Here is a 115343-nt window from a genome sequence, read left to right as displayed (position 1 = left end):
GCGAGCTCCTGTTCAGCTTGTTGTAGCTGGCCTGTCGCCACAAATGCCAAGCCACGTACATAGTGCCAGCCACCTGTCAGAAACGCGTTGTTAGCAGGGGGGGGCGGTTCCTTGAGAACGTCTTGCCAGTGCCCAAATCGTGCCAGCGACCAGTAGGGAATGACACGAAATATCGCGGCTACAGGTAACTCATTCAGCGCGGCATCGCTGACCTTGGCTGCCGCCTTACGGGCCGCGTCAATCGCGACCTTGCTTTGTCCATCCAGTGTAGCCGCAAACCAGAGAAAGTGGATATTGTGCGGGTAATAGCCCATCGGATAGATCCCTTGCGCTGGGTATTGCGCAAGATAGTTTTCATCTGCGGCGATAGCGAGCTGATTGCTTTTCATCGAGTCCGCATAGCGTCCGACACGCTGATAGATATGCGAGGCCATATGCACCACATGGCCCGCGGCTGGCATGAGCGCCAGCAGGGTATCCGCTGCTTTTTCCGCACGCTCGGGCGTGCACGTGGGTTCGATGAGATGAATGTACATATGCAAGGCGCCGGGGTGCTTCGGATCTTTGCGCATGACTTCTTCCGTGATAGCCACGATTTCCGCCGTACCTTCATACGGCTGCCCGTCTGGCATCCAGTAGCCCCATGGGCGAAGATCCATCATCGATTCGACATAGAGCATAGCGATATCGGGATCATCCGGGAAGCGTTGGTGTGCTGTACGCATCGTTTCTGCATAAGCTTGGTTGTTTACGCTGCGTTGCTCCGCTTTTCCTGTATAACGTTTTTCCAGCGCACGAATGAGCGCCTGTTCTCTTGGCGATGCCGTTGCCATAAGCGATGCCGCTTTCTGAATGAGCTCAAGCGCCTCCTGCTCTTCTTTTGGATCCATCATGGCATTGATATTGGGCCCCAGCACAAGCGCCTGGCCCCAGTAAGCCATTGCCAGAGCAGGATCGAGTCGCGCAGCTTCGCGGAAGGCGCGGCGCGCTTCGGCATGATTAAATGCATAAGCCAGGTTGAGTCCTTGGTTCATGAATAATTGCGCCTGCGGGTTTTTTGTGCTGACCGGGAAAGTATGGGGGCCGAGATTTTGCAGTTTGGGCGGGAGCTCGCCAGCGGGTCCTGGCTGATTGGTTTGATCCGTGTGTTCCGCGTGTTTATGTCCAGCACCGGATTTTGCTGGCGCATCTGATGAGATGGCCGGGCTTGCTTGAGCAAAGGCGCAGACTATACTCAAGGTCACGAGTATTAAGCTTGGTTGCCGTGAATAAAACGTTTTGGTTAGCATGGAATACCCCTCCTTTGAGCTAAATCAGAATGCGGTCTGGCCGATGGTATGCCAGACCGCTAGGGAATAACGTGAAGATTAGCTTTGAATGGATGTTGAGTGCTTAATCTTGTTCGATTTCAAACAGCGTACCGTCTTCCTCGACTTTAATCTCAATTTTCTTGCCATCGGGTTTTTTTACATGAGCTTCATAAACGATGACCTTTTTTTTCTCTGTTTCTTTTTCAATTTTCTCAATGGTTCCACCCTGCGCATGTTGTGTGATGGTTTTCTGGACTTTTTCTGGAACCTGAGACCACTCGACCTTTTCATCGCCTAATAAATCAGCAAAACTGGAGGTTGCAAAGAGCAGTGTTGTTAGTAAAGCGAGTGCGCGTATTTTAACGTTCATCTTGATTCTCCTGTTAATGTCGTTAATACAAACAGTTACATAGGATTTCTGATAAAGGCTGTAAACACGAGTGACTGTAGGTGAGCAGGTAGCGATTCAATTTGCTCATAGGCACCCGCAACCAATCCTACGTAATGTGGCAAGAAAATGCAATGACAGGATGATGACAACGAAGAAACTAACAGTTGAAAAAAAAAGCCCACCAGCTTGACTGGTGGGCTTTTTCAATTGCTAAAATTACAATATTACAGCAATGGAATAATCAGCAATGCCACGATATTGATAATTTTGATCAACGGGTTGATCGCGGGGCCAGCCGTATCCTTGTACGGATCGCCAACGGTATCACCTGTTACCGCCGCTTTGTGAGCTTCACTTCCTTTGCCGCCGTAGTTATCATCTTCGATGTATTTTTTGGCGTTGTCCCATGCACCACCACCGGTAGTCATGGAAATCGCCACGAACAGGCCGGTAATGATCGAGCCCATCAATACGCCACCTAGCGCTTGTGGGCCAAGGAATATGCCTACCAGCACAGGAATCAGAACGGGCAGCAATGACGGTACGATCATTTCTTTAATAGCCGCTTTGGTCAGCATATCCACCGCACGGGAATAATCCGGTTTAGCCGTTCCTTCCATGATGCCTGGAATTTCCCTGAATTGACGACGCACTTCAATCACCACCGAGCCCGCAGCCCGTCCGACGGCTTCCATCGACATTGCGCCAAACAGGTAAGGCACCATGCCGCCAATGAACAGACCGATAATAACCAGATGATTAGACAAATCAAAAGTGAGCAATTTGCCTGCATGCTCCAGACCATGCGTGTAGTCAGCAAACAGCACCAGTGCAGCCAGCCCTGCTGAACCAATGGCATAACCTTTGGTCACGGCTTTAGTGGTATTGCCAACCGCATCCAGCGGGTCAGTAATCGCACGAACGGATTCCGGCATGCCAGACATTTCAGCGATACCGCCTGCATTGTCAGTAATGGGGCCGTAAGCATCAAGTGCCACGATAATACCGGTCATGGATAACATAGCGGTGGCAGCGATGGCAATGCCATACAGGCCCGCCAGCGAATAGGCAATCAGAATACTTGCACACACTGCCAATACCGGCGCAGCCGTCGCACGCATGGAAACGCCGAGACCCGCGATGATATTGGTACCATGTCCAGTCGTCGATGCATTAGCGATATGCCGAACGGGCGGATATTCGGTCGAGGTGTAATACTCGGTGATGATGACCATCAAGCCCGTCAGGAGCAGGCCGATAGCGGCGCAAACAAACAAGCGCATGACCAGTTCACCGCCGGCGACATCAACACCCTCAAGATTTAAGGACATCCCCCCCATAAACCAGACAGTGACAGGCAGATAAGCAAAAAACGCAATCGCGCCAGCCACAGCCAGGCCACGATAAAGCGCATTCATGATTTTTCCGCCTTCACGCATTTTGACGAAGTAACAACCGATGATGGAAGCGATAATCGAGACTGCGCCCAGCATCAATGGATAAACTACGGCATTGGCTGTATTGGATGTGAACAGCAAGGCACCCAGTATCATGGTTGCGATGATGGTAACAGCATAGGTTTCAAACAAATCGGCTGCCATCCCGGCACAATCGCCCACATTATCGCCCACGTTATCTGCGATCACAGCCGGATTACGTGGATCATCTTCAGGAATACCTGCTTCGACCTTGCCTACCAGATCCGCGCCCACGTCTGCGCCTTTCGTGAAAATACCTCCACCCAGACGCGCAAAGATAGAAATCAGCGAGCCACCGAAAGCAAAACCCACCAGCGGATGAATGATGTCGCTCATGGACTGATCAGCAGCTGAATCGCTATACAGCAGTGCGCTATATCCGGCCACACCCAATAACCCAAGTCCTACCACGAGCATGCCGGTGACGGCACCGCCGCGGAATGCGATTTCCAATGCTTCATTCAGTCCGGTGCGTGCCGCTTCAGCCGTGCGTACATTGGATTGAACAGATACGGTCATGCCCAGGAAGCCAGCGACTCCAGAAAGCAGCGCGCCTAAGGCAAAACCGAAAGCCGTGCTCCACGAGAGGGCTGCGCCCACGGCAAGAAATAAAATCACACCCACCATACTAATCGTCATGTATTGGCGCTTGAGATAAGCCGATGCACCTTCTTGAACGGCAGCAGCGATTTCTTGCATACGTGCATTGCCGGGAGACTGAGCATAAATACGCCTGATCCAGATGCCACTGAAAATCAGGGCAAGAATCGCACTGAGAATTGCGATGGTTAAACCATTTGCCATAAAGAACTCCAATTAAAGCCAGACCACCTGAAAAACATGCGAAATTTGGTCTGAAAATTTCACATCAATCATCTAATTTGAATCAGAAGCAGCAAAAGCGCCTATTTTATACGTTCTTGCCGCCAGAATGTAACTGTATGAGATTAAAGCTTGAACTCACCCAATTTCTTGGCGACCGCGATATTCTGCAAGCGCACGTAATCAGGCAATCCATTTTTATAAGGAGGATAATCTTCGCCTTCGATCAATGGCGAGAGATACTCACGACATTTTTCCGTAATACCAAAGCCATCGTCAGTGATAAAGTCCGCAGGCATCATTTTCTCTACATTGGCGACTTTCGATAATTCAACCATGCCCACTTTCCAGCTGTAAGGCGTATTGGAGACACGCTCAATGGTTGGCATGACTGAGTTATGCCCGGCAATGGCATATTCGACAGCGGCTTTACCCATGGCATAAGCCTGCTCCACATCAGCTTTGGAGGCAATATGACGGGCTGCACGCTGCAGATAATCAGCCACTCCCCAGTGATATTTCAGTCCCAGCCCATCTTTGATGATATTCGCGACGACCGGTGCGACTCCACCTAATTGCGCATGGCCAAACGCATCGCGTAATCCCTGGTCGGAAAGGAAATTGCCATCTTCGCCCTTGACACCTTCTGATACCACCACTGAGCAATAGCCAAATTGCTTAACATAGCTATCAACCTTGGCGAGAAATTTTTCTTTATCAAAAGTAATTTCCGGGAACAAGATGACAATGGGAATCTCACAATCTTTACTCGAAGCCAATCCGCCAGCCGCTGCAATCCATCCTGCGTGACGGCCCATCACCTCCAATACAAATACTTTGGTGGATGTTTTGGCCATGCTCGCGACGTCAAAACTGGCCTCGCGCGTCGATACCGCGATATATTTCGCAACCGAGCCAAATCCAGGGCAGCAATCGGTAATCGGCAAATCATTATCAACCGTTTTGGGAACGTGAATGGCTTGGAGGGGATAACCGAGCGTGTCCGATAACTGCGATACTTTCAGACAAGTATCCGCTGAATCTCCGCCACCGTTATAGAAAAAATAGCCAATGTCGTGCGCCTTGAAGACTTCGATCAAACGCTCATATTCACGCCGGTTCTGTTCGAGGCTTTTCAGTTTGTAACGGCAGGAGCCAAAGGCGCCAGAAGGCGTATGACGCAACGCCCTGATCGCTTCAGCGGATTCTGCGCTGGTGTCAATCAAATCTTCCGTCAGTGCGCCAATGATGCCATTACGGCCAGCGTATACTTTGCCGATCTTGTCGCTATGGGCGCGAGCTGTTTCCAGGACGCCCGCCGCGGAGGCGTTGATAACGGCGGTTACTCCGCCAGATTGTGCATAGAATGCATTTTTTATTGCCATATGATTTTTTTCTCCTGATTGATCAAAATGTTAGCGCTTCTATTTTTTGTTTACTTTTGGAAGTAACTCAATAACTTCTCAAAAAAATTTTTGGGTTTATTTGTGAGCGATGTGATGATGCTGTGACGTATGGCTTCCACATCGCCCATGCCAGCTATTTTGATATAACGCGGTGCGCCGGACTCTCCGCTTGCCGACCAATGCGAGTAGTACTGGATGAGCGGTTTGGTTTGATCATGGTAGACCTGCAAACGCTTTCTGACGGTCTCTTCCCGATCATCGTCCCGCTGGATCAAGGGTTCGCCCGTCACATCATCTTTTCCGTCTACTTTGGATGGATTGAATTCAACATGATAGGTACGACCTGAAGCTGGGTGCACCCGGCGGCCCGACATGCGCTTGATGATTTCGCTATCAGCCACATCGATTTCGACGACGCAATCGATCTGCACATCGGCTGCTTTCAGCGCATCTGCCTGCGGAATGGTGCGAGGAAAGCCATCAAACAAAAAGCCATTGGCACAATCGGGTTCAGCAATACGCTCTTTGACGAGATTGATAATGATGTCATCCGATACCAGCCCCCCTGACTCCATAATTTTTTTTGCCATGATGCCAAGCTCCGTGCCCGCTTTGACAGCATTACGCAGCATATCACCGGTTGAGATTTGCGGGATGCCGAAATGTTCTTTGATATAGTTGGCTTGGGTGCCTTTTCCCGCGCCCGGGGCACCTAACAAAATGATTCGAATGATTTATCCCCTTTTTTGCTAAAAATATAAGAAATGAATGGCGTCGATATTGATAGTGTCCAAATTATATCGCAGGGAAGTCATACGCTTGAAGTTTTTACTGATTTTTCGAAGTACCCAGATATTCGCTATAAAATGGACTGCTGCAAGTTTCTTCCTTCCGGTATTGAATATGCGATAATCCGGAGAATTCTTAACAGGAAAAAAGATGGACGAAAATAGAAATAAGGCATTGGCTGCGGCGCTTTCCCAGATCGAAAAGCAATTTGGCAAAGGTTCGATCATGCGCATGGATGCGAGCGAGGTGGCCAATGATATTCAGGTGGTCTCAACCGGTTCCTTGGGACTGGATATCGCGTTGGGTGTGGGGGGATTGCCACGTGGACGGATCATTGAAATCTACGGGCCCGAATCATCCGGCAAAACCACGCTGACTTTACAGGTGATTGCCGAGATGCAAAAAATGGGTGGGACGGCTGCCTTTATTGATGCAGAGCATGCCCTGGATCCGCAATATGCCAAGAAAATCGGCGTCAATATCCAGGAGTTGCTGATTTCGCAACCCGATAATGGCGAACAGGCACTCGAAATTACCGATATGCTGGTTCGCTCCGGCTCGGTCGATATTATCGTAGTGGATTCCGTGGCGGCCTTGACGCCGCGCGCTGAGATTGAAGGTGAAATGGGTGAGCCGCAGATGGGGCTGCAAGCTAGACTGATGTCGCAAGCGCTGCGTAAATTGACCGCCAATATCAAGCGCAGTAACACCATGGTGATCTTCATCAATCAGATACGCATGAAGATCGGCGTGGTATTTGGCAATCCTGAAACGACCACCGGAGGGAACGCATTGAAGTTCTATGCTTCGGTACGACTAGACATCCGCCGCACCGGTTCGATCAAAAAGGGAGACGAAGTGATCGGCAACGAAACCCGGGTAAAGGTCGTCAAAAACAAGGTGGCGCCACCGTTTAAGCAGGCTGATTTCGACATTCTCTACGGTGAAGGCATCTCGCGCGAAAGCGAGATCATCGAATTGGGCGTATTGCATAAATTAATCGAGAAATCAGGTGCCTGGTATTCCTATAATGGCGAAAAGATCGGTCAGGGTAAAGATAATGTCCGCGATTATCTGAAAGAACATAAGGAAATGGCCAAGGAAATCGAGCAGAAAATACGGGTTGCAGCAGGCTTGGCCGAACCGGCGAAGACCACCAAGATGGCTCCAGCAGGCGACAAATCGGGTGAATAATGCCCATCAAGCCAAGCTTGCAAACCCTGGCAGTGGGCTATCTGGCCAGACGGGAATATTCGCGGCTAGAACTGGAAAAGAAATTGGCCGAGCACGCCCAAACGCCCGAAGCGCTGTCGGAAGCACTGGACGCGCTGGAGCAGCGCGGGTTGCTTTCGGCTGAACGCGTGGTCGAGCAAGTGCTGCATGGCCGTAGGCACAAATATGGCGCGCAGCGCATCCGCCATGAACTGAAAGAAAAAGGCATTGCGGAGCATTTGATCGATATGGCCATGGTAAATCTTAAAGAAACCGAATTGGATGCTGCCCGTGAAATATGGCGCAAGAAATTCGGTGTGATTCCTGAAAATATGAAAGAACGCAGCAAACAAGCGCGCTTTCTGGCAGGGAGAGGGTATTCTGCAGAAATTATCCGCCAGGTGCTGGCTTGCTCGGATGAAGATGTATAAAGACTGATCCCTCATTGATATGTGTGTGTGAAATGGAATAAACATGAAAAGCAGTGAAATAAGACAAAAATTCCTTGAATTCTTTGAGTCGTATGGTCATGCCATTGTCACGTCCAGTCCACTGGTGCCCGGCAATGATCCCACTTTGCTGTTCACGAATGCAGGCATGGTGCAGTTCAAGGATGTCTTTCTCGGCCAGGACAAACGACCGTATGTGCGCGCAACCAGTTCGCAACGCTGTGTGCGGGCGGGCGGCAAGCACAATGACCTGGAGAATGTCGGCTATACCGCACGCCATCATACCTTTTTCGAAATGCTGGGCAATTTCAGTTTCGGTGATTATTTCAAGCGTAACGCCATTCAGTACGCCTGGGAGTTTCTGACCAAGGTGCTGGAAATTCCTCAGGAGAAACTGTGGGTGACAGTCTATGCCGAGGATGATGAAGCAGCGGATATCTGGCTGAATGAAGTTGGCATCGAGCCATCACGCTTTGTGCGCATTGCCACCATGGATAATTTCTGGCAAATGGGCGATACCGGGCCCTGCGGCCCATGTTCCGAGATTTTTTATGATCACGGTCCTGAGGTAGCGGGCGGACCGCCGGGTTCAGCCAATGCGGATGGCGATCGGTATATCGAAATCTGGAACCTGGTGTTCATGCAATACAATCGTGATGCCAGCGGCACGTTGCATCCTTTACCGAAACCTTCCGTAGATACCGGCATGGGATTGGAGCGGATTTCGGCGGTGATGCAGCAAGTGCACAGCAATTACGACATTGATCTGTTCCAGGATCTGATCAAAGCGGCAGCGCGCGAGACGCGCAGCCGTGACTTATCGAACAATTCGCTCAAGGTCATCGCCGATCACATCCGTGCCTGCGCTTTTCTGATCACCGATGGCGTCATTCCTGGCAATGAAGGGCGCGGTTATGTGCTGCGCCGCATTATCCGGCGCGCCATCCGGCACGGCTACCGGCTAGAGCAAAAGACGCCTTTCTTTCATCAACTGGTTGATGATCTAGCCAACGTGATGGGGCCGGCTTATCCTGAGCTCGTGGCCGCCAAGGAGCGCGTTGCTAGCGTGCTCAAACAAGAAGAAGAGCGTTTCGCGGAAACACTGGAAAACGGCATGCAGGTGCTGGAAACGGCATTACGCGAGCACAGTGGCACGCTGGCCGGAGAGACTGTGTTCCGGCTATACGATACCTTTGGCTTTCCCGTCGATCTGACCGCCGATATTGCCCGGGAACGCGGCATCAGCATCGATTACGCTGGCTTCGACAAAGCCATGGCAGACCAGCGCGCGCGCGCGCGGGCGGCAGGCAAGTTCACCATGCAAGGTGGGGTAGAATATCACGGCATTCCCACCGAATTTTATGGCTACGACAGCTTGCAGCAGGAAGGGCGCATACTGGCAATATACCAGCAAGGCAGTCAGGTGGAATTTATCGAAGCCAGTGAAGAGGCCGTGATGGTTCTTGACCGTACCCCCTTCTATGCAGAATCAGGTGGCCAGGTTGGTGATTGCGGAGAGTTGCTGGCGGCTAGCGGCACATTCATGGTATCCGATACACAGAAAATCCAGGCAAATGTATTTGGTCACAAAGGATTATTAAGCAGCGGCCGGTTGGTGGTGGGCGACACGGTCATCGCAAAAGTCGATCCACTGGCGCGAGTGCGCACGGCGCGTCATCATTCGGCTACCCATTTGCTGCATAAAGCGCTACGTGAAGTATTGGGCAGTCATGTGCAGCAGAAAGGCTCGCTGGTGGATCCTGAGCGCACGCGTTTCGATTTTGCGCATAACGAGCCGATGACCGAGCAGCAAATCCGGCAGGTGGAAGAAATCGTGAATGCGGAGATCCTCATTAATACTGAGTGTCAGGCGCGCGTGATGGCGATCGAGGAGGCGAAAAAAACTGGCGCCATGATGCTGTTCGGTGAGAAATACGGTGATGAAGTGCGCGTGCTGGATATCGGTTCTTCACAGGAGCTGTGCGGGGGGACTCATGTCAAGCGTACCGGCGATATCGGCTTATTCAAGATCATCTCCGAAAGCGGCGTAGCGGCAGGCGTGCGAAGGGTGGAAGCTTGCACGGGCGACCGCGCATTGCATTATGTGGGAGTGATGGAGGAGGACCGCAGGAAAAGCGCGTCCATGCTCAATGTGCCTCCCCTGCAAGCAGGTGCGATCCCAATGGCGATTCAGCATTTGCAGCAAGTGAAGAAAGCATTTGAAAAAGAACTGTCCGCATTGAAATCAAAGTTAGCTACGTTGCAAAGCGGTGAACTCGGCGAGCAGATGCGCGAAGTCAAAGGCGCGAAAGTGCTGGCGGTCAACCTGGAAGGGGCAGACAACAAAACGCTGCGCGAAACCATGGATAAGCTCAAAGACAAGTTCAAGCCCTGCATCGTCGTGCTGGCAACGACAGAGCCCGGAAAAGTGACGCTCATTGCCGGGGTTACCGATGATCTGACAGCAAAAGTAAAAGCCGGCGAGTTAATTAATTATGTCGCCCAGCAAGTGGGCGGTAAAGGTGGTGGGCGCGCCGATATGGCGCAAGCAGGTGGCACCTTGCCTGATAAGTTGCCTGCCGCATTAGAGAGTGTGAGCGGTTGGGTGGAGCAGAAATTATAGGAACAGTATTCAACTGCTCAAGTCAAACAAATTTAAACTGCTTGCAGGTAATTAATCTGGCATGAGGAGATGAGAATGAAAAGCCTATCCAGGAGAAAGTTGCTTAAATTGAGCATGATGGGTGTAGCAGGTGCGTTTACCGCGGAAGGAAGTCTGGCTAAAGCACTCCTGCCTACTCCCCCTGAAACGGAGGGTCCGTTTTATCCTGTCACGCCACAGGACGATAAAGACTTCGACTTGACGCAAGTGCAAGGCCGTGATGGCGTGGCCGAAGGCAAACACATCATCGTCAAAGGAAGCGTGCTGGATAGCCAGGGACAGCCCGTACCGCATGCGACTGTAGAAATCTGGCAAGCGAATGCAAAGGGGCGCTACCGTCACCCGCGCGATCCTAATTCTGCGCCCCTGGACCCCAATTTCCAGGGATGGGCGATCGTATTGACGGATGAGCAGGGTGAGTTCCGTTTCAAAACCGTCATGCCAGGGGCGTATCCTGCATCGGAAACCTGGATGCGGCCACCGCATATCCATTTCAAGATAGCCAAAAAAGGTTACGTGGAATTGACCACCCAGATGTATTTCCCTGATGAAGCACTGAATGAAACCGATTTGCTGCTCAACGACAAGAAACCCTCCGAGCGCTTGCTGATGATCGCCCGTAAAAGAGGTCCGTCAGCAACAGAAGCGCTGGATATTTACGAGTACGCTATTGTTCTTGAACAAAAATCTTAAATTATTTTTTATTAACACTAAAATATGACAACTAAACATTCCCGATTGCTTATTCTTGGTTCTGGCCCTGCGGGCTATACCGCTGCGATCTATGCGGCGCGCGCCAATCTCAATCCTGTCATCATTACGGGACTGGCACAAGGCGGCCAGCTCATGACAACCACCGATGTCGATAACTGGCCGGCTGATGCACAGGGGGTTCAAGGACCGGAATTGATGGAGCGTTTCCAGAAACATGCCGAGCGCTTCCAAACCGAGATTATTTTCGATCATATTCATACGGCTAAACTGACGGAAAAGCCTTTTGTTCTGACAGGTGATCAAGGCACTTACACCTGTGATGCCCTGATTATTGCGACGGGCGCTTCAGCCAAATACCTGGGACTACCTTCCGAAGAAGCCTACATGGGCAAGGGCGTGTCGGCTTGCGCGACCTGTGATGGCTTTTTCTATAAAGGACAGGATGTCGCGGTAATCGGCGGCGGCAATACGGCTGTCGAGGAAGCCCTGTATCTTTCCCATATCGCCCGCCGTGTGACCGTCGTGCACCGACGCGACAAATTCCGCTCGGAAAAAATTCTGATCGATAAATTGATGAACAAAGCGGAAACCGGCAATGTCACATTAGCGCTCAATCATGTGCTGGATGAAGTACTGGGTGATGAATCAGGCGTGACCGGTATCCGTATCAAGAATACCCAGGATGAGGCCACCCGCACGCTCGATTTACGCGGTGTTTTTATTGCCATCGGGCACCAGCCCAATACTGATCTGTTTCAAGGGCAACTGGACATGAGAAATGGCTATATCGTCACCCGCGGCGGGAATGAAGGCAATGCCACAGCAACGAGCATCCCTGGCGTGTTTGCTGCGGGGGATGTGCAGGATCAGATTTATCGCCAGGCTGTGACCAGTGCTGGAACCGGTTGCATGGCTGCGCTGGATGCAGAGAAATATCTCGATGATTTAAAGTGAAGCGAGGCAAGAAAACAGTCACATCCGATAAGAAAAATAACGATGAAGAGACTGCCTTGTTTCTTGAGGCGATGCGGGATGTCATCCCGCTCGCTCCATCCAATCAAGTCGTTCATCGGCAAAAACCGCCCCGGCCTATTCCTCGGCCTGCTGTAGAAAAGCCTGCTGCGGAGGATACGCTGTCAGATCATCCTTCTCTGGAAATCCCGGAAGGCGATGAGTGGTCCTATCTGCGTCCTGGCTTATCCCGCCAGATCTTGCGTAAATTGCGGCGAGGCCACTGGAAAATTCAGTCTGAGCTGGATTTGCACGGTATGACACGGGATCAGGCACGTTATGCACTGACCGTATTTCTCGATGAGTGCGCCAGGTATGGCGTTCGATGCGTGTGCGTCATTCATGGGAGAGGATTGAGCTCAAAAAACCGTGAACCGGTGCTGAAATCGCGCGTTGGCGGCTGGCTTATGCAACGCGATGACGTACTGGCGTTTTGCCAGGCCAACCCCGAGCATGGCGGTAGTGGCGCCGTGCTGGTGCTGCTTAAAGCATCGGCTTAACTCGCCATCGTATCTTTAGCTGGCCAAGCCCATAATCGCAGCAATAGCGCGGCCAAGGCGGCGAGTCCGCCTGCAAAAAAGAATGCCAGTGATGCGCTATGAAACTGCCACAGGAAACCGAACAGCACACCTGCTGGAATGGCCGCCAGCCCGACTGCCAGATGATACCAGCCAAAGGCGGTACCCCTTTCAGTGGGGCTGGCATAATCGCTGATCAGCGCACGTTCAGCCCCTTCGCTCATGCCAGTAAACAGTCCGTAAAAAATACTGACCAGCCATAATCCACCACTGCTGGTCACCAAACCAAGCAACAGGAACGACACAGCAAACGCAGTCCAGCCAATCAGCATCATACCTCCCCGCCCATAGCGATCAGCCAGTTGCCCCCCGGCAGTCGAGGTCACGGCCTTGGCAAGACTGATCGCAGACCAGATCAGCAGCAACTCGACTACACCGACACCGAGTTGATATCCCAGCAGCAGAATGAACATTTCGGAGGCGCGCGCAAAGGTGAAGAGCGTCAGAACCAGTAGATAACGCCGTGTCGGCAAAGCTAATAATGACCATCGCAAGGGGGGCGGTGCTTCAGGTAAGGCGTTTTCTGCTTTCGTTATGTTGCTCTTGTTTTCTTCCTTGATACCTACACCGATTAGTAGGACGGCAACAAGTCCCGGCACTGCGGACCATAAAATCACTTCGGTCAGATCCAGCCCCGACCAAGCCAGTATGGCTGCGGCAGTGAGACTCCCTGCCAGTGCGCCGCCATTATCCAGCGCACGATGAAAACCATATGCGTAACCGCGCATATGTGAGGGCGTGGCATCCGCCACCAGCGCATCGCGCGGTGCGCCGCGTATTCCTTTACCGACGCGGTCGATGCTGCGCAGCAACAACACTGCTGGCCAGGAAACAGCCAACCCCAGCAGGGGACGCGCAGTGTTCGACAACATATAGCCGGCTAATGTCAGTTTCTTGCGGCGCCCACCCATGATGTCAGAATGCCGCCCCGACCAGAGTTTCAGAAAACTGGCTAACGCATCGGCAATCCCCTCGATCAAACCCAACGCCACCGGCCCAGCCGCCAGGACAGACGCGAGCAAAATCGGAATAAGCGGCGCGACGATATCGGAAGCAAAATCATTGAAAAAACTAACCAGACCAAGCACCACCACGGCACGAGGTAATTTTTTCTGTCCTGCAGTATTTTGATCAGGATGCGGTTTCTGTTTATCCATTCCTACATAATAGCGTAAAATGCGGGTTTCGCCCTGGTAGCTCAGTGGATAGAGCGACCCCCTCCTAAGGGGTAGGTCGGACGTTCGATTCGTCTCTAGGGCGCCAATAAAAACAAGGGTTTAGCAGAGATGTTAAACCCTTTAGTTTTTCTGGGGCCGCGCCGGGGCAACACGACCCTAAAAACATAAAACCGTGGTCTGTCCCCTGTTTCGCTTGGATAGTATAAGTCAGCTCAATTCAATAATAATTATTAATAAGACTGTATCCTTAGGAATATAAAACAGAATATAAGATCTTTTTTAATGATCTTGGTAAGAATAGAAAACTCGGCAAGAAATAGACTTAATTAACAAGATAAAAGCTTTAATTGATCTGAAAAACTTTGTATCTTAATTTGCAATCTATTTAATAGTTGGGTGGCATGATGAAAATGAAAGACAATAAAAACTTTCCGATACAAGTGAGCATATAAAATGGAGATAACCACAGATATATATCTTGGAGACAGTAAGGAACAGTTAAAACTGCTTCCAAATAATTCTGTTGACCTTATAGTTACATCGCCTCCTTATGCAGACCAACGAAAAAACACTTACGGTGGCATTCATCATGACAAATACGTGGACTGGTTTTTGCCTATTTCAGAACAGCTTTTGCGGGTACTTAAGCCAACAGGGACTTTTGTTTTAAATATCAAAGAAAAGGTAGTTGAAGGTGAGCGCAGTATTTACGTGATTGAACTCATTTTAGAGATGCGTAAACAGGGGTGGTTATGGACGGAAGAGTTTATTTGGCATAAGAAAAATTGCTATCCTGGAAAATGGCCTAACCGTTTTCGTGACGCATGGGAAAGACTTCTTCAATTTAATAAAAATAGAAAATTTAATATGTATCAGGAAGAAGTAATGGTTCCAATGGGCGAATGGGCAAATTCAAGGTTGAAAAACCTTTCTGAAACCGATAAAACCCGTGATAACTCAAAAGTTGGAAGCGGATTTGGTAAAAATATTTCAAACTGGCTTTACAGGGATAAAGCGTATCCAACAAATGTTTTACATTTAGCAACCGAATGCAACAATAAGAATCACAGCGCAGCTTTCCCTGAAGAATTACCCGAATGGTTTATCAAACTTTTTACAAAAGAAAATGACATGGTTCTTGATCCATTTATGGGTTCGGGAACAACGTTAATTGTTGCGAACCGAATGAGACGAAATTCAATAGGTATCGACATCGTTCCTGAGTACTGCGAAATGGTAAAAAAGCAATTGAGGCCTGTTGAGTTATATTTATTCGAATCAAAGGCGGTTTATGAAGCAGTTAAACTTAAAAGACGTATCACTGTACGTTGAGCAAAACATTGAGGCTTTCCACCAAAAGCGTATTCAAAGTCTTGACAGATTAAAGCTATCGCAGGTTCTCAAACGAAAAAATCCATATCTGTTTAAAGCGAAAAATGTGCTGACTGCTGAACAGATTATAAAGGGATTGGTGGACGCCCATATATCTTCAAACGAAGAAACCATTTTTGGTGACTGGCTGGAAGGGCTTGCCATTTTTATCAACGAGAAAGTCTACAGTGGACGTAAATCTGGCATTACTGGCATTGATCTTGAATTTGATAACAACGGTTCAAGAAACATTGTAACAATCAAATCTGGGCCGAATTGGGGTAATAGCTCACAAATAGCCAAAATGGTAACGGACTTCAAGATCGCTAAAAAAACATTAAGAACCAGCAATTCAAAATTGAATGTCGTGGCTGTAAATGGCTGCTGTTACGGCAAAGATAGCAATCCAGACAAAGGTGATTATTTCAAATATTGCGGCCAACGTTTTTGGGAGTTTATATCTGGCAACAATCAATTATTCACAGAAATTATCGAACCACTTGGGCATAATGCCAGAGAAAAGAATGATGATTTTGTGAAATCGTATTCTCAGATAATTAATAAATTTACCAAAGAATTTTCGAATAGCTTCTGTAAGGATAACGGAGAAATTGACTGGGATAAATTGGTTCGATTTAACTCTGCAATGTAGCCTACGTAGCTCCTAATGATACAGCTAGTAGATCGTTCCGTTAAAACAATTACATATTAAACAAGCCCCAAGTTGAACTTTCTCCAGCGGAATGGAACCGGTGTTTCGTTAAATTCCGCAATGCCTTTGAGGATTCGCTCCTTGAGTTCTTCCTTTGACGAGACTCGAATATGGCGAAGAAAGGTACGAGCCATCTTGGAGAAGGCACACTCTATAAGATTCAGCCATGAACCATGCTTGGGTGTATGGACATATTTGAAACGCCCCGGACGGCTCGCCAAATAAGTCATCGTTTCCTTGGAAACATGAGCCGAGTGATTGTCGAGCACCACACGAATAGTAGCATGAGCAGGATAATGAGCGTTCAAACGCTTGAGCAGATCAATAAACTCGCGGCTGCGGTGCTTCGACTCCACGTTGGCGATGATTTCCCCCGTATGGAAATCGAGCGCCGCCAGAATGGACAAGGCACCAAAGCGAACATATTCGTAATCTCGCGCCAGCGATGTTTCCCTGCCGGGTACGGGCGGAAGGTCTAAGGCAGTCAGGCCGATCGCTTGTACGCCGGACTTCTCGTCAACGCTGACGGTGTAAACCGGGGCTGGCTGGCTTCCCTGTCCGGTTTTGTCCGCGAATTCTAGGGACAGGTCTATATTCTATACATAAAACATAAACTTTATAAAATATAGGCCTCGTTTGGATCCGTGCTGTTTTGTCACCTATAGGGCGTGCGCCCTTTTTTGTGCTTTTTTTTGGAAGGCTTATCGATGATGAAGAACTCATACTGTTACAAGCAGCGAGAAAAAGTAAATTACTTCTACTTGCGTCCCTCATCCTATTAACTTTAGAAGTTGAAGTGGCTCAGTACCTGCTCAAATTCCTGTTCGCTCAGGAATACCATGGTTGTGGGTTCCCAGTTGGCGCTTGAGGTTGGCGCAAGCATGTCCGCTTCATTTTCAATGCGCACGCACGTGTATTCTATGTGCTTAAGCTGTGCAATGAGCCCTTGTTCCAGGACAAACTCGGATTGAGTGACTGTTATGGGAGCTGAATGATCTGGTTCAACCGTTCACATACCTCTACGAACAAACTATCGTTCAACGTTCCCAATGGGTGGGGCTTGGCATCACGCGCGCGCCAGTCGAATGATTTGGGTTGGTGGCACAGCACATAGCTGGTTTGCTCGGTTTTTCGTTTGGCAATCTTGCCCACAGCCACGGCAAAGGGGTTGTCGGCATTGTAAGCAGCGGTGGTCATCGGCAGGCCAATCACCAATGAAGTCTTATCGTTGAAATTCTGGGGGGACAATACCAGGAAAGGGTGGGTGTTACGCATTTCCTGACCAGCTTGTGGGTTGCAATCTATCCAGATGATGTGCTGGCGATCAGGTACCCAGTCAGCGGCACTCCCCATCCTAACCATGAGCGGCTACCACTTTTCTGCACCCAATTGCTGCGTAGCTTGCATGGCTTCGCCGCTATGCCGGGCGGGATCGAATTGCGCCAGGCGCTGTTCCAGCGTCAACGGTTCATCCCGCACCGGCGTGATGATGATCTGGCCGTTGGATACCGTCAATTTAACCCGTTGATCAGCGTGCACGTGGGCTTCCCGTGCAATGGCAGCAGGCAGGCGCACCCCCAGGTTATTGCCCCATTGCTTGATATCCAGGATCACCTCTTTTGTGTTCATAATTGATTATTCCAGTCTGTCAATGTTTAAACCTGAGTATAAACATAACTGGAGTGGGAAGCAAATCTCAATCTTCACGAGTAACAGGGTCAGGTCTATATCTTATGAAACAAATATGCTAACATTCTTATCATGGCTAGACCAATCAGAATCGAATTTTCGGGCGCACTTTATCATATTACCGCGCGGGGTAATCGTCGTGAGAACATTTATGATGATGATATCGACCGTGATCGGTTTCTTGAAATACTGGGCCAGGTTATTACCGATGCGAACTGGCTTTGTTATGCCTACTGTTTGATGGACAATCATTATCATTTGGTGATCGAAACGCCGGATGGTAATTTATCGAAGGGAATGCGGCAGCTCAATGGTGTGTTTACACAAACATCAAACCGACGTCATAGGCGAAGTGGGCATTTATTCCAGGGGCGTTATAAGGCGATTCTTGTTAATTTAGATAGTTATCTCATGGAATTAACCCGTTACGTGGTCCTTAACCCTGTGCGAGCCGGCATTGTTGACAATCCTGGCGCATGGCCATGGAGCAGTTATAACGCCATGATAGAAGAGGCTGTGACACCACCTTGGTTGGCAAAAGACCGTTTGCTTGCGCAGTTTGCTGCACAGCGGGAAAAAGCCGTGCAACACTATATCCAGTTTATTGTCCAGGGGATTGGTCAGGAATCCATCTGGAAGCATTTAAATCAGCAGGTTTTTCTTGGCGATGATAATTTTATTAAGCGGATGCAGGAAAAGATCAAAGGAAAATTCGACGATATCAACATACCCCAAGTGCAACGTCGTTCGCCTGCTAAACCGTTGGCAGAAATCGCTAAAGCTCACAAAAACCGTGATCGGGCTATTGTGGCAGCTTATACAACTGGAGAATATAGTTATCAAGACATAGGCACATTTTTTAATTTGCATTTTACAACCGTTGGTAATATTGTTCGGGCAAATAGCACCAAGAAAATAAAGGCAGGAAAGTAGCTATAAAGCTAGATAAAATCTAGACCTGGCCCTGATTATGTGCTGATTATGCTATAGATAAACTAACCTATGACATCACCAAACGCTGGACTATCAGAACGCATACGGAGTCAGAAACAGTATGTCCTGTATACTTTCAGATTCAGATAACTTCAGGAATTCTCGCATGAATATGCTCACCCCAGTTCTTGATTATCCCCGGACAAGCCTATGAGTGCCGACAGCAACAATCCGAGACTGGCGGTATTGATTGATGCAGACAATACCTTCAAGATGATTGACTTTATTGATGAATTGTTCGAGGAAATATCAAAATTCGGAGATGCGAGTGTCAGACGTATTTATGGCGACTGGACACAAAATCAGCTGAACCGGTGGAAGGAAATCCTGCCTAAACACGCCATCCAACCCATTCAGCAATATGCCAATACCAAGGGTAAGAATGCAACAGATAGCGCGTTGATCATTGACGCCATGGATCTGCTCTACACAGCCCCCCTAGACGGTTTTTGCATCGTTTCCAGCGATAGCGATTTCACCAGATTGGCGATTCGATTCCGCGAATCCGGCAAACTGGTCTATGGTTTTGGCGAGAAAAAAACACCAGAATCATTGCAAGCCGCCTGCAACGAATTCAAATACTTCGAAATCCTCTCGCAAAACAAGCAGATAGACAGTGAAAACAGCCTTTTGGTACAAATGGAAGACACTTCCGGCAAATTAAAAACGAGCCCGAAAAAGAAAACCACAAAATCTGTAATATCTTCGAGTGAAGCCGCAACCATACCCGGCACCAAGAAAAACTCCAAGGAACTGGCAATGGATACCAAGCTCGTTTCATTGATCCGCTCTGCAATTGAAGCGCTTTCCGATGAAGACGGCTTCGCTCACATGGGCGAGGTGAAAAAACATATCGTGAAGAATTTCTCGGCGTTCGATTCGCGCAATTACGGTTACGCAAAATTCAGCGACCTCATCAAGACTATTGGTTTATTCGAAGTAGACACTCAGAATCAACGTATCAAGGATAAAAGGAAAAAATGAACGAGATTCTGGTTCTGTATCATGGAGTGGTCCCCTTTTAACGGATCCCTGTAATCCGATAAGATCCGGGCTGGCATCATCCGCTCGGCTGTCGATACCTGTGTTGCGAAACATTCATTGCCCAATGCGAAGTTGCCATTCGTTGCCCACCGAATCTCATCAACCAATCCCGACTCCAATTCATAACGGAACAACTCGCGGTAAGCCCTTTGCCTGCCAGCATCATTTAACCCCAATGCCACATAAAGGGGATGCAGTTTCACTAGTGTATCGGCGGTCTCCCCCTGCGCGTTTACCCGGTAGCTACACCAACGATATTCCGCTGGATGCGCCACCATCCCCGCACGCACCGGACTCAGTTCGATCGGCGGAGCGCAACAAATACACATGATTGGTCATGAACACATAGGCGCGCATCTACTCGGTCATACAAAAACTTTGTGACGGAAGCCATTCATCACACTTGGCTGAACTGCTCGCGCAGGTTTTCGATAGCATCAGGTTCGCCACGGACTCGGAAGAAGGCGCCCTCACTGTCTGCTCGCTCCTCCAGCACCTGACAGCTCGCGTAGATTTCCCCACGCAATTGCTGTGCCGACCAGGGAAGAAAAAGTTCAGCCTCAACCAGATCCTGCTGGAAAAACGCGACAATCTTCTCGCGTAGCTTCGCTACCTCATCAGGTCGGCGTGCGCTCATCACGACGCAATCTGGATACTGCGTCTGCAAGGCCACTTCGCGTTCAGCCTGCGCCGTTGCATCGCCGACATGATCGATCTTGTTGAAAACGCGAATGCGCGGCACGGTATTCGCTCCGATCTCCTCAAGCACTTTATCGGTGACCTCAAGCTGGCGCTCAAACCCGGGATCGCTTGCATCAATGACGTGGAGCAGCAGGGATGCATCAAGCGCTTCATCCAGTGTTGACTTGAACGATGCGACGAGTCCGTGGGGCAGATTCTTGATGAAACCGACTGTGTCACTGACGAGCACGCGAGGCACACTCTCCGGGTGGAGGGTCCGTACTGTGGTATCAAGCGTAGCGAAGAGTTTATTCGCGACCAGCACCTCGCTTCCCGTGAGCGCTCGCATTAAAGTGGACTTGCCAGCGTTCGTATAGCCGACGAGCGCCACGACAGCGAGCTTCTGGCGCTCTTGCCGCCGCGCGCGCTGTGTCTTACGCTCGACATCCATCGCGACAATTTCCTGTTGAAGTTCGGCAATACGGTCACGGATTTTGCGTCGGTCCAACTCAGTGTGCGACTCGCCGCCCCCCCGGCCCCCGACGCCGCTGCGTTGCCGCCCTTGTGGACCCGCAAGCTTCGCCGCCTCGCGTAGGCGTGGCGCCATGTAGCCGAGGCGCGCGATCTCCACCTGGGCGCGCGCTGCGCGAGAGCGGGCATTGCGGTGAAAAATTTCGAGGATAACCATAGTGCGGTCCATCACCTCGCAGCCGACCTCCTTTTCAAGGTTGCGCGCCTGCGAGGGGGAGATCTCGTGGTCGACCAGGATGGTATCGATGTCCCGGCTATCAGGGTTGGCGACTGTTTCCTCGGACTCGGATTCGTTGTTGACGAAGCGGCGTATTTCCTGCCGCTTGCCGGTGCCAAGGTAAGCTGTCGTGTCGAAGCTGGCGCGCTTCTGCACGAATGTGTTGACGACCTCATATCCCAGTGTTTTTGCGAGCTCGCGTAGCTCGTTCAGCGATGCCTCGAACTCGACATCGCTCACGCTCGGCAGTTGAACGGCCGCCACGACAGCGTACCTGGATTTTTCTTTGGCTTCTATTTGCATTAGGAGGCAGCATCTTTTGAGTGGGCGAAGTCAGATAGTACCTGAATTGACCATAATAAGTCCTGCCGTGAGCAATCCTTAATCAACATATCGTCTAACTCCTCAAATAGCAAAATCAGAATCACTTGTTAGAACAAGCTGTCAAACGGTAGTGAACTAGATCACATTGAACAGGCTTCAAGATTACTGGGTCTGGTCTAGAATAGGTGTTTCATTTGTGTTAATAGATTACTGCATGCTGCGGATCTAGACCCTGCTCTCTCTCGTGCATTACTATGTGCGATGAATCTAGACCTGACCCCGAGGATGACCCGAGAATGTGCACAGCATTCAATTACTCAAATACTGCTCCGCAGTCCTACCGGAGTGAATGAGCAATTCCCCGGACGGGACTTTAACCCGCTAGATCAATTGCCGATAACGGTGTGCAGCCTGACCTCGTTGTCGCGTTCAGATTCTTCAATTCCAACGAGCTGAAGAATAGTTGACTGTTTGTCGTAATGCAAGACTTGACACTTTCCTGCGCTGTTCATGGCGGCATGACTTACACAACTTAGTCTCCGCGGTATTGCCTGGATGGTTGAGAAGTCTCGTAAGCCAGAGCGATTAGCAGGTTTGCAATGATTTATTGACTTAGTCTACTCACGCGTTTAAATTATAGATAGCCTGTGATTTCGGCTGATAAGTTCAAGCAACCCCCTTAATTAAACCCATGAGGTGATGCTATGATTAAATTCTCGAAATTCATAATTCCCATTATGCTCCTAACCGCCGTCAATGCATATGCTAGGGGTGGAGACCATCAACAAGATGCCCAAGAGAAGCAGCAGAGCCGACAATCATCAACTCAGTCAGGACAGCAACAGAAACAACAGACCCAGCAAAACAGGGCAATAAAGGCCAATGAGTATCAGGATGAGCAGCAGCAGCAGGAAAGGCAAGATAAGGCAAAGGCAGCCGTGGGCGTGAAGAGAATGCAAAAACAACAGCAACAGCAACAACCTCCGCAAGCGGAACAACCTCCGCAGTAATCATTTATCCGAGAGAGGATGCAATAGGCCAAAGCGAAGACTGCTTTCGATTGAGACTACTCGGGCAAAGCGATCTGGCAAGCTATGCCGATAAGAAGTATTAGCTTTAAGAGGTGACTGACACAAAATTGGCACAGCAAATTAAAAGACTTAGGTATTTCTACCTAAGTCTTTTATTTTATGGAATAGTGATGGGGATAAAATCCTCGACCAGCTGATTACAAATCAAAGATTATCCATAAATACTTTGATAGCATCACGAACGTCCGTTTATGAATGACAGAACATAATTCGAGGATATCACTACAAAGCCGATATTCGAACCCCTATGTATCAGGATACCTTTCGCCTCAGTTGAAACCTAAAAACTTGAAGGGCGAAGCGAGAAGACATGATGCAAAAGAGCTATTCGAAAGAATTCAAGGAATCAGTAATCAAGAAGATGATGCTACCCAATGGGGTATCTGTTCCACAATTGTGTAAAGAAACCGGCGTATCTGATGTTACGCTGTACCAATGGAGAAAAGAATACAGGAACAGGGGAATCGCAGTGCCGGGAGATAACAGTAAAGCAGATGACTGGACAGCAGAAGTTAAACTGGCGGTTGCAAACATTTCAAACATTGGGGTCAGGTCGCGAATTAAGAAAAGCAAAAGCAGGGTCTAGAATTATGAATTCTTATTCTTGTGAGCCATAGCCCGATCGTTACCCTTGTTTTTCTTGATTCGCGCCCCCCTGTGGCGTAACCCCTATGCGGTGCTAGGCGCTAGGCGAACGCTGATGGGCAAAAGACAAGACCTCATGTGCATGTGTGCGTCAGAATAAATGGAGCCAATCACGTGCACCATGGATCACACGAACAATCTCAATACCATCTTGTACTGTGCGATACAGAATCAAATATTTGCCCACTGCAAAATAGCGAAGCTCTGGGGCAATTTCAGCTCGCAAACGACCCATTAACGGATTGTTCGCAAGCGCATCGCATTTTTCTTCAATGTCATCGAGCACACGATCAGCTGCCATGGGATTATCCTGCGGGATGTAAATCCATATTTCAATGAGATCTTCCTCGGCTTGCGCTGTCCTTTTAACTGCCGGCATAACTTTACCGGTTTAGCTCTGATCCATTTCTTGGGCCAATACCCGTTGTCGAGCTTTTTCTTTGATCTCGGCCATATCAGTTAAATGACCAGGGCCACTCTCCAGCCCAGCTTGCCAAAGACTTCGTAACTCTCTCATTTCATTTTGTTGAATAGAACGCTTGAGCTTCCAATCGCGCAAAGCTTCCCGGATAACTTCACTACTGCTGGCATATTCACCACTTTCGACACACTGACGGATAGCTGCAGCCATTTCGGGTGTCAGAGCAATGCTTAATTTTTCAACACGTGCCATGATAAAACCTCCTTGCGTTATAGTAGTAATATTTACTACTCAGAGCAACAGCGTCAACTGATAAAAAACTAATATGAGCAGGCAGCTCAAGGTCGATTTGCGATAGCCATAAGATATACAAATTTTCATGAAATCAAGCGCTTTAGCGCTGCAAGATTCTGGCAGAACCGTGCCTAGGTGAATCCTCAGGATACCCCTATTTCACCAACCAACGAAATTAGCTTACCCCGTTCACCGCATCCTCCAACACCTTCAAAAATTGATCGCCATAGCGTGCCAACTTGGCCTGACCCACACCGCTGATACGCCCTAGCTCGGTGAGGTTGGCAGGACGATGATTGAGAATCTCCAACAGCGTGCTATCGTGAAAGATCACATAGGGGGGCACACCCTGTTCGCGAGCCAATTGCAGGCGCATGGCTTTGAGCGCTTGCCATAGCGGGTCTTCCTTAGCGTCGGCGAAAGCCTCGCGCGTTCGCGAGGCACGCTCTGCACGACTCATGGTACGCCCGCCCGTTTCATTGTCGCGGCGCAACCATAGCTTGTTTTCACCACGCAGAAGCGGGCGTGCTTCCTCAGTTAGACTCAGCCCACCATAAGCTTCCATCTGCGCCTGTAGCAAACCAACTGCAACCAGTTGCCGGTAAACACTGCTCCACTGTTGTGGTGTCAATGCTTTGCCAATGCCGAAGGTGCTGAGTTGCTGATGCTGAAATCTTTCTACCTGTGGCGTGTTTTTGCCCAGCAGCACATCGATCAGGTGACCGGCGCCAAAGCGCTGTCCCGTGCGGTAGACACAGGACAATGCCATGCGCGCCGCCTCGGTTGCATCCCAGGTATCTACCGGGCTGAGACAGTTGTCGCATTGTCCACAATGGCCAGGATGCGCTTCGCCAAAATAACGCAGGATCGTTTGATGACGACATGTGGTGGATTCGCAAAAGCCCAGCAGGGCATCGAGTTTTTGCCGTTCAACACGCTTGCGTTCTTCCGGCGCATCGCCCGAATCAAGCATCTGCCGCATCGACACCACATCGCCCAGGCCGTAAACCATCCACGCATTGGCGGGCAGGCCGTCGCGGCCTGCCCGCCCGGTTTCCTGGTAATAGCTTTCCATGCTCTTAGGTAAATCGAGGTGTGCTACAAAGCGCACGTTAGGTTTATCTATACCCATGCCAAAAGCCACGGTGGCCACCATGATAACCCCTTCTTCACGCAGAAATCTGCGCTGGTGCTGGTTGCGTGTTGCGGTGTCAAGTCCAGCGTGATAGGGCAAAGCATCCCAGCCGCGCGCTTTTAGCCAGACAGCTGTTTCTTCCACTTTTTTGCGCGATAGGCAGTAGACAATACCCGCATCGTTAGCATGTTCAGCTTCAAGAAAAGCTTGCAGTTGCTGGCGTGGGTTGTTTTTGATTGCAACACGATAGCAGATATTGGGGCGGTCAAAACTCGCAATAAACTGCCGTGCATTTTCCAGTGCCAGACGGTCAACAATTTCTGCCCGTGTGGGTGCATCGGCAGTGGCCGTCAACGCGATGCGCGGCACGGTTGGAAAACGTTGGTGCAGTACTGTCAGTTCACGGTACTCCGGACGAAAATCATGGCCCCATTGTGAGACACAATGCGCTTCGTCAATAGCAAACAGCGCCAGACCATTGCGTGCCTGCAGGCGTTCCAGCATAGCCAAGAAACCTTCTGTCAACAGCCGCTCGGGTGCGACATACAGTAGCTTGAGTTCGCCATACAGCAACCGATTGGATACTTCTCGCGCTGCTCTGGCATCGAGACTGGAATTCAGAAACTCGGCTTGCACGCCAAGTTGATTAAGCGTCTCTACCTGGTCCTGCATCAATGCGATCAGGGGTGACACCACGATACCTACACCTGGCCGCAGCAAGGCTGGCAGTTGGTAGCATAGAGACTTGCCACCGCCGGTCGGCATCAATACCAGCGCATCTCCTCCGGCAGCAACATGCTCGACGATATACTGCTGTTCGCCGCGAAAGGCTGAGTAGCCAAAAACGTCATGAAGGGTTTGTTCAGGGACTGAAAGGGACATCATTTGGACTAAGTAGCGGAGCAACGCATTGCCGGATAAATTTACTTGTTCTCTACAACTCAATATTCATCAGTGGAATGATAGCGTAAACCGAGCAGATCACTGTGTTGATATTGGTAGTAGGGGCACCAGTCGGAATTTGCCTTGAAGTAGTCAAGCAGGAATCAGAAACTACTCTGAAATCTTAGGGGTTTTACAGGAACAATAAGTAACAGAAAGAGGAGGCTCCGTTTAACTTTTATTACTCTAATATTACCCTAATTAAATCTTAGTAATAATAACTAAAGGCTGGGCAATTCCGGTATATTTTGAAAAATAGTTTAATCATCAACAACATGAGTAAGTTTTTTGATCTGTATAAAATAAGCATTTAGCTGGGATAATTTGTGGATAAAATTAAGCAATTATTTTTATTTCGAGTTATCCAGAAATTATTCAGATTTTACACACAAGTTATCAGTATCAACCGCGCAAAATGTATTTAGCCGCAAGCATAAATTTATGGGTTTGTGAAATTTTTGCCGGTCGAAGGAAAATCGCGTGACGCAGACTTTGACAATGGTGGCGCTGACAACTCCCTTTGCAAAGGAAAAGTCCGCTTCTGACCTGATAAATCACTGATTCTGATTGACTTACCCGTTCACTCGCTCAGATCTCGCCCAACCCTGATTCCCTGTTAAAGCCTAGCAGCCTATATGCCATCCTGTGGGCGCACTGGGGTGATGGGTTTTTGTGGGAAAATATCGGGGTGTAACGTGCGTTTAAACTAACCTGGCAACTATGACGAAACAAACTTACGACGAATCTTCAATCCGCGTCCTGCGCAAGCTGGAACCTATCCAATTGCGACCGGGCATGTACACCCGCACCGCCGATCCAACACACATGGTAGTGGAGGCCATCGACAACGCTGTCGATGAGGCGATGGCAGGTCATGCCAAGCATATCGAAGTGACCCTTTACCGGGACGGTTCAGTCGCTGTCGCAGATGACGGGCGCGGCATTCCGGTCGGCCTGCATCCTGAAGAAAAGGTCCCGACCATACAGGTCGTGTTCCAGGTGATTCATTCCGGCGGCAAGTTTGCTAAAGGCGAGGCGGGCAGCAGCTATAAATTCACCGGCGGCTTGCACGGCGTGGGCGTTTCAGTGACGAATGCACTCTCCTCCCGCCTGGAAGTTGAGGTCAAACGCGAAAGCAAGCACTACCGCATCGCTTTCGCCGAAGGCGAAGTGATCGAACCGTTAACTGTGATCGGCCATTGCGGTGCACGTAACACCGGCACGGTACTGCGCATCTGGCCTAACGCAAAGTATTTCGATTCTCCCTCGCTCCAGCGGGGAGAGTTGGAGCACTTGCTACGCGCCAAGGCGATGTTGCTGCCAGGGGTTAAAGTGCTGCTCAACATCGAAACGGGCACAGGTTTCGATGTCAAGGAATGGCATTTTAGCGGGGGGATCGCACAGTACCTCGATCAGATGATTGCCGAGGATGAGCCGATTGCGCCTGCTTTCTGCGGTGAAAAGTATCTGGCCGCCAACGAAACCTTCTCTGACGGCGAGGGGGTGCAATGGGCGTTGGCATGGGTTGCAGGTTCAGGAGGAGGGGAGTCCTATGTCAACCTGATCCCGACGTTGGGCGGCGGAACACACGAGGCCGGCTTGCGCGATGTGGTCTTCAACAGCGTGCGCACTTTTGCAGAACAGCATGGGCTGATGCAGCGCAACGTGAAACTGGCAGCCGAAGATGTGTGGACCAAGCTACGCTTCGTGCTGGCTGTCCGCATGGTTGATCCGAGCTTTTCCGGCCAGACCAAGGAAAAGTTGTCTTCGCGCGAGGCGGTCAAGTTGATGGGAGCTGCCATGCGGGATGCGCTGGATTTGTGGCTTAACGAGCATGTGGCAGAAGCAACCAAGATTGCTGAGCAGGCGATCAAGAACGCCATCAACCGTGGCAAGATCGCTAAAACGGTCGAGCGCAAAAAAGGCTCCAGCGTGGCGGTGATGCCAGGCAAACTGACCGATTCCGAGCTGACCGGCCCGAATGCCGAACTGTTCCTGGTGGAAGGAGATTCTGCCGGCGGTTCAGCCAAGGCGGGGCGTGACAAAGAAACGCAGGCTATCCTGCCGTTGCGCGGCAAGGGCATGAACAGCTGGGAAGTAGCACAAGCGCAGATACTCGCCAACCAGGAGATCCACAATATTGCAGTATCGCTGGCAATCGATCCGCACAAACTGGATAGCGATGTGGATATGAGCACCTTGCGCTATGGCAAGATCATTATCCTGTCCGACGCCGATGATGATGGCAGTCATATCCAGGCGTTGCTGCTTACTTTGTTCTTCCGGCATTTCCCCAAGATCATACAGCAAGGGCACGTCTATATTGCGCAACCGCCGTTGTTCCGGGTGGATGTACCGGCGCAGGGCAAGAGCAAACCGCCGCGCAAGCAGTACGCCCTGGACCAGATGGAGTTGGACATTCTGGAAGCGCGCCTGCGCCAGGAAGGGATTAAGGAAGGCAGCTGGACCATTTCCCGTTTCAAGGGGCTGGGAGAAATGGACGCCGTTCAGCTTTGGGAAACGACATTATGTCCGGACACACGCCGGCTGGTGAAGATTCACATCGGCGATGTGGCAGAAGCCGTTGAGACCTTCGACACCTTGATGGGCAGGTCACATGCCAATGAACGCAAGGAGTTGATTACTATTCATGGCAACGAAGTGGAAGCGGATATTTAAAAAATGAAGAACTTGGATCTGTTTGATATTCAGGACGCCTCCTCGCCATCTCAAGAGATGCTGCAGGAAACGGAATCACCTCCCCCTATACCGCCTGCATCTTCTCAAGGCGGCAATGACAGCGACGACGGTAGCTTCGACCTGGCCGAATATACGCATCAAGTTTATCTGCGCTACGCCATCAGCGTGGTCAAGGGGCGGGCGCTACCCTCCGTGTCGGATGGCGAGAAGCCGGTACAGCGGCGCATTCTCTATGCCATGCATCGCTTGGGATTGACCCAGGGGGCAAAGCCGGTTAAATCGGCCCGCGTGGTCGGTGATGTGATTGGTAAATACCATCCTCATGGTGATTCAGCTTCCTACGAAGCGATGGTGCGCATGGCGCAGGATTTCGTGCTGCGCTATCCTCTGGTCGATGGTCAGGGCAATTTCGGCTCGCGCGATGGCGATTCCCCCGCAGCCATGCGCTATACCGAAGTAAGGCTCACCCAGTATGCCGAACTGCTGCTGTCCGAAGTCGATGCAGGGACTGTCAATTTCCGTCTCAATTACGACGGTTCGGAGCAGGAACCCGTGGATCTCCCGGCACGGCTCCCTTTCCTGTTGTTGAATGGCGCATCCGGCATCGCGGTCGGCATGGCCACGGAATGCTTGCCGCACAACCTGCGCGAGGTGGGCAATGCCGCCATCGCATTGATGCATAATCCGTCAATAGGCATTGATGAGGTATTGCAACACATCCAGGGACCGGATTTCCCCGGTGGCGGCCAACTGGTTTCCAGTCCCGGTGACATACGGGAAGCCTATGCGACTGGTCGGGGCACCTTCCGTGTGCGTGCCCGCTGGAGCATAGAGCAGCAGGCGCGCGGCCAGTGGCGCATGGTGGTGCATGAATTGCCGCCGGGTGTCTCGGTCAAGAAAGTGCTGGAAGAGATTGGCGAATATGCCGATCCGCAAATCAAAGCAGGCAAGAAAGATTTGTCGATAGAGCAGAAACAGATGAAGCAACGGTTCCTCGAGGCACTGGAAACCGTGCGCGACGAGTCCGGCAAAGAGGCTTCCGTGCGTATCGTCCTGGAGCCGCGTTCTTCGCGCATGCCGCAGGAGCAGTTTATCGCCCTGCTGCTCGCGCATACCAGTCTGGAAGTCACAGTACCGGCCAACATGGTCGCCATTGGACTGGATGGCAGGCCGAATCAAAAGAACATCCTGCAATTACTGGCCGAATGGGTACGGTTTCGCACCACCACGGTCACCCGTCGCAGTCAAACCAGGCTTGATCAGGTGCAAAAGCGCCTGCACATCCTGGAAGGCCGCAGGGCGGTACTGCTGAATATTGATGCAGTCATCAGAGTGATCCGCGAAGCGGAGGATCCCAAGGCTGACCTGATGGCGCAGTTCGGCATTTCCGCCATTCAGGCAGATGATATCTTGGAAATTCGCTTGCGCCAGCTAGCCCGGCTGGAGGCCATCCGCATTGAGAATGAAATGAATGCGCTGAAAACAGAAGAAGAAGGCTTGAGAATTGTATTGAGCAATGAAACGGCTATGTGCAAGTTGATCATCAGCGAGATCGACGCTGACGTGAAAAAATTTGGCGACGACCGTCGCACGCTGATTGAAGCTGCTGAACGTGTCGTTGCCAAGGCGGTGTCGGTGCCGGATGAGCCCTGCACGGTCATCCTGTCGAAAAACGGCTGGATCCGTCAGCGCACAGGCCATGAAGTGGACATCAGCACCCTCTCGTTCAAGGATGGCGACCAGCTGCTGGCGATCAGGCAAACGCGCACGACTTATCCTGTTATCGTGCTGGACAGCAGGGGGCGTGCCTACAGCCTGTCCACGACCGACATTCCCGGCGGACGTAGCGACGGTGTGCCATTGGCTTCCTTGCTGGACATGCCTCCCAAGATGAAAGCGGCAGCGATGTGTACTGCAGCCCCGGATACCCAATATCTGTTCAGTTCGTCCGGCGGGTACGGCTTTATTGCGATGCTCAAAGACCTGGTATCGCGCCAGAGGGCTGGCAAGGCCTTCATGACACTGAGCCAAGAGGATCGCTTGCTGCCACCGGCGGATGTCGCCGGCGGCAGCAGTCTGATCGTGGCACTGGGTAGCAATGGCAAGCTGCTGTCATTCCCGCTCAGTGAAATGAAGGCGTTGTCGGGCGGTAAGGGCGTCATCATTCTCGGGCTGAATGAGGGTGAGATGCTGATTGCCACAGCAGTGCTCCCGGAAGGTTCATCACTCTTGATCAGCGGAACAGGCAGGGGCGGCAAGCTGTCGCATGGGGTGTTAAATTGGGAAGAATTGCAACCGTTCGTATCACACCGCGCACGCAAGGGGATGCTGGCACCGGTCAAGTTCAAACCGGAAAAGATTGAAGTATTCAGAGGAGAATCTGATTGAGTAGGCGGTCCACGCTAAATCTTTAAGATTGTCGATCAAGGATTGCTCATGGCGGGACTTAATGGGGGTTAATTCAGGTACTGTCTGGTTTCGTTCATATCAAAAGATGTGGTCTCCTAAAATAATGTGAGTTCGACATAAAGATCACATCAGCACGACTGGAAGAGCTTGGGAGGGTCTGATATTAACCCGAATATTTCATAAATTCGCGTTAAGTGAGGATTTTGTCTCCTTCTAGGAAAAGCTCAATCCAATCATGAAGAGGACTGAGTTCGATAGCATCGCGGATTTGTACCGGTGATCGAAACAGTGGCCGGGTGAGTCGAGATGGTTAAGAATACTGGCTGGTCGCATTTACTTCCATCACCGTTTCACTCATGCGTGTAAGACTTTGAACTTGAACCGACAGGCTCCAAAATGAGTCTCAACAAGATACGAAAGGTTCGAGGACTTTGGAAACACAAGCTAAATACAGCATCACCTATGACCGAAATGTGTAGGCATGCCGTTGTGCGCTTGAGCCGCCCATAGAATAATGAATATCCCTCAGGAGGGCCCTTATGAAACCTAAGATTGACGGTACCCAATTTGGCTCCATCACTATCGATGGGACTGATATCGATCGCGATGTGCTCATCAGGCTTTCGGGTGAGATCAAGAAAAGAAAGAAAAAACTATCCAAGGCCGTGTTTGGGACATCGCATATCATCTCGCTTGAAGAGGCTGAGCACATCTTCGAAAAGGGGGCTGAACGGCTTATCATTGGTTCAGGCCACAATGGCAATGTAACACTCTCTAAAGAGGCCGCGGAGTATTTCAAGAAAAAGGAGATCCAAATTGATCTCTCACCCACGCCCGAAGCCATTCACCAGTGGAACAAGGCTAAAGGCTCAATTATTGGACTTTTTCATGTTACTTGCTGATTTCTGGATGCTGTCATGCATTTATATTTTTATTCCTTAGTCCCTGTTACCCAACCGTGAATAATTTACCTACCACCATGAGCGATTATCCCGTCATTCGCTGGCACGAAGCGGGCATTGATAGATCAGCCCGATGGTGTTCAGAAAAGGATATGCCGCCGCCCAGGCGCGTACTGGTCGCCGATGATCGCGTGACAGCAGATGCGGCTTACCGCTTGGTCTGCGAAGGCACAGCGCTGCTGTGGCGAGGCGATTTTCAAAACGCGCGCCAATTACTGCAGGCGTTGGCGCGGCGCGCAGATAAAAAAAAGGGTGACGCACAAACCAAAAAAACAACCTCGTCCCCTGCCGAACGCTTTCATCAGCATCGCCAGGCGCAATCGCAACGTGCCCGTATCCTGGACAGCTTGCAGATTCCTTTCAATGCAGATCACAGCATCCCTTTACGTCGCGCGCCCGATGTACGTTTAGCTTGTCTGGAAGCGTATGGCCCACGTGCAGAAGCTTATATCGTTTCGCTGCGTGAATTACAGGGGTTGATCGGGGCCTTTGAGTGGCGTAAAAAGGGCATAGCGTTGCCAGCATTGGGTGCACGTATTCATCCGCATTACGGTGTTTTTGCACCGATCCGCAGCGAATACGTCGGTTTGGTCGCAGATACCCCTTTACCTAGGCTGGTCACGACACACTCTGTCGCGTTCGATATCGGCACCGGCACAGGCATACTGGCCGCCGTGCTGGCGCGTCGGGGCATCCAGCGCATCGTTGCTACCGATCAGGATGTGCGTGCAATTGACTGTGCGCGCGAAAATTTGACCCGCCTAGGCTTGGCAAACCAGGTTGATCTGGCGCAAACAAACCTCTTTCCGGAAGGACAAGCATCGCTGATCGTGTGCAATCCGCCGTGGATTCCCGCTCGACCCAGTTCACCGCTTGAACATGCGATATTCGACCCGGGAAGTCGTATGTTGCGGGGTTTTTTGCATGGACTCAGCGCACATCTGGCGCCCGGAGGCGAGGGTTGGCTGATTCTCTCTGATTTGGCCGAATATCTGGGATTGCGCACGCGTGCTGAATTGCTTGCTGCTATTGACGCGGCAGGCCTGAGGGTCTTGAGTAAATCCGATGTCAAACCACACCATCCCCGTGTCGCGGATACCACTGACCCGCTGCACGCCGCTCGTAGAGCAGAACTTACCTCACTATGGCGACTAACACGACAAAATGACCGTTGATCTGGAAGGCACAGTTCCTATAAATCCGTGTATTTCTTTGCGATCCCTTTGGATTTTGCAACAGGATACTTCTGCGCGTTTTTTTCAATCTTCTCCAGCACGATGTGTTTAATATTAAAGTCGTATTTTTCAGCCAGCAGAAAAGCAAACGCGAAGACATCGGCAAGCTCCTCCTTCACTTTATCGATGTCTGCTTGCTCAGAAGGCTTCCAGAGAAAAGCTTCCAGAAGCTCGCCGGCCTCGATATTCAGCGCCAGCGCGAGATCTTTCGGATTATGAAATTGCGCCCAATCCCGCTCATCACGAAACTCAAGTAATGCCCGGGTGATTTCTTTAATATCGCTCACTTGAGGTCAGTTCCAACGGTGGCTAATGAAAGTTTTTTTCTCGTTTGCAGCCAGGTTAAAGCGCCCATTCCGGCTGTCCGGCCACTGGCCAAGGCAGCGGTGAGTAGATAACCACCGGTTGGCGCTTCCCAGTCCAGCATCTCTCCTGCACAAAATACTCCCGGCATCATTTTCAGCATTAATTGAGCATCCAGCGATTCAAAACAAACTCCCCCTGCGGTACTAATCGCTTCATCTATCGGGCGGGTAGCCATGAGTTTTATTGGCACAGCTTTAATCGCAGCAGCCAGCAGCTCGGGATGAGCAAATTCTGCAGCAGACAAAGATTCCCGCAGCAGCCCCGCTTTTGCTCCTGTAATTCCTATCTGGCTACGTAAATGATTCGCCATAGATTTGGAACCGCGCGGTTTAGATAATGCTTTAACTAGACCAGGTAAGTTTCTGTCAGGAGCAAGATCAAGATAAACCGTTACCGAACCACAGGCATTAATCGTGTCACGTAACGGCGCGGATAAAGCATAAATCAAGCTGCCTTCTACACCCGTCACGGTAATCATGAATTCTCCCGGTTTTTGATAACGTTTCCCGCTAGCATCGGTGAAGGATAATATCACCGATTTCAACGGCTGCGCGGCAAAGCGGCCACGAAAATACTCGCTCCAAGGTACCTCAAAACCGCAATTGGCAGGCTGTAATGGGGCGATGGCTACACTTTGTTCTGCCAGCAATGGCAACCATGCGCCGTCGGAGCCTAATTTTGCCCAACTGCCGCCGCCTAACGCTAAAATCACGGCATCAGCCTGAATTAATTTCTCGCCGTCTGGTGTTGAAAACTTTAAAACTTGATTTGCATCCCAACCACACCAACGGTGGCGGGTATGAAAAGTCACACCCGCTGCGCGTAAACGGCGTAACCAGGCTCTCAATAAAGGAGCAGCTTTCATTTCCAGTGGGAATACGCGTTGTGATGACCCCACAAAAGTTTCAATGCCCAAATCACGTGCCCAGTCCCTGACCATTTGCGGCGTGAAACGATGCAGTAACGGTGTTATTTCTGATTGTCTGCTGCCGTAGCGCAAAACAAAATTGTTAAAAGGTTCGGCATGCGTCAGATTCAAGCCCCCTATTCCTGCCAATAAAAATTTGCGTCCGACGGAAGGCATCGCATCATAGAGATGAACGTCTAAACCTGGTTGACTTAACACTTCAGCAGCCGTTAATCCTGCAGGACCGCCACCGACAATGGCAATAGTAGGCATGGTCGTTAAGACACTAAAAATGAATTAAATGGCCAATCCTCATCGCTCACTGGAGCGAGCTGACGATATTTCTGATAAAAATCAACCGAATCTTGCAAAGATACCTAATCCACGGGATGAAATATTCGGGCTAACGATTTGATTCACTTGCAAAGCAAAGTGTTCAATGCTTTACAAGGAGGAACCGATGGCATGGACGCCGCAACTCGCAGGGATTATGCGCGTAACCGCAAGAACTATGCAAGCGATATGACGGATGCGGAATGGGAGAAAATAAAGCCGTATCTGTGCTGTCACCTGCGGCCCAGGCTGTGCGCGCACGACTTGGTTTCGCGCCGTGGTGAGCGCGATATTTTCTCTGCTGCAATCGGGCTGCCAGCGGGGACATGCTGGCTAAGCAATGCAACGTCAGGGGAGCTTTCGGAATGGATCTGCCGTTCGACGCCGACGGTACCTGCAAGCAGAATACCATGCTGACGCACCTTGCGCAGATCCACAGCAATATCGAAGTGCCGAAGATCGCCGCTTTCAGCTAACTGCGAGCTTCTTGCGATGAGCGGGGAGCGCAATTTTATCGTGATCATCAAGAACGAGATCTTCTATAAAAGCACGCTCGAATAGATGCGGCTGAGCGGGCTGGGTTGACGGGGACGCCAGAAAACGACATTTTTGTGAACTGCGAAAGGAGGCTGATCATGTTTGCTGCACAGCTTTTTCAATGATCCTTTATTCCCGGTTTTGTTGTCGTGCTAATATTTTTAACCATCAACTGATAGGAGTATATCAATCATGAGCAACGTAGAGAAACAACAGGCTGCCACGCTTTTCCGCAAATGGCGGGGGCTGCTGTGTGGCTTCCTCCAGGAGCCGGGGAAGCTGCTCATGCGCGACATGCTCCCCGTGCCCGGACTTGGCGCTGCACCGATTTGCCTGGGATTCAAGGACCCGATCTGCGATTTCGCCGGTGGCACACATGTCTTCCAACGCTGACAGCGCCCCGTACCGGCAGTCGGTCGACGTAGTCCTGTCGGCGCTAGGGTCCGACGCGCATCGCGGTCTAAGCGAGGAGGAGGCGCGCGCGCGGCTCGAGCGGCACGGGCGCAACGAGCTCGCGGTGGAAAAGGCTGTTCCCGTCTGGCGCAAGTTCCTCGCGCAGTTCCAGGATGCGCTGGTCATCCTGCTGCTCGTCGCTGCCCTGATCTCGGCTGGCCTGTGGCTGCTCGAACGCGATTCCGCGCTGCCTTATGAAGCGATCGCCATTCTCGCTGTCGTGCTGCTCAACGCGTTCATGGGGTACGTCCAGCAGGCACGCGCAGAGCAGGCGCTGGCAGCCTTGCGCGGCATGTCGGCGGCGCATGCCACCGTCGTGCGCAGCGGCGCACGACGCAGCGTCCTGGCGGCCGAGCTCGTGCCGGGCGATGTCATTCTAATAGAGGAGGGCGACACTGTTCCCGCCGATGCCCGGCTTCTCCAGTCGACGGCACTGCAGACGGCGGAAGCAGCGCTCACCGGTGAGAGCCTGCCGGAGTCGAAGGGCACCGACCCGATCGCGGAAGAGGCTATGCTGGGCGACCGGCACAATATGATCTTCAGCGGCACGGTGGCCACCTACGGGCGTGGCAGGGCGGTAGTGATTGCGACCGGCATGCAGACCGAGATGGGGCGCATCGCCAGCATGCTGAAGGAAACGCCGGTGGAGACCACGCCGCTGCAAAAGGAGCTGAGCCGCGTCGGCAGAATTCTGGGCATTATCGTCATTGTTATCGCCGCAGTGATGATCGGTACCATCCTTCTGGTGGAGGAGGTACGCGGGGCCGCGGCGATTTTCGACGTGTTCATCCTTGGCGTCGCGCTGGCGGTTGCAGCGGTACCGGAGGGCTTGCCTGCAGTGGTGACCGCGGTGCTCGCGCTTGGCGTACAGCGCATGGCGAAGAGGAACGCCATCGTGCGCCATCTTGCGTCGGTCGAGACCCTCGGCTCGGCGTGTGTTATCGCCTCGGATAAAACTGGAACGCTGACGCGCAACGAGATGACCGTGCGCGCGGTGGTGACAGCGAGCGGACGGGTCGAGCTTGGCGGCACTGGCTATGCACCCGTAGGCGAGGTCAGCCAGGTTAACGATATGCTGCGCTCGGAGCTTGAGCGCGCGCTCGCGGTTGGCGACCGCGCCAACAACGCTGTACTCCAAGAGCGCGATGGCTGCTGGTCGGTGCAAGGCGATCCGACCGAAGGCGCGCTCGTCGTGGCAGCTCGTAAAGTGGGGCTGGAAGACGACGCGCTCGACGCGCGCTTCGAGCGCGTCGGCGAAGTTCCATTCTCGTCAGAGCGCAAACTGATGACGACAGTGCACACCGATGCCGAGCGCCGGGGGCACTTGATCGCCTTCACTAAGGGTGCGCCGGACGTGCTGCTTGCGCGCTGCACGCACGAGCTCGTCGGTGTAGATACCCGAGTCCTTGGGGAAGCGAGGAAGGCCGAAATTCTGAAAACCAACGAAGCGCTCGCGCGCGAAGCGCTGCGTACGCTGGCGGTGGCCTTCCGGTTGCTGCCGGTGGACGCGTTCAATGCGGAAGAGGTGAGCGAGTGCGTGGAGCAGGAGCTGGTGTTCGCGGGATTGATCGGCATGATCGATCCGCCGCGGGCAGAGGCGAAAGAAGCGGTAGCGCGTGCGCGGGCGGCGGGAATCCGTCCTGTCATGATCACCGGAGATCATCCGGCGACGGCTGCGGTCATCGCTGACGAACTCGGCATGGCGGCCGACACGCGCGCCGTGACCGGTGCCGAACTCTCGAAGATGTCCGACGAAATGCTGGAGCGGACTGTCCGCGAGGTATCGGTCTACGCACGCGTCAATCCTGAGCACAAACTGCGTATTGTGAAAACGCTGCAGCACCAGGGCGTAATCGTGGCAATGACTGGGGACGGCGTGAACGACGCCCCTGCGCTGAAGACTGCCGATATCGGCATAGCGATGGGCATCACCGGCACAGACGTGTCCAAGGAAGCCGCCGACATTGTGCTGACAGACGATAATTTCGCTTCGATCGTGGCCGCCGTGGAAGAGGGACGCGCCATCTTCGCCAATATCCGCAAGTTCCTGCGCTACCTGCTGTCGTCGAATATCGGCGAGGTGATGACGATGTTCTTCGGCGTGTTATTGGCTGACGTCATCGGGCTGACCGCGGCGTCGCCCGGCGGTCTCGTGCTGCCGCTGCTCGCGACGCAGATCCTGTGGATCAATCTCGTGACTGACGGCGCGCCGGCCTTGGCGCTGGGCGCCGACCCGGCGGATGCTGATGTGATGACCCAGCCGCCGCGCCCGCGGAGCGAAACTGTGATTACTCCCAGCATGTGGTGGGGTATCCTGCAGGTGGGCGTCATCATGGCAGCGGGAACACTGTTTGTGCTGGACGCGAGCCTGCCCGGCGGCCTGATCGAAGGCGACGGTGACATCCACTACGCGCACACCATGGCTTTTACCACCCTGGTGCTCTTCTCACTCTTCACTGTCTTCAATGCGCGCTCAGACGAGCGCAGTGCGTTCGTGGGATTGTTCTCCAACAAGTGGCTGTGGAGCGCCGTTTTGCTGTCACTTTCTCTGCAGGCGTCGGTCGTCTACGTACCGTTTCTGCAACAGGCATTTTCCACGGCACCGCTCAACGCGAGCGATTGGCTGTTCTGCGCGATGGTGGCCAGCTCAGTATTGTGGCTGCGCGAGCTGAGCAAGTTTGTTGTCCGTTCAGGCACGCTGCGTGCACCGCGGCATCCAGGGAGGTAGATCATGTCAGCGGAGAGGGGGCAGGCAACGTAGGCAATGACAATGTGGCAGCACGCTTGCCCGCTGATTGAAATGCGCCTGACACGAAGCAAAAGCCGTTGGGAACGATGAGACTATCATCCGTTAAATCGCGACGTGGAGCGAGGAAGTGATCCTCGCCGCGCCATATGGGTGGACGAATACCCCTAACCCGAATATTTCATAAATTCGCGTTAAGCGTAACCTTGAGCTGATTGATAGCTTGATCGTAAAGATTGGGTTGTCACGCGCGTTCCCATCAACATTACTCCCGAACAAAATGAATCAATCTATCATTATGAGAAACACCGAAAATGCCGCTCTGCATACCCATCCAAGAGCGGCGGAATGGAGATATATCCGGCTTAATCCCTAAAATTCTGATATTGCAGTGGAAAGTCAGTAATGGATTTCTTGACGAATGCAATGCATTCCTGCAAGTCATCGCGGTTCTTGCCGGTAACACGCACGGATTCGCCCTGAATGCTGGCCTGCACTTTCAGTTTGCTTTCTTTGATCAGCTTGACGATCTTCTTCGCCAGTTCGGTTTCCACGCCTACCTTCACTGTGCAGGAACGCTTTACCTTGTTGCCGCTGACTTTCTCGATCTTGTCACTGACATCCAGGCTTCGGATGTCCACGCTACGTTTGGTCAGCTTGGTAGTGAGAATATCCTGCACCTGGCTCAACTGAAATTCATTGTCAGCATACAGGGTGAGCACCATTTCGGCCTGTTCCACGCGCGCGTCTGAGCCTTTGAAATCGAAGCGCGTACTGACTTCCTTGTTGGTTTGCTCAACTGCGTTCTTGACTTCGGTTTTATCTACTTCGGATACGATATCGAAAGACGGCATGTTTACTCCTCATTAGGCCACGAAAACGACAAATTATTAGGGATCACCATAAAAATACCAGATCTGGCCTTATTTGTAGAAGGTAGCACTGATTTTTTACCCTTGCACATGATTACGCATGAACGATTGAGCGTCCTCTTCAGCGCTCTTATGGCTATTTTTTGATCCTACTACTGAAGAATCTAATTGTATGCAACTGCATTATTGCCTACCTATGTCTTATTCCTTACCATCTTAACGCGAATTTATGAAATATTCGGGTTAATGCAGTAAAGCGGTATTGGTTTGATTCTTTGCTTTTGCTTCAAGTATCGATCAGAAAATTGAAGCAGGCGCACCTCAAGGAGGCTAAGATGTACCGTTATGTCGCAGCAGCAATATTCATTGCAATCATTGCGCCGATCGCTTTTGCCAGCAATGGGACGACGCCTCCTCCTCCTAGTGCAACTTGCTTACCCTTCCAGTCCATTCCTGTTTTCACAAATGAAATACCCAATCCAGAAAGTGTACTTGGATTCCCCATCGGAGCCCAAGAGGTTACGACCGCTCAGTTGAACGAATATCTCGATGTGATTGATAGACACAGCGCACGAGTTGTTACGGGGACAGCTGCAACTTCCGCTTCCGAGGAGCGCCTGCCACTGCGTTATGCGATCATTGGGCGCGAAGAAAATGTCTCTGCAGAAGGTCTCACCGCAATCCGTATCGTTGTGCGCCCCATAATGGGATGCCTTGAGACGCACGCTGGCAGAACTGCCGTTCTGGCGCTCAGATTTTCATCTTAAGACGAACGGCCCAGTCAAAAATACGGCCGCCCAGCAGCCATCTTGATACCACTGCCGTTTTAGAGTCCGCAGGCAGGGCATGTCGCATAGGAGGAAATGAGGCCGTAGCGGCATCAAGTATTGCTTTTGCGATAATTTCCGGTCCCGGCGCTTGGGGCTCATTTGCCAGAAGTCGCGGGAGCGCGGTCACTAGCTTCTGATAAGCGGAGGGATGTGCAACCGTTTTGAGCAATTCAAGCTCCTTTGCGGCAAATTCAGTTTTGATCAGGCCCGGGGCAATGGCCACCACGTTGATGCCAAATTTCATCACTTCTCCACGCAAGGTTTCCGACAATGCTTCCACAGCATGCTTGGAAGCCGCATACCAGCCGAAACCCGGTATGGAGATTTTGCCCAGGATCGAGGCAATGTTGATAATGCACCCCGACCGCTGCGCCCGCATATGTGGTATCACTGCCTGCATGAAACGTGCATAGCCGAAAACGTTGACTTCAAACTGCTGATGGGCCGCTTCCATCGAAACGCACTCGACTGCCCCCAACTGACCATAGCCTGCGTTGTTCACGAGCACATCGATCCGGCCTTTGGTTGCCATGACATGGTTTACAGCCGCCCGGATAGCCTCCGCATCGGTCACGTCAAGACGAATCGGTTCAATGTGATCCGAACGTATCTGCTCCAGCCTGTCCATGCGCCGTGCCATGGCAAAGACGTAATAGCCGTTTCTGGCGAACAGTAGCGCCGTCGCTCTGCCAATACCGCTGGATGCGCCGGTTACCAATGCAATGCGTTGTGTCATGATGTGATGTCAGAGTGTGCAACTTGGAAAATAACGGGTTCATGGCCAAAAGGCAATCAAAACCCGCCAAAATTCCCTTGGTTGATTTGACAGTGCCGGCATAACTGCCCCGGCATCACGCGCCTAATGCTTTCATTGACGATGTCAGCTGGGTGGCCGAGATGTTTGCCTGCTTGCTTGCTTGTTTGATTTGGAAAACGTCGGCGTGCGGCTGAATGTGCTTGCCAAAACCCTGTGCCCGCGTTTCCATGCAGACAAAGTGCCTTGCCGTTTGATCACGACGTATGCTGGCAAAGGAACGGAGTGGCTGGATAAAGCCATCGATCGTGTTATGCTTGCAGGAAGGAGATAGCGTGATTCATCGTTCACTGGCGCTTGATGCGAATGAAACGCGGCGACTGCTGACTTTGGATTTTGCTTGAATCGGCTATGAATGCCGGTTAATCGTTGATTAAGTCACAGGAAATGATGAGAAATGTCCGTCGATATCGACCCTATCATCCAGAAATCACAAGAGGCGTGCGCATCGGCAGGCGTCAAACTAACCACCAAGCGCAAAAATGTGCTCGTCGTGTTGCTGCGTTCCTCGATCCCTCTTTCTGCCTATGAAATCGCGGAAAGATATAAAACTCAGTTTAATCAATCATTGCCGGTGATGTCGGTTTATCGCATGCTGGATTTTCTGATTCAGGGAAAACTGGTCCACAAGCTTGAAACGGCCAGTCTGTATATAGCATGCGCCCATATTGCCTGTGATCATCAACACGAAACCCCGCAATTCCTGATTTGTGACCGCTGCCATAGCGTCAAAGAGATCGGCATCAAACAGCACATCATGACGGAACTCGCGCGCAGCATTCAAAACACCGGTTTTACGCTGGCCCACCAGCAACTCGAACTGCATGGGCTTTGTGCACGCTGCCAAAGTGACTCGATGTAATGACCATGCTTTTGAATGCGTGAAAGAGGTGAGGGATTATTTTGGATTGCATTATTCACGGACCAGTCAAATTTTTTAGAGACTTGGCAGATTCAAGATTAAAGACTATTTTATGGTAGTACCAACAAAGTATTTTACCGGAAAGCGAGGTAAGTAATATGCTAGCAGCAAAACAGGAAGCATTGAAAACGATCGACCAATTGCCTGACGATGCAGATATGGATGAAATTATGTATCGGCTTTATGTGTTGGATAAGATCAGGAAGGGACAAGAAGCTGCGGAACAGGGGAAAACTGTGACCAGCGAACAACTTAAACGAGAAATAGAGGCGTGGTAATCTGGACTGAGCCAGCGAAGGCCGATTTACGTGCCATCCATGATTTTATCGCCCATGATTCCCGTTATTACGCCAAGAAAGTTGTTCAGGATATCCGCGAGGAAATCGAGGGGCTAGACGAGTTTCCAAAAATTGGCAGAATAGTTCCCGAGCTCAACGATGATAATGTGAGGGAATTGCCCCTGTATTCTTATCGAATTATTTATGAGATCAGTAATCAGGCTATATTGATACTCGCCGTGGTACATCAAAGAAGAAAACTAATAAGCGACGATATTTTAAGGGAAGCAAAAGACTAGACCCTTTGATGATATCCCCCAATAGGACTAGTCCGTGCATTTTACGAACGTTCACTTGAGTCTTTTGTTAGACCAGTTGATGCCCGAGCCAGCTTAATCAATGACATTAACGCCTCATTTACGGCCTTCTCGCTAGGAAATGCTTTTGCAACTCCCGGCTCGAGCACAGAAATTGAGGTCGGGTCGCGAATCAAGAATTTTTTATTTTTGGGAACAATAACCCTAATCGCCGTTCTTATTTTTCTTGATTCGCGACCTGACCCCAAATTTGTTCTACTTCTATTGCCAATGTCCTATTTTGAAACACGGTGTATGACAAAGGTTTTTGGTAACACCCCGTCCTTTTGCCACACTGTAGTTACTCTGAGTTCTGAGTTTACGAGAGCAGGAACATGATCTGTGATGCCATCATTCGGTTCTTCCTGAAATCGAACATCGAGCTCAGCGAGACGGGTTCGTTTTCCGTGGATAAAGTCGAAGACAGTCAAATGCAATGATCTTCCATTGCGCCTTCCCTCTACCAAAGCCATGTCATAGATAGTCCATTTGCGGATGGATGGCGAATACAGTTCTCCGGCGATTCGACCATCTTTACTCGTTAGCTCTAGTCGTATCGTGTGAGTTTGTGTTGGTAATGTAAGTTGGTTCTGAACGAACTCCCAGGTAGCTGTTAGGTCGCGATCAATCTGATATGTCTCGGCCAGAGAATTTACCGTCTCCGATACAGCTCTCGGGATTTCGGGAATCTTTCGAATAGCGTCAGGCCCCTGGGATAGGAAGGCAACAAACAACGACACTAAGCCACCTACGATAAACCAAACTATGCGCCCGATCCATGTAGCTAAACGAGGGCGCGAGGTTTCAACAACTTTTTTCAGGGTGTGCCTTCTCGGAAAGTGCCGTCTAGAGTAGTGATTTTTCATGAGTATAAACAGGCTTGAAACGTCTAACGTTTGAGCTCAGGCTGCAGCTCGTCAGGGCCGTCGCGCCTGCAGAGAATTGTTATGCGCCGCACTGTGCAAGAGGATGTGAAGACGATTCAAAGAAGATGATCTCCATCTCAATGCCAGAAAACTGTGCAAGAATGTTATACATGAATCTATCCTTTTCAGTAGCATCCAATCCGGAATAGACACTTAGCGCAATTTGATCATTCTTGCTCTGCTTTAGCGCATCAACGATGTGCCCATCATACTCAGGGTTAAGGTCATGCCCATATATAACTAACCCGCCTTTGGATTGACAAAGCCGCTCGTAGCAAAAGTTCAGGTAACTATTTCCACGGATCCTACTCAACTTGAGCGCAGATTTTCCTTCTGTAATAAACAGCGGAAATCTTCCACTAAACCCAGAATCAAAGGCGCCATCAACTCCTGACTCAATTTTAATGTGGACTTTCCGTGCGTCGGATATACCTTCTGATTGGAGGTGTAGAGCCCCGTGCAGGAAGTGAATGGGAATTTTCCCTGAATATACCTTAACATTTCTTGGGTTAAACACGCCTTCGTTCCAGAAGTAGTCTACGAACTTATTTGACTGTTCACTAAGGATAGCCCAGTAAGGTAGTAGGTCGTAATTGGTGGTGAATATGCAGTTATATTTAGCAAGACATTTACCAATGCTTTCGCTTGGAATATATGAAGGCTTAGGGTGTACCGCATTCACTGCTGAAATCAATGCATTTTGCACGTCGAGATAGAGAGTTCGCGTTGCATCTTGATTATCAATTGAAACTTGATATGCATGAAATATTGCTCGAAGAACTTCTTCGAAATTTACCGTGTTGAGTCTGTCGAAGAGATCTTTCGTGCATGCATATCTCCCAACAGGAAAATCATCGAAGTTCTCAAGAAGAGAGTGATATGCAAATTTCTCCCAATATGTTCTACCAAGACCGTTCCCGAATAAGAGATTCTGCATTGGCAAATCCGAAATCTCATTCCAGTCTTTAAGCATGGACAAAACTTCGCCTCGGCGCATAACTAGAATTAGATCTCCTAAATGACGCAATTAGTGATGTCAATTATGAAATCTAATACACTAAACTTCATACTATCTCCTTATTTTTTATGGCAATAGATCGATTTAGTTTTCGTTACAACAAACTTTGTTAGATCCACTTACGAGTAATTGGTAGCTCCGGCTAGCTATATGGGCGATCCTTTTACCATACTTTTACTGCTTTTGGCTGGTTAATCTTATCAACATACCCGCCTGCCGCTAAGATGCGCATAAGGCGGCAGCGTGCGCAGGCGCGGGTCGTCCAGTGGGCCGCCGACGGTGAAGTGATAGAGCGATTGCCACGCATGTTCGGATAAGCCGAGCAGGGCGTGCAGCGTATCATCGAAATAGCAGCCGATGCCGGTGCCGCGTAGCCCTGCAGCTTCTGCTTCCAGGTAGAGCGCCTGACCGAGCATGCCGGCTTCATGAAACAGTTCGCGATAATGCCAGGCTCCCGCGTTTAATGCGGTTTCGAATTCAGCCAGCATGCCCAGCGAGAAACAGCTATCGGCGGCGATGTCTTGGTGACAACTGATCAAGCGCGCCGTGTCTCGGGCATCGGCAGAGAATAATCGAAACAAGCCAAGATGCTGGGGTGCACCGGCTACTTCGGCCCATTCGGCCTCTTCGCGTATCGCTCGACGTAACGCGGGCGCGACGGAGTGATCCCGCAGAAGCAGGTAGATACCCGGTGTTATCCCTGCGACACGATGCACGAACAGGACGAGATGCACCCGCGGCGGTCGTTGCCAGATTTCCCAGGGCGGTAGCTCAGGACGAGGCAGCAGGGCATCGAGCATTGTGAACCACCGTTCTGTTGGCATGGCAGTCACGCCATCGAAACCGACAGCACTTCGGCGCTGGCGAATCAGCGCCCCTGCATCTTGCGAACAATCCATTGGCGCCAGGGGCGGCCACTGCGTTGGCGGGATCAACGATGAAGCAGGAGGGATGGGCCGTTCGGCAGCAAGATGCACCGTATCGATTCCCGCCCAATGGACATGCTGAGCGCTGAGGCGATTGGCCTGTCCGACAAAATTCAATCTGCTGGCCAGGGCTGCGGCTGCCTGAGCCGAATCCAACGGCTCGGGCACATTTCCGCAGCCAATCCAGAGCGCGACCTCTACCGCCTCGCTTTCATGCTCGGCAAAATCGCCCATGCGCGCCACGCCAGTCAGCGCAGCAAGTGCCGCATCATGCCAACTCTCCAAGACCTGCGCGCGCCAGCCAAGCGTGGCGGCAGCATAGCTGACCGCAGCCAGAGCATGGCCGCAGTCATGTTGGCAGTAGCGGTAAGCGCGCAGGCCATACTTCCAGGCTTCGCGCCAATGAATAGACGTGAGGATCAGCACGCAGCCGCCAGCCAGCTCACTGCCCCAATCGGGATCAGCCTCGGCGCGCCGCTCCAGGCTGTGGTCATAGCTGACATAGTGATGCACGCCGCTCGCAAGGCCATCGCGTGCAGCGGCGAGCACATAGCATTCAGTAGGATGCAAATTTCCACTGGAAGGATTGCAGCGCAACGCCCAGCGCGAGCCCCCGTATTCTTTCCATGCAGACAAACCGAAGCTCAGCTCCAGCAGCGTCGCCAAATTGGCCAGATTGATCGCTGCCGGTGTTTGCCGCCGGCCGCTGCGGACTTCGGCAAATGGCATCTGCAAGGGAGTGGCCCGTAAAGGCAACTCGCAGCGTTGCGTCCCCGCATAACGGCGAAACGGATCCGGTTGATTAGCCCAGTCCAAGCCACGGGGTCCCGGTGCATAGCCGTCCAAACGGTGTTTACTGGCTTCGTGATAGGTGATAACGGTTGATAATGCGTTGTTACTCATAGTTCGCCCACAAAAAATTACATTTATCGGTGCTTGCCGCCCCCCATTTTCCTGGGTTGGCTTCTATTGTTTTTCGTTGCGCCATCTTCTTCGCCCATCTCGGTAAGGGTCTGCTCCAAACCTTGCAAATCGGTTTCCGTTAACGGCTGATTGCTGCGCAGCCGATGAATCACGAGGTGGTCCAGATGGCTACGCAGGTAATCCCGGATCTTTTTCTCATACTGCGCGCCGGCCATCTTCGGCCCTCCGCTTCGTACGTCACTTCCTGGTAGCGGTTGATGGATAGGTCGTCATCGTTGGCGGCAATCTTGGCCTTGGTGTCTTGGTCGGCCATGTCGATAGCGTCGAGCTGATCAACCACGTTGGCCAGCCAGCCGCTTGATGAACAGCAGATAGGTGTCAATTGCTCGATAACCGACAGCGGATTGGAAATGCCGCCGGAGCACATCGTGTCCCAGATGCGGTCGACTTTGGATTTGAGTTCACCAGTGATCATTGTTTTCCTTCATTCATTGTATCCGCCGCCGAGCCCGGCACAGGATCGAGAGGGTGTTTTTGCGCTCAACCGATGATTATATCGTTTCTGTATTTCATCGTTGATACCTGGCGATCGCGCGCAGAGACCTCATCGTGGGAGCATTGCCGGGTAAGCTTGATGCATAATTCCTCCCTGAATATATTATTTATCCAGGGAGGAACTATGGTAAACAGACACTTATTGATAGGATGGCTATGGATCCTGCTTGGCAGCAGTCCACAAGTTTTTTCGTCAGGAGCCCATTTAACCCAGGGCGCGCATGTTCATGGTGAAGCGATGCTTAATATCGTGCTGGAGGGCAATGCTTTATCCATCGAATTCGATTCTCCCGCAGTCAATCTCATTGGATTTGAGCACGCACCCAGCAATGAAGAGCAAGCAGCCGCCTTCTCCAATGCGAAACAGATGCTGGCTTCCGCTGATCGCCTGTTTGATTTTTCAGCCACGACATGCCTGTTAGAGCATGCGGAAATTGAGATGCCTTACATGAAAAACCATGAGTCCGCGGATCATCAACATCACCATGAAGCGCAGCAGGAGCATGCTGATTTCCATGCCAGTTATACTTTTCACTGCGAGCAGGCTAAAGATTTAACCGCCATTTCGATAAAGCTCTTTGCGCTTTTTCCGGGTATCCAGGCCATCAAAGCACAATGGATTTTTCAGGGCAAGCAGGGTTCCGCTTCATTGACAGTGAACAATGCCACGCTTGGCGTTGACTAAACAGCGACTGACTTATTCGGTATATGTCTCTACTTCCGCCACCTCCATCGCATAAGCAGCGGTGGCGACATCATTTTCCGTCAGGGTCGTTTTCAATAGACCTGTCACCCAGACTGGTTCATGCAAAGCCTCAAGCTTGAGCCCTTTTTCAAAGACGCCATAGACAATCTGGTTGGGCGGTGGGGGGGAACATGGATACACGCTCCGAAGAATGGCACTAAAAAGAAACGCGTGACAGTTTGTTGCTCACCGAATTCCAGTGGTACGATAAAGCCCGGTAATCTGATCCTTTGATTATCAAATTCTGGCTTGATTCGTGTCGATATGAGCGCCTGCTGGTATCGGTCGTCACTTGCCTGGGTTATCGCCAACATGAACTGACTGCTTAACTTATCTTCCTCAGAGCCATCTTCGATCTCATCCAGATAGGCCGGAGGATTCAATAAAGCATCCAGATCATCCGCTGGCATCAGATCGGTCCACTGAATGGTTTGATAAGGCTCAGTGTGAAGCACCTGCGGTTTAGCCAGCGTTTCATTGCCAGATGCCACTTCTAAACGTGCATTCGGCTCATTTGGGGAGCAAGCGATGAGCAAAGTAGCCAGGAGGCTGATGAATAGCGCTGATTTGTTAATCAAGAAACTGAGTCTCATAAAAAGCAGTACCGATACCATAAAGTTGACGCCGTGCTACAGTATAGTACATTAGATCTAGAATAAAACCGACGAGGAGATTTTATCTTGCATTCAAACTCTCCGAGAAATTCACCATCAGGCGTTCCGGCCACAATACCTGATGCAGTAAGAATCAACGGCCTGCACTTTTCCTATCCTGGCAAAGTACACACGGTTGTTCTGGCTATTCCTGAATGGCGCGTTGCCAGAGGCGACCGAGTATTTCTCAAAGGCCCTTCGGGCTCGGGAAAATCAACCCTGTTGAATTTGCTGGCAGGTATCCTGGTCGCAAATAAAGGCACTATAGAAATACTGGGCCAAAACTTGAGCGCATTATCCGCCCGCGCGCGCGATCGCTTTAGAGCAGCGCATATCGGTATCGTGTTCCAGCAATTCAATCTCATTCCTTATTTGAGCGTGCTGGACAACATCCGGCTAGCCGCCCATTTTGGCAAAAAGGATAGGACCGATCTTGATTTAACCGCGAGGCAGCTTTTTGATATGCTGGAACTGGATAACACCGTAATCACTAAAAAAGCCAGCGACCTCAGCGTAGGCCAGCAACAGCGCGTCGCGATTGCCCGGGCGCTGGTGAATGCTCCGGAGATTCTGATTGCAGATGAGCCTACTTCCGCATTGGATAGCGATACCCGGGATGCTTTTATGCAAATGCTTCTGGAAATCAGCAAAACCCAGGGCAACACCTTAATTTTCGTAAGCCATGACACGGCGCTGGCCCCACATTTTCACCATGTGGTTAATTTGGCTGAAATCAACCAGGCAGGAGGCAGTCAACATGTTTGTTAAGGTCGCCTGGCATAGCCTGCTCAATCGAAAATACACGGTATTACTCGCCTTGATTTCGGTGGCGATCAGTACCTTTGTGTTGCTGGGGGTAGAGCATATCCGGCACGAAGCAAAAGAAAGTTTCAGTAAAACGGTTTCCGGCGTGGATCTCATCGTGGGAGCCCGTACCGGCCAGTTAAACTTGTTGCTGTACTCTATTTTCCGCATCGGGAATGCCACCAATAACATCTCGTGGCAAAGTTATCGTGAGCTCGCAGCCGATCCTAAAGTGGCCTGGACGATACCGATCTCATTGGGCGACTCCCATCGCGGTTACCGGGTGATGGGCACCACGCAAGACTACTTCACGCATTTCCGCTTTGGCCAGAATACCCCCTTATCCTTTGCGCAAGGCGGCCCTTTTTCACAGCTATTTGATGTGGTGATCGGCGCCGAGGTCGCCAAGAAGCTCGGTTATCGTCTGCATGACAGCATCGTGCTGGCGCATGGCCTTGGGCAGGCCAGTTTCAGTATCCATGATGATAATCCCTTTCGAGTCACCGGTATTTTGCGGGCGACCGGAACGCCCGTCGATCACGCCTTGTACGTCAGCCTGGCAGGGATGGAAGCCATCCACCTGAACTGGAAAGATGGCGTAAAAATACCGGGCAGGCAAATGGCTGCCCATGAGCTGGCAGCGCGCGACCTCACGCCCAAAAGCATCACTGCTTTCATGGTGGGACTTAAATCAAAAATGGCCACCTTTCATGTCCAACGACAAGTCAATCAATATCAAAAAGAACCGCTGCTCGCCATGTTACCGGGCATCGCGCTTACCGAGCTGTGGCAAATGATGAGTGTGATGGAAAATACGCTCAGATTAATTTCTATCCTGGTGCTGTTTTCATCGCTATTGGGATTAAGCACCATGCTGCTTTCCTCCATACGCGAAAGGCAGCGGGAAATTGCGGTCCTGCGCGCTATCGGCGCCCCCCCCTTTTTCGTATTTCTGATCATTCAAAGCGAGGCGCTGTTGATTTCCCTAGGCGGCATCATCGTCGCCATGTTTGCGCTAACAATGGGGATCTTATTTGCTCAGACGTTTCTCGCAGAAAATTATGGGATCTTCATTAATCACTTTGCTATCAACCACCAGACGCTCGGTATTTTGGGTACGATTGTGGTAAGTACTGGGGTGCTCGGGCTGATTCCCTCGCTCAGTGCATACCGCATGTCCTTACATCATGGTCTTACCGTAAGGGGTTGAATGAGGCCATTTAGCCAACGCGAGGGAAGACCGTAACTTTCTTTGCCATACGCTGGGCCCTGCGCTGCTCCACTGCATTCGCCAATTGATACAACACCTGCTCGGTTGTTTCAAAACTGATGCAGCCATCGGTAATGCTTTTTCCGTAAACCAGTTGTTCGCGTTTCATGCCCTCCACTTTCTGATTACCTTCAACCAGATGGCTTTCGATCATCACGCCACAGATGGCATGGCTTCCGCTGGCGATCTGTTCGGCCACATTGGCAGCCACCTCCGGCTGGCGGCGATAGTCCTTATGGCTGTTAGCATGGCTAAAATCGATCATCAGGCAGGGTGGCAGCTTGACTTTGGATAGTTCTTCAATGGCCGAGGCTACACTGACTGCATCGTAGTTAGGCTTGCGTCCTCCTCGCAGGATGATGTGACAATCTTCATTGCCCTTGGTCGCAAAAATGGCTGTGTGCCCCTCTTTGGTCACTGAAAGAAAATGGTGCGGGCGGGAAGCCGCGCCAATCGCATCAATGGCGATGTTCAGATTGCCATAAGTGCCATTCTTGAATCCAATGGGGCAGGAAGCGCCAGATGCCAATTCGCGGTGCGCCTGGCTCTCGGTGGTGCGCGCGCCAATGGCAGCCCAGCTGATCAGATCAGCCAGATATTGCGGGCTGATCAAGTCAAGGTATTCTGTTGCCGCAGGGATTCCCAGATTGTTCAAATCCAGCAGCAGTTTGCGCGCCATGCGTAAACCCTTATTGATATGGAAGCTGTTATCCAGATCAGGGTCGTTGATCAATCCTTTCCAGCCGATGGTGGTCCGTGGTTTTTCGAAGTACACCCGCATCACAATGTGCAACTGCTCCTTGAAAACCTCGCGCAGATGCTTCAAGCGGGCTGCATATTCCAGCGCTGCATCCACATCATGGATGGAGCAAGGGCCGACCACTGCCAGCAAGCGATCCTCTTCACCATGCAAAATACGGTGAATGGCCTGCCGTGCTGCGTAAACCGTTTCGGTCGTGGTCTCGGTCACAGGATATTCGCGATGCAATTCCACCGGTGGGGTGAGTTCGTGCATGCCGATAATGCGTAAATCATCGGTCTGAAATTTCATATGAGTTCCTTTATTTAATTGCTTACTGACCTAGCCCGAATATTTCATAAATTGGCACGTGTCCTCACTTGCCTTTTGATTAATAAGAAAGATTTTGCTCAGTCAGGTGTATGAATCACTACACCCCTCCTTCTCAAAACTTCCCTATTAATCAAAATCCTGGGTGATCATCACGCGAATTTATGAAATATTCGGGCTAGGGTCAAAGATATTCATCCGCAGGCAATACAAAAAGCGAGCGGAAAGCACAAATGCTATTTTATTCCATTTCCAAATCAAACATGACGCGAAGGCGAGCAGCAGACAGTATAAATAATACGGCAAGGAGAAGTCGACAAAGTCAAGTTTGATTCAGAAACGGAATTAACCCAGCCGGAACATACCTTTCCCGGTTTGGGAGATTTAACATAAAAAACGAAATGCGGTGCAGACGATGCCGTATCACGTAGCTGAAGCTGAAGCAAGCATTGGGCGCTGCACTCCGCCCACTTGAGCAAGCACGGCCAACCCCGCCCACGATTATTCCAGCGAGCAGAGATGGCTGACCGTCCCTTGCTCAATCTGAATCGTGCTGTGATGAATTAAAAAGCGCAGATGGAGGGTTTCCCTGATATCCTCCATAAAGGCATCGCCCGGGTAACCGTCAGGCATCACCAAGTGAACAGTCAAAGCGCTTTCGGTGGTGCTGAGTCCCCAGATATGCAGATCATGAATGTCGGCGACGCCAGGTTGCTCGCGTAAATAGGCATCAATTGCAGCGACTTCGATATGAGGAGGGACTGCATCCAAAGCAAGCCGCACTGAATCGCGCAAAAATTCCCAGGTAGCGATGATCACGATGGTGACGATAACCAGACTGACAGCGGGATCAAGCCAATTCCAGTCTATAAAAACGATCGCTACCCCCGCCATCACGACGCCCACTGACACAGCAGCGTCAACGGCCATATGCAGATAAGCACCGCGGATATTCAGATCACTTTGACTGCCTTTGAAAAACAGCCAGGCAGAAAAACTGTTGATGATCACCCCAATAAGCGCAACGACGGTAACCGTAACACCGGCGACAAGAGGCGGGTGGGAAAAGCGTTGTATCGCCTCCCAGCCGAGCGCCCCGCACGTGACCAGCAGCAACATGGCATTGATCAGGGCAGCCAGAATCGAGCTGCTGCGTAATCCATAGGTATAGCGCTCATTCGCTGCTTTGCGCGCCAGAATGGATGCGCCAGCCGCAAGCGCCAGTCCGAGCACATCAGATAAATTGTGGCTCGCATCCGCCATCAGCGCCGTAGAGTTAGCGATAAAACCGTAAGCAAACTCGACCACAACAAAAGTGATATTCAAGGCGATGGCAATAACGAAAGCGCGCCCATTACGATCTGGCTCAGGATGCCGATGATTGCCGTGCCCATGCCAGAATCCTTCAGCAAGATCCTGTTGAGGAGTATGATGATGCGCCATTTGAGCTAATGATATGTCCGTTTGATGGTTAAAAATGATCGAGCCTATTACGAAGGTTAGACACTTTTCCGCGCAGATTGATGCATGACTCGACTAGCATGTGACTGTTTTTGAAGTGCGTATTCGATAAGCAATCTGGTTCGACATCAGCATAATGGTAAGCACCGTGCCAAGGTGGCGCAAGGCAACAGCGCTCACAGCGATAGTGAGCATGCCCGGCACCATGCATGCGCCGATCGAAGAAGAAATCTAAAAGAGAAGATTTGCTGTTTAGATCGTCGGTGAAGTGAAATCAGGCTTGGCATCGTTATTTCGCGAGAATCCAGGCAGACCACGTAGTACTCGGCGAAAAAAACCAACCGGATGAAGATTGGCCGTTGATATGGGTAGCGGAGTGTACAATGGGCTTCCGAGTTTATCAGCGCTGGCGCGGGGTGCTGCAGGCGCCTACAGCATCCAGGCTTCAAATCCCGCGCCGACGTGCGTACTCGGCCAATCTCTGATATCGATGATCTTGACGCAGAGTGGGCAATGCTTGAGAAATGGCTTCAAGGCACTGCCTCAACTCCCGAGGCGCCAAAGGCTGATTGTCGAGAACAGCATTCAGGAAGCGCAACGCATCCTGCGGAAATCGTCCTGCCAATCCGGATTCATGTAGCAGATGGACAACATTGTCCGGATGTTCAATCGGCCGCAGCCAATCCAGGACTGCCGACAGCGCTGCAGTAAACTCACCGCGCGCTGCGACGCTCAGGCGAGCCAAGGACTTAGCAATGCTATTTGAGGCGAGATCGCGTGACTTGGGCCAGATCCTTTGCCAGAACGGCTGGACGTGATTCTTCCAGTAGTTTTCCCGTTGTTCCCCTGCACCCTCGAGCGCTTGCGAGAGGGCCTGTGCCACTTCCTGCAATCCCTCTTGCGGCAACGCGCCAATCGCTGACTGGAAATCCTCCGGAGTATAGTCATCCACAGAGTCCAGCGCGGCGTAGGTGAGGAACGCGGCGAACTGGCGGCTGTGCATCCCAAGATCTGTGTAGTGATGTGCCGTGGAAAGAAACTGAGACTTGAACGCGATCAGCAGCGGTCGGTACAGTCGCGGAGAACAAAGGAACCCTTCCCAGACCGCCTTTGCCTCGACCGAACTGCGAGTCCAATCGAACAACGGCAGTAAGTGCATCTCCGCCCATGGCCGGTCTACTCGGAACAATGCGATCAGTTGCGATGCCAGCAGTACTCTGCCGTGGCGGAACTGTTCGACCCCTACGTCGCAAAGCTGCGTGAAAAACGGCTCAATATCACCCGGCAAGGAATCATTGTCGTTGGGCTTGCGCTTGAACCAAAGATTCAGCAGCGCCTGCGTGACATGGCCAATGGGATGGTTATCCGTGTCGACGCCATCCTGATGAGGCAGTGCCAGTACGCGACGGCACAAGTGCAGCAGGATAGTTTCGTGCCAATTAATTGACTTGGATGCTGCCTTCAGCCACCAGGTGACGCCGTGTGCCATCTCTTTCAGCACGGCGTCAGGCATGGTTTTCACCAAGGGGGCGGCATAGCGCCACGAGCGCAGCACCTGACCTTCCTCGCTCCACACCAGCAGGGCTTCTCTCCAGCGTCCGACCGGCCAGAGCCCTTCTTGGGCCAAGTCACACAAGGCCAGGAAACTGTGGAAGAACCGCGTGCGACAGGTCTCGCGCCAGGTGTCGTGCCGCCCCGGTGGGGACTGCTTGAGCCATTGGACCAGGTCCGCCCGCCTACGAGGTGCGATATCGACAGTGCGGCTGGCCTCGTAGTCTGGATCGTCGGTGCTGCTCATCCAATGAGAGAACTCGTCCCGTTCGTTGCTGGCTAACCTCCACTCGGGATTTGCCTCGGACAGTTTGTCGATACACCATGAAGCAGTCTCGCCGAGCTGGCCGCCCCCTTCGCGCAGTTTGGCAAGACGCAGCCAGACCGAATGATCCACCAGCGATTGCCAGCGTTTGGGTTCGAGATCATCCTGGTACATGTGCCGTGGTGGGCCAGCAAGAATCGCCGTTTCCAGCGTGATCCGGGCTTCCGGCGAGAGTTTCGCTCCTTGTCGCACCAGTAGACGCATCGTTTCCCGCCGAGTATCCACGGACCACAGCCACCAGGCGCCGTCCAACACCAGCCACTCGACCCATTGCGCGGGATCGATGCCGCCGTCCTGACTGGCGGCAAACAGGGCCAGTCGTTTGAACGTCGGATACGGCACATCGAACCATCTCAACGCAATCCGGCGGGCGCACTCAGGGTTGCTGTCGCGCGTCGCCAGCCACGCATCGCGCAACAGCTCGATCAACGTCACCCAGTCATGGAAACCCCGATTCTGCCAATGCGGTCTGATCGATGGCAAATACCAGTGCGAATGATCGCTGAGGTCATCAGCCTCGCCTAGTTCGCGCAACAAATCCAGAGCGTCGCGCAGCAGTTGCTGAAAGTCATCCAGCAGCGCTGGCAACGCCGCGCGCCAGCGTTCATCCGCCAGATCACGCAGAGCGGAATGCACATGGTCGGCGGCCAGCACCAGTTTCCAGTCCACCAGTTGCCGGATGTGCGTGGGTTCATCTGTGCTTTCTTCCTCGGTGCCCCAGCGAAACGGTTTTTTCAACGCCACCCTGGGCGCCAGCAACTCGCGCAGTTCCAGCCGCAGTGTGGCGCGCAAGCCATCGCGCTTCAGCCGATCCTTCCAGCGGTAGAGGTCTGGGTCACGCCACGGCGATTTCACTCGCCCGGTGAGCAGCAAGCGCCACAGCGTGTGCATCAGCGGCCCAGGGATGGCATTGGGCGCGTGAGTGCGGATTTCGTCCAGCTCAGTTGTCTTCCCTTCCTGCACCAGGTGTGCAAAGTGGTTCAGCTCGTCCTCAATCAGCCACGACCAGCGCTCGTGCAACTGCCCCCCTCGCTGTGCCAGCCAAATGATCAAAGCCGGGTCGTTGAGATGCCGCGTGAGCCAGCGAGCCAGATGGAATATCACGTCATCCCATTGGCTGGCGGCAACGCCACCCGATACCAATGCCATCCACGGCGCGTTCCGATACGGCGCCGGGCCGCGGATCAGGCTGAACCGCAGTTTGTCATCCACGTCCGCGCGCGGCGGAACACCGAAGCGATTCAAGTCGCCGTGTTGATGGCGATCCTCTGAGAACGCCTCCAGCCATTCGAGTGCCGGCGCGGGGTTGAAGTCCGCGAAGCGCTTGGCGGGCAACCCCGATTCGTGAGACAGCGCCCAGAGCATCCGTCCCACGAAGTCATCCTGCCGTATGCTGGCGGAAGGACGCGCCAGGGCGTAATCCACGACGATGCGTTCTTTGCCGAGGATGCCGTCGCGATAGGTTTCTGCCCAGGCCTGCAAGGTTCTGTGCAGCGCCGGGTGGTCATGGTTGCCTACGGGCACCTCGTAGAGAACGGGTGTGACGCCCTTCGCCTTCCATTCGATGGTCTTGTCGTGTTCCTGCCCGGGCTCGCAGTCGCCCAGCGCGTAGGCCTGCGGGGTAACCTCTCCCAGCATGCGGTCCGCGGCAAGCGCATCCATCATGTAGCGTAGCACCGGGTCATTGATGCTGTAACCGACGAAGCAAACCACGTAGTTGCGAAACAACTCGCTGACGAAACGTGCCGCCCAGCGCTCGGTGAGGTAGGCAAGGCCAAAGTCGCCACTGGTGAGTACCAGTCGATGCAACGCACTGTCGTCTGTCTCTTCTGGTAACACGCCGTGCAAGTAAACCAGCCCATTCCAGCGGCTATTCTTCGGGATCGGCAACATCGGCGCAGCATAGGCGCTCAAAGCTTGCTTGTTACGCTTGGCTACCAGTTCGAACACACGGTCGAAATTGGTGGTGACCAGCCGCAGCGTGCCTTCGCGACATTTGGCCAATTGCAGCAGGGCCGCGTGGGTGTCGGTGGCACCCTTGCGGCGCAACTTTGGTTGCAAGGCCTGAGCTAACGCTTTGCGTAACGCCAGTCCCTGTCGTTGCCCGGGCAAGCGATCTTCCAGCAAATTCAGGGTGGCGTCGAACTGGCCGCGTCCATAGGCATCCTGTTCGATGAGCGAGCGGGTTGTGCCCACACGCCGGTAGATGTCTTCCACCAGGCCTTGGAACCCCGGCAAGCCGGCCGGGTAAGAAATGCCCGCGCCGCAGAAGAACACCACACGGCCTTCTTCGTGCGCCTGCAAGAGCCCTTCGGGAATGTCAGGGCCGTGGGTGACGAACTGCATGGTCAGGTGGTTGCCGAGAACAGTCGCTCGAAGGTTTGCTATATGGCCAGCGGGGTGGCGGTTATGCCGAAGTACACGTCCCGGCTCTGGCTGACTTCACCGCCAGTAATCTTGTGCCGCGCGTCGCCAAACGGCGCGAACATTTTGGCCATTGGATCATCAATCAGGATGTTGCGGTCGGCCAGGAACAGGATCTTCGGACGGCGGTATTCTCCGGTGCGGTTCCAGCGGCTGCTCCATAGCTTCCAGCAGATCTGGAAAGCCACGCAGGTCTTGCCGGTACCGGTGGCCAGGGTGGCGAGGATGCGCTTTTGACCCAGCAGGATGGCTTCGATCACACGGTGGATGGCGATTTGCTGGTAGTAGCGCGGCACCTTGCCGGAGCCGAGGTTAAACGGCTCCAACAGGTGCGAAGCCGCGTCTTGCGGCCATTGCGCCGCGGCCGTCAGGCGGGCAAACAGCTCGTCAGGCGTGGCATAGCGATCCACCTCGCGTTCGGTGCCGTTAATGTAGTCGATCTCGATGATGCGGTGGCCGTTGGTAGCGTAAGCGAACTTGAGCCCGAGGATTTCGGCATACTCGCGCGCCTGCTGCACACCCGTTTCAGCGGGCAGGCTGATCTCCTTGGCCTCGACCACGGCGAGCGGGTAGTCACGGCGATAGTACAGCAGGTAGTCGGCGCGCTTCTGTTTATTGCGGCGTACCTTGCCGCCAGCCACGATAATGCGGCCGCTGGTAAAGCTGCGTTGCTCACCGAGGGCGTGCGGCGCAGCGGCCCAACCTGCCTCGGCCAGCCGAGGCGTGACAAATTTGCGGCAGGTATCTGCTTCGGTCATCACGCCTTCACACATTGTCCCTCCCGTCATTCTTCCCCCCTCAGTCAATCAGAATCTTGAAACCGGTGATCAGCGCAACCAGCTCTATTTTGCGCACATTGCGCTTGAGCGCTACAAGCCCGTAGCCTTGCTTCATGATCGGCAGCCGCCGCCCTGCCAATGCGGCTGGTTCAGGCATTTCAGGCGCATCGGGGCGGCGGATATCAACAACACAGCGTTTCATCTTGTCTTACCAGATGGCATGGGCATAAAGGCGGAAGTATAGCAATGTGGCACAACTACAGCCAAGGTTTGCTGTCCACGGAAGATTGCTTGCCTGGCGTCTTGATCACCCAGCGCCTGAATCAAGTACCATCCAGTCCGCGCCCAAAGACACCTGATAAATCAGTCGCGTGATACTACCTGATGCCTTGCACGGTGGCATGCAAGGCGCTCAAGGGCCTGCTGATGGGTGTTGAATCTGCGCTCCCCTCATTACCCTTACTGCCAGCCGTAGCGGCGCGTGTAGAAACCCTTCATGAGCTGCGTCAGCGCCATGTAGCCCAGCAGGATCATCACCAGGATCGGGAAATAGCTCAGCGGCAACGCCTGCAGCTTGAAGTAGTGCGCCAGCGGTCCCATCGGCAGGAAGATGCCGACGGCCATCATGGCGCCTGTCATGATCAGAAGCGGCGCCGCCGCACGACTTTGGATGAACGGCAGCTTGGGCGTGCGGATCATGTGCACGATCAGGGTTTGGGTCAGCAGCCCGACGACGAACCAGCCGGACTGGAACAAGGTCTGTTCTTCCGGGGTATTGGCTGAGAATACGAACCACATCACGAAATAGCAGGTGATATCGAAAATGGAGCTGATCGGCCCGAAAAACACCATGAAACGGCCGATGTCGCTTGGCTGCCAGTGCTGTGGCTTTTTGATCATTTCTTCATCCACGTGATCGAACGGGATCGCGATCTGCGAGATGTCATAGAGCAGGTTCTGCACCAGCAAATGCATTGGCAACATCGGCAGGAACGGAATAAAGGCGCTGGCCACCAGCACCGAGAACACGTTGCCGAAATTTGAACTGGCCGTCATCTTGATGTACTTAAGCATGTTGACAAAGGTCTTGCGGCCCTCCACCACGCCTTCTTTCAGCACCATCAGACTCTTCTCCAGCAGAATGATATCCGCTGCCTCCTTGGCGATGTCCACCGCGGTGTCCACTGAAATGCCGATGTCCGCCGCGTGCAGCGCCGGGGCGTCGTTGATGCCGTCCCCCAGGAAGCCGACCACATGGCCGTTGGTTTTGAGCAGCCGCACGATGTGCGCCTTGTGCGCCGGGGTTAGCTTGGCGAAGACGTCATGGGTCTCCACCGCTTGCGCCAGCTCGGCATCGCTCATGCGCTCCACGTCCGAGCCGAGCAGCACGCCGTTGGGCTCCAACCCCACCTCCTTGCAGATCTTGGCGGTGACCAACTCGTTGTCGCCGGTCAGCACCTTGACCGCCACACCATACTCGGCCAGCGCCTGGAGCGCCGGCGCGGTGGATTCCTTCGGCGGATCGAGGAAGGCGACATAGCCGACCAGAATCAGCGCGTGCTCGTCGGTCACCCCATAGATTTCCTGCGTGGGCGGCAGTTCCTTGGCGGCCACAGCCACCACCCGCAGCCCTTGCTCGTTGAGGCCTGCCGTCATCGTGTGGATATGCGTCCGTAGGTCGGGCGTCAGCGGCTCGCTGGCATCGCCGTGACGCACCTGTGTACAAACGGACAAGATCTCCTCGACTGCACCTTTGGTAATGAGCAGATGGTGCTTGTCGCGCTCGGCTACCACTACTGACATGCGGCGGCGGGTGAAGTCGAACGGGATCTCATCAATTTTGCGGAAGGCCGTAGCGACTTCCAGCTTGCGGTGAACGTCGGCGTGCTCCAGTACAGCCACGTCCAGCACATTCTTGAGGCCGGTTTGGTAGTAACTGTTGAGGTAGGCCATCTCCAAGACGTCATCGGAATCCTTGCCCCAGACATCAATGTGCCGTGTCAGAAAAATCTTGTCCTGGGTTAGCGTGCCGGTCTTGTCGGTGCATAGCACGTCCATCGCACCGAAGTTCTGGATCGCATCAAGCCGCTTGACGATAACCTTTTTGCGCGACAGAAACACTGCGCCCTTGGCCAATGTTGACGTGACGATCATCGGCAGCATTTCCGGTGTCAGCCCCACGGCAATGGACAGCGCGAACAAAAGCGCCTCCATCCAGTCGCCCTTGGTAAAGCCGTTGATGAACAAAACGAGGGGAACCATCACGAACATGAAGCGGATCAGCAGCCAGCTCACCTTGTTCACGCCTGCCTGGAATGAGGTCGGCGCGCGGTCGGTGGCGGTGACGCGGCTGGCCAATGCCCCGAAGTAAGTACCGTTGCCGGTGCTGAGCACGACGGCCGTGGCCGCGCCGGACACCACGTTGGTGCCCATGAACAGGATGTTGTCCAGCTCCAGCGGGTTGATCGCCTTGGCATCGTGTTGCACGGCGAACTTCTCCACCGGCATCGACTCACCGGTCATTGCCGCCTGTGACACGAACAGGTCCTTCGCGGTCAATACTCGGCAGTCCGCGGGAATCATGTCGCCTGCCGACAGGACGATCACATCACCGGGCACCAGCAGTCTGATGGGCAGTTCGATTCTCTGGGCGGCTCTAACGTGCAAGTGTACACCGTAATACTGTTCGAACACTGGCGCGGCATCCTCGGACAGGTCGCGGCGGACCACGGTGGCCGTATTGCTGACCATCGCTTTCAAGGCGTCGGCAGCCTTGTTGGACTTGGCCTCCTGCCAGAAGCGCAACAGGGTCGAGAGCGCCACCATCGAGCCGATCACGATGGTAGCCTTGATATCCTCAGTCAGGTAGGAAATGACGGCCAGCAGCGTCAGCAGCAGGCTAAACGGGTTCTTATAGCAGTGCCACAGGTGAATCCACCACGGCAGCGGCTTCTCGTGTTCGACTTCGTTGAGGCCCACATGCTTGCGGATGGTCTCAGCCTGTGCTTCGGATAGTCCGTCGCTGTGGCTATCGAGCTGCTTGAACACGGCCCCCACATCACTGATGGCAGCGCTGACCAGGGCCTTGGTGAGGCTGGGCGGCGCCTCGCGGCTGATACCGGTGCCAGCTAAGCTCTCCAACAGCGCGCGTCGGCGGAAATGACGGGCAATATGGCGAGTGCGAAGGAACCTCGCGAAGAATTCTTTCAGGATGTTCAGCTTCATTTTCTTCTCCGGCGCCGCCCGCTGTCACCCTGATCCAGGAAGGTCAACGAACGAGTGTCAATCTAGGATTAGATATGATTCTATTCGTTTCTGTGTTAGACCATATACCTTTCTTTCTTTCACGGCAGAAAGGGAACGGACAGAGGTCGATGATGACAAACGATGTTTGTGGCTGAAAACCTATGGGGCAATCAGCCTTCCGTATCTTTAGGGGAAACGCAAGCGCGATGCAAGGTCGCAATATTTGATGCCGCCTCTTGCAGTCGGCAAGACAGCGGGGCAGGGAGAAGCCCATTCGATCTTGGTAGTAAGAAAAAACCCAAAAAGTAACATCATGGGGAAACTATATGGCTCAAATAATTGCCCTCCTGACTACTTGATATCACCGGGTTTAAAGGCCCTTCTCCTAAGAAAGTAAAATTTCCAGAAAGCCCCGTGATGTCTGTCCAAGTACCATTGAGTGATTCCGTGTTCATAGACACAAAAAATTGCCCGAGAAACCCACCACTTAAATGGGAGGTAAACCCAACATGGAATCGATTAGATAGACGGTCAAAATTAGCTGCGCCATGCGAGGGGACTTCGTAAGCGGAGGTTTTTTGGGTGCCTGTAAGCTCAAAAACAAATCCTTTGCTCGCGATATCAAAACACAAAACATCGGAAAAAGGATTAATTCTCCAGCAAAACACTCCCATGCTTTGGGCATGGAGCGTAAAGGGTAACAATAGTCCAATGAAACTACCTAAAACAACAATCAGCTTTTTCATCTTTTCCCCCTCCTGATATTGATAATCAAGTTGATGCCTCCAGGAACTAACTCACCATTTTTTAGATGGGTCGCATAGACGGGTATACGAAAAATAAACAACTTCCTGCAAAGAAGCAAAGAACCGACTCAACGTCAAAAACGGTGACAAGCGATCAAGAACCCGATTATCTCTGCCGATTAAAGTGTTCTATCGCGTCGAAGGAATACAACTATTTGAATGTAAAAGTGAGAAAAAATTCCACCCAACTAATCGTTGGTGGTGAATTCCTCGGCAATCGAGCAGTTCGAGAGCAAGGTGGGCTGAACACAGTGCGTTTTAGCGAAACTTGGTTTTTACAAGCTCTCAACTAAAACCGCAGTCCCGCTAACGGAAACCATCAACATGCCATTTTCCTTGCCGAGCACTTCATAATCGATATCGATGCCAATCACTGCGTTTGCACCGAGCTCCCGGGCGCGTTCCTGTAGTTCTTCCAGGGCTATAGCTCGCGCGCGCTGAAGTTCTTTCTCGTAGGTTCCGGAACGCCCGCCGACAAAATCCCGGATTCCTGCAAAAAGATCCTTTAACACATTGGCGCCCAGCACGGCTTCGCCAGCAACGATACCGCAGTATTTCGTGATGCGTTTGCCATCGATATTGGGGGTTGTTGTGAGTAACATGATGATCTCCAATGAAAAGGTTAGCTTACGAACAGCTATTCTTGCTGATTAGTAACGATCCTGCATTCCTCGCGTTTATCCAGAACGTCCCCTTTATGTTAGCCGGTGAGGCAACCAAAGCCGATGCCTCAATAGGGTAGGTGCGCTATCTTGCCGAAAAATTGGCAATGTTGTCATTTCCCGATGCAAAATCTGGAAAAAATCTCGCCTAGTAAATCATCTGCGGTGAACTCTCCGGTAATCGAGGACAATGCAAGTTGAGCAAGCCGTAATTCCTCCGCCAATAACTCCAATTGCCCACCACTTTCCACCCACGCGGTTGCATTGTCAAGGTGTGTTCTGGCTTTGCTCAGCGCCTGCAGATGTCGCTGCCGCGCCATAAACATGCCTTCTCCTGCAATATTGGACTGCCAACCGATCATCTCGAGCATTTTTGCACGCAGTAGCGCTAAGCCAGCACCTGTTCTAGCAGAAAGATAAACCATAGGCTTGCCTGGTTCTTCCTCGATCCGGGCACTTTCACTCACCAAATCAATTTTGTTAGAAACAGTAAGTAGCGGTAGCCCGGCCGGCAAGCTTTGCAGTACCTGCTGATCGGCATCGGTCAGGCCATAACGGCTGTCGATTAGCAACAATACCAGATCTGCTTTCCTGATGGCTGCGTGGGTGCGTGCAATACCACTTTTTTCAACAATATCCGTAGTTTCTCTCAAGCCGGCGGTATCAATAATGTGCAGCGGGATACCCTCGATCTGAATTAATTGCTGTATGGTATCGCGTGTCGTCCCGGGTACTTCCGTCACAATGGCGACATCATCACCCGCCAATCGGTTCATCAGGCTGGATTTACCGACATTAGGCTGTCCTACTAACACGACGTTCACTCCTTCTTGTAACAGATTGCCTTGGCGAGACGAACGCAAGACGTGCTCCAGCTTTTTACGGATATCCTGTAATTGGGTTGCCGCACGCGCCGATTCCAGGAAATCGATTTCTTCCTCTGGAAAATCCAAGGTGGCTTCGACCAGCATCCGTAAATCGATCAACGCACGTACCAGCGCCTGAATCGTTGCAGAAAACTCCCCTTGCAACGAGCGCATGGCGCAGCGTGCTGCGCCTGTTGTACTCGCATCGATCAGATCCGCCACGCTTTCAGCCTGTATCAAATCGAGTTTATTGTTGAGAAAGGCACGCAGGGTAAATTCGCCTGGTTCGGCGAATCTGGCGCCTAGGTGAAGGCAGCGTGATAATAATAGATTGATTACCGCCGGACCGCCATGACCTTGTAATTCCAGCACATCTTCGCCAGTGTAAGAATGGGGGGAAGGGTAGTAAATGGCAATTCCTTGATCGATTGATTGATCATTTTCATCAAGAAAATGACTCAAATGTGCACTACGCGGAGGAGGAATCGAGCCAAGAATGGCTTCAACGATGGTTTGTAGATTTCTGCCGGAAATCCGGACGATCCCAATGCCACCTCGTCCGGGTGGAGTGGCGATGGCAGCAATGATGTCATTGCTTTGCATACGGTTCTTGAGCGTAAGGTTTTAAGCCTTACTATTTAATAAAGGAATTGATAGAACGTAATACTTAACGCGAATTTATGAAATATTCGGGTTAATGCTTGTGACAGTGAGGTTTCTTCTCTAAAAATATCAGTGAGCATCTATGAATCAAAAGATGCTCACCCAGACAGAACAACATTTAAGATTTTCTTTTTTCTTTTACTATCTTTTTGCTGACTGTTTCCGCAGCAGGTTGTCCATACAACCGTGTTATTTGCCACTGCTGCAAAATAGATAGCACATTGTTCACCAACGAATACAATACGAGACCCGCTGGGAAGAAGAAGAAAAATGCACTGAACATGAGCGGCATAACCTGCATGACCTTTGCCTGTATTGGATCAGTCGGTTTGGGATTCAATCTATGTTGAATGAACATTGAAATCCCCATGAGAACAGGCAATACGTAGTAAGGGTCCGGAGAAGACAAATCCGTGATCCACATTGCGAACGGCGCATAACGTAACTCAACTGCAGCCAGCAATGTCCAGAATAGCGCGATGAACACGGGGATTTGAACCAGGATAGGAAGACACCCGCCCATCGGATTGATTTTTTCATCTTTGTAAAGCTGCATCATCGCTTGATGCATCTGTTGGCGATCGCCTTTGTACTGTTCCTGTATACGTTGTAGCTTAGGCGTCACCAAGCGCAGTCTTGCCATGGATCGATAACCTGCTGCTGACAACGGGAAAAATAAAATCTTGACCGTCATCGTGAGAAGAATGATGGCGATACCCCAATTACCAACCCACTCGTGATAAAACGAGAGCAGCCAAAATAATGGCACCGCAATCACCGTAAGCCATCCATAATCGACTGTAAGCTCGAGACCTGGCGCTAACGCTGCAAGCTTATCCTGCTCCTGTGGTCCTTCATAGAGCGGCATCGTCACACCCGCTGTTTGACCCGGCGCAATTGAGCCAACCGGAGCGATCACACCCGCAGCATACAGATTCTCATTTATCCGTTTTGTAAAATACTCCCGGGGTGTTTTCTGCTCGGGAAGCCAGGCTGAAACAAAATAATGCTCCAGCATGGCTATCCAGCCGTTATCTGCATTTTGTGGATAATCTGTTTTATTTTTGTCCAGATCAGAAAACTGTATTTTCTGAAACTTCCCTTCCTCGGTATAAATGGCAGCACCTAGGTAAGTAGGAATCATCATGGTTGCGCCAGCAGGCGCAACGTTATCGCGCAATATCTGGAAATAAGCAAACGGTCGAACGGTTGCTTCTCCAAGATTTTTTACCTCAAATTGAACATCGATGACGTAGCTTCCACGATGGAAAGTATAGATTTTAGCAACCTGTACGCCGTTTACTTCCGGAGCGACAAGACGAACCACAACTTTGTCCTGGCCAGCCGCCAAGTTATAACTATGCGTATCCGAATCTAGCTTGTATTCTGTTTTATGGTTAGGAAATCCATCTCCAATCAACCCGGATTGCGCTACGCTAATGTGAGAAGCCTGGCTTTGCAATAATGCATAAGGGATATTTTTACTTTCACTGGATGGATGGTGGAGTAATTCAAGGCGACGCAGATCTCCGCCTACGGTATCAATCTCGGCTACCACCATATCAGTAACAACTTTAACTTGCTCGCCTGTTGCCAGCAAACGTGGCGTTACCATTGATGGTGCCTCTTCTATCCCGGGCACCTGAGCGTTATCTGACTGTGAAGAAATCAGCGCATCGCCCGGAACAGGGAGCGCATCACGACTCTGCTGAGACGGTACATTTTCTGTGCTGACCGGTGAGTCAGCAGCCGATTTGTCTAGTTTCTCCCGCTCATTTATCCAGGAATTCCAAAGAAATAACAGCGATGTGCTAAAAATGATGATCAGTACAATTTTTTTTGTTTCCATCTTGATCCGGCCAAACGAGTTATAGCGATAATCTTGTTTAAAAAAGGTCTTTAGGGGACAGGGTCGTATCCACCCCGATTCCACGGATGACAACGTAAAATACGGCCTATGCTCAATATCGTTCCTTTGATAAACCCATATTTTATCAGTGCCTCTCTTGCATAACTTGAGCAAGTTGGGCTAAAACGACAGGAGGGTGGAAAAAAAGGACTAATGCAGTATTGATATAGCTTGATAAGACCTATCATCAATCGCGACATTGTTTCATCCTAAGTCTAAGTATCAGCATCTCGGCCTCCCGCCTAATACGAACGGAATCAATCTGAGTTAATGAGCGCTGTAGCCGAAAAACACAGTCCATTTTATCCAGTTCTTGCTGATGCATACGAAATACTTCTCTCAACAAACGTTTCAATCGATTTCGCCTTACTGCATGTCGCTCCAGCTTTTTTGCAACGATCAACCCCAGTCGGGGATAATCTAAACTACTCGGTTTTACATAGAACTGGAGAAAATCACCACTCACCGTGCACCTAAAACGAATAATAGACTGAAACTCCGTCGCTTTATGCAACCGATGTTTCTTAGATAGTGAATAATTCCTCACCTAACCATTCGATGGTGGCGCTTGTTTTATGTTACTTAGCCATCTTCTAGACACCCAAACGCGTCCGGCCTTTGGCCCTACGCGCGCGAATGACTGCTGCGCCACCGCGGGTTCTCATGCGTACAAGGAAGCCGTGTGTACGTTTCCTGCGAATAACAGATGGTTGGTATGTGCGTTTCATTTTTTATATATAAATTTAATTAATTGATAATACTCACCCAATAGAACCGCGTATTACAACCTGTTATGGGCATTGATGTCAACCTTATTTTCACAGTACAGGCAAGATAGGACTGAGGAAGCGCTCATTAACGAGAACACGAGCTTTGCGAATTTCGGCGTTGTCACCTATCAGACAGATAGGCGAATTCCTGAGCATCAATACAGAAATTTGCTTGTGTAGGCAATTAATCAGCGCTTTCCTGGCAGAAGCCCTCAATTCATTGCAATACCTGTACACCAGTACACTTGAACTCACTAAATCTTAAACAAATAATCACGACTCGAAATCATTTTGCTACAGTTTTAATCATTGATGGCAATGAGCATCGTTTTGCGTTCATTTTTTAGGAGCACCCATGATGACTAATATGAGTACCACCATTGAGCAGCGATCTCAGGATCGTCGATCAGCCATACCTTTTTTCTGCCCTTATCAATTGGGAATCAAGAAAGGAAGGCGTATTCACAAGCGACGCTCGGGCACAGGGCCCGCATATGTTGATGTTTATGCAAACCATCTCATGCTATGCACGATTGCAATCGTTCTGTTCAGCGCAATGGATGCCTTATTGACGCTTAATATTCTAGCCAGGGGAGGGGTAGAGCTTAACAGCTTCATGGCAAGCTTGATTGAAGATAGCACAGAAAAGTTTGTTCATTTCAAATTAGCGCTTTCTTCGCTGGCACTGATTTTCCTCGTTATTCACCATAATGTCGAACTGATTGCAAAACTCCAAGTCAGGCATTTGCTCTATCTAATATTGTCTGGCTACATCACGCTGATCAGCTACGAAGTTGCGCTGCTTGCAATGAGCAACGCTTGATAAACAATGCATTCCAAACTGCGAGTCAAGCTGACAAGGCTAGGATGATTAATTTTTTGCAACGAAATAGGTGGCAACCTTTTCTAGGTCATCAAGAATCAGCGTGCCCGCCACTAACCGTAATCGTAGATAGGCAAGCAGATAATTATACCGGGCTTCCGCCAGATCAACCTGTGCGGAAAAAAGCTGGCTTTGCGCGTCCAGCAAATCAAGATTGATACGTATGCCTCCCTGAATGCTTTTCTTGGTGGCTTGCACCAGCAAAAACGCTGAGTCGACCGCTAGTTCCAGTGACTCTATTCGTTTAATGCTGCTTTGCAATAGCTGATATTGTCTGCGCAATTCCACAAGAACTTTATCACTCATTGCATCCAAATCAGCTTGGGCACGTGCATGATTCGCTTGCGCCTGATGGGTGGTGGCAACGACTCTCCCGCCTGCATATAAGGGCAAGCTGACTTCTACACCAACGCTGGCAAAAGTTGCATCACGATTTGGCACAATAAAAGATGCAGAATTCTGTTTGTTCAGGCTTGCGACCAAATCAACGCGAGGGGTATGACCCGCGCGACTTTTTTTCACATCAAGTTGACTGGATGTCACGATATGCCGCTGGGTCACCAGTTCAGCATTGCGTTCAAGCGCCATCTCTCGCCAACTCTCAAAATCAGGTGGATGAATCGGTTGTGCTTTAAAAGAGCTGGATAATGAATCAAGCTGCGCCACCTCATGCCCTACTATTTTTTCTAAGGCTAAGCGGGCAACATCCAGTTCATCTTGCGTCTCAATCACTTGAGCTTCTGACAAAGCATGCCTGGATTGTGTCTCAAGCACATCCGTCTGAGTACCTTCGCCTCGCTTCAGCATGTTTTCATTGACCCGTTTTAATTCTTCTAACGCATTATTCTGTGCTTTTGCCAGGCTCAGGCGATCTTGAGCAAGCAGCGTTTTCGCATAGGCCTCCACCAATCGCACGACAAGCTCATAGCTTTGGCCCATAAATTTGGCTTGGCTGGAATTAGCCCGTGCATAGCCTTGATTATAAGCAGCCGCTGCTTCCATATTCAAAAGCGGTTGCCGCAATGTAAGGGTCGTCACTTGGCTATTGAAATCGAGATCTGATTTATCGGGAGTAAGCCGATTGTTATCATCAATCTTTTGTGTACCCCGACTCATCCCCTGCATATGAGTAACGGATAAGGTTGGCAACAGGCCCGCCCGGCCAAGCGCAATCGCTTGCTGACCCGCTTCATTTTCATGAATAGCCGAGCGAAATGTCGGGTCATTCCTCAATGCGGCTTCATAAGCCTCTAATAAGCCTATTGCCTGAATGCCCCCCGCCTGCCACAGCAAGGTAACAGCGCATACGGATAACAGGGATGGCTTAAACAAGCGCAGTGACACGGCTAATCTTCCACAAGCGAGGTATGAATTCGATCAAGAATGGGTTTTAACAGGTAATTCATCAGCGAACGTTCGCCGGTTTTTACAAAAATTTCCACGGGCATTCCTGCGCGTATTTGAAATTCAGTAAGCGATTTCATGCCTTCCGGTGTTACCTTGGCTTTCAACTGGTAATAAGGGATGCCCGTTTGCTCATCGATCAAACGATCCGCCGACACATGCGTCACAAACCCGGATATGCGCGGGATTTTATTTTGATTAAAGGCTGTAAATATGAAATCCACGTCAAGACCCGCATGTACTTTGTCAATAAGGTGAACCGGCACTTGCCCTTCAATGACCAGTAAATCTTCTGTTGGAACAATATCCATTATACGAAACCCTGGTCCAATGACTCCGCCGCGCGTGAAGATATTTATCCCCACCACGATACCATCAACCGGCGCTTTTACCAAAACGTTAGCCAATTCAAAATCCTGCGCCAATAGTCGACTATTAAGCGCTTCCGCCTCTCGCTGCACATCCGTCAATTGTTGCCGGACCTCTTTCTGATGCTCCTCCAGGCGCTGGATTCGGCGCAGATTAAGCTCTGAAATCTGCCGCTGGATACGACCGATATTGCCAGTATCCGCAAACATGTCGCCATTTAACTGGGCATGCGTACGCTCTAGCTCGAGCACACGATTTCGCGGTACATAGCCTTCTCGTGCCAATTCCCGCATATTATCAAGCTGCTCTTTCAGAAACTGCAGTTGCTGCTCCTTACTCCCGCGAGAAGATTCCAAGCCACGCAACTGAGCGCTCAGGCCTGCAATATTTTCATCCACCGCGGCTAATTCATGTTTCAGCACCGCGTTCCGTGAAATGAACAATTGTTTCTGCAACGCGACACTACCGATAGCGCGGGAATCATCTACTGAAGAAAGCAGAAAAGGGGGGAAATCAATGTCAGGTTTATTATCCCGCTCGGCAATCAACCTCGCTTCGACAGCTCTGGCAGTAATGAGCTGACCGCGCGTTACTTCTGCCAGTGCCTTAACCTGAATATCATTCATCTTCACGAGCACCTGACCGGCCTTGACCCTATCCCCTTCCTTCACCAGAATATCATCCACAATGCCGCCCGTTTGATGTTGCACTGCTTTACGATTAGTCGCCACCATCACCGATCCGGATAGCGGCACCCCCTTGTCTAACGGTGCCAAGGTTGCCCATAGCAAAAAGCCACCGACACCAACCAGAACGATCCACCAGCCGAAACGAGCATGGGTTGTTTCATCCGTCTGGACCGGACTTACGGCATCTATGACCGCAGCCTCAGTCGCTGTCGAATCTTTTTGACTTATGAGCTTCATATATTTCTATTCTATCCCTGCACGGTTACGTACTTAAGAAATCATTAAACATATACGTGGCGGCTTTATACACCTCTCTGTTTGCCAGTCATGTGAATGATGCCAAACCGGAACCTGCCTCTTTGCGCATGGATTCACTGCTGATCAAGCAGTCTGTTCCTTAGCCTGCCGTTGTGCTAATTGCGCTTGTTGCGCCTGCTGCTGTTGTTTACCTAATTCAGCCAGAACTTGATTAGTTGGCCCAAACATCTGAAGCACACCTTCGCGCAATAACAGCAGCTTGTTGGTCCCAGCAATAATACTGGTGCGATGGGTGATCACTACGATCGTTTTACCCCGCTTGCGCAAATCAATAATTGCCGCCAATAAAGCTTGCTCACCCACATCATCGAGATTGGAATTGGGCTCATCGAGCACAATCAGTGAGGGATCTCCATACAAAGCGCGCGCCAGACCAATACGCTGCTTCTGTCCACCGGAAAGGCCGCCGCCGCCATCTCCCAGCAACGTATCATAGCCTTTAGGCATGCTCAGAATCATTTCATGAACCCCTGCTCGCTTAGTTGCCAGAATCACCTTTTCAGAGTCGATCTCACCAAAACGCGCGATATTTTCACTAATGGTGCCAGCAAACAACTCGATATCCTGAGGCAAATAACCAATGTGGGGCCCCAGCTCATCCTTATTCCACTGGTATACATCTGCGCCATCGAGCCGCACCTTCCCCGCGGTAGCAGGCCATACCCCAACCAGCAAGCGCGCAAGCGTAGATTTGCCTGAGCCGCTTGGCCCAATGACACCCAATACTTCTCCGGCCGCAAGAGCAAATGTCAATCCCTTGATAACGGGTACTTTTGAGCCGGGCGGGGCTGCTATGACATTTTCAACCGACACGATGCCCTTCGGTTTGGGCAAGGCCATGCCAGGCTGACGGTCAGGATTCTCTTCGAGTAATTTTGTCAGCCGCTCATAGGCGCTGCGAGTATTTCCAAATTGCCGCCAGACGCTGATTAGCAACTGTACCGGACCAATCGCCTTACCCAGCAAAATTGAACCCGCAATCATCATGCCAGGAGAAATACTGTCATCGAGTACCAGCAGTGCACCCAGTCCCAGCATCAGTGATTGCAATGCAACCGAAGTCGCTTTGCTAAGCGCGCTGACCACCCCTGATTTTTCGCTTGCCTCTGCCTGTAAATTCAGAAATTTACCATGGAGTTTGTACCAACGCGCTTGCAAATTGGGCAGCATGCCCATTGCTTCGATCACCTCAGCATTACGCAAATTATTGGTAGCCAGCGTCGTCGAGGCGACTGCCATGGCATTGGCCTCAGCAAGCGGTTTATGTGATACTTTTTCGTTGATATAGGCAAGCAACACCAAGGCTACCGTGCCTAACAAAGCAAACACACCCAGCCAGACATTAAACAGAAAAATGACCAGAAGATAGATCGGAAACCAAGGTGCATCAAAAAAAGCAAATAAGGCGTTACCCGTCAGAAATTGGCGTAGATTAGTCAAATCTTGCAAAGCCTGGCCCGCATTACTATTACCTTGTCGCAAACTTTGCTCGAAAGCTGCGGTATACACACGCTTGTTCATTTTCAGATCAAACTGCGCACCCACCCGTATCAAAACAAAACTGCGAACATACTCCAGAGCGCCCATGAATACATAAGCGCCTAACATGATCAACGTCAGCATCAACAATGTCATTTCGTTGCGGCTTGTCAATACGCTGTCATAGAGCTGCAGCATGTATAAAGCTGGCATCAGCATCAGCAAATTAATGACTGCACTGAAAACACCAACAGTACGAAATGCGCGCCTAAAACTGATTAATATCTCTGCAAGTTCGTTATAAGGCGTATTTTTTGCTTTCATGTGAAAATGTTAATGTGCAACAGAATTTCCGGGACACCCAATATGCCAGAAAAATCAGTTGCCCTGTCATGTAAAAATCTATCCGTTGCGGAATATTACTTGGCTTGACTATAAAATCAAGTTTACTTTTGCTTTTATAGCAGAGAAGTTATTAGGCTATGGGTAATGTCTCTCGCCCGGGAAAAATATTTTTCTAAACAGCCATCAAGGCAGGTCCTCTTTCACCAGCAGAAATGGCCTGGGTGTATAGCCGAAATCACGCGATGCCTCCGAGCAATCAAACACCAGATCACGATTCATTCGCTCGGCCATCGCCACTGTCCAGTGGCGATAACGGGGTAATCGCCGCAATATATTGACTGCCAATCGAAAAGTCCAGCGAGGTATCGTTAACAAACAGGTCGGCTGATCCAATACCTTGAAGACCCGTTTGATCATTTCACGATAACTCATTATCTCCCCGCCGCTGATATTATAAGCCCGATTGGCTACATTACTTGCTAAAAATGCTGCAACGCAAGCGGCGGCCACATCCTCTACATGAACCGGCTGACGCAAGCCTTGCGCGCCCCCAAGCAAGGGAAAAAATTTAAAGCGACGAATAAATCGGACTATTTCAGTAATATTTTTATCCCGACCTTGTCCGTAAATGAGTGTCGGGCGCAGAATAATCCAGGTGATACCGCGCTGTTCGGCCCATGCGCGTAAATTTGCTTCTCCTTCTACGAGGCGTTGCGCCAACTTTTTTTCCCCACTGTCAGAAGAATCATCTTTGGTGAAAATACTCGTTGAAGACAATGCCACAATCCGTCGTGCCCCTTGTGCTGCCAGAAAATCGAAGTAAGCCGGCAATGTCCAGATCGGCGCTAAATATAACCATGAGGTTATTTCTTTATCACCCTTTTCCATAGAAAACCCGTACACTAGCTGATACCAGGCCACGGCCGGGCTCTGTAGCATGATTTCCGCTTCAATCTGCTGGCGGGAAAATGCTGCGGCCTGCCAGCCATGCTGTGCTAACAACGATAACACGCACTTTCCAACAGAACTGGTCGCGCCAAATACCCCCATGCATCGGTCAGCCACGTCGTAATCCCGATAGACTGCCAAGATGACTGATCGTGTGAAAGGCCACAACTGCCCCAAAACGTACCCATACGCCCACAGTAACGAGCCACATCAAAATACCAGGATATTGATCGCGAAAAAATTTCTGGTAAAAACGCACCATCCCCCGGTGTTTATGCCACGCAACAAAAATAGGGCGGGCCTGGCTGCACACGCCCTTGTAGTGCAATACCTGCACTTCGGGGACAAACAATATCTTCCAGCCTTTCTGTCGAAAACGCATGCACCAGTCGAGATCTTCACAGTGAAGAAAATAGCCCTCATCCCAGGCGCCAACTTCTTCGATGACTTCCCGGCGCACCAGCATTAGCGCACCTGAGATCGCTTCGACTTCAATCGGTTTCTCCGGCAACGGCTGATGATGTAAATGAAAATCAAAAAAAAGGCGTGGCCAATATTTAGCCAAGCGATGCAGTCCTATTGCTCGCACCAGTGAACGCCAGGGAGTCGGGATTGCGCGCCGGCTACCGCCTTGCTCACTCCCATCTGAATTGAGTAACTGCCCACCAACCATACCCACTCGGCTATCTGCCTCCATCACTTGCATCAGGCGCACCACAGCGCCGGGTGTCAACATACAATCTGGATTCAAAAACAAGATAAAGGGTGTTGTGGCTGCTTTCAGGCCAATATTACAACCCGCAGCAAATCCCACATTTTTATCGAGACGAATGATTTGCAAACGATGCTCCGCTGGAAACCTTTTTTCTAGCTCAACCAGACTTGAATCGGAGGAAGCATTGTCGACCACAATCACGTGCTGGGCTTGCTCTAGTGCCGCTTGAAGGCAATCCGCAAGCAAGCTACCGGCATTGTAGTTAACTATGACTAACGATACAGATTTAATATCGGAAATATACAATCTACTCAATCTTTCTATTCTAAAAAGAGAAAAATACCTTTAGTCTATTAAATCAAATTGAATAACAGAGGGGATAAAATTGACATCAGTACATCATCAAAAAACAGTACTATTTCCGAATAATATTCATTATTGAATTGTATCGCTTTAGTCTCTTTCTACTGCTCACAAGCGCATAATATATCGAATAACATCATTTTTCATACGGATTTCTAACTTAACTGATTTCTTACCAATGTTCTAACGAATAACTTCAGCGAGGGCAGATTTAATTGATCACAGCTCGATCGATCGGGTTAAGCGCAACCAGTGCCAAAGTTTGATTATGTTGCGTATAATGATCCCGTTAAGTCAGAAATCCATTAAATCTAGCCTGATCACGCATCAGGTTATTCTATTTTGAAATATTATATTTCAGTCTGAATCTAGCCAATCTGCTCGTTAATACCTCATGAACATTCCCTACCCAGAAAGTTTCCCGAGGGTGACCATTATCATCCGCAGTATCGATCGCCCAACACTCAGCGCCTCGCTTGATTCGGTAGCGGCCCAGGCTTACCCGCATATCGAAGTAATTGTAGTCAACGCTAAAGGGGGTAATCATACCGATCTTGGCCTAAGTTGTGGTCGCTTTCCTCTTCGCCTGATTAATCAGTCTGGATGCCTGTTAGGACGCAGTGCGGCAGCTAATGCGGGCTTGGATGCAGCAAATGGTGATCTGTTGGGCTTTCTAGACGATGATGATTTATTACTCCCTAATCATGTAGCGAGCCTCGTAAAAGCTTTATCCTCTCATCCAAATGCTGTTGCGGCTTATTCACGTGTCCGCGCAGAGAATCCGGATGGACACTTGCTGCATGAATTCGCCACTCCGTTTGATACCCTTTCTCTTTACCTAAACAATTTCTTACCGATCCATGCTGTGTTATTCCGGAGCCGAGTGCGTGCAGCAGAGGTACGCTTCGACGAGACATTGGATCTGTGCGAGGATTGGGATTTCTGGATACAAGTTGCCCAATATGGTGAATTCACCTTTGTAGATCAAGTAACAGCAATTTATCGCATCGGTGGAGGAAGTGGATTCGCTTTGACCGGCGATCCGGAACACGCCAGGGCAGCCGAGCTCAGCGTATGTGCAAAGTGGCAATCTCGCATGGATGCCACCATTTTTTATAACGTGGTTGGACGGGCGCGCGCTTGGCCCAAACTTCAGGAGCTGCAGGCTAATAACGATCACCTAGAATTCCAGGTAAAGGATTTGAAGCGCATGTTGAATGAAGCCCAGCAGGTCCATGCTGCATCGAATAACGATCCCTTAGAATTCCAGGTAAAGGATTTGAAACGCATGCTGAATGAAGCCCAGCAGGCCCATGCTGCATCGATCGAACTTTATGAAAATTCTTCCTCGTGGCGCCTGACCAGTCCCTTGCGTAGAACTGCCACTGTAGCACGGCAAGCCAAGCGGGCCTTGCACGGATTTTGCTTACTAGGTTGGCGCTGGCGTTTGCAGGTGATTGGCTGGCTTTTGACAGGGCAGCTAGCACCTGCTCGGCGCAAGCTATCTCTTGCTGCTCAAAGTGCAGAGGCATCGCTCAAAATGCCCCTATTACCGATCGCTGCCACACCCTCTATGTATAATGAACCCCCGAAATTCTCACCTCTCCCGATGAGCGTTGATATCGTGATCCCGATCTTCAATGGGTTTGAATTTCTTGAACCGCTGTTCGATGGTCTCGAGCGCGCGGCGAGTACTCCCTTCCGCTTACTCATATGTGATGATGCAAGCACAGACGAGCGTGTGTGGCCTTGGCTTGAGCAACGTTTGCATGATCTTCCCGAAACCGTCTTGTTGCGAAATACAAGTAATCTGGGTTTTGTGGGCACAGTAAATCGCCTCTTTGAATACGTCCAGCATGATTTTGTCTTACTCAATTCCGATGTGCAAGTTCCTCCATTCTGGCTGGAACGCCTATTTGCACCTATTCTTGTCAATCCGCAAACGGCAAGTGTCACCCCTTTTACAAATGCGGGAACAATTTGCAGTTTTCCTCATTTTTTTGTCGATAACCCCCTTCCCATGAGGATGACAGCAGTAGAGGTGGATAAGGTCTTCGCCCGCCTTAAGGATGTTCAAGCTATCGAAATTTCCTCCGGAGTCGGCTTCTGCATGGCGATTCGACTGGAAACCGCAAAGCGTATCGGCCTATTCGACCCAGCTTTTGGCAAGGGATACGGCGAAGAGAATGATTGGTGTCAAAGGGCCAGTGAATTGGGTTACCACCATGTGCTGGTACCCAACCTCTTCATACATCACAAACATGGCGGCTCATTCTCGTCACAGGAACGCCAGTCGCTAGCAAACCGGAATAAGACAATTTTACGAAAGCGCCATCCGGGACTATTCGAATATTACGAGGATTTCATCCGGCGCGACCCGATTCGTCCGCTGCGCGACTTCATGTATCTCATGGTCCTGGCGCAACAAGCTGATCGTTGCCCCTTGGTTGTAATCGACAATGTGATCGAGGGTGGAGCATACGCTTACAGTCACGAATTAATCGATAATACCCTTACGGCAGGAATACCCGTGCTACACTTGCTCGATGATTTCCGTACCGGTGAATTGCGCGCTGAATGGTTGTCACATGATGAGCGTTTTATCTTAAATTTCAGTGACTACAGTGCATGGGGTCGAGTCCTCACCGGTATTCAGCCTGAAAGCGTATTAATTAACAATCTTTATTCTTTTCGCCGGCCGATGGACTTTCTGCATTGGCTAGCAAATGAGCCAGCCTTCATGAATGAAGTTCCCCTAAGGATTGCCCTGCATGACTTCTTCATGCTTTGCCCCAGCCTATTTCTCATCGACAGTGAAAGGAATTTCTGTGGACTGCCCGATATCGCGACTTGTAATCGGTGCTTTAACCAATTGCATATGGATTTTCCTATTGGCGCCCAGTCGATTAGTGAGTGGCGCATGGCTTGGGCAAAGGCGTTAGCAGTAGTAGATGATATTATTGTTTTTTCTAATAGTACCCGCGATCTTTTTGCTCGCATCTATCCGGAATATGTAGAAAAGATCATCGTTCAACCCCATTCGATGAAGCAGTTTCACCATCACCCCATTGCGGTCGATCTCGATAAACCCCTTCATATTGGTATTGTTGGATCGATTGCCTGGCACAAGGGTTGGAATATTGTCAAGCAGCTGTGCGAGGAAATCGATTCTCGCCTTTTGCCCTTCCGGGTGACGGTAATCGGCACCCTAATTCCCAATTTTTCTGCAGCTTGCCTAAATGTGACGGGGCGCTATGAGCGGGCTATGTTGCCTTCTCTTATTGAAAAGTCGGGTGCAAATATTTTCTTGTTCCCATCAATTTGCCCTGAAACGTTCTCCTACGTTGCACACGAGCTAATCGCTTGTGAAGTGCCGCTATGCTGCTTTAACCTGGGTGCACCTGCTGAAGCTGCGGCAAACTATTGTTATGGCTTGGTACTTGATCAAGCTCCCCCTGCTGCATTACTTGCACAGATGGAGAGCTTTCGCAAACAGTTGTCCGTGCAAGCGAAAGGGAAGTCAGCTTAATTCTCAGTGGTTGTTCCTGAAACATCCTCAACCATTGAAGATGTAAGGAAGAAACGAGAATATTGGGATGGGAATCGCAAGGAGCAATTCAAAAACTACTATTTTTTGCGAACTTTTCACATGGGTCGTGTTTACCAGCATATTGCAAGGCAGCTGCTGGATTCGTTTCCCATTTTTTGCAATTCGACAGGAGCCCGTTTCTTTCCAAGAAGCGGACTTTTTCAGGGGCGATTAACTAGATCAGCGCGGCAGAAACGTCGCAAAATGCACGATCCCCATGCCACAATAGTGATCGTCAGCGGCAATACTTACGATTTGAGCACGTTCTGACGCAGAAGCACCTTCCCAGAAGTCGCGGAAAAGCTCGACCACCATTTTTGGGTCAATGCGAAGTTCGCCCAGCTTAGCATCTTTCATAGCCCGGTAATCACGCGCGAAAGCCATTGCCCCCTCCCGCAGTTCGCGACGCAAGGGGATTGAAGCTTTCTCGTCCTCACTCAAAGGGGCGTAGACCCCCACTACATTCTGATCATTCTGACAGCGATAATAACTGATTTGTGGATCATCGGATCCCATCAGCATTTCCAAGGGAACGTTATAGCGCAGCAGGGGAGATTCATCGGGTATGGCTAGCTCTTCTCCAAAACAAGCAGCAAGGCGCACACCGTGGCGCGCACGGACACTGGCAGAGGCAGCCCGCGTTACCATGTAGTAGCCTTGGATTTTTCGCTCCAGTAATTCACATAACCTACCCTGAATGGTACCAGCATAGCCTACATCGACCAGCGCAACCTTACCTTCCATCAGACCAGCCTGTCGCAAGTAGGACAACATTGGGCCCCGCTCCATAACTGCTCTATCATAAATATCGTCTGCCAATGCATCCAGCACAGCTATAAGAGCTTCGTCGATCTGACCAGCATGAATTTCGACCCGACGTTCAGGCAGCCAAATTTCTTGGCGATGCAGTTTTGCCAGCACAGCTTCATTCAAATCCAAGCCAAAGCGACGGAGTAAATATTCAGCTAATGAATTTGCCTGATAATCCGTACTCGCAATTGCAAGGATATCTTCACGTGAACGGATCATAGCAACAGAAATGGCTCGCCTTGATAACACAAGGTATTCTGACTGAGGTGTATCAAGACCGGTCGTCAGCACATCATATACATCTTTCATCAATTGACCTTCTCGAGCGAGAAAATACAATCGATCAATTCCATCAGCACTGGCTTGCGCTGACAACCATTCACTGAATGCTGCTAACAGCGGTCCCACAATAGCGTAACCAATGCCATAGCGCCCGCGCTGGGTAAGTGATGCACGGTCTAACACAAACTCGTCAGCTTGTACTTGAAAGAAAGCACGCACGATATTGCCTAACACCAGCTCATCGGTCGGCAAGCCGCCAAATTTGATTTTTTCCACCCACCCTTTCAAGCGTGGAAAATAGCTTGCCACTGCCAAAGGACTCTCCAGAGGAATAACATGTAAACCGAGCTGTTTTGGTATAAGCTGATCCGAAAGCGGATGATCCCCAATCATAACGATCTGATCCCAGAGAACACCTTCGCTTTCCATGATGTGATGATAAAGCGCCCCGGTAGATTTACGTTTACCCACCCTCGACGAAAGGTAGAGAGCATCATAGCCTTCTACACCACACTTTCCCAATATCTGTCGCAAAATATCTTCTGACAGAAACATATCACTCGCTAGGACGACTCGCTTACCGGCTCGCTTTGCCAGATCTATCATCTCGAGCATATTCGGCAGCGGCAAAGCCAGGGCTAGCTCCACCGACTCTTCCAGTGCCTGCAAATAGGCTGCTTCACCCTCCGCATTGCCAAACAGGCGAACATATTCAGCACAAATTTCAGCCAAACTGACATCATGCTTAGCCTCCGTGCGCAAAGATGCTTCTGCTGCATGTCGACGTTCCGGGTAGCGTTCAGAATTTAAACATCGGGCAACCCATCGTTTGGTGTTTTCTGGATCTAGGAGAGGGCGTGTGACAAGCGTATCGAAGATATCGAAAATAATTAGTTTGACTTCCGGATCTTCGATCTTGGCTATCAGTAGGCGCCGATCAAATTTAGGATAATACGACGCTTGTGCTTGACTAAAAGACCGACGCACCCAATTGAGCGTCTCAGCAACTATACGTCTTATTGTCGCTTGCAAGCCATAGGTTCGGTAGTATCTTAGTACCTTACGGGAGAACTGGCGATTAATCATGTGCATAAGATGATTGGCAAAAACTGCTGGGTGTGTTTTTCTTGAACTATACTCATCACACTTCAAAATTCGGTTTTTATAATCCCTCATCCGACCTTCTCCCAGCGGGAGAAGGTATAGCTGCCAAATTTTGAAGTGTGATGAGTATAGTTAACTTGCATTAAGATTTTACTATTCTCTAAATTATAATTTTATTGCCCTCTACCGGTTAAAAATAAGATTAGCCGGCTATCAAACTCGTATCTGATCGGATCAGAAAATATTCCAGATGCGACTGGTTTCGACAGACAAGTTACCTACTCGAATAAACTGTGACATATTCTAGAGATTTATTAAGGTGTGCTCCATTATCAATATCGCAGTGAATCACCCAATATCTAGAAAATTCAGATATTCTTCATCAGATAATGCTGGATAGGGTTCATGCAGCGAATAAAGGCTCTTACGTTAAAAGGAAAGAAAGACCGTTTTTCTCAAAACATGTTTTAATTTCGGGGTCAGCCAGAAAAAGATCAAAAAATTAGCTAAATCAATCCCTTAAAAATGATTCAGGGTAGAAGTGCAAGCTTAGCATTGCTTGTAGTATCCTTTCCACATTGCCCTCTTTTCGGCTTCGACAAATACTTCCGCATAGTTAGGTCCTTCCTTTTTAGGAAGATAAAGGCCAAGATAGCTGGCCAGCCCAATACTGGGGGAGAGGTAATCACAATGAGCGAGTGGCAATGCATCCTTCGAAATTGCTTGTTTCTTGAGATGGATCACACGGCCAATATCTACATGGTGATGGTGGTAGCTGTTCGCAAAAAAATTGCGATTCTCCATAATTCTTAGCATCAATCACCTTAAAAATAGCTTTAGGATGATCCCAGCAACGATTCTAGTTGTAGTCGCAAATTAAGCAGTGTCTGATGCAAGCGCCCACCACTTTGCGCAATCTCCAATTCGACGAAGCCCTCGGCAAAAACAGGTGCTTCTGCTCCCTGCACCAGCAATCCTCGGAACGCTGCCAAGCTCAAATTAGCAAGTTGGTAATCTCTGTGGTTTTGGGGAATGCGATAGCAGGCAAGGGCCGCTTTTTTTAGAGAGATAACCGTACTAATGTTAACCACGCGAGTAATCGGTAATGGGCACCAAATTTCATAAAGAAAAATTCGCGGCGAATATCCACTTTTCCAGATGCACCCTAAAAGAAATTCGCTAATACTCACATGATCACGATGGTAATCTAGTGGTGATGGAATAAAAAGCCAATCTGGTCGAGTTGAAACGATCAAGTTAGTTACCTCGACAACGAGATGCTTATTAGACACAAACTGTCCATCAGGCTGATCCAGAAATTGGGGCGCACTGATACCAAGCAAGCTCAAAGCCTCTGTGGACTCAGCTTTGCGCTTTGTCGTCGTATCAGGATCAGAGATGAAGCCAGCTCCCCCACCATCGGTCACCACTACCACCCGTACCTCGCAACCTGCTTGCTGCAGCAATGCCAGAGTTCCTCCACAACCTAGTACCTCATCATCGGGGTGAGGAGCAAAGACGAGCACTCTCTGTCCTTCTGGCACCATTAAGGGGGTTGGCAGGGGGCATAGCGACAATTCGGCTAAGTTAGGTTTTCTCAGCTTGTCGATAAATTTCTTCATAGCGTCGTGCAATTTCCGTAATATCGGGCCAACCTGCCCCTCTCTCCATACTATATTTGGATAGCCAAGACCGCAAAGTATCATTCTTTGCCAGGGTTTCAATAGCTTCTCTTACCGCGGCTACCTCCGGCGATACCAGCCAAGCTCCAGCGCCCACAACTTCAGGCACACCACCCACTGCAGTACACACCGCCGGAATACCCGCGACCAAGGCTTCTAAATTAGCCATACCAAAAGATTCTGTGGATGAAGTGCTTATGTAAACATCTGCCGCAGCGAGATAAAGACCAATGTTGTCAGTAATTCCGAACATAATCTCTTGCCCCAATCCAGCTTCGACCCCCACATGGTGCAGATATTTAGTATCACCCTCACCTAAAATCACGAGTCTCACCGGACGCGGTGTCTTGGCCATAGCACAAGCCTGAATTAGCATGGGGAATTGCTTCAACGGAGCTAGCCGACCCACTCCTAAGACATAGAAGAAATCGTCTGACCATCCCAAGGACCGGCGAGCTTCAGCACGTCCGTAGTGCGTAATTTTGGGTCGGGCGTGTGGCACAGCATGCCAACTAGCGGGGATTGGAAAAACGCAGAGGTCACGTGCCAGCTGTCCAATCCCGCTGAAAGTGGGGGATATCACCCAGTCAGCACGCTTGAGAACTGCTGCCTCCAGTCGGCGGAATCTGTACATCATAGTAGTTCCCTGCCGTCCGCCATCTTCGTGAGTTGCTTGGGCATAGCAACCAAAGCCATGTTCTGTCACACCCCAAAATATTCTTCTACTCAGACGCAAAAGGCAAAACAGCCTAAAGCCCAGAGCAATCCAGGGATCATGGCAATGGACATGGGTATACCCTTGGCAAGTCGCTACCTTGGCAGCCAGACGCCCCATATTGAGTCGCTCCAGTAAAGCCCACAACACAGCTGGTGTATCCGCGGTTGCACCAGACATTCGTTGGAATAGATGAATGAGCACAGCGTGGAGGCCTCTAAATAGATGTTCGCTACGTTGCCCACAGTCCTCCCGGCAGAGATAACCAACCGAATAACCTCGCCGTCCGAGTTCCTCTACCAAAGGTATCAAGCTTCGCCCCAGGCCGTAACGTTTATCAGCCTGGGATTCACGCGTAACCATGAGAATTTTCATAGCTTCACTGCCAAAACCTAATTATGAGTACCATTAACAATAAAAAAATAAACATGTTTCAGAAATTTAAGCTGGGAGCAAGCCTAATCAACGAAAGTCAGCGTCTCCACTCATTAGCCACCAGAGATTATGCATCATCTCTGGTGCTGGGGCATCACTCCAGATAGGAGCAGGAATAGCCATTTCCAGTTCTTTCCTTATGCCACCGGCGGTGATAAAACAGGATGCAAAGTTTTCCGTAATGCGACAAAACACCTTACTGCAACCATTGATTTTAGCAAGTCTTCTTGCGTGCACTATTAATAGCGGAATTTCTCGTAATGGCGCAACTAAATCCATGATTTCACTACTTTCCAAATCATGCCGCATTACAAGCAAACCTCGTTTCTTTCCATCAAAACGGTTGACTATCAATACGATCTGGTAACGCTGATGGGGGTGATCGAGATAACGATACCGTAAATAACGCCAATCACGCACCCCGACCAATGCTTCTCTTAAGTCTTCCGCCATTTTCTGCCAACATTCATCAATAGCTGTAACGATCCAGGCTTCCTCAATGTTTGAGCTATCCACTGCCTGTAATCGCGTCAGCCATCGTGGTGTTCCTTTCAACGCGGGCCATTCGAATTCCGACATATATCCAACATTCGTATACAAACATAGGCGCTCTGCAACGCGCATAGCACGTTCATTCGGAAAACCATAACCGGTTAAAATGGATTTGCCGTAGCCAACAAAATATTCCTGAAAGGTAGCCGCCATAAGAAAAAAAGGGCCTCTTTTTGTGAGTACACTCCGCTCTTTGCTATCCACCATGACATCGCCAATTTGTACTGCCGTTTGTGGCTGGCCAAAAAACAGGATTTTTCGGGTCATACCGCCATAATGCGCAACCAACTGGTTTTGACGCCATACCCCTATGGCACGGCCTCGCCCGCCACCATATTTCCATTGCCACATCGCAGACGACATGCTATGGCCAAAAATCCGCTCAAACAGAGCAAGCATGTCAGGAGCCTGATTTTCTTCGAGCAAACGCAAACGCCACGTAGGATTCGATTTTTTTTTGAAATGCAACAATGCATAACCCCATCGCCCACACGCATATTTTTCTTGGCATTTCCGATTAAATTCATCCAATTGTGCAAGGTACTCAGCATTCAAGGAAAGATCATTCATCAATCGTTCCCGCTGGAGCGTTGTCACGCGAAGCCAATAAGCCAGCGTGGGTGCAGCCATATCAGCTAAGTCTAGCTGCTCGACCAGCTCAAATCCCAGGCGATTGGCTAATGCCAGCAGATCACTGAGCAGATGCAATCCCTCCGCACTAGCCTCGACTCGACGTAAGGAAAATTCGTCGACTATCAGCAAACTCCCGCCATCAGGCAGCAAATCGAGCCCTTTGTTAAAAATGACCAAGGGCTCGATATCTTGGCTGGACTCCTGAAATAGCAGGACATCAAAACTGCCCGAAGGTGCTTCAAAATCCTGCAATCGCTGACAGGTCACTTGTGCTTGGGTACCGAGACGCTTATGTATCTGTGCAATCTGTTGAGCCTCCTGGACGATACCGTGGACCTGATAGCCTTTTTGGGTGAATAAAGAAAAAATCGTTCCCAAATCCATTTCTACTTCCAGGATACGACAAGGCGCGGAAGGTAAGCGGCTCAAAAGCAAATTCGTCAAATATTGCTGCGCCACCCCGAGATTTGTTTGGCCCTCCTGAAACAATCCGTAATGCAGATAATCCACTCGCCCTTCTTGTAACAGTAAAGCGTGCGCATAAACATTGAGAGGAAAGGTCAGATCTTTATAAGGAGATGTTGCCTCAGGCTGCAAATCGATGCCATCGTTAGTTTTTGTGGATGATGTTTCAGGTGTATCTGAAACTAACATCTGTGCCAACTGGAGAATATTACTTTTCATTAATTGGCTTGCCATGTATGTGGTACTGCGAAATAGCCTTGTAACCTGCCTTCCTGCTGTACACGTAAGGTAGCTACACCATTTGCTGAATCATAGAGGTGTATGCCCTGCTCGCAAAGCAAATAGACGCTGATTAAATACTCCCCTTTGAGTAAAGGCAATTGTTCAAAAGCAATACTAATCTGCCCCGATCCATTCAAGGTACGCTGCAACGTGACATGATCTTCCCAGGTAGCGGCACTTGTCAGCATCCGCCCATCCATGGCATGGAGGGTAACCGCAACTGTTGGGCAGGGAACCGCGGGATCGGAAACAAACGATACTTTCACCCCAACTGTTGATTGACCACTTTTGACTATAGCGTTACTGTCCATTCCCCCATCTATCTGAATATCTATTTTATCTAGACGCGCATGCCCGTATACATATCCGCCAGTATGGGGCAAATTAGCCGACACAACCTCCTCTTCGGGGGCAGAGGCTTGCTCGGTTGTCTCCAGTACACTTCTGTCTAAAAACGTCTGATAAGCTGACACGACGTTCTTTGCACCTCCTTCTGCCATAAGCTTGCCCTGATTGATCCAAAGCACCCGAGAACACAGCGACTCGATTTGAAAAAGCGAATGGGAACAAAACAAGATCGTCTTGCCACTTTCCTTCAACTGCATGATGCGATTAAACGACTTCCGTGCAAATGAACCATCTCCGACTGAAAGTGCTTCATCAATGATCAGAATGTCAGGATCAATGCTCACCGCTACTGAAAACGCCAATCGCACATACATTCCACTCGAATAGGTTTTGACCGGCTGATCAATAAAATCCCTGATTTCTGAAAAATCGATAATTTGTTCAATCCGATCTGCGATTTCTTCTTGGGTCAACCCCATAATGGCAGCATTCAACCAGATATTTTCACGCCCGGTAAACTCTGAGTTGAATCCAGCTCCTAGCTCCAGTAAGGCGGCTAAACGCCCATTTACCCGTACCTCGCCACAGGTTGGTGTTAATGTGCCGCAGATGAGCTGTAACAGAGTTGATTTACCCGAACCGTTGCGACCAATGATTCCTATTACTTCGCCCGGCATGATCTCCAGATTGATTCCTTGTAGCGCCCATAATTCCCGAAAATATCGGCGTCTTCCCCGCCATAGGAACTGCTTCAGACGATCTTTAGGTTGTGCGTATAGCTGATAACATTTACCCAGTCCCTGTGTATGGACGGCAGGTTGTAAGGATGTTGATATTGGGCTGACATCCAAGCTCATCAACAATTCCTTATATGTTTTCTTAAATCAGAATTTCGTTCAGCTGTCATGAGCACTGGCAGCAAGACTCGAGAAGCGGTTTCGTTTTTGATCAACAAGATATTGATAACAGGGGAAGCAAACTGATTACCACATGAAAAAAGACTAAATCAATAGTCCTCTATTATACTATTGTTATCCACAAAACAGTGACCTCCCAAAAATCTGGTATCCATTTTCATCTTTATAAGTGGAAATACCCTGATTTTATTTCTAATTATCAATCTGTTATTGATAATTAGAAATGAGGTTTCGGCGCGTCTTCAAACAACAGTGTAGAATACCCCATGAAAAAATTGCAGTTTAAAATAAATTTCAGATTAACTAGAATCTTCCACCTATGCAGGCAATAGAAACTTTCTGGTACTCCTGTCTTAAGCACTTCAAGAAAGAGCTCAATGCTCAGCAATTCAATACCTGGATTAAACCATTACAATTAGACACTTCCGAGGGTTGTGACGATCAACCAGTATTGATTGCGCCAAATGGATTCGTGCTGCAGTGGGTTAAAGACAATTTCATACCTCATATTGAGGTAATGGCTCAGCAACATTTTTCCAAGAAAATTCACTTTCAATTAATACTTGGAAACACCGCTGAAGCAAAAACCTCTAATGATGAAAACCTACACAATGTAAATGTAAGCAACCGTTCTGTCCAAACCATTGCTGCCAAGCCTGCATCGAAAAAAAGAAACGCCAGTCATCTTAATCCAAATTTTACTTTTGATAGCTTTGTTACCGGCAAAGCTAACCAACTTGCCCGTGCGGGTGCCATTCAGGTTGCTGAACGCCCCGGGATCGCATACAACCCGTTATTCATCTATGGTGGCGTTGGTTTAGGTAAAACGCATTTAATTCAAGCTATTGGTAATTATGTTTTAGCAAACGATCCCGAAGCAAAGGTACGCTACGTTCATGCCGAAAAATATGTTTCTGATGTGGTCAGCGCCTACCAGCATAAATCATTTGATAAATTCAAGCTGTATTATCACTCGCTAGATGTTTTGCTTGTTGATGATGTGCAATTTTTTGGTGGCAAGAATCGCACACAAGAAGAATTTTTCTATGCTTTCAATACACTCGTCGAAGCCCATAAACAAGTCATCATCACCTGTGATAGCTATCCAAAAGAAATTTCGGGGCTAGAGGAACGTCTTGTATCAAGGTTTGGCTGGGGCCTAACGGTTGCGGTTGAGCCACCAGAACTAGAAATGCGTGTGGCTATTCTATTAAAGAAAGCATCAATAGAAAAAATCGCTCTGGATGAAAACGTCGCTTTTTTTGTTGCTAAACATATCCGCTCGAATGTTCGTGAACTGGAAGGTGCTCTGAAGCGAATACTGGCTTATTCACGCTTTATAGGCCAACCTATATCCTTGGAGCTGGCAAAAGAAGCATTGAAGGATTTGTTAGCTGTCCAGAACCGCCAAATCTCCATCGAGAATATCCAAAAAACCGTTGCTGATTACTACAAAATCAAAGTAGCCGAAATGTACTCTAAAAAACGTACGCGCATCGTGGCAAGGCCCAGACAGATTGCCATGGCCGTTGCCAAAGAACTTACGCAATTAAGCTTGCCAGATATTGGTGAAGCTTTTGGCGGAAGGGACCATACGACTGTATTGCATGCCTACCGGAAAATTACGGAATTACGAGCTTCTGATCCCACGATAAGTCGTGATTATAATGCTTTATTACACATCCTTCGCGGTTGATGCCGATAGCTTGTGAGAAAAATCTGAATAATTTGTGGATAACTCGAAATAAAAGTAATTGCTTTATTTTATCCACAAATTATTCAAGTCAAGTCGTCATCTTATACCGGGCAGAAATTTTATTCAGATGATTGATATTTAATCTATTTTTAGAGATATACCGGAATTGACCTGCATTTATATACTATTATTAAAGTTTAAAATATGAATTTAATAAAAGCCAACCGGGATCTTTTGCTCAAACCTTTGCAAGCAGTTAGTGGAATTGTCGAACGGCGCCATACCTTGCCAATACTTTCCAACGTGCTAATCAAGGAAGAGAGTGGAAAAATTATTTTTGTAACCACTGATCTCGAAATAGAAATCGAAACGTATTCAACTTCACAAGGTACTGAAACATTAGTCGTTCAGGAATTCTGCGCAGTCACCGTTTCAGCAAAAAAACTGTTAGATATCCTGCGTACTTTTCCTTCTAATACTGAAGTTACCTTAACAAAACGCGAAAATAGACTACAAATAAACGCGGGGAAAAGCCGCTTCAGTCTGCAAATACTTCCTGCAGATGATTTTCCGAGAATGGCTAAAGAGGACGTGCCTGAGATCACACTGACACTTCAGCAACAAGAATTTAAAAATCTTCTGCACTTGGTCCAATATGCAGTGGCACAACAGGATATTCGCTATTATCTAAATGGCTTATTACTGTTAGTCGAAGGTAAGCACCTAAAAGTGATCGCCACCGATGGTCATCGTCTTGGCTATGCTTCTATTGAATTGGAAGATCAATGGGAGAGAAAGGAAACCATCATTCCTCGGAAAACAGTGCTGGAACTTTCAAAGTTACTTGTTGATAGTGAAAAACCTATTATCATAGAAATCTTTCAAAAAAAAGTACGCTTTGACTTTTCTGATACGGTATTGTTTTCCAAAGTCATTGAAGGGAAATTCCCCGATTTCAATCGCGCTATTCCTGAAAATAATACTAAGCAATTCAATATAAATCGCTTGAATTTTCTGCAAGGATTGCAACGAGTTGCCATCCTCTCCAATGCAAGTGAAAAGTTTCGTGGTGTAAGACTGATTATTTCAAACGGCACATTGAGTATTGTTTGCAAGAATAGTGAACAAGAAGAAGCTCAAGATGATCTCGAAATCGAATATAACCAGGATACTATTGATATTAGTTTTAATATTACTTATCTATTGGATGTACTAAATAATCTCAATAGTGATAACGTTCAATGTGCTTTTGAAAATGCCAATAGCAGTACTTTGATTACCATTCCAGGGAATGATCATTTTAAATATGTTGTAATGCCGATGCGACTATAAAAAAATTTCAAAACTATTCGGCAAAAAATTTTTTCAACAAGCATTACTAAAAGTGATCAAGCACAATGAGCGAAAACCCCCTCAACAAATCTCGTGAATATGATTCAGATAGCATCAAAATTCTAAAAGGACTTGATGCTGTTCGTAAACGCCCTGGTATGTATATCGGCGATACCAGTGACGGCACTGGGTTACACCACATGGTATTTGAGGTCGTCGACAATGCGATCGACGAAGCATTGGCAGGCTACTGTGACGAAATCACCGTGATCATCCATTCTGATAACTCTGTCAGTGTGCACGACAATGGCCGAGGTATTCCCACTGGAATAAAGCGGGATGATGAACTAAAACGATCGGCTGCAGAAATCGTGATGACTGAATTACATGCAGGCGGAAAATTTGATGATAATTCTTACAAAGTATCTGGAGGATTGCATGGTGTCGGCGTATCGGTAGTGAATGCGTTATCTGAGTGGCTGCGCCTGACAATTCGCCGAGAAGGGAAAATTCATCATATAGAATTTCATGAAGGTGTGCCGCTTTCACCTCTCGCGGTCACCGGTGAAACTGAAAAGCATGGAACTGAAGTTCATTTCTTGGCAAATAAGGAAATTTTCAGTGATATAACTTTTCACTATGACATCTTCGCAAAGCGATTACGTGAGCTTTCTTTTCTTAATAATGGCATCAAAATTAAACTGATTGATCAACGTAACGATAAGGAAGAAGTATTTGCTTTTGCAGGTGGTATTCGTAATTTTGTCGAATACATCAATCGAACCAAAACTGTCTTGCATCCTGCCATCTTTTATGCCAGGGGCGTGAAGGAAAATATTACAGTGGAAGTCTCGATGCAATGGAATGATAGCTACACCGAACAAGTTTTGTGTTTTACCAATAATATTCCCCAAAAGGATGGTGGCACTCACCTGACTGGTTTGCGTGCTGCGATGACGCGTACGCTTAATAGCTATATTGAAAAAAACGAATTGGCTAAGAAAGCGAAGGTTGATACCACAGGTGACGATATGCGTGAAGGCTTGACCTGTGTGTTATCAGTTAAGTTATTCGAACCTAAGTTTTCTTCACAAACCAAAGAGAAGCTAGTGTCATCTGAAGTGCGCCCTGTCGTAGAAGAAATCGTAGCACAAAAACTGTCGGAGTTTTTGCTGGAATACCCGAGCGATGCTAAAACAATCTGTAACAAGATCATTGATGCAGCGAGAGCCCGCGAAGCTGCCAGAAAAGCACGAGAATTAACCCGGCGAAAAGGGGTGTTAGATGGCATGGGGTTACCTGGAAAGCTTGCTGATTGCCAGGAGAAAGATCCAGCGCTCTGTGAGCTCTATCTGGTGGAGGGGGATTCTGCTGGTGGTTCGGCAAAACAAGGGCGGGACCGGAAATTTCAAGCAATCATGCCGCTCAAAGGTAAAATACTGAACGTCGAAAAATCTCGCTTTGACAAATTGATTTCCTCACAGGAAATCGTTGCGCTGATTACAGCCCTTGGAACAGGTATTGGTAAAGATGAATATAATCCGGACAAGCTGCGTTATCATCGTATCATTATCATGACTGACGCAGATGTCGACGGTTCGCATATCCGTACACTGTTACTGACATTTTTCTATCGGCAAATGCCTGAATTGATTGAGCGTGGACATATCTATATTGCTCAGCCACCACTTTACAAAATAAAATATGGTAAACAAGAGCGCTATGTCAAGGATAATTATGAGCTGAAGCAATACATGCTAGGGTTAGCGTTAACGAATGCTCAACTTTATACTCATGAAAGCAAACCCCCTCTTACAGGAGAAACTCTGGCAAATATTGCTCGCGAGTATTTGCTGGCGGAAGCGGTTATCGAACGGATGAGCCGGCTTATTGACAGTGCCGTATTGTACGCCCTGCTAAAGCAACCAGATATCGATTTAAGTAATGAGATGTCAGCATTGGATAGTGCAACCAAGCTCACTTCATTACTTCATAATGTTGAAATCGTTGCAGAATTCGATGATGTATTTGAGCGATTCCGCCTCAAGATAACTCGCGTATATCATGGTAATGTTCAGATCAGCTATCTTGATCAGGATTTTCTGCAAAGTAGTGATTTCTCACAAATAAAAAAAGCAGCGCAAGTTCTTGGCGGTTTAATAGATGATCATGCAATAGTCAAGCGCGGAGAGGACAAGCAGTCGATTAGTGAATTCAAGGAAGCGCTTGATTGGTTGTTGGAAGAAGCAAAAAAAGGGGTAAATATTCAGCGTTACAAAGGATTAGGCGAAATGAATCCAGAACAATTATGGGAGACCACTATGGATCCCGCTAACCGCTGTTTGTTACGTGCTCAAATTGAAGACAGTATTCTCACTGATGAAATTTTTACAACGCTCATGGGTGATATAGTAGAGCCACGTAGAGAGTTCATTGAAAAAAATGCATTGCGAGTAACTAATCTTGACGTGTAGAGGAAACTCGTTTTAATGGCATACTTCTTCTACTTTCTTTCAGAAAAACAATTATATATAACTGATTATATGGAATATAGAAATCATCATTTTCATTGACATTACCATATTTCTTTCAACCACCTTGTGGTTGAAAGTCGATTACTGCGCTTGAAACGAAAAATGCTTGATCTATTCCGCTAAATATTTTGGAATCTATCAGATGATCTCTGCCTATTTCATATTAATAGTACTAAAAATATCAAGAAATTGAATCATTCTGCGTTGACTGATGAGGCCTAAGCAGGGTAGAATCCGCGTTCTTTTATATGAGCGTGTAGCTGCATACTTTTTCGGTTCTGAGCGAGGGTAATAATTTATATGCCTTGGATAAGAAATAGATCACTGCACGTAGTGATCCGCTGGCAAGTGCTGTTAACAGCATTTATGGCGCTAGTATTTGGGTGGATATTAGGGTTACATGGTGCTGTTTCGGGATTCCTTGGAGGAATGGTCAGTGTAATGTCTTCTACAATCTATGCACTCATAATCTCGAGTCATAAAGGATATACAGCGGGTGGCGCGATACGCACGGCTTTAAGAGCAGAAGCAGTAAAAATCATTGTAATAATAGCTTCTCTTTGGGCTGTATTTGCAGCGTATAAAGAAGTTAATCCAACCGCGTTTATCGGGGTATTTATCATGACAGTAATTATCTTTAGCATGGCTTTATTTGTACCAAATGATTCTAAAGATATTAAATGACAAAATTAGATAACAAATAATTCAATAATGGCATCAGATCTTGAGCTTACTCCAACCTCGTATATAACCCATCATCTTACTAATTTAACTAAATCAGTAGGAGAAGAACCCTTTTGGACATTACATGTAGATACATTGGTAATGTCAGTAATTCTCGGTGTGTTGGGAATGGGTTTCTTATGGCTAATCGTTCGCCGAGCAACCCCTGGCGTGCCAACTAAACGACAGGCTTTTGTAGAGCTACTCGTTGAATTTGTTGATTTCGAGGTAAAAAATACATTTCATGGAAATAGGCATACATTCATAGCGCCGGCAGCATTAACTATTTTCGTTTGGGTATTGTTGCTTAATATGATGGATTTTTTACCTATCGATATTATGGCCTGGATATATGAGCACGTGTTTGGGTTGCATAATTGGCGTAGTGTTCCAACCACGGATGTCAACACCACTTTTGCATTAGCGCTCTCAATATGGTTGCTAATGATATTCTTTAACATTCAGGTTAAAGGATTAGGTGGTTGGATGCATGAGCTATTTTGTACGCCATTTGGTAAAAATCCGATACTGTGGCCACTGAATTTACTGTTTAACCTGATTGAGTATGTGTCTAAACCACTATCCCATTCTTTGCGGCTTTTCGGAAATATATACGCAGGAGAGATTATTTTTCTACTATTAGGTATGTGGGCTGCGACTGGTGTTACGGGATCCTTTTTTAGCGTGATTCTGAGTGTAGGATGGCTAATTTTTCATATACTTATAGTTGCGCTGCAAGCATTTATCTTTATGATGCTGGCAGTGGTTTATCTTTCAATGGCGCATGAATCACATTAAATAGATTAGATACAAGATTTTTTTACATAAATTTTTTTAAGGAAGGGAAAAATATGGAAAACTTGCAATTTCTCGCAATGATACAAGCTTACACCGGTATCGGCATTGGTTTGATGATTGGGCTCGGTGCAGCGGGTGCATGTATTGGTGTGGGCATTATGTGTAGTCGATTTCTTGAGGGTGCCGCACGCCAGCCAGAAATGATTCCAACCCTGCAAGGTAAAGTGTTTTTATTATTAGGTTTGACGGATGCTTCATTCATTATTGCTGTTGGTTTGGCAATGCTATTTGCTTTTGGTAATCCCCTATTAGCGGTAGTTCAATAATACTCATTCGTATTTAATAAAAAACTTACACGAAGCTGGCTATGAATATTAATTTTACACTCATATCACAAGCAGTAGCCTTTTCGGTATTTATATGGTTTACGATCAAATTCGTGTGGCCACCACTATTGCGTGCAATTGAGGAACGTCAAAAGCAAATTGCTGATGGCTTAGCTGCTGGTGAGCGTGGTAAAAAAGAACTAGAACTTGCAAGTCAGAGATCTTCAGAAGTATTGAAAGAAGCCAAGCAACGCGCAGCAGAAATTGTCACGCAAGCTGAGAAGCGAGCAGCAGAAGTTGTTGAAGAAGCCAAGCAAAATGCGAAGATCGAAGGCGAGCGAATATTGACTGGTGCCAAGGCTGAAATTGAACATGAAGTATTTGCAGCAAAAGAGGCGTTGCGTCAACAAATTGCGGACTTGGCGTTAGCAGGAGCGACAAAAATATTGCGTCGCGAGGTGAATGCCAGAGTGCATGCTGATCTACTTGCATCTATAAAAGAAGAGTTGAAGTAATGGCTGAGGAAATAACAATTGCTAGACCTTATGCTGAGGCAGTATTTAAGTTAGCAAAAGAAAAGAATACATTATCGTCTTGGTCAGATATGCTGAAAGTTATTACAGATGTCACCTCTGTAAAACAAATACAAGCCCTTGTGACTAATCCAAGCATAGCAACAGATAAGCTATCAGAAATAATTTTAGAAATCTGTGGAGATGAGCTCGATAATGAAGGGAGAAATTTAGTTACTCTATTGATTGAAAATAATCGTTTAGAAGTGCTTCCGCAATTGAGTGGCTTGTATGAACTACTAAAGGCTCAACATGAAGGGACACTAGAGGCAAACATTATTTCAGCGTACGCTATTTCAGATGATCAATTAGAGAAATTAGTTTCGGTGCTTGAAAATAAATTCAAATGTAAAATCAAAGCAGAAGTAAACATAGATCCAGAGTTAATAGGCGGAGTAAAGATAGTAATTGGCGATGAAGTTATTGATAGCTCCGTACGCGGTAAACTCGAAACCATGTCTGTTGCCCTCAAAAGCTAGGAGTTATTAAAATGCAGTTAAATCCAGCAGAAATCAGCGAGCTGATTAAAAATAGGATTGAAGGACTTTCAATTTCTTCGGAGGTTCGCACTCAAGGTACCATTGTATCAATAACGGATGGAATCGTCCGAATTCATGGACTCACAGATGTAATGCAAGGTGAAATGCTTGAGTTCCCAGGCAATACCTTCGGTTTGGCACTTAATTTAGAAAGGGATTCAGTCGGTGCGGTTATTCTGGGTGCATATGAGCACCTCACTGAAGGCGATACAGTCAAATGTACAGGGCGGATATTAGAAGTTCCAGTTGGTGAAGGCTTGTTAGGGAGGGTAGTTAATGCATTAGGACAACCCATAGATGGGAAAGGACCTATCACTGCACAGGGAACAGAGCCCATAGAGAAAATTGCACCAGGTGTTATATGGCGTCAATCTGTAGATCAGCCGGTTCAAACTGGACTTAAAGCTATTGATTCCATGGTGCCAGTTGGGCGGGGTCAGCGCGAATTAATTATTGGGGATCGCCAGACCGGAAAAACGGCTGTTGCAATAGATGCAATCATCAATCAGAAAGGTGAGAACATGATTTGCATCTATGTGGCAATTGGGCAAAAAGCTTCATCAATTGCTAACGTCGTTCGCAAGCTAGAAGAACATGGCGCAATGGAATACACAATTGTCGTCGTGGCATCGGCGTCCGAGTCAGCTGCAATGCAATTTATAGCCCCCTACTCAGGCTGCACAATGGGTGAATATTTTCGTGATAGAGGACAAGATGCGCTCATCGTATATGATGATCTAACTAAGCAAGCTTGGGCTTATCGCCAAATATCTTTATTACTCCGCCGACCTCCAGGTCGGGAGGCCTATCCAGGGGACGTATTTTATTTACATTCTCGTCTCCTTGAACGTGCAGCCAGAGTGAGTGCTGCTTATGTTGAAAAATATACTAATGGCACAGTTAAAGGAAAAACAGGTTCGTTAACAGCATTGCCAATTATTGAAACACAAGCAGGTGACGTAACTGCATTCGTGCCTACGAACGTAATTTCCATTACTGACGGACAGATATTTCTTGAAACAGACTTGTTCAATGCAGGTATTCGTCCTGCTATTAATGCAGGTATCTCAGTATCACGTGTAGGCGGTGCGGCACAAACTAAAGTAATTAAAAAACTTGGCGGAGGGATACGATTAGCGTTAGCGCAGTATCGAGAACTTGCTGCCTTTGCACAGTTTGCATCAGATTTGGATGAAGCAACACGTAAGCAGCTTGAGCGAGGAAAGATGGCAACCGAGCTGATGAAGCAATCACAATTTGCTACATTGAGTGTATCAGAGATGGCATTGACTCTATTTGCACTGAATAAAGGATATCTTGATGATGTCGAAGTCAAGCGAGGTTTGGCATTTGAATCTGCTTTGAGAAGTTATATGCGTAGTCAGCACGCTGGAATCATGGATAAGATTGAAACAACCAAAAATATGGATGAAGCGACTGAGCAAGCATTATCAGAAGCAATTGAAGAATTCAAGAAAAACGGGACATATTAACCGATGGCTGGAAGCAGGGAGATACGCAATAAGATCCGAAGCGTTAAGAATACGCAGAAGATTACTCGTGCTATGGAGATGGTTGCTGCATCAAAAATGCGTAAAGCTCAGGAGCGTATGAGAAAAGCACGACCATATGGGGAGAAAATTCGCAATGTGGCGGCTCACATGAGTCGTGCAAGTACGGAATATCGTCATCCTTTTTTGATAGAGCGCGATACGGTAAAACGTATTGGCATTATTGTAGTAACCTCAGATAAAGGTTTGTGCGGCGGGCTTAATACTAATGTTTTGCGTAAAGTTGTCAATCAAATGCGTACCTGGGAAGCTGAAGGTGAGCAAATAGAAGTATGTTGCATTGGCAACAAAGGCCTGGGTTTTATGGGGCGCATTGGAGCAAACATTATTTCTCAGATAATAGGTCTTGGCGATACACCAAATATCGAGAAATTGATAGGTGCTATAAAGATTGTACTTGATGGGTATACTGCAGATCGTTTTGATAGAGTCTATATTTTCTATAATCGTTTTGTTAATACGATGAAGCAAGAGCCCATGATGGAGCAATTATTGCCATTATCCGATGAGCGCATTGGTGAAGGTGTGAAGGAAACCAACCATAAACAATTATGGGATTATCTATATGAGCCTGAAGCGAAGCCGATAATAGATGATATTATGGTCAGATATGTTGAAGCATTAATCTATCAGGCAGTTACAGAAAATATGGCATCAGAGCAATCTGCTAGAATGGTTGCTATGAAGGCTGCTTCAGATAATGCAGGTAATTTAATTAATGAATTGACATTGATTTACAATAAATCTCGTCAGGCCGCAATTACTAAAGAATTATCAGAAATTGTTGGCGGTGCAGCCGCTGTTTAATCAATATTTTAGTTTTAGGGAACAATAATGAGCCAGGGTAAAATTGTTCAATGTATCGGTGCAGTCATTGATGTTGAATTTCAGAGGGAAAGTGTTCCTAATGTTTATGACGCACTGATAATGGAAGGCACAGAATTAACACTTGAAGTACAGCAACAGTTGGGCGATGGAATCGTAAGAACGATTGCGCTCGGATCTTCAGAAGGATTGCGGCGGGGGATGATTGTTGTAAATACGGAAAAGCAGATAACCGTTCCTGTGGGTACGAAAACGCTTGGTCGTATTATGGATGTGTTGGGTAGACCTATTGATGAAATGGGTGATATAGGTGCTGATAAAAGTATGCCCATCCATCGTGCTGCACCGGCATTTGATCAACTTTCTGCATCAACTGAGCTATTAGAAACGGGCATTAAAGTAATTGATTTAATCTGTCCGTTTGCTAAAGGCGGGAAAATTGGTTTGTTTGGCGGGGCAGGTGTAGGAAAAACAGTGAATATGATGGAGTTGATCCGTAATATTGCGATAGAGCACAGTGGTTACTCAGTATTCGCGGGTGTTGGGGAAAGAACCAGGGAAGGTAATGACTTTTACCATGAGATGAAAGATTCCAATGTATTGGATAAGGTCGCCCTGGTTTATGGTCAAATGAATGAACCCCCTGGAAATCGCTTGCGTGTGGCATTAACTGGGTTAACCATGGCGGAGTCTTTCCGTGATGAGGGACGTGACGTTTTGTTTTTTGTAGATAATATCTACCGTTACACACTTGCTGGAACAGAAGTATCTGCGTTATTAGGACGAATGCCTTCTGCTGTAGGTTATCAACCTACGCTAGCAGAAGAAATGGGGCGTTTGCAAGAACGTATTACATCTTCTAAAGCTGGCTCTATTACGTCCATACAAGCTGTCTATGTGCCAGCGGACGATTTAACGGATCCTTCGCCTGCTACAACATTCGGACATCTTGATGCTACGGTTGTATTGTCGCGTGATATTGCCTCGTTGGGGATTTATCCTGCAGTTGATCCACTTGATTCTACTTCCCGACAATTAGATCCTATGATCGTTGGAGAAGATCATTACAATACTGCTCGCGCAGTACAGCAAACATTGCAACGATACAAGGAGTTGCGCGATATTATTGCAATTCTTGGTATGGATGAGCTTTCACCAGAAGATAAGCTAACTGTGAGCAGAGCAAGAAAGATTCAGAGATTCTTATCACAGCCATTCTTCGTTGCAGAAGTATTCACTGGTTCATCAGGAAAATATGTATCGTTGAAGGAAACAATCAAGGGATTTAAAGGGATTGTTAATGGTGATTTTGATGATATACCAGAGCAAGCCTTTTATATGGTTGGTGGAATCGAAGAAGTGATTGAGAAAGCCAAAACGATTCAATAATTAAAGTTAGATAAACCAAATGGGCACGATATTTCATCTGGATATAGTAAGCGCTGAGGAATCAATATATTCTGGACCAGCAGAGTTTATGGTTGTTCCTGCACTTATGGGAGAAGTCGGTATTTTTCCTAATCACACGCCTATGCTTACTCGTATTAGATCTGGTATGGTGCGAGTTAAAGCTCCTTTAAAAGATGAGGAGGCAGTTTACGTATCAGGTGGCATGTTAGAAGTCCAGCCAGACGTGATAACAATACTAGCCGATACTGCAATACGTGGCAAAGATCTAGATGAAGCCAAAGCCTTAGAAGCTAAGAGAAGAGCTGAAGAGGCTATGAAAAATAAAACATCTGAGATCGAATATGCACGTGCGCAAGCAGAGCTAATTGAAGCTGCAGCTCAGCTTACTGCCATCCAAAAACTTAGAAGTCGAGGTCATTAGGACAACATAGCAGTAATCTAGAATGTACTAATGCTTAATTAGCGTGAGTTCGGTATAAAAATCATTACACCACAGCTGGAAGAGCCAGGGAAAATCTAGTATTAGGAGAAGGCTTCTTCTCGCGGAAGGTGTAAACCACTAGCCAGAATATTGCACGAGCATCAAAAATAAGAGTGAATTTGCCAGAGATTCATATTCCAAGTGGATAAATCAGATCTCTATTGAGAATTTGTTGTGATGGAATGCATTTTTCTGTGCATTTTGGTGGAAATTATGGCAGAAAAGAGGTTTTTCTTTGTTGACAGGCGCAGCACATCCACCCCATAGCTATTTTATGCGGTAAACGGCGATTCATAATCCCGGCAATGAGTTATCCAGAAGCAAGTCGAGCTGCGACTTGGAAGAACAGTTCTTGGTAGGGACAGCTACTTGCAAGTAAAAAGCGAATGTGGCGGGTATTACGCAGGACGACGGCACCGATTTTGATCAGTTTGAGGCGTAATGTGCTCACATAGGCTTGGGCCAGTTCGGTGCCTTGCAATGCCGGGCGCCGGATGGTTTCCAGCAGGATGTAAGCCAATGAGGACAGGAGTAGACGAAATTGATTTGACCACCACCGATGGTAACGGGTGCGGTCTGCAAACAGATCAAGTTGTTGTTCCTTGATACGGTTTTCCATTTCACCGCGTGCGCAATAAAGCTTATCATAGAGGGACTGAGGTTTGTCTGTCAGATTGGTAACCACATAACGTGGATTGCTGCCTTTCTCAGGCTGTTCGATTTTAACGATGATGCGCCGTATCCGTTTCCAGCTTTTTGCCGCATATTGAAATTCGTCAAACCAGCGTACCTTCTCACCTGATGCAGCATACTGCTTCTCTGCCGCTTGCTGCCATTGCGCAGTGATCTCATTCAATCGCTTGTTTTGAGCAATACCCACGATGTAACCCACATCATGGCGCTCGCACCATGCCAGCATTCTGCGGCGGCAAAAACCACTGTCACCTCGAAAAATGATACGAACTTCAGGCCAGCTTTGCCTGAACCGTTTTACCAACAATGATAGGATAGCCCAGGCATGTTTTGCCCCATCAATATTGCTCGGCCGCAGATAACTTACCAACAGTTGATCCTGGCGAAATACATACAGCGGTAAAAAGCAGTAATGGTCGTAGTACCCATGAAAGAAACGACCCTCCTGTTTGCCATGGACTGCATCATCGGTGGCATCAAAATCCAGAATCAGTTCTTTGGGTGGCTGTTTGAATGAAGCCATAAACCGGTCTATCATTACTCGATGAATATGCCAGGCCGTTTGTCGATTCGCCTGATTCTCCCAGCGGCACAAGGTGGAACTGCTCGCCAATACTTCTTCGCGTTCAACCGCTGATTGAATCGCCAGATCATGACGTAATTGCTGATGATCATTGAGGTCTTCATAGCCACATGCCAATGCATAAACCCCTTGGCGCAATAGCGCCAAACTATCATGCTTACAACTTGCCTGCCGTCGATTATCTTCCAGCGCTTGAGCAACAGCTTTGCTCAAGCCAATGCGTTTATCCGCCTGGCGTAATAACATGACACCACCATCTGAAGTAATATCTCCGCCCTGGAAATTTACTTCAATAGTACGCTTCTTTACCTCTGGAAAATTAAAGGATTCCTGGGTACACTTTGTCACTGGCAATTCCTTTTCTTTATTCAGTGTAGATAACTGAATTATAAAGAATTATTACGGAATTGCCACTTCCCTTCGTGCAATATTGGGGCTAAAAGACTGATCCAATCAAAGTGAATGTGCGGAGAAGGCATATAAGGAGAACATTTAGTCGCGACTAATCTAAATAGAGTAATCTTGACTGCCGGAATGAGTAAAAGAATGCGATCATCTCAGCCTAAAGTATTGCATGTACAGGCCGATGACAAGCTAAATTGTCCTAGTAAAGTCGGGGTACTTAAAAGATTTATAATTAAGCAGACGGCAGCGCTAAAAAAGTTGATTCAATCAAAGTGAATTTGCAGTGGATGTATATAAGAGGAACATTCAGTCGTGACTAATCTAAATATAGTTATCTTGGCCGCCGGAGTGGGCAAAAGAATGCAATCATCGCAGCCTAAAGTGTTACATGTATTGGCTGGGAAACCTTTATTAGGGCATGTACTTGATGTTGCCAGAGCACTTTCACCTAAAAAAATCTGCGTAGTTTATGGGCATGGTGGGGAGAGGGTGCCGAGAGCGATCAATGACAGCGAAATTATTTGGGTGAAGCAGGAAGTTCAACTAGGTACCGGTCATGCTTTATTGCAGACCTTACCATACTTGGATACTGAGGGGGTGACACTGGTATTGTTGGGTGATGTGCCTCTAATAAAAGTGGATACACTAGGCAGGTTGATCGCAAAAGCTACAGAAAACAATTTTGCCTTGTTGACGGCTGAACTGGACGCACCACTTGGCTATGGGAGAATCATCAGAAATGAAGCAACAGGCACGATTCAAGCCATAGTCGAGGAAAAGGATGCCAGTAAGTCACAGCTTGAAATCCAGGAAATCAATACAGGCATTATGGTATTGCCCAATTCATATTTACATGAGTTTTTACCCAAGTTGCAAAACAAAAATTCTCAAAGTGAATACTATCTTACCGATATTATTGAGATGGCTGTTGAGGCAGGTCTCAGGGTTGATGCTTCCTATCCTGTTCATGGCTGGGAGATATTGGGCGTTAACAGTAAAGCGAATTTAGCTAAACTTGAACGTATTAATCAGCGTGAATATGCAAATGAGCTTTTGGAACAGGGGGTTATGATCACGGATCCTTCCCGTATCGATGTGCGGGGGCAGCTTGTTTGTGGCCGCAACGTTGAAATAGATATCAATTGTATTTTTGAGGGGACTGTGCACCTCGGTGACGACGTTAAAATTGGTGCACATTGCATTTTACGGAATGTCGTCGTTTCTTCAGGAACGACGATTTTTCCATTTAGCCTGATAGAAAACGCAGAGATAGGAAAAAATTGCCATGTAGGGCCCTACTCGCGCATCCGTCCAGGGACTAGGCTTTATGATGAAGCTCATATTGGTAATTTTGTCGAGGTAAAAAACAGTAATATTGGCATGGGTAGTAAAGCAAATCACCTAAGTTACATAGGTGATGCCATAATTGGTACAAAGGTTAATATTGGTGCGGGTACCATAACTTGTAATTATGATGGTGCTTTTAAGCATCAGACTATTATTGAAGATGATGTATTTGTTGGTTCAGATACGCAACTGGTAGCTCCGATAAGGGTAGCGAGAGGTTCTACTATTGGCGCAGGTTCTACAATTACCCGAGATACGCCTGAAGATCAACTAACGTTATCCCGCTCAAAACAAGTGAGTGTTACTGGCTGGAAACGGCCCAAAAAAAACAAAACATAGTCCATGTTTATATTAAACAAATATAGCGCGAAGGAGATTTTATGTGTGGAATAGTGGGAGCCATTGCTAAATACGACGTGGTGCCAGTTTTGTTAGAAGGTTTATCAAAACTTGAATATCGGGGCTACGATTCAGCAGGGATCGTTGTTGCAAACGGAAGTTTGCACAGATTGCGTACTACCGAGCGTGTGACTGAATTGGGTAAGCTTGCTCATAGCCAGAAAGCACAGGGATATACGGGTATTGCGCATACGCGCTGGGCGACTCATGGCGCTCCTAGCGAGCGGAATGCCCATCCACATTTATCAGGAGATGAAAAGAAAATAGCTGTCGTTCACAACGGTATTATTGAGAATCATGAGGCAATACGCCAACGTCTTCAATCAGAGGGATTCGAGTTTTTTTCGGATACGGATACTGAAGTGATAGCTCACCTTATCTCATTCAATCTTAGGACGACCCATGATCTGCTGGAAGCAGTTTGCCTGTCCATTGCAGGGTTGCAGGGAGCTTATGCTATTGCTGTGGTTGAAGAATCGCGACCTGATCACATTGTAGTTGCACGGAATGGTGCGCCCTTGTTATTGGGGGTGGGAACAGAGGGTAACTATGTTGCATCAGATGCCTCAGCATTAGTACAGGTAACGCGGAACATGGTTTATTTAGAAGAAGGGGATGTAGCGGAATTACATCATGACGGTTATCGCATATTGAGTTGTATTAATGGTACCAAGGGTAAAGAAGTGATCCGGGCTGTTCAAGAGAGTAATTTGACTCGCGATGCGGTGGAGTTGGGTCCCTATGTGCACTTCATGCAAAAGGAAATATTTGAGCAACCTGTAGCAGTCGCTAACACATTGGAAATGGTATTAAATGCACATTCCATTTCTCCACAATTATTCGGTAGTGAGGCCGAGGAAGTTTTTAGACAGACTAATGGCATTTTGATATTGGCCTGCGGTACAAGTTATCATGCTGGCCTCGTTGCTAAATACTGGTTGGAAACCATAGCAGGATTACCTTGTAGTGTAGAGATCGCGAGCGAATACCGTTATCGTGATCCAATCGCAGATACTAACACACTCGTCGTGGGAATCTCCCAATCAGGTGAGACTGCAGATACACTAGCTGCAATCAATTATGCTAAGTCATTAGGGCATCGGCATAGTCTGGCTATTTGTAATGTCCCTGAGAGCGCATTGATACGGCAGACAGATTTGCGTTTTCTTACACGCGCGGGACCTGAAATTGGCGTAGCTTCTACCAAGGCATTTACAACTCAATTGGCTGCATTGATGCTATTGACCGTAACATTAGCCAAGCTTCGTAATAAATTCTCTAACGAGTTTGAGCAGAAAATTATGATAGCATTGCGGCGTTTACCTGCCGCTATCCAACTTGCACTGCAAATTGAGCCGCAGGTAATGGAATGGGCTAGTAATTTCTTTCAAAAACGTCATGCATTATTCCTTGGGCGTGGAGTACATTATCCTATTGCCTTGGAAGGCGCACTCAAGCTCAAAGAAATCTCCTATATTCATGCAGAAGCTTATGCTGCTGGTGAGCTTAAACATGGTCCGCTCGCCTTGGTTGATAAGGATATGCCTGTCATTGCCATCGCACCTAATGATGCGCTATTGGAGAAGCTTAAATCCAATTTACAGGAAGTTCGAGCAAGGGGGGGGGAGCTATACGTTTTTGCTGATGCTGATTCCCAAATCCAGGAGAGTGAGGGCGTGCATATTATCCGACTAGCAGAGCATGCTGGGATGTTAAGCCCTATTCTGCATACCATTCCATTACAATTACTAGCTTATCATGTTGCCCTCCAGAAAGGGACTGATGTAGATAAACCAAGAAATTTAGCAAAAGCAGTAACAGTCGAATAATTGTTGGAGAGATTTTCTTTAACGATCCTTGCATTTTGGACTACGCTTACACATTAGAAATGATAGATCAGACCCGCAAATGGATTGAATTTCCTGTATTTTGTGGGTCTGATGACGCATGGAAAAAGGCGATTTAAGAAAACTCAGCTCGGTGGAGCAATTCGGGTTGTGTGGAGCAATTCGAGTTGTGTCGATAGGCTATTTGGGTGCTTACGCGTGGTCGAGCCATACCTCAATCCTTTGCTTTCTGCGCTGTCCGTATTTTTCACACTTTTTCACATTCCGCGCATCAATCCGGAAAAATGGCATTTTCACGTTGCACCCATGACTGGCGCGAACCGCACAATTTGCTTTTTAATGGCTGGTAGAGCCAGGCTTAATCCTTTTTCCGATGGTTAGGTGTTCCACAGGCGGAAATACGCAGAGACCGTACACCATTTTGGAGAAAGTCACTCGGTAACATTCACCATTGGTAGCTACGCTTCGGAACCTCCAGTCAGATACACAATACCTATCCAGATCCGTTTGCCACGGACATGGCTTCTTCTTGGTGTGCCCCAGTTATTCCTGACTAATTTCAAACTGCTTTCGATTGATGTGCTTGAGATGTATTTCCTCATTCTGCAAATTTAATAGCAACAGGAGTTTTCAGTAAAAAGATTCTAAACAGCTTCTTATGAAATTACCCTCAATTTATTTATAAACCTGTAAATCAGGCTGTATGATACGAAATTCAGATGTCTTTGGGATTTTACTCTTCGAAAAAATTTTGAATGGAAACAAAGTTTGTTTAATAACGTCCCTACTTTATTCATAGGGTATGGGATGATAGGATTGTATTATTTTCAATAAGAAAGGAAACCAATGGCAGGTCACAGCAAGTGGGCTAATATTAAACATAAGAAAGCTGCACAGGATGCCAAGCGTGGCAAGATTTTCACGCGATTGATCAAGGAAATAACCATTGCAGCTCGATTGGGAGGGGCTGACCCAGGGAGTAATCCTCGATTGCGGCTCGCTATTGATAAGGCATATGAACATAATATGCCTAAAGACAATGTAGAGCGCGCGATAAAGCGTGGATGTGGTGATCTGGAGGGGGTGAGCTATGAAGAAATCCGTTACGAAGGTTATGGGGTGGCAGGTGCTGCAATCATAGTAGATTGTATGACGGATAATCGGACGCGAACCGTCGCAGATGTACGTCATGCATTCACCAAATATGGGGGTAACTTGGGTACGGATGGCTCGGTCGCATTTCTATTCAAGCATTGTGGTCAATTACTTTTTGCACCCGGCACGGATGAAGAGCGAGTAATAGAAGTGGCTCTGGAAGCAGGAGCTGAAGACGTTATTAGTAATGAAGATAAAAGCATAGAAGTCATTACAGCACCTTATGAATTTATTACAGTTAAAGCTGGATTAGAAAAAGTGGGCTTTAAAGCTGAGCTTGCTGAAGTCACTATGAAACCGATAAACGAGATTTTATTGACCGGAGATGATGCAGTCAGAATGCAAAAACTATTAGATGCATTAGAAAATATTGATGATGTGCAGGAGGTTCACACTAATGCAGTTATTGATGGCTAGTTTACCGGGAAGGTGAGGAAATTCGTATCCTTGGTATAGATCCCGGTTTGCATATTACTGGATTTGGGATAATCGATAAAATGGGCAGCAAATTGGCTTATGTAAGCAGTGGTTGTATCAAAACATCATCAGACAGTAAGCTGCCACCCCGTTTAAAACTGATTCTTGATGGCCTTAATAGCATTATTCTGCAACATGACCCCCATTATGTTGCAATAGAACAAGTCTTTGTTAACATTAATCCAAAATCAACTTTATTACTTGGGCAGGCGCGCGGTGCAGCAATTTGTGCTGCTGTGCTTAATAGTCTCGAAGTATCTGAATATACTGCGTTGCAGATCAAACAAGCAGTGGTTGGCAATGGTCATGCCAAAAAAGAGCAAGTACAGGAAATGGTTGTAAGGCTATTAAGACTTGAGGGAAAACCTGGGATCGATGCCTCTGATGCGCTTGCTTGCGCGATTTGTCATGCTCATGGCGGGTCAGGATCTGCCGCAGCTATGTATTATTACCTAAAGCGTGGAAGGGTGGTGTGATAGGGAAGATAACAGGCGTTTTGCTTGAGAAACGTCCTCCTCTCGTGCTGATAGATGTGCAAGGAATTGGCTATGAAATAGATGTGCCGATGAGTACTTTCTATCATCTACCTGCTACTGGAGAAGCCGTAACACTTTATACTCAATTCATCGTCAGGGACGATGCCCATTTATTGTATGGATTTGGTACTGAGGCTGAACGACTTGTTTTTCGCCAGCTAATGAAAATTTCTGGGATTGGTGCAAGAACTGCTTTGGCTCTCTTATCCGGATTAAGTGTATCAGATATCCATCATGCAGTAGCAACCCAGGATGCTGTACGTCTTATCAAAATCCCGGGAATAGGGAAAAAAACTGCTGAGCGATTACTTTTAGAGTTGCGGGACAAACTTGATTTTGATGAAAGCCATTTTGATGTAGTGACTGCTTCTGCTAGAAGTGATAATGACATATTCAATGCATTGCGCTCGCTGGGCTATAATGACCGGGAAGTAGATTGGGCAGTCAAACAATTGCCCCAAAATATCACTGTTTCAGATGGCATCAAACAAGCATTAAAGCTTCTTTCAAAAGAAAAATAACGCATTTCCCGAATAACTGAATGATAGAGACAGATCGAATCATTGCCGCAACATCGTTTTCTTCTCAAGAAGAGGTATCGGAACGCGCGTTACGTCCCAAGCAACTTGAAGAATATGTCGGACAGGAAAAGATTCGGGGGCAACTACAAATATTTATCGAAGCAGCACGACGACGAAAGGAATCTTTAGATCACGTATTGTTATTCGGTCCCCCCGGTTTAGGCAAAACGACATTGGCGCATATTATTGCCAGGGAAATGGGCGTTAACTTGCGTCAAACTTCAGGTCCCGTTTTGGAGAGAGCGGGTGATTTGGCTGCGTTGTTAACTAATCTTGAGCCTAATGACGTTTTGTTTATCGATGAAATTCACCGGCTTTCACCAGTAGTGGAGGAGATTCTTTATCCTGCACTGGAAGACTATCAGCTCGATATCATGATTGGGGAAGGGCCAGCTGCTCGCTCAGTCAAGATTGATTTACCGCCCTTTACTTTGGTGGGGGCCACTACGCGCGCGGGCATGTTGACAAATCCGCTGAGAGATCGTTTTGGCATTGTGTCACGATTGGAGTTTTATACTGCTGATGAATTAAGTAAAATCGTGATGCGTTCGGCGGGATTGCTGAATGTCAGAGCTTCTTTAGAGGGGGCAAAGGAGATTGCGTGCCGATCGCGAGGCACGCCTCGTATTGCGAACCGGTTGTTGCGAAGGGTCCGAGATTTTGCAGAAATCAAGGCCGAAGGATGTGTTACGCAACCTGTGGCAGATGCAGCTTTAAAAATGCTGGATGTGGATGCGATCGGGCTTGACGTGTTAGATAGAAAGCTATTATTGGCCGTACTTGAAAAATTTGAAGGTGGTCCTGTCGGTATAGATAATCTTGCTGCAGCCATCAACGAAGAGCGTGACACAATTGAAGATGTTTTGGAACCATACTTAATTCAGCAAGGATTCTTGAAGCGCACGCCGCGTGGCCGCATGGCTACAGCTATTACTTATCAGCATTTCAACATTATTCCATCGAAAAGTAATGTGGTGGATGATCTATGGGGAGAGTGTTAAAGTGTTGATAACTTTTGTAAATAATAAACATTAGATTAAATGAGCTCTCAGCATCAAACACAGTTTGCTTTATCTGGCGATATCTTCTCTTATTCAGTACGGGTTTATTATCAGGATACCGACACAGGAGGAGTCGTTTATCATGCCACCTATCTTAATTTTATGGAGCGCGCCCGCTACGAATGGCTACGAGAAATAGGATTTGCCGTTAATACATTGATTCAAGACCATAAAATAATTTTTATGGTGCGGTCACTTAATATTGAATATTTCAAGCCAGCGCTTCTCGATGACTTATTACATGTTACCGTTCAAGTAACAGAGATAGGCAGAAGCCGCATTACATTATTTCAGCAAGTATTACGAGATCAGGTCATGTTAGTCAGTGCAATTATTCATGTGGTATGTGTGGGCGTGGACAGTCTCAAGCCAGTGAGTGTACCGATGCCGCTTCGTCAAAAAATCGAGAAATAAATTATTATGAACACGACTGTTACCCAAGATTTATCGCTTTTTTACCTGGTTAGCAGCGCCAGCCTGCCTGTTCAACTGGTTATGCTACTTTTATTGATTGCGTCATTGTTATCATGGTGGTTTATTTTTCGTAAGATGTTTGCAATTAGACTGGCGATCAAACAAAGTGACGAGTTTGAAAATACTTTCTGGAGAGGAGTAGATTTAAACGCGCTGTACCAGCGGGCGGCTGGCGCACGTGACATGGCGGGGAGTATGGAGCGTATTTTTGAGGCAGGGTTCCGTGAATTTACCAAGCATCAAGCTGGCATGGATATTGGTGCGATGATGGATAGTACACGGGGCGCAATGCGTGCTGCTTATCAACGTGAAATGGATAGACTGGAGTCCCATCTGTCTTTTTTGGCGACTGTAGGGTCAGTGAGTCCCTATGTGGGTTTATTTGGCACGGTTTGGGGTATTATGAATGCATTTCGCGAATTGTCTAATTTAACACAAGCGACGATTGCGCATGTCGCGCCTGGCATTGCAGAAGCGTTAATTGCGACAGCGATGGGTTTGTTTGCAGCGATTCCGGCAGTTATTGCTTATAATCGTTATGCAAGTGATACCAGTCAGTTAGCAACACGGTATGAAAGTTTTATGGAGGAGCTATCCAATGTGTTGCAGCGACGGGCAGCAAAATTATAAGAGAACATGGCCATCGCATGATTAATCGTCGAGCTAAACGTCGTCTAATGAACGAAATCAATGTCGTACCGTATATTGATGTAATGCTGGTATTACTGGTTATTTTCATGATTACGGCACCCCTTATTCATCCCGGTCAAATTGAACTCCCTCAAATCGGTAAGTCATCAACAGCACCGGTTGAACCAATGGAAGTCATCGTTGCTGCAGATGGTGGCCTGACATTACGTGATCGTAGCAAAGCGGGTAGTGAGCAGAAAATGACTCGTACCGAGCTTGTAAAAGCAGTTAAAAATAAGCAGGCACAAAATGCTGAGCAGCCTGTGGTGATCGCTGCTGATAAAAATGTTCGTTATGAAGAAGTAATTAACATCATGGACATATTACAGCAAGAGCAAGTCAATAAAGTTGGGCTGCTTACAAAACCTAGATAAGCATGTAAGCAACGATGAATGTGACAGCTTGGCGAGATGTTTCACATGCGGAACCTGGGTTATTGCGGGCTGCCGTACTGGCTTTGCTCGTCCACCTTGTCTTTTTTGCATTCATGGTTTTTGGTTTAAGCTGGAAAAACGAACCCGCTGAAACGATGGTCGTCGATTTGTGGAGTGATCTGCCACAACCCGTCAAGCCTATTCCTGTTGCCAAACAAACGGCGCCTAAACCTGAGGTAGCCAGGGTAGAAGCTCCCCCGCCGCCCAAAAAAACCGCTACTGAGATCAAGGAGAAAACAGTAAAACCTCAGCCGGTAAAGGAAATGACAAAACAACCCGAGCCAGTTAAAGAGACGCCTTCTACACCTGAGCCGATTAAAGTGGAATCACCGCCACCGCCTAAAAAACCAACTATTGAGATCAAGGAAAAAACGATAAAACCTCAGCCAGTAAAGGAAGCCACAAAGCAACCCGAGCCAGTTAAAGAGACTCCCCCCAAACCTAAACTTGAACCAGTCAAGGAGAAGGTAGCAAAACCAGAAGTGGTTAAGGAAACAACGAAAAAGCCTGATCTGGAGAAAGAGAAGCTGCTCAAGGAGCAGCAACAGGCTGAGGAGATCAAGCAGCAGCAACGTGAGCGGGAAGCCATTGCGCAAAAAGCTGCTGCGGAAAAAACCAAGCAAATGGATGAAGTAGCCAAGTATAAGGCGATGATTCAGGCAAAAATCAGAAGTCGTATTGTCATGCCGCCCGATCTGCCGGGTAATCCGGTCGTTGACTTCAAGGTAACACTCTTGCCAGGTGGCGAGGTGTTGAATGTGATGTTACGCAGAGCAAGTGGTTATTCTGCATTTGACGAAGCGGTGGAGAGAGCTATTTTCTTGTCTACACCACTACCTATACCGCCTGATCCAGCGTTATTCAGAGAGTTTCGTGATTTTAATCTTACGGTACATTATCGTGACTCGCTTTAATTTTTATAGAATGCAATTTTTTTGAGAGTTGCTGCTATGCGGAATTATTTACATCCCCTTTCTTTTTATGTGTTCTTTTTGTTTTTGTCGATCATGCATGCGCCGCTTCATGCTGCGCTTAATATCGAAATATTTGGGGGAGGTGCATCCAGAATCCCCATTGCTATTGTCCCGTTTTCTGCTGAATCAAGGCTTCCGCAGAGTATAACGACGGTGGTGGCAGCTGATTTGGAACGGACAGGTAGTTTCAGGCTGACTGATTCATCGGGTCTCACGCCTCATGAACCGGAAGAGGTCGTTTACGCAGATTGGCAGAATCGGGGAGCAAGCGCGCTCGTGATAGGCAGTACGACGATTTTGCCTGATGGGCGGATCGATGTGCGCTTTCGCTTGATGGATGTTGCAAAGCGCACACAGTTGACTGGATTTGCAGGTACGGTCCCGGCCGATCAGTTGCGCGCGGTTGCACATCGTATTGCTGATATTATTTATGAAACATTGACTGGTAATATTGGGGTATTTAGCACCCATATTGCTTATGTCATGAAACAAGGCAATAAATATGCGTTGCAAGTAGCCGATTCTGATGGCTTTAATGCTCGGTCAGTCATCGAATATACTGAGCCTATTATTTCACCCGCTTGGTCCCCTGATGGTAGCAAACTTGCCTATGTCTCATTTGAGAACAAAAAGCCGGTTGTTTACGTACAAACACTGTCAACTCGTGAACGAAAAGCTATTGCTAATTTTAAGGGCAGTAACAGTGCGCCGGCTTGGTCCCCTGATGGCAGCAGGCTGGCCGTGGTATTGACTATGCAGGGGGGATCGCAAATTTTTTTGATTAATGCGGGTGGGAGTGGACTGCAAAGACTTGCTCAAAGCTCGGGAATTGATACGGAGCCCAGCTTTTCTCCGGATGGGCAGTCGATTATTTTCACCTCTGATCGTGGGGGTAGTCCACAAATATATCGCATGGCGATAACAGGGGATAAAGCAGGTGTGGCTGAGCGCCTTACATTTGAAGGAAGCTATAATGTAAGTCCACGGTATAGTCCCGATGGGAAAAGTTTTGCCTATATTCATCGTAATGGTGGCAAGTTTAATGTTGCAGTACAAGATTTTGCTAGACGGCAAATGCAATTACTTACCGATTCAAGGTTCGATGAATCTCCTAGCTTTGCGCCAAATGGCAAGATGATTTTATACGCTACTGAAATAGGCGGACGTGGTATATTATCCGCCGTTTCGAGCGATGGACAAACGAAGCAGCGTCTTTCATCACAAACTGGCGATATCAGAGAACCGGTATGGGGTCCTTTGCTGAAATCACAGCGTACGGGTAACTTCGTTAACTAATTTTATAAGGTAAGAAATGAAAAAAATTTTGAGTGTGTTGATAATTTGTTTATTGTCAGCGTGCGCAAGTCAATCGACACAACCTACAGGTGAAGTGGAGGACCGAACCATGGGGAGCGGTGGTATGGGTGCTCAAGATGGCATGGGATCGGGTGGGTTTGCCATGAATCCATTGCGAGATCCTTCTAACATTCTGTCTCAGCGTAGTGTTTATTTCGACTTTGATAGTTATACAATAAAAAGCCAGTATAGAGAGTTAGTGTTGGCACATGCCAAGTACCTGCGAGACAATTCAAATGCAAAGGTATTGCTGCAAGGTAACACAGACGAGCGTGGAAGCCGTGAGTATAATCTTGCACTTGGCCAGCGTCGTGCAGAAAGTGTGAAGAATGCCATGTTGCTCTCGGGCGCGCGCGATCATCAGATTGAGGCTGTAAGCTTAGGTGAAGAAAAACCTCGTGCAACAAGTCGTGATGAGTCCTCATGGACTGAGAACCGCCGTGCCGATATTCTTTATCAAGGAGAATACTGATGTTTGTACGCGCTTCCATACTATTGTTTTTGTTTAGTTGTAATGTAAGTTTCGCCGGATTATTTGATGACGCACAAGCGCGTGAGCAAATTGAGCTATTAAATAAACAAATACAAGAGGTGGAAGCGCGTATTGGTAGTATGGAGGAAACGCTTAAAAATCAGGCAATATTAGAGCTTTATAGTCAGATCGAAGCGTTTAAAATCGAGCTTGGAAAACTGCATGGGCAAATTGAAATACTGAGTGAAGAAAATAAGCTTCTGAAAAAACAGCAGAAGGATTTCTACATCGATCTGGATGGCCGACTGAGACAGGTAGAGCCAGCATCCCGCGATACACCGATTAGCCTGGATTCTCCACTACATGCGCCACTTCCTGCTACCGCAGTGACAGCTGGGGCGAGTCCTGTAGCACAACCTACAGACATGTCAGAACGTGATACGTATAACACGAGTTATAATTTGTTCAAAGAAGGTGATTACTCGGGAGCTATCGCTCAGTTTGAAAATTTTCTCAAACGTTACCCTACCTCTAATTTGGCACCAGGGGCGACCTATTGGATAGGGAATGCATATTATGCGCTACGTGATTTCAAAGCAGCCATCAGCACCCAGCAAAAAGTGGTCGAGCATTATCCTAACAGCTCAAAAGCACCTGATGCCATGCTTAATATTGCAAGCAGTCAATTGGAAATGGCTGAGGTTCCCGCAGCCAAAAAAATACTACAAAATTTAATCACAAAATATCCCAATAGTGAGGCTGCCGAAAAAGCTAAGCGTCGCCTCGCTAGCTTAAAATAAAATTTAACAATGAAAGAGGCGGTTGTTGAAGCCGTCTCTTAAGATGTAATGCATTTCCCCTTTTCGCTACAACAACATTCTACACACAAGCCCGAAACAGAAGTATTGCGTGTTAGTGAGGTATTTTATTCTTTGCAAGGAGAAACCAGTCGCGTCGGTTTGCCGACAGTGTTTATCCGTTTGACTGGTTGCCCGCTACGGTGTGGATATTGTGATACTGAGTATGCATTCTCGGGAGGCAGAAACATGTCAATTGCTGAGGTGTTGGATGAAGCTTCAAGTTATGCATCTCGCTACATTACGGTTACTGGCGGTGAGCCTCTGGCGCAGAAAGCTTGTCTGACACTGCTTACCGTCTTATGTGATGCGGGCTATTCAGTATCTATTGAAACAAGCGGAGCACTCGATGTATCCAAAGTGGATAAACGGGTTTCCAAGATCGTGGATATCAAGACACCTGGTTCAGGTGAAGTTACGAAGAATCTGTGGTCTAATCTTGAATATTTAACCTGTCATGATGAATTGAAATTTGTTTTATGTGATAAAGCAGATTATCAATGGGCGGTTGGTGTGTTTTATGAGCGGCACCTCGATCAGATTTGTCCGGTATTGTTTTCACCGGTGCATGGTCAGCTTGACCCAGCTTTGCTTGCGGACTGGATATTAAAAGATCGCTTAGCGGTTAGATTGCAGCTTCAGCTTCATAAAATGCTTTGGGGAGAAGTCGCGGGGCGATAATGATCCAGCAAATACGATTCTGAGAATTGTTTTTTTCTTTAGAAGTCTTATAGATTTATGAGAAAAGCGGTCGTACTTTTATCGGGTGGATTAGATTCTACGACGACACTTGCTATTGCTCGTGCCAAGCAATTTGAATGCTATGCGTTGAGTATTGATTATGGTCAACGTCATCAATCTGAGTTAGCAGCAGCACTGAAGATTGGCCAATCCATGGGCGTACAAGAGCATCGTACCGTCAGCATTGACTTGAGTATATTGGGGAGGTCTGCACTTACTGACGAATCCATTGCTATTCCTATTGAAGGAATAATGGCTGGTATTCCTGTTACCTACGTTCCTGCCAGAAATACGATTATGCTTTCCTTAGCATTAGCCTGGGCAGAGGTACTCGAAAGTCACGATATATTTATCGGTATTAATGCTATTGATTATTCTGGTTATCCAGATTGCCGGCCAGATTATATTGAAGCATTCGAGAAAATGTCGAATCTCGCAACCAAAACTGCTAGGGAGGGGAATAAGCTGACTCTGCATGCACCTCTTATGCATTTATCTAAGAAAGAGATCATCTGCTTAGGCATAGAGCTAGGGGTCGATTATGGCTTAACTGTATCCTGTTATCAGGCTGATGAAAGTGGATTTGCTTGTGGTCTCTGTGACGCCTGCCGCTTACGCATGGCGGGATTTTTGGTAGCAGAGATACCCGATCCGACACGGTATAGAAATGCCTTAGAACTAATATGAAGCAGTCTGGTTCTCCAGTTTCAGGTTAAATTATGGGTGGAATGTGCTAGGGTCTGTTGACGTTTTGAGGTAAGTATTTCATAAATCGAAGTAAACTCGTAATATTGAGAGATTTTTACACCCCCCCACAAAACGAGTTTACGATGCCCCGACTGATGCTCACCGATGAATTCTGGCCGAAGCTGGAGAAGATTCTGCTTCAAGAAGCGATTTATAACAAGCGCAATCTGCGCATGACGGTGGAGGGTGTGCTATACCGAATGCGGGTTGGTTGTCCG

The 115343-nt window shown here is 48.7% G+C and carries 105 protein-coding genes, 1 tRNA gene and 3 pseudogenes (1 of these 109 running past the window's edge); 61 read left to right on the top strand and 48 right to left on the bottom strand.

Going from position 1 to position 115343, the window contains the following annotated elements; genetic code table 11:
- From BLP80_RS02955 to adk, 5 genes are all read right to left on the bottom strand, one after another.
- Positions 1-1289: the 5' portion of a hypothetical protein gene (locus BLP80_RS02955; protein WP_090539983.1), read on the bottom strand. It extends 460 nt beyond the left edge of the window; the window shows 1289 of its 1749 coding nt (coding positions 1-1289); the start codon lies at positions 1287-1289; its stop codon lies beyond the left edge, outside the window.
- A 103-nt stretch (positions 1290-1392) separates the two neighbouring features.
- On the bottom strand, positions 1393-1680 hold the full coding sequence (locus BLP80_RS02950) for a PepSY domain-containing protein (protein ID WP_090539981.1): 288 nt from the start codon (positions 1678-1680) through the stop codon (positions 1393-1395).
- 245 nt (positions 1681-1925) lie between these two features.
- Complete coding sequence (locus BLP80_RS02945) at positions 1926-3983, bottom strand: sodium-translocating pyrophosphatase (protein WP_090539979.1); 2058 nt, start codon at positions 3981-3983, stop codon at positions 1926-1928.
- A gap of 143 nt (positions 3984-4126) precedes the next feature.
- Positions 4127-5386 carry a 6-phosphofructokinase gene (locus BLP80_RS02940; protein WP_090539976.1) on the bottom strand — a complete coding sequence of 420 codons (1260 nt, stop codon included), beginning with the start codon at positions 5384-5386 and terminating at the stop codon, positions 4127-4129.
- Between the two features lie 50 nt (positions 5387-5436).
- Positions 5437-6138: an adenylate kinase gene (gene adk / locus BLP80_RS02935; RefSeq protein ID WP_090539974.1), complete on the bottom strand. Its 702-nt coding sequence runs from the start codon at positions 6136-6138 to the stop codon at positions 5437-5439.
- Between the two features lie 208 nt (positions 6139-6346).
- Here adk and recA point away from each other — a divergent pair, with 208 nt between their 5' ends.
- The 6 genes from recA to BLP80_RS02905 all read left to right on the top strand — a co-directional run bounded on the left by recA (position 6347) and on the right by BLP80_RS02905 (position 12744).
- Complete coding sequence (recA, locus tag BLP80_RS02930) at positions 6347-7390, top strand: recombinase RecA (RefSeq protein WP_090539972.1); 1044 nt, start codon at positions 6347-6349, stop codon at positions 7388-7390.
- Positions 7390-7839 carry a recombination regulator RecX gene (gene recX / locus BLP80_RS02925; RefSeq protein ID WP_090539971.1) on the top strand — a complete coding sequence of 150 codons (450 nt, stop codon included), beginning with the start codon at positions 7390-7392 and terminating at the stop codon, positions 7837-7839. The genes recA and recX overlap by 1 nt, the downstream gene beginning before the upstream one ends.
- Positions 7840-7882: 43 nt before the next feature.
- Positions 7883-10480, top strand: a complete 2598-nt coding sequence (gene alaS / locus BLP80_RS02920; protein ID WP_090539969.1) for an alanine--tRNA ligase — start codon at positions 7883-7885, stop codon at positions 10478-10480.
- A gap of 75 nt (positions 10481-10555) precedes the next feature.
- Entirely contained in the window at positions 10556-11212 is a 657-nt protein-coding gene (locus BLP80_RS02915; protein WP_090539967.1) for a dioxygenase family protein, read from the top strand.
- A gap of 24 nt (positions 11213-11236) precedes the next feature.
- Positions 11237-12187 carry a thioredoxin-disulfide reductase gene (trxB, locus tag BLP80_RS02910; protein ID WP_090539965.1) on the top strand — a complete coding sequence of 317 codons (951 nt, stop codon included), beginning with the start codon at positions 11237-11239 and terminating at the stop codon, positions 12185-12187.
- Positions 12184-12744 (top strand): Smr/MutS family protein, encoded by a 561-nt coding sequence (locus tag BLP80_RS02905; protein WP_256324928.1) that lies wholly within the window; start codon positions 12184-12186, stop codon positions 12742-12744. Before trxB ends, BLP80_RS02905 begins: the two co-directional genes overlap by 4 nt.
- Here BLP80_RS02905 and BLP80_RS02900 read toward each other — a convergent pair.
- Positions 12741-13979 (bottom strand): MFS transporter, encoded by a 1239-nt coding sequence (locus BLP80_RS02900; RefSeq protein ID WP_090539964.1) that lies wholly within the window; start codon positions 13977-13979, stop codon positions 12741-12743. The two genes, BLP80_RS02905 and BLP80_RS02900, sit on opposite strands and share 4 nt — an antisense overlap.
- A 30-nt stretch (positions 13980-14009) precedes the next feature.
- Between BLP80_RS02900 and BLP80_RS02895 the strand changes: the two genes are divergently transcribed.
- From BLP80_RS02895 to BLP80_RS02885, 3 genes are all read left to right on the top strand, one after another.
- Positions 14010-14085: transfer RNA gene (locus BLP80_RS02895), tRNA-Arg, on the top strand.
- A 368-nt stretch (positions 14086-14453) separates the two neighbouring features.
- Positions 14454-15332: a DNA-methyltransferase gene (locus BLP80_RS02890; RefSeq protein WP_090539962.1), complete on the top strand. Its 879-nt coding sequence runs from the start codon at positions 14454-14456 to the stop codon at positions 15330-15332.
- A complete protein-coding gene (locus BLP80_RS02885) occupies positions 15292-16023 on the top strand; it encodes a PmeII family type II restriction endonuclease (RefSeq protein ID WP_090539960.1) in 732 nt (243 codons plus the stop codon). Before BLP80_RS02890 ends, BLP80_RS02885 begins: the two co-directional genes overlap by 41 nt.
- A gap of 56 nt (positions 16024-16079) precedes the next feature.
- On the opposite strand, the pseudogene BLP80_RS02880 reads toward BLP80_RS02885, so the two are convergent.
- From BLP80_RS02880 to BLP80_RS02865, 3 genes and pseudogenes are all read right to left on the bottom strand, one after another.
- Positions 16080-16634: pseudogene (locus BLP80_RS02880) on the bottom strand (IS630 family transposase); the annotation flags it as partial.
- Positions 16635-17061: 427 nt separating this feature from the next.
- Positions 17062-17445, bottom strand: coding sequence for a type II toxin-antitoxin system PemK/MazF family toxin (locus BLP80_RS02870; RefSeq protein ID WP_090539956.1), 384 nt, complete (start codon positions 17443-17445; stop codon positions 17062-17064).
- A gap of 6 nt (positions 17446-17451) precedes the next feature.
- Complete coding sequence (locus BLP80_RS02865; RefSeq protein WP_090539954.1) at positions 17452-17712, bottom strand: AbrB/MazE/SpoVT family DNA-binding domain-containing protein; 261 nt, start codon at positions 17710-17712, stop codon at positions 17452-17454.
- A 132-nt stretch (positions 17713-17844) separates the two neighbouring features.
- On the opposite strand from BLP80_RS02865, the gene BLP80_RS02860 reads away from it, so the two are divergent.
- Positions 17845-18705: an REP-associated tyrosine transposase gene (locus BLP80_RS02860; protein ID WP_090539952.1), complete on the top strand. Its 861-nt coding sequence runs from the start codon at positions 17845-17847 to the stop codon at positions 18703-18705.
- A gap of 210 nt (positions 18706-18915) precedes the next feature.
- The gene (locus BLP80_RS02855; RefSeq protein WP_090539950.1) at positions 18916-19749 is read left to right on the top strand and encodes an NYN domain-containing protein; all 834 of its coding nucleotides are present in this window, start codon (positions 18916-18918) and stop codon (positions 19747-19749) included.
- Here the strand turns inward: BLP80_RS02855 and BLP80_RS02850 are convergent.
- On the bottom strand, positions 19719-20138 hold the full coding sequence (locus BLP80_RS02850; protein ID WP_143002216.1) for a hypothetical protein: 420 nt from the start codon (positions 20136-20138) through the stop codon (positions 19719-19721). The two genes, BLP80_RS02855 and BLP80_RS02850, sit on opposite strands and share 31 nt — an antisense overlap.
- Before the next feature lie 68 nt (positions 20139-20206).
- Positions 20207-21541 (bottom strand): GTPase HflX, encoded by a 1335-nt coding sequence (hflX, locus tag BLP80_RS02845; protein WP_090539948.1) that lies wholly within the window; start codon positions 21539-21541, stop codon positions 20207-20209.
- 725 nt (positions 21542-22266) lie between these two features.
- Here hflX and BLP80_RS02840 point away from each other — a divergent pair.
- Positions 22267-22572, top strand: a complete 306-nt coding sequence (locus tag BLP80_RS02840) for a hypothetical protein (protein ID WP_090539946.1) — start codon at positions 22267-22269, stop codon at positions 22570-22572.
- 391 nt (positions 22573-22963) lie between these two features.
- On the top strand, positions 22964-23239 hold the full coding sequence (locus BLP80_RS02835; RefSeq protein WP_090539944.1) for a transposase: 276 nt from the start codon (positions 22964-22966) through the stop codon (positions 23237-23239).
- A 150-nt stretch (positions 23240-23389) separates the two neighbouring features.
- Here BLP80_RS02835 and BLP80_RS02830 read toward each other — a convergent pair whose 3' ends face one another.
- The 3 genes from BLP80_RS02830 to recQ form a co-directional block, all read right to left on the bottom strand.
- Complete coding sequence (locus BLP80_RS02830; RefSeq protein WP_090539942.1) at positions 23390-23677, bottom strand: type II toxin-antitoxin system RelE/ParE family toxin; 288 nt, start codon at positions 23675-23677, stop codon at positions 23390-23392.
- A gap of 12 nt (positions 23678-23689) precedes the next feature.
- Positions 23690-23971: a type II toxin-antitoxin system ParD family antitoxin gene (locus BLP80_RS02825; RefSeq protein WP_090539940.1), complete on the bottom strand. Its 282-nt coding sequence runs from the start codon at positions 23969-23971 to the stop codon at positions 23690-23692.
- Positions 23972-24188: 217 nt separating this feature from the next.
- Positions 24189-26030, bottom strand: coding sequence for a DNA helicase RecQ (recQ, locus tag BLP80_RS02820; protein ID WP_090539938.1), 1842 nt, complete (start codon positions 26028-26030; stop codon positions 24189-24191).
- A 780-nt stretch (positions 26031-26810) separates the two neighbouring features.
- Between recQ and BLP80_RS02815 the strand changes: the two genes are divergently transcribed.
- The 4 genes from BLP80_RS02815 (at position 26811) to BLP80_RS02800 (ending at position 33336) form a co-directional block, all read left to right on the top strand.
- Complete coding sequence (locus BLP80_RS02815; RefSeq protein ID WP_090539936.1) at positions 26811-28769, top strand: DNA topoisomerase IV subunit B; 1959 nt, start codon at positions 26811-26813, stop codon at positions 28767-28769.
- Positions 28770-28772: 3 nt separating this feature from the next.
- The gene (parC, locus tag BLP80_RS02810) at positions 28773-31178 is read left to right on the top strand and encodes a DNA topoisomerase IV subunit A (RefSeq protein WP_090539934.1); all 2406 of its coding nucleotides are present in this window, start codon (positions 28773-28775) and stop codon (positions 31176-31178) included.
- Between the two features lie 560 nt (positions 31179-31738).
- On the top strand, positions 31739-32101 hold the full coding sequence (locus BLP80_RS02805; RefSeq protein ID WP_090539932.1) for an MTH938/NDUFAF3 family protein: 363 nt from the start codon (positions 31739-31741) through the stop codon (positions 32099-32101).
- Positions 32102-32178: 77 nt separating this feature from the next.
- Positions 32179-33336 (top strand): methyltransferase, encoded by a 1158-nt coding sequence (locus tag BLP80_RS02800; RefSeq protein ID WP_090539930.1) that lies wholly within the window; start codon positions 32179-32181, stop codon positions 33334-33336.
- A gap of 17 nt (positions 33337-33353) precedes the next feature.
- Here BLP80_RS02800 and BLP80_RS02795 read toward each other — a convergent pair whose 3' ends face one another.
- The gene (locus tag BLP80_RS02795) at positions 33354-33683 is read right to left on the bottom strand and encodes a nucleotide pyrophosphohydrolase (RefSeq protein ID WP_090539928.1); all 330 of its coding nucleotides are present in this window, start codon (positions 33681-33683) and stop codon (positions 33354-33356) included.
- Entirely contained in the window at positions 33680-34942 is a 1263-nt protein-coding gene (locus BLP80_RS02790; RefSeq protein ID WP_090539926.1) for a TIGR03862 family flavoprotein, read from the bottom strand. The genes BLP80_RS02795 and BLP80_RS02790 overlap by 4 nt, the downstream gene beginning before the upstream one ends.
- A 159-nt stretch (positions 34943-35101) precedes the next feature.
- Between BLP80_RS02790 and BLP80_RS15075 the strand changes: the two genes are divergently transcribed.
- The 3 genes from BLP80_RS15075 to BLP80_RS02775 all read left to right on the top strand — a co-directional run bounded on the left by BLP80_RS15075 (position 35102) and on the right by BLP80_RS02775 (position 38720).
- The gene (locus tag BLP80_RS15075; RefSeq protein WP_143002215.1) at positions 35102-35419 is read left to right on the top strand and encodes a hypothetical protein; all 318 of its coding nucleotides are present in this window, start codon (positions 35102-35104) and stop codon (positions 35417-35419) included.
- A gap of 312 nt (positions 35420-35731) precedes the next feature.
- On the top strand, positions 35732-35932 hold the full coding sequence (locus BLP80_RS15070) for a hypothetical protein (protein ID WP_143002214.1): 201 nt from the start codon (positions 35732-35734) through the stop codon (positions 35930-35932).
- Positions 35916-38720, top strand: a complete 2805-nt coding sequence (locus BLP80_RS02775; RefSeq protein ID WP_090539920.1) for a cation-translocating P-type ATPase — start codon at positions 35916-35918, stop codon at positions 38718-38720. The genes BLP80_RS15070 and BLP80_RS02775 overlap by 17 nt, the downstream gene beginning before the upstream one ends.
- Before the next feature lie 383 nt (positions 38721-39103).
- On the opposite strand, the gene BLP80_RS02770 is transcribed toward BLP80_RS02775, so the two are convergent.
- On the bottom strand, positions 39104-39592 hold the full coding sequence (locus tag BLP80_RS02770; RefSeq protein WP_090539918.1) for a YajQ family cyclic di-GMP-binding protein: 489 nt from the start codon (positions 39590-39592) through the stop codon (positions 39104-39106).
- A gap of 353 nt (positions 39593-39945) precedes the next feature.
- On the opposite strand from BLP80_RS02770, the gene BLP80_RS02765 reads away from it, so the two are divergent.
- Positions 39946-40377: a hypothetical protein gene (locus BLP80_RS02765; RefSeq protein WP_090539916.1), complete on the top strand. Its 432-nt coding sequence runs from the start codon at positions 39946-39948 to the stop codon at positions 40375-40377.
- Here BLP80_RS02765 and BLP80_RS02760 read toward each other — a convergent pair.
- Both BLP80_RS02760 and BLP80_RS16085 read right to left on the bottom strand, forming a co-directional pair.
- Positions 40361-41176, bottom strand: coding sequence for an SDR family NAD(P)-dependent oxidoreductase (locus BLP80_RS02760; RefSeq protein WP_090539913.1), 816 nt, complete (start codon positions 41174-41176; stop codon positions 40361-40363). The genes BLP80_RS02765 and BLP80_RS02760 overlap by 17 nt on opposite strands.
- Positions 41177-41291: 115 nt before the next feature.
- A complete protein-coding gene (locus BLP80_RS16085) occupies positions 41292-41426 on the bottom strand; it encodes a hypothetical protein (RefSeq protein ID WP_256324926.1) in 135 nt (44 codons plus the stop codon).
- Here BLP80_RS16085 and BLP80_RS16565 point away from each other — a divergent pair.
- From BLP80_RS16565 to BLP80_RS02740, 5 genes are all read left to right on the top strand, one after another.
- Positions 41382-41528 carry a DUF1826 domain-containing protein gene (locus tag BLP80_RS16565; RefSeq protein WP_218120355.1) on the top strand — a complete coding sequence of 49 codons (147 nt, stop codon included), beginning with the start codon at positions 41382-41384 and terminating at the stop codon, positions 41526-41528. The two genes, BLP80_RS16085 and BLP80_RS16565, sit on opposite strands and share 45 nt — an antisense overlap.
- On the top strand, positions 41461-41598 hold the full coding sequence (locus tag BLP80_RS15550) for a hypothetical protein (protein ID WP_176754245.1): 138 nt from the start codon (positions 41461-41463) through the stop codon (positions 41596-41598). Before BLP80_RS16565 ends, BLP80_RS15550 begins: the two co-directional genes overlap by 68 nt.
- A 53-nt stretch (positions 41599-41651) precedes the next feature.
- Positions 41652-42116, top strand: coding sequence for a Fur family transcriptional regulator (locus BLP80_RS02750; RefSeq protein ID WP_090539909.1), 465 nt, complete (start codon positions 41652-41654; stop codon positions 42114-42116).
- A 158-nt stretch (positions 42117-42274) separates the two neighbouring features.
- Complete coding sequence (locus BLP80_RS02745) at positions 42275-42454, top strand: hypothetical protein (RefSeq protein ID WP_090539907.1); 180 nt, start codon at positions 42275-42277, stop codon at positions 42452-42454.
- Positions 42448-42753, top strand: coding sequence for a type II toxin-antitoxin system RelE/ParE family toxin (locus BLP80_RS02740; protein ID WP_090539905.1), 306 nt, complete (start codon positions 42448-42450; stop codon positions 42751-42753). Before BLP80_RS02745 ends, BLP80_RS02740 begins: the two co-directional genes overlap by 7 nt.
- A gap of 1002 nt (positions 42754-43755) precedes the next feature.
- On the opposite strand, the gene BLP80_RS02730 is transcribed toward BLP80_RS02740, so the two are convergent.
- The 3 genes from BLP80_RS02730 to BLP80_RS15850 all read right to left on the bottom strand — a co-directional run bounded on the left by BLP80_RS02730 (position 43756) and on the right by BLP80_RS15850 (position 47079).
- Positions 43756-44733, bottom strand: a complete 978-nt coding sequence (locus BLP80_RS02730) for a DUF4917 family protein (protein WP_090539901.1) — start codon at positions 44731-44733, stop codon at positions 43756-43758.
- Positions 44734-44954: 221 nt separating this feature from the next.
- Complete coding sequence (locus tag BLP80_RS02725) at positions 44955-46583, bottom strand: SagB/ThcOx family dehydrogenase (RefSeq protein ID WP_090539899.1); 1629 nt, start codon at positions 46581-46583, stop codon at positions 44955-44957.
- 169 nt (positions 46584-46752) lie between these two features.
- On the bottom strand, positions 46753-47079 hold the full coding sequence (locus BLP80_RS15850; RefSeq protein WP_218120354.1) for a hypothetical protein: 327 nt from the start codon (positions 47077-47079) through the stop codon (positions 46753-46755).
- A 204-nt stretch (positions 47080-47283) separates the two neighbouring features.
- On the opposite strand from BLP80_RS15850, the gene BLP80_RS02715 reads away from it, so the two are divergent.
- Positions 47284-47844, top strand: a complete 561-nt coding sequence (locus BLP80_RS02715) for a DUF2796 domain-containing protein (RefSeq protein ID WP_176754244.1) — start codon at positions 47284-47286, stop codon at positions 47842-47844.
- A gap of 12 nt (positions 47845-47856) precedes the next feature.
- Here BLP80_RS02715 and BLP80_RS02710 read toward each other — a convergent pair.
- Positions 47857-48314 (bottom strand): annotated as a pseudogene (locus BLP80_RS02710) (DUF3299 domain-containing protein).
- A 270-nt stretch (positions 48315-48584) separates the two neighbouring features.
- Between BLP80_RS02710 and BLP80_RS02705 the strand changes: the two are divergent.
- Together BLP80_RS02705 and BLP80_RS02700 are read left to right on the top strand one after the other, a co-directional pair.
- Positions 48585-49325 carry an ABC transporter ATP-binding protein gene (locus BLP80_RS02705; RefSeq protein WP_218120352.1) on the top strand — a complete coding sequence of 247 codons (741 nt, stop codon included), beginning with the start codon at positions 48585-48587 and terminating at the stop codon, positions 49323-49325.
- Positions 49315-50571 (top strand): ABC transporter permease, encoded by a 1257-nt coding sequence (locus BLP80_RS02700; protein ID WP_090539895.1) that lies wholly within the window; start codon positions 49315-49317, stop codon positions 50569-50571. The genes BLP80_RS02705 and BLP80_RS02700 overlap by 11 nt, the downstream gene beginning before the upstream one ends.
- A 10-nt stretch (positions 50572-50581) precedes the next feature.
- Here the strand turns inward: BLP80_RS02700 and aroG are convergent, their stop codons facing one another.
- From aroG to BLP80_RS02655, 8 genes are all read right to left on the bottom strand, one after another.
- Complete coding sequence (gene aroG, locus BLP80_RS02695) at positions 50582-51682, bottom strand: 3-deoxy-7-phosphoheptulonate synthase AroG (RefSeq protein ID WP_090539893.1); 1101 nt, start codon at positions 51680-51682, stop codon at positions 50582-50584.
- 519 nt (positions 51683-52201) lie between these two features.
- The gene (locus BLP80_RS02690) at positions 52202-53143 is read right to left on the bottom strand and encodes a cation diffusion facilitator family transporter (RefSeq protein WP_090539891.1); all 942 of its coding nucleotides are present in this window, start codon (positions 53141-53143) and stop codon (positions 52202-52204) included.
- 463 nt (positions 53144-53606) lie between these two features.
- A complete protein-coding gene (gene dsr1, locus BLP80_RS02685) occupies positions 53607-57383 on the bottom strand; it encodes an anti-phage defense-associated sirtuin Dsr1 (protein ID WP_090539889.1) in 3777 nt (1258 codons plus the stop codon).
- 38 nt (positions 57384-57421) lie between these two features.
- Positions 57422-58234 carry a DEAD/DEAH box helicase family protein gene (locus tag BLP80_RS02680; protein ID WP_218120351.1) on the bottom strand — a complete coding sequence of 271 codons (813 nt, stop codon included), beginning with the start codon at positions 58232-58234 and terminating at the stop codon, positions 57422-57424.
- Positions 58235-58259: 25 nt separating this feature from the next.
- Positions 58260-58442 (bottom strand): hypothetical protein, encoded by a 183-nt coding sequence (locus BLP80_RS02675; RefSeq protein WP_090539887.1) that lies wholly within the window; start codon positions 58440-58442, stop codon positions 58260-58262.
- Positions 58443-58699: 257 nt separating this feature from the next.
- On the bottom strand, positions 58700-61465 hold the full coding sequence (gene mgtA, locus BLP80_RS02670) for a magnesium-translocating P-type ATPase (protein ID WP_090539884.1): 2766 nt from the start codon (positions 61463-61465) through the stop codon (positions 58700-58702).
- 332 nt (positions 61466-61797) lie between these two features.
- Positions 61798-62232: a hypothetical protein gene (locus BLP80_RS02665; RefSeq protein ID WP_090539882.1), complete on the bottom strand. Its 435-nt coding sequence runs from the start codon at positions 62230-62232 to the stop codon at positions 61798-61800.
- Positions 62233-62567: 335 nt separating this feature from the next.
- Positions 62568-62894: a heavy metal-binding domain-containing protein gene (locus BLP80_RS02655; protein ID WP_090539878.1), complete on the bottom strand. Its 327-nt coding sequence runs from the start codon at positions 62892-62894 to the stop codon at positions 62568-62570.
- Between the two features lie 11 nt (positions 62895-62905).
- Here BLP80_RS02655 and BLP80_RS16080 point away from each other — a divergent pair, with 11 nt between their 5' ends.
- Entirely contained in the window at positions 62906-63034 is a 129-nt protein-coding gene (locus BLP80_RS16080; RefSeq protein WP_256203532.1) for a hypothetical protein, read from the top strand.
- A gap of 33 nt (positions 63035-63067) precedes the next feature.
- Here the strand turns inward: BLP80_RS16080 and mnmE are convergent, their stop codons facing one another.
- The 5 genes from mnmE to rpmH all read right to left on the bottom strand — a co-directional run bounded on the left by mnmE (position 63068) and on the right by rpmH (position 67120).
- Positions 63068-64423, bottom strand: a complete 1356-nt coding sequence (mnmE, locus tag BLP80_RS02650) for a tRNA uridine-5-carboxymethylaminomethyl(34) synthesis GTPase MnmE (protein ID WP_090539877.1) — start codon at positions 64421-64423, stop codon at positions 63068-63070.
- Positions 64424-64601: 178 nt separating this feature from the next.
- Positions 64602-66332, bottom strand: a complete 1731-nt coding sequence (gene yidC, locus BLP80_RS02645; protein ID WP_090539875.1) for a membrane protein insertase YidC — start codon at positions 66330-66332, stop codon at positions 64602-64604.
- Positions 66333-66382: 50 nt separating this feature from the next.
- The gene (gene yidD / locus BLP80_RS02640) at positions 66383-66592 is read right to left on the bottom strand and encodes a membrane protein insertion efficiency factor YidD (RefSeq protein WP_090539873.1); all 210 of its coding nucleotides are present in this window, start codon (positions 66590-66592) and stop codon (positions 66383-66385) included.
- Positions 66580-66939, bottom strand: coding sequence for a ribonuclease P protein component (gene rnpA / locus BLP80_RS02635; RefSeq protein ID WP_090539872.1), 360 nt, complete (start codon positions 66937-66939; stop codon positions 66580-66582). The genes yidD and rnpA overlap by 13 nt, the downstream gene beginning before the upstream one ends.
- A gap of 46 nt (positions 66940-66985) precedes the next feature.
- A complete protein-coding gene (rpmH, locus tag BLP80_RS02630; protein ID WP_090539870.1) occupies positions 66986-67120 on the bottom strand; it encodes a 50S ribosomal protein L34 in 135 nt (44 codons plus the stop codon).
- 397 nt (positions 67121-67517) lie between these two features.
- On the opposite strand from rpmH, the gene BLP80_RS02625 reads away from it, so the two are divergent.
- On the top strand, positions 67518-67985 hold the full coding sequence (locus BLP80_RS02625) for a DUF5658 family protein (RefSeq protein ID WP_256324925.1): 468 nt from the start codon (positions 67518-67520) through the stop codon (positions 67983-67985).
- Positions 67986-68033: 48 nt separating this feature from the next.
- On the opposite strand, the gene BLP80_RS02620 is transcribed toward BLP80_RS02625, so the two are convergent.
- From BLP80_RS02620 to BLP80_RS02600, 5 genes are all read right to left on the bottom strand, one after another.
- Positions 68034-69389 (bottom strand): TolC family outer membrane protein, encoded by a 1356-nt coding sequence (locus BLP80_RS02620; protein ID WP_256324924.1) that lies wholly within the window; start codon positions 69387-69389, stop codon positions 68034-68036.
- A 2-nt stretch (positions 69390-69391) separates the two neighbouring features.
- A complete protein-coding gene (locus BLP80_RS02615) occupies positions 69392-70744 on the bottom strand; it encodes an HlyD family type I secretion periplasmic adaptor subunit (protein ID WP_090539868.1) in 1353 nt (450 codons plus the stop codon).
- A 144-nt stretch (positions 70745-70888) separates the two neighbouring features.
- A complete protein-coding gene (locus tag BLP80_RS02610; protein ID WP_090539866.1) occupies positions 70889-72628 on the bottom strand; it encodes a type I secretion system permease/ATPase in 1740 nt (579 codons plus the stop codon).
- A gap of 204 nt (positions 72629-72832) precedes the next feature.
- Entirely contained in the window at positions 72833-73714 is an 882-nt protein-coding gene (locus BLP80_RS02605) for an NAD-dependent epimerase/dehydratase family protein (protein WP_218120350.1), read from the bottom strand.
- Positions 73707-74627, bottom strand: coding sequence for a glycosyltransferase family 2 protein (locus tag BLP80_RS02600; protein ID WP_256324923.1), 921 nt, complete (start codon positions 74625-74627; stop codon positions 73707-73709). Before BLP80_RS02600 ends, BLP80_RS02605 begins: the two co-directional genes overlap by 8 nt.
- Before the next feature lie 442 nt (positions 74628-75069).
- On the opposite strand from BLP80_RS02600, the gene BLP80_RS02595 reads away from it, so the two are divergent.
- Complete coding sequence (locus tag BLP80_RS02595) at positions 75070-78204, top strand: glycosyltransferase (RefSeq protein ID WP_090539862.1); 3135 nt, start codon at positions 75070-75072, stop codon at positions 78202-78204.
- Positions 78205-78444: 240 nt separating this feature from the next.
- Here the strand turns inward: BLP80_RS02595 and BLP80_RS02590 are convergent, their stop codons facing one another.
- The 6 genes from BLP80_RS02590 to BLP80_RS02565 all read right to left on the bottom strand — a co-directional run bounded on the left by BLP80_RS02590 (position 78445) and on the right by BLP80_RS02565 (position 86429).
- Positions 78445-80532, bottom strand: a complete 2088-nt coding sequence (locus BLP80_RS02590) for an HAD family hydrolase (RefSeq protein ID WP_090539860.1) — start codon at positions 80530-80532, stop codon at positions 78445-78447.
- Positions 80533-81009: 477 nt separating this feature from the next.
- Positions 81010-81264, bottom strand: coding sequence for a hypothetical protein (locus BLP80_RS02585; RefSeq protein ID WP_090539858.1), 255 nt, complete (start codon positions 81262-81264; stop codon positions 81010-81012).
- A gap of 32 nt (positions 81265-81296) precedes the next feature.
- Complete coding sequence (locus tag BLP80_RS02580; RefSeq protein ID WP_176754243.1) at positions 81297-82082, bottom strand: PIG-L deacetylase family protein; 786 nt, start codon at positions 82080-82082, stop codon at positions 81297-81299.
- Positions 82048-83232: a glycosyltransferase family 4 protein gene (locus BLP80_RS02575; RefSeq protein ID WP_090539853.1), complete on the bottom strand. Its 1185-nt coding sequence runs from the start codon at positions 83230-83232 to the stop codon at positions 82048-82050. Before BLP80_RS02575 ends, BLP80_RS02580 begins: the two co-directional genes overlap by 35 nt.
- Before the next feature lie 87 nt (positions 83233-83319).
- Positions 83320-85161 (bottom strand): GNAT family N-acetyltransferase, encoded by a 1842-nt coding sequence (locus BLP80_RS02570; RefSeq protein ID WP_256324922.1) that lies wholly within the window; start codon positions 85159-85161, stop codon positions 83320-83322.
- The gene (locus tag BLP80_RS02565) at positions 85161-86429 is read right to left on the bottom strand and encodes an ABC transporter ATP-binding protein (RefSeq protein ID WP_090539852.1); all 1269 of its coding nucleotides are present in this window, start codon (positions 86427-86429) and stop codon (positions 85161-85163) included. Before BLP80_RS02565 ends, BLP80_RS02570 begins: the two co-directional genes overlap by 1 nt.
- Before the next feature lie 379 nt (positions 86430-86808).
- Here BLP80_RS02565 and dnaA point away from each other — a divergent pair, with 379 nt between their 5' ends.
- The 12 genes from dnaA to BLP80_RS02505 all read left to right on the top strand — a co-directional run bounded on the left by dnaA (position 86809) and on the right by BLP80_RS02505 (position 99236).
- Positions 86809-88185 carry a chromosomal replication initiator protein DnaA gene (gene dnaA / locus BLP80_RS02560; RefSeq protein ID WP_090539850.1) on the top strand — a complete coding sequence of 459 codons (1377 nt, stop codon included), beginning with the start codon at positions 86809-86811 and terminating at the stop codon, positions 88183-88185.
- Between the two features lie 204 nt (positions 88186-88389).
- Complete coding sequence (gene dnaN, locus BLP80_RS02555; RefSeq protein ID WP_090539847.1) at positions 88390-89517, top strand: DNA polymerase III subunit beta; 1128 nt, start codon at positions 88390-88392, stop codon at positions 89515-89517.
- Positions 89518-89582: 65 nt separating this feature from the next.
- A complete protein-coding gene (gene gyrB, locus BLP80_RS02550) occupies positions 89583-91991 on the top strand; it encodes a DNA topoisomerase (ATP-hydrolyzing) subunit B (RefSeq protein WP_090539845.1) in 2409 nt (802 codons plus the stop codon).
- Positions 91992-92351: 360 nt separating this feature from the next.
- Positions 92352-92735, top strand: a complete 384-nt coding sequence (locus BLP80_RS02545) for an ATP synthase subunit I (RefSeq protein ID WP_090539843.1) — start codon at positions 92352-92354, stop codon at positions 92733-92735.
- 27 nt (positions 92736-92762) lie between these two features.
- Positions 92763-93572, top strand: a complete 810-nt coding sequence (gene atpB, locus BLP80_RS02540) for a F0F1 ATP synthase subunit A (RefSeq protein WP_090539841.1) — start codon at positions 92763-92765, stop codon at positions 93570-93572.
- 53 nt (positions 93573-93625) lie between these two features.
- Positions 93626-93898: a F0F1 ATP synthase subunit C gene (gene atpE / locus BLP80_RS02535; protein ID WP_090539839.1), complete on the top strand. Its 273-nt coding sequence runs from the start codon at positions 93626-93628 to the stop codon at positions 93896-93898.
- A gap of 41 nt (positions 93899-93939) precedes the next feature.
- Positions 93940-94413, top strand: a complete 474-nt coding sequence (locus tag BLP80_RS02530) for a F0F1 ATP synthase subunit B (RefSeq protein WP_090539836.1) — start codon at positions 93940-93942, stop codon at positions 94411-94413.
- Positions 94413-94949, top strand: coding sequence for a F0F1 ATP synthase subunit delta (locus BLP80_RS02525; RefSeq protein ID WP_090539835.1), 537 nt, complete (start codon positions 94413-94415; stop codon positions 94947-94949). The genes BLP80_RS02530 and BLP80_RS02525 overlap by 1 nt, the downstream gene beginning before the upstream one ends.
- 11 nt (positions 94950-94960) lie before the next feature.
- Positions 94961-96502 (top strand): F0F1 ATP synthase subunit alpha, encoded by a 1542-nt coding sequence (atpA, locus tag BLP80_RS02520; protein WP_090539833.1) that lies wholly within the window; start codon positions 94961-94963, stop codon positions 96500-96502.
- 3 nt (positions 96503-96505) lie between these two features.
- A complete protein-coding gene (gene atpG, locus BLP80_RS02515; protein ID WP_090539831.1) occupies positions 96506-97387 on the top strand; it encodes a F0F1 ATP synthase subunit gamma in 882 nt (293 codons plus the stop codon).
- A 27-nt stretch (positions 97388-97414) separates the two neighbouring features.
- Positions 97415-98794: a F0F1 ATP synthase subunit beta gene (gene atpD / locus BLP80_RS02510; protein WP_090539829.1), complete on the top strand. Its 1380-nt coding sequence runs from the start codon at positions 97415-97417 to the stop codon at positions 98792-98794.
- Positions 98795-98813: 19 nt separating this feature from the next.
- Entirely contained in the window at positions 98814-99236 is a 423-nt protein-coding gene (locus tag BLP80_RS02505) for a F0F1 ATP synthase subunit epsilon (protein ID WP_090539827.1), read from the top strand.
- A 370-nt stretch (positions 99237-99606) separates the two neighbouring features.
- Here BLP80_RS02505 and BLP80_RS02500 read toward each other — a convergent pair whose 3' ends face one another.
- Positions 99607-100920, bottom strand: a complete 1314-nt coding sequence (locus tag BLP80_RS02500; RefSeq protein ID WP_090539825.1) for an IS1380 family transposase — start codon at positions 100918-100920, stop codon at positions 99607-99609.
- A 369-nt stretch (positions 100921-101289) separates the two neighbouring features.
- Between BLP80_RS02500 and glmU the strand changes: the two genes are divergently transcribed.
- The 17 genes and pseudogenes from glmU to BLP80_RS02415 all read left to right on the top strand — a co-directional run.
- A complete protein-coding gene (gene glmU, locus BLP80_RS02495) occupies positions 101290-102663 on the top strand; it encodes a bifunctional UDP-N-acetylglucosamine diphosphorylase/glucosamine-1-phosphate N-acetyltransferase GlmU (protein ID WP_090539823.1) in 1374 nt (457 codons plus the stop codon).
- 41 nt (positions 102664-102704) lie between these two features.
- Positions 102705-104552 (top strand): glutamine--fructose-6-phosphate transaminase (isomerizing), encoded by a 1848-nt coding sequence (gene glmS / locus BLP80_RS02490; protein ID WP_090539821.1) that lies wholly within the window; start codon positions 102705-102707, stop codon positions 104550-104552.
- Positions 104553-104636: 84 nt separating this feature from the next.
- Positions 104637-104951, top strand: a complete 315-nt coding sequence (locus BLP80_RS02485; protein ID WP_143002213.1) for a hypothetical protein — start codon at positions 104637-104639, stop codon at positions 104949-104951.
- A gap of 465 nt (positions 104952-105416) precedes the next feature.
- Positions 105417-106142, top strand: coding sequence for a YebC/PmpR family DNA-binding transcriptional regulator (locus tag BLP80_RS02480; RefSeq protein WP_090539818.1), 726 nt, complete (start codon positions 105417-105419; stop codon positions 106140-106142).
- Positions 106143-106162: 20 nt separating this feature from the next.
- Positions 106163-106678: a crossover junction endodeoxyribonuclease RuvC gene (ruvC, locus tag BLP80_RS02475; protein WP_090539816.1), complete on the top strand. Its 516-nt coding sequence runs from the start codon at positions 106163-106165 to the stop codon at positions 106676-106678.
- Complete coding sequence (gene ruvA, locus BLP80_RS02470; RefSeq protein WP_090539814.1) at positions 106675-107259, top strand: Holliday junction branch migration protein RuvA; 585 nt, start codon at positions 106675-106677, stop codon at positions 107257-107259. The genes ruvC and ruvA overlap by 4 nt, the downstream gene beginning before the upstream one ends.
- 20 nt (positions 107260-107279) lie before the next feature.
- Entirely contained in the window at positions 107280-108320 is a 1041-nt protein-coding gene (ruvB, locus tag BLP80_RS02465; RefSeq protein WP_090539812.1) for a Holliday junction branch migration DNA helicase RuvB, read from the top strand.
- A gap of 39 nt (positions 108321-108359) precedes the next feature.
- On the top strand, positions 108360-108794 hold the full coding sequence (gene ybgC / locus BLP80_RS02460; protein WP_090539810.1) for a tol-pal system-associated acyl-CoA thioesterase: 435 nt from the start codon (positions 108360-108362) through the stop codon (positions 108792-108794).
- 6 nt (positions 108795-108800) lie between these two features.
- Positions 108801-109484, top strand: a complete 684-nt coding sequence (gene tolQ, locus BLP80_RS02455) for a protein TolQ (RefSeq protein ID WP_090539808.1) — start codon at positions 108801-108803, stop codon at positions 109482-109484.
- Between the two features lie 17 nt (positions 109485-109501).
- A complete protein-coding gene (tolR, locus tag BLP80_RS02450; RefSeq protein ID WP_176754242.1) occupies positions 109502-109918 on the top strand; it encodes a protein TolR in 417 nt (138 codons plus the stop codon).
- A gap of 14 nt (positions 109919-109932) precedes the next feature.
- Positions 109933-110892, top strand: coding sequence for a cell envelope integrity protein TolA (tolA, locus tag BLP80_RS02445; protein WP_090539806.1), 960 nt, complete (start codon positions 109933-109935; stop codon positions 110890-110892).
- A gap of 36 nt (positions 110893-110928) precedes the next feature.
- Positions 110929-112248, top strand: a complete 1320-nt coding sequence (gene tolB / locus BLP80_RS02440; RefSeq protein WP_090539804.1) for a Tol-Pal system beta propeller repeat protein TolB — start codon at positions 110929-110931, stop codon at positions 112246-112248.
- 16 nt (positions 112249-112264) lie between these two features.
- Positions 112265-112780: a peptidoglycan-associated lipoprotein Pal gene (gene pal, locus BLP80_RS02435; RefSeq protein ID WP_090539802.1), complete on the top strand. Its 516-nt coding sequence runs from the start codon at positions 112265-112267 to the stop codon at positions 112778-112780.
- Positions 112780-113580, top strand: coding sequence for a tol-pal system protein YbgF (gene ybgF, locus BLP80_RS02430; protein ID WP_090539801.1), 801 nt, complete (start codon positions 112780-112782; stop codon positions 113578-113580). The genes pal and ybgF overlap by 1 nt, the downstream gene beginning before the upstream one ends.
- A 48-nt stretch (positions 113581-113628) precedes the next feature.
- Complete coding sequence (queE, locus tag BLP80_RS02425; protein WP_090539799.1) at positions 113629-114318, top strand: 7-carboxy-7-deazaguanine synthase QueE; 690 nt, start codon at positions 113629-113631, stop codon at positions 114316-114318.
- Positions 114319-114375: 57 nt separating this feature from the next.
- Complete coding sequence (gene queC / locus BLP80_RS02420; protein ID WP_090539797.1) at positions 114376-115065, top strand: 7-cyano-7-deazaguanine synthase QueC; 690 nt, start codon at positions 114376-114378, stop codon at positions 115063-115065.
- Positions 115066-115208: 143 nt separating this feature from the next.
- A pseudogene (locus BLP80_RS02415) lies at positions 115209-115343 on the top strand (IS5/IS1182 family transposase); the annotation flags it as partial.

The sequence above is a fragment of the Nitrosomonas sp. Nm132 genome (assembly GCF_900100485.1).
Classification (GTDB): domain Bacteria; phylum Pseudomonadota; class Gammaproteobacteria; order Burkholderiales; family Nitrosomonadaceae; genus Nitrosomonas.
The sequence above is the reverse complement of the archived record's forward strand: the minus strand, read 5'-3'. Positions and strand labels throughout refer to the sequence as shown.

Coding starts and splice junctions, on each gene's coding strand:
- BLP80_RS02950 (WP_090539981.1), bottom strand. CDS start 1,680: ATGAACGTTAAAATACGCGCACTCGCTTTACTAACAACACTGCTCTTT.
- BLP80_RS02945 (WP_090539979.1), bottom strand. CDS start 3,983: ATGGCAAATGGTTTAACCATCGCAATTCTCAGTGCGATTCTTGCCCTG.
- BLP80_RS02940 (WP_090539976.1), bottom strand. CDS start 5,386: ATGGCAATAAAAAATGCATTCTATGCACAATCTGGCGGAGTAACCGCC.
- recA (WP_090539972.1), top strand. CDS start 6,347: ATGGACGAAAATAGAAATAAGGCATTGGCTGCGGCGCTTTCCCAGATC.
- recX (WP_090539971.1), top strand. CDS start 7,390: ATGCCCATCAAGCCAAGCTTGCAAACCCTGGCAGTGGGCTATCTGGCC.
- alaS (WP_090539969.1), top strand. CDS start 7,883: ATGAAAAGCAGTGAAATAAGACAAAAATTCCTTGAATTCTTTGAGTCG.
- BLP80_RS02915 (WP_090539967.1), top strand. CDS start 10,556: ATGAAAAGCCTATCCAGGAGAAAGTTGCTTAAATTGAGCATGATGGGT.
- trxB (WP_090539965.1), top strand. CDS start 11,237: ATGACAACTAAACATTCCCGATTGCTTATTCTTGGTTCTGGCCCTGCG.
- BLP80_RS02900 (WP_090539964.1), bottom strand. CDS start 13,979: ATGGATAAACAGAAACCGCATCCTGATCAAAATACTGCAGGACAGAAA.
- BLP80_RS02890 (WP_090539962.1), top strand. CDS start 14,454: ATGGAGATAACCACAGATATATATCTTGGAGACAGTAAGGAACAGTTA.
- BLP80_RS02885 (WP_090539960.1), top strand. CDS start 15,292: ATGAAGCAGTTAAACTTAAAAGACGTATCACTGTACGTTGAGCAAAAC.
- BLP80_RS02870 (WP_090539956.1), bottom strand. CDS start 17,445: ATGGTTAGGATGGGGAGTGCCGCTGACTGGGTACCTGATCGCCAGCAC.
- BLP80_RS02865 (WP_090539954.1), bottom strand. CDS start 17,712: ATGAACACAAAAGAGGTGATCCTGGATATCAAGCAATGGGGCAATAAC.
- BLP80_RS02860 (WP_090539952.1), top strand. CDS start 17,845: ATGGCTAGACCAATCAGAATCGAATTTTCGGGCGCACTTTATCATATT.
- BLP80_RS02855 (WP_090539950.1), top strand. CDS start 18,916: ATGAGTGCCGACAGCAACAATCCGAGACTGGCGGTATTGATTGATGCA.
- BLP80_RS02850 (WP_143002216.1), bottom strand. CDS start 20,138: ATGTGTATTTGTTGCGCTCCGCCGATCGAACTGAGTCCGGTGCGTGCG.
- hflX (WP_090539948.1), bottom strand. CDS start 21,541: ATGCAAATAGAAGCCAAAGAAAAATCCAGGTACGCTGTCGTGGCGGCC.
- BLP80_RS02840 (WP_090539946.1), top strand. CDS start 22,267: ATGATTAAATTCTCGAAATTCATAATTCCCATTATGCTCCTAACCGCC.
- BLP80_RS02835 (WP_090539944.1), top strand. CDS start 22,964: ATGATGCAAAAGAGCTATTCGAAAGAATTCAAGGAATCAGTAATCAAG.
- BLP80_RS02830 (WP_090539942.1), bottom strand. CDS start 23,677: ATGCCGGCAGTTAAAAGGACAGCGCAAGCCGAGGAAGATCTCATTGAA.
- BLP80_RS02825 (WP_090539940.1), bottom strand. CDS start 23,971: ATGGCACGTGTTGAAAAATTAAGCATTGCTCTGACACCCGAAATGGCT.
- recQ (WP_090539938.1), bottom strand. CDS start 26,030: ATGTCCCTTTCAGTCCCTGAACAAACCCTTCATGACGTTTTTGGCTAC.
- BLP80_RS02815 (WP_090539936.1), top strand. CDS start 26,811: ATGACGAAACAAACTTACGACGAATCTTCAATCCGCGTCCTGCGCAAG.
- parC (WP_090539934.1), top strand. CDS start 28,773: ATGAAGAACTTGGATCTGTTTGATATTCAGGACGCCTCCTCGCCATCT.
- BLP80_RS02805 (WP_090539932.1), top strand. CDS start 31,739: ATGAAACCTAAGATTGACGGTACCCAATTTGGCTCCATCACTATCGAT.
- BLP80_RS02800 (WP_090539930.1), top strand. CDS start 32,179: ATGAGCGATTATCCCGTCATTCGCTGGCACGAAGCGGGCATTGATAGA.
- BLP80_RS02790 (WP_090539926.1), bottom strand. CDS start 34,942: ATGCCTACTATTGCCATTGTCGGTGGCGGTCCTGCAGGATTAACGGCT.
- BLP80_RS15070 (WP_143002214.1), top strand. CDS start 35,732: ATGAGCAACGTAGAGAAACAACAGGCTGCCACGCTTTTCCGCAAATGG.
- BLP80_RS02775 (WP_090539920.1), top strand. CDS start 35,916: ATGTCTTCCAACGCTGACAGCGCCCCGTACCGGCAGTCGGTCGACGTA.
- BLP80_RS02770 (WP_090539918.1), bottom strand. CDS start 39,592: ATGCCGTCTTTCGATATCGTATCCGAAGTAGATAAAACCGAAGTCAAG.
- BLP80_RS02765 (WP_090539916.1), top strand. CDS start 39,946: ATGTACCGTTATGTCGCAGCAGCAATATTCATTGCAATCATTGCGCCG.
- BLP80_RS02760 (WP_090539913.1), bottom strand. CDS start 41,176: ATGACACAACGCATTGCATTGGTAACCGGCGCATCCAGCGGTATTGGC.
- BLP80_RS16085 (WP_256324926.1), bottom strand. CDS start 41,426: ATGGAAACGCGGGCACAGGGTTTTGGCAAGCACATTCAGCCGCACGCC.
- BLP80_RS15550 (WP_176754245.1), top strand. CDS start 41,461: ATGCTGGCAAAGGAACGGAGTGGCTGGATAAAGCCATCGATCGTGTTA.
- BLP80_RS02750 (WP_090539909.1), top strand. CDS start 41,652: ATGTCCGTCGATATCGACCCTATCATCCAGAAATCACAAGAGGCGTGC.
- BLP80_RS02745 (WP_090539907.1), top strand. CDS start 42,275: ATGCTAGCAGCAAAACAGGAAGCATTGAAAACGATCGACCAATTGCCT.
- BLP80_RS02730 (WP_090539901.1), bottom strand. CDS start 44,733: ATGCGCCGAGGCGAAGTTTTGTCCATGCTTAAAGACTGGAATGAGATT.
- BLP80_RS02725 (WP_090539899.1), bottom strand. CDS start 46,583: ATGAGTAACAACGCATTATCAACCGTTATCACCTATCACGAAGCCAGT.
- BLP80_RS15850 (WP_218120354.1), bottom strand. CDS start 47,079: ATGATCACTGGTGAACTCAAATCCAAAGTCGACCGCATCTGGGACACG.
- BLP80_RS02715 (WP_176754244.1), top strand. CDS start 47,284: ATGGTAAACAGACACTTATTGATAGGATGGCTATGGATCCTGCTTGGC.
- BLP80_RS02700 (WP_090539895.1), top strand. CDS start 49,315: ATGTTTGTTAAGGTCGCCTGGCATAGCCTGCTCAATCGAAAATACACG.
- aroG (WP_090539893.1), bottom strand. CDS start 51,682: ATGAAATTTCAGACCGATGATTTACGCATTATCGGCATGCACGAACTC.
- BLP80_RS02690 (WP_090539891.1), bottom strand. CDS start 53,143: ATGGCGCATCATCATACTCCTCAACAGGATCTTGCTGAAGGATTCTGG.
- dsr1 (WP_090539889.1), bottom strand. CDS start 57,383: ATGCAGTTCGTCACCCACGGCCCTGACATTCCCGAAGGGCTCTTGCAG.
- BLP80_RS02680 (WP_218120351.1), bottom strand. CDS start 58,234: ATGTGTGAAGGCGTGATGACCGAAGCAGATACCTGCCGCAAATTTGTC.
- BLP80_RS02675 (WP_090539887.1), bottom strand. CDS start 58,442: ATGAAACGCTGTGTTGTTGATATCCGCCGCCCCGATGCGCCTGAAATG.
- mgtA (WP_090539884.1), bottom strand. CDS start 61,465: ATGAAGCTGAACATCCTGAAAGAATTCTTCGCGAGGTTCCTTCGCACT.
- BLP80_RS02665 (WP_090539882.1), bottom strand. CDS start 62,232: ATGAAAAAGCTGATTGTTGTTTTAGGTAGTTTCATTGGACTATTGTTA.
- BLP80_RS02655 (WP_090539878.1), bottom strand. CDS start 62,894: ATGTTACTCACAACAACCCCCAATATCGATGGCAAACGCATCACGAAA.
- BLP80_RS16080 (WP_256203532.1), top strand. CDS start 62,906: ATGAAAAGGTTAGCTTACGAACAGCTATTCTTGCTGATTAGTAACGAT.
- mnmE (WP_090539877.1), bottom strand. CDS start 64,423: ATGCAAAGCAATGACATCATTGCTGCCATCGCCACTCCACCCGGACGA.
- yidC (WP_090539875.1), bottom strand. CDS start 66,332: ATGGAAACAAAAAAAATTGTACTGATCATCATTTTTAGCACATCGCTG.
- yidD (WP_090539873.1), bottom strand. CDS start 66,592: ATGTCGCGATTGATGATAGGTCTTATCAAGCTATATCAATACTGCATT.
- rpmH (WP_090539870.1), bottom strand. CDS start 67,120: ATGAAACGCACATACCAACCATCTGTTATTCGCAGGAAACGTACACAC.
- BLP80_RS02625 (WP_256324925.1), top strand. CDS start 67,518: ATGATGACTAATATGAGTACCACCATTGAGCAGCGATCTCAGGATCGT.
- BLP80_RS02615 (WP_090539868.1), bottom strand. CDS start 70,744: ATGAAGCTCATAAGTCAAAAAGATTCGACAGCGACTGAGGCTGCGGTC.
- BLP80_RS02610 (WP_090539866.1), bottom strand. CDS start 72,628: ATGAAAGCAAAAAATACGCCTTATAACGAACTTGCAGAGATATTAATC.
- BLP80_RS02595 (WP_090539862.1), top strand. CDS start 75,070: ATGAACATTCCCTACCCAGAAAGTTTCCCGAGGGTGACCATTATCATC.
- BLP80_RS02590 (WP_090539860.1), bottom strand. CDS start 80,532: ATGAGGGATTATAAAAACCGAATTTTGAAGTGTGATGAGTATAGTTCA.
- BLP80_RS02585 (WP_090539858.1), bottom strand. CDS start 81,264: ATGGAGAATCGCAATTTTTTTGCGAACAGCTACCACCATCACCATGTA.
- BLP80_RS02580 (WP_176754243.1), bottom strand. CDS start 82,082: ATGAAGAAATTTATCGACAAGCTGAGAAAACCTAACTTAGCCGAATTG.
- BLP80_RS02575 (WP_090539853.1), bottom strand. CDS start 83,232: ATGAAAATTCTCATGGTTACGCGTGAATCCCAGGCTGATAAACGTTAC.
- BLP80_RS02570 (WP_256324922.1), bottom strand. CDS start 85,161: ATGAAAAGTAATATTCTCCAGTTGGCACAGATGTTAGTTTCAGATACA.
- BLP80_RS02565 (WP_090539852.1), bottom strand. CDS start 86,429: ATGAGCTTGGATGTCAGCCCAATATCAACATCCTTACAACCTGCCGTC.
- dnaA (WP_090539850.1), top strand. CDS start 86,809: ATGCAGGCAATAGAAACTTTCTGGTACTCCTGTCTTAAGCACTTCAAG.
- dnaN (WP_090539847.1), top strand. CDS start 88,390: ATGAATTTAATAAAAGCCAACCGGGATCTTTTGCTCAAACCTTTGCAA.
- gyrB (WP_090539845.1), top strand. CDS start 89,583: ATGAGCGAAAACCCCCTCAACAAATCTCGTGAATATGATTCAGATAGC.
- BLP80_RS02545 (WP_090539843.1), top strand. CDS start 92,352: ATGCCTTGGATAAGAAATAGATCACTGCACGTAGTGATCCGCTGGCAA.
- atpB (WP_090539841.1), top strand. CDS start 92,763: ATGGCATCAGATCTTGAGCTTACTCCAACCTCGTATATAACCCATCAT.
- atpE (WP_090539839.1), top strand. CDS start 93,626: ATGGAAAACTTGCAATTTCTCGCAATGATACAAGCTTACACCGGTATC.
- BLP80_RS02530 (WP_090539836.1), top strand. CDS start 93,940: ATGAATATTAATTTTACACTCATATCACAAGCAGTAGCCTTTTCGGTA.
- BLP80_RS02525 (WP_090539835.1), top strand. CDS start 94,413: ATGGCTGAGGAAATAACAATTGCTAGACCTTATGCTGAGGCAGTATTT.
- atpA (WP_090539833.1), top strand. CDS start 94,961: ATGCAGTTAAATCCAGCAGAAATCAGCGAGCTGATTAAAAATAGGATT.
- atpG (WP_090539831.1), top strand. CDS start 96,506: ATGGCTGGAAGCAGGGAGATACGCAATAAGATCCGAAGCGTTAAGAAT.
- atpD (WP_090539829.1), top strand. CDS start 97,415: ATGAGCCAGGGTAAAATTGTTCAATGTATCGGTGCAGTCATTGATGTT.
- BLP80_RS02505 (WP_090539827.1), top strand. CDS start 98,814: ATGGGCACGATATTTCATCTGGATATAGTAAGCGCTGAGGAATCAATA.
- glmS (WP_090539821.1), top strand. CDS start 102,705: ATGTGTGGAATAGTGGGAGCCATTGCTAAATACGACGTGGTGCCAGTT.
- BLP80_RS02480 (WP_090539818.1), top strand. CDS start 105,417: ATGGCAGGTCACAGCAAGTGGGCTAATATTAAACATAAGAAAGCTGCA.
- ruvB (WP_090539812.1), top strand. CDS start 107,280: ATGATAGAGACAGATCGAATCATTGCCGCAACATCGTTTTCTTCTCAA.
- ybgC (WP_090539810.1), top strand. CDS start 108,360: ATGAGCTCTCAGCATCAAACACAGTTTGCTTTATCTGGCGATATCTTC.
- tolQ (WP_090539808.1), top strand. CDS start 108,801: ATGAACACGACTGTTACCCAAGATTTATCGCTTTTTTACCTGGTTAGC.
- tolR (WP_176754242.1), top strand. CDS start 109,502: ATGATTAATCGTCGAGCTAAACGTCGTCTAATGAACGAAATCAATGTC.
- tolA (WP_090539806.1), top strand. CDS start 109,933: ATGAATGTGACAGCTTGGCGAGATGTTTCACATGCGGAACCTGGGTTA.
- tolB (WP_090539804.1), top strand. CDS start 110,929: ATGCGGAATTATTTACATCCCCTTTCTTTTTATGTGTTCTTTTTGTTT.
- pal (WP_090539802.1), top strand. CDS start 112,265: ATGAAAAAAATTTTGAGTGTGTTGATAATTTGTTTATTGTCAGCGTGC.
- ybgF (WP_090539801.1), top strand. CDS start 112,780: ATGTTTGTACGCGCTTCCATACTATTGTTTTTGTTTAGTTGTAATGTA.
- queE (WP_090539799.1), top strand. CDS start 113,629: ATGCATTTCCCCTTTTCGCTACAACAACATTCTACACACAAGCCCGAA.
- queC (WP_090539797.1), top strand. CDS start 114,376: ATGAGAAAAGCGGTCGTACTTTTATCGGGTGGATTAGATTCTACGACG.